Raw genomic sequence first — 115,343 nt, forward strand, 5'->3', positions numbered from 1 at the left:
GTTTTAAATAAAGGTTTTATTACAGCCAGCGCGGATACAGTTTTGAACTATGTACGCACAGGCTCGCTGTGGCCTGTTACCTTTGGTTTGGCTTGCTGCGCGGTGGAAATGATGCATGCAGGCATGGCGCGTTATGACCTTGACCGTTTTGGGATTATTTTCCGTCCATCGCCACGCCAATCTGACTTGATGATTGTGGCAGGCACATTAACCAATAAAATGGCACCGGCCCTGCGCCGCGTGTACGACCAAATGGCAGAACCGCGTTGGGTGTTGTCTATGGGTTCGTGCGCCAATGGCGGTGGTTATTATCACTATTCCTATTCGGTGGTGCGCGGTGCTGACCGTGTGGTACCTGTGGATGTGTATGTCCCAGGTTGTCCGCCGACTGCCGAAGCCTTGTTGTATGGTTTGATTCAGTTGCAGGGCAAAATCAAACGCACTTATACGATTGCGCGGCATTGAGATTTTTCAGGCTGCCTGAAAGAGATACAATGAAAAAATTATGGTTTTTACTGTTGTTTGTGCCTTTCATTGCCATTGAAAAAGCACACGATGAATTTGGTATCAGCTATCGCCCATTTATTAAAAAACCTTGGCATTTTCGTATGGTTTATGTCGATTCATGGAGTGAGCAGGATTGGTCGGAATTTTCAAGAAACCATGAAGCTGTAATGGAATTGGGAGATTATTGCGAAGTTGCATTATGGCTTGACGAGGGAGATAGAGGAAAGTGTGCTTACGTAACAAAATAATCTTTCAGGCTGCCTGAAAAGTAGGGTGCATCTTGATGCACCATTTAACACATTGATTTAAATTGATTTGGTGCAACAAGTTGCACCCTACACAAAAACTTTCAGGCAGCCTGAAAGCACAGAAATGATATTTTAGGAACGCAAAATGCACGTTATTGATTTACAGGCAGCCTGCACCGAAATTTTGGGCGAAAAAGCCAGCAAAATCAGCTTGGCATTTGATGAAGTAACCATCGAATGCCTGCCTGAAAACTATTTGGACATCATGACCACCCTGCGCGACCACGAAGACTTGCATTTTGAAAGTCTGGTGGATTTGTGTGGCGTGGATTACAGCACTTACAAAAACCAAGTGTGGGACGGCAAACGCTTTGCGGTGGTCAGCAATTTGGTTTCCGTGAAAAACAATCAGCGCATTCGCGTGCGCGTGTGGGCGCAAGACGACCATTTGCCCATTGTGGAAACTGTTACCCCCATTTACAACAGCGCGGATTGGTACGAGCGCGAAGCATTTGATATGTATGGCATTGTTTTCAATCATCACCCCGATTTGCGCCGCATTTTGACCGATTACGGTTTTGTTGGACACCCATTCCGCAAAGATTTCCCGATTTCGGGTCATGTGGAAATGCGCTACGATGAAACCGAAAAGCGCGTGGTTTATCAACCTGTTACCATTGAGCCGCGTGAAATCACACCGCGCATTGTACGCGAGGAGAACTACGGTGGCTAAATTACGCAATTACACGATTAACTTCGGGCCTCAACACCCCGCCGCGCATGGCGTATTGCGCCTGATTTTGGAATTGGAAGGCGAAACCATTGTTCGCGCCGACCCACATATTGGCTTATTGCATCGTGGCACGGAAAAGTTAGCTGAAACAAAAACTTATCTGCAAGCCCTGCCGTATATGGACAGGCTGGATTACGTTTCCATGATGGTCAACGAGCAAGCGTATTGCATGGCGATTGAAAAATTGATGGGCATTGAAGTCCCCATTCGCGCCAAGTACATACGCACCATGTTTGCCGAAGTAACGCGCATTCTCAATCACTTAATGGGCGTGGGTTCGCACGCGCTGGACATTGGCGCAATGACCGCGATTTTGTACGCCTTCCGCGACCGCGAAGAATTGATGGATTTGTACGAAGCCGTATCGGGTGCGCGCATGCACGCGGCTTATTTCCGTCCGGGTGGTGTATACCGCGATTTGCCTGATTTCATGCCGAAATACGAATCCAGCAAATACCGCAACGCCAAAGTGTTGAAGGAGCTGAACGCGTCACGCGAAGGCAGCATGTTGGACTTTATTGACGCATTCTGCGAGCGTTTCCCGAAAAACATTGACACGCTGGAAACCCTGCTGACTGACAACCGCATTTGGAAACAGCGTACTGTGGGCATTGGCGTGGTGTCGCCTGAACGCGCCTTGCAAAAAGGCTTTACAGGCGTGATGTTGCGCGGTTCGGGCGTGGAGTGGGACATTCGCAAGAAAACCCCTTACGAAGTGTACGACCAAATTGATTTTGACATTCCTGTGGGCGTGAATGGCGATTGCTACGACCGTTATTTGTGTCGCGTCAATGAGATGCGTCAATCTGTGCGGATTATCAAGCAATGTGCCGACTGGTTACGCGCCAATCCGAATTTGCCCGTGATTGTGGAAGACCAAAAAGTCGCGCCACCCAAACGCACCGACATGAAAACAGGCATGGAAGATTTGATTCACCATTTCAAATTGTTCACCGAAGGCATGCACGTTCCCGAAGGCGAAACCTACACGGCGGTGGAACACCCGAAAGGCGAGTTTGGCATTTACATGATTTCCGATGGCGCAAACAAGCCGTATCGCCTGAAAATCCGCGCCCCTGGGTTCGCGCATTTGCAGGGCATTGACGAGATGTCGCGTGGGCATATGTTGGCGGACGTGGTGGCGATTATCGGTACGCAAGATATTGTGTTTGGCGAAGTGGATAGATAATTTTTCAGGCAGCCTGAAAATAGGAAATGGAAATTATGGAAGAATTATTTAGAAAATGGTTTGAAGTTGTTTATCGTGATGACCCTGAACAAGTAGATGAAATTGTCTCTATTTGGCAAGATGTGGTTGATGACGATGATGAAGAAGCGACTTGGAACGGCGATGAAATTTTTACAGATTTCTTATTGCACAATGAATTAGGCGATGGTACACATTTTTTTGCGATTGATTGGAAAGATGCTGATTCGTTCATCGCTTATTTGGACGATGATGTGGCTGAACGATTTGAATTGCGTTTTGATTGGTCGGAACAAAATCGTGAAGAAGATGATGTGGAAACATTGTTACAGTTGGCAGCGCAGAAATTGGCGCAACACGATGTTGCATTGTATTCATTGGATACACAAAGTGATTTGTATTATTTTGTTTTCATTCCCAATGTGGATAAGTCAGATTTTGAACGTGTTTCGCAAGAGTGGGGCATTGGTTACCAGTTAATTCAGGCATAAAACGATTTTTCAGGCAGGCTGAAAACGAGAATATATATAAAATGAGTACATTTAATGGCATTGGAACGCAATTTGTTGGCGAATGCTGTCAAGAAGAAGATGGTTCGTATATTGCAACTTATTGGTTTACGATTTTACACATTCCCATTATTCCCTTTTATAGCGCACGAATTCATGGGCAATATTCAGAAGAAGTGGCAATGGGACATTCAACTTTGACAGAGTACGAAGAATTACCGTTGTATTTTCCGCAAGTGATAAGAACGTATGCTTATTTAGCCATGATTGTCGGTTTGTATCATTTTATTCAAACTAAATTCAAAGCTGGCGATAGTAACCCACTGATTTGGATAGGTTTAGCATTACCGCTTTTAGCTTTGCCTTGGATTATGCGTTATTTTGCACGGAAAAAAGCAGGTTGGCGTTAAAAATAGGCAAAACGATTTTTCAGGCAGCCTGAAAGTTATAGCTTTCTGTGAAGCCTTTGTAGGTCGGGCATTCATGCCCGACGCAACGCTGAAAATATAACGCAGTAGTTTTCAGGCTGTCTTAAAAGGAAAAATCATGTTTTTTGTTTTTAATCCAATCGCTTTAGTTTTGTGCATAAGCGTCAGCATAATTTTTGGCGTGTTTTTGCGCCGTGATTTATTGGAATTTGACCGCGATACCGAAGGCGTTGCTGCTTTTGTTATGAGAATGTTGGTATTGGGATTGACTGGTTTTTTGGCTTGGCTGCAAATGAGTGTATTGATGGACATTGCGTTTGATAAAACAAGCGAAAATATCGCTTCAATGAAAATCATGTTGGCGTTCCCTATTATGTCGTTGATATTAACATGGGCAATTTCTCGACATTTAAATTGAATCACTTTCAGGCTGCCTGAAAGTGAAATAAACCATAATTTTATTTAGTTGTAGGTCGGGCATTTATGCCCGACATAATGCGCGGTAATGAATCATGTCGGGCATAAATGCCCGAACTACAAATTGTTATGTACGGGCAGGCAGCCTGAAAACAGGAAAATCAAAATGTTTAAGAAAATTTTATTGTTAATCGCAGCTTTATCAACCGCCGCTTGTATGACGACACAAACACCGATTGCAGCACCCAAACAACCCATTATTCGTATTTTTGAATTGGTAATTAAACCTGAAAATTTAACTGAATTTAATGAATTAGGGAAACACAACATCACGCAATCGGTGAATACCGAAAAAGGTGTTTTAGCGATGTATGTGCTTGCTGATAAAGAACAAAGCAATAAATTGTACGTTGTGGAAGCCTATGCCGATGAAGCTGCTTATCAAGAACATCGCCAATCGCCACATTTTCAAAAATGGTTAAATGGCGCGAAAGACATGATTGTGTCGCGCAAAGTGGTGGAAACCAACCCTGTGATTTTTGGCTCAAAAGCAGTTGCACCATAATTTCATGCCGTCTGAAACCTGAATTTATTATTTTATTAGGATTACAAAATGTTATCCGCACAATCATTAAAAGAAATTGACATTGAATTGGCAAAATACCCCGCCGAGCAACGCCGCAGCGCAGTGATGGGCGCATTGCGTATCGCGCAAACTGAATTGGGCTGGCTGAAACCCGAAACCATTGAATTTGTGGCAAATTACATCGGCATACCCGCGATTGCCGCCTATGAAGTGGCGACTTTCTACAATATGTACGATTTAAAACCCGTGGGCAAATACAAATTGACGGTTTGCACCAATTTGCCGTGCGCCTTGCGTGGCGGCGTGGACGCGGGCGAATACCTGAAAGAAAAACTCGGCATTGGCTATGGCGAAACCACCCCAGACGGCAAATTCACGCTGGTTGAAGGCGAGTGCATGGGCGCGTGTGGCGATGCCCCCGTTATGTTGTTGAACAATCACAAAATGTGCAGCTTTATGGACGCAGCAGCGATTGATAAGAAATTGGCGGAATTGCAGTAAAGGTTTTTCAGGCTGCCTGAAATGAAGTTCGGCGTAGCTAAAACCACACTACGCCGTCATTCCCGCGTAGGCGGGAATCCAAAGTTGGGCTGCACCAACTTACAATTTAATAAACATAAATTAATAAAAAATTTTCAGGCAGCCTGAAAGGTTACAGAATGAATCAGCACCCACTCGCACGGCAACCTGTTGTTTACATTTTGGCAAGTGGGCGTAATGGGACTTTGTATATTGGCGTTACCATGAATTTGCCTGAACGCATTTGGCAACATAAACAAGGCGTTTCGCCTGATGGTTTTACAGCACAATATGGCGTAGATAAATTGGTTTGGTATGAATGCTTTGCTACGATGACCGAAGCGATTACCAAAGAAAAAGCCATGAAAAAATGGCGCAGAGAATGGAAAATTCGTTTAATTGAAGAACAAAATCCTGATTGGTTGGATTTATTTGGTGGATTGGTGGCGTGAGATTTCAGGCAGCCTGAAACCTTTACAAAATCACCAGTATCGTCATTCCCGCGTAGGCGGGAATCCAAGGTTGGGTTGTGAAATATTTGTTTTTTAGGCAAATATCGATGACGGTAGTTTTGATATTTCAGGCAGCCTGAAAAATTTTCGTATCAGCAAGAATCCAAAATTGGGTCGCATTGACCAAAAATTGAATAAGCAAATAGTTGAATTAAAAAATAGAAGTTACCTAATCTCAAAGTTGGATTCCCGCCTGCGCGGGAATGATGGCAGTGTGAGAGATTGTTGGCAATAAACAAATTGATTTTTCAGGCTGCCTGAAAATGAAATAAATAGGTAGAAAACATGGCAATTTATCAATCAGGCGTGATTTTTGAAAACGTCCCCACACAAAACCCCGATTGTTGGACGCTCGCGGCTTACCAAGCGCGTGGCGGTTACAGCGCGTTACGCAAAATTTTGACCGAAAAAATCGCGCAAAACGACATCATTGACGAAGTGAAAACGTCCGCTTTGCGCGGTCGTGGCGGTGCAGGTTTCCCGACTGGCTTGAAATGGAGCTTTATGCCACGCTCGTTCCCAGGGGCGAAATATGTGGTCTGCAACACGGACGAAGGCGAACCAGGCACATTCAAAGACCGCGACATCATCATGTACAACCCCCACGCGCTGATTGAAGGCATGATTATTGCTGGCTACGCGATGGGTGCGGAAGCAGGCTACAACTACATTCATGGCGAAATTTTTGAAGGCTATCAACGCTTTGAAGCCGCCCTTGCCGAAGCCCGTCAAGCTGGCTTTTTGGGCAAAAACATCATGGGTTTGGGCTTTGATTTTGAGCTGTTCGCGCATCATGGCTATGGCGCGTACATTTGTGGCGAAGAAACCGCCTTGCTGGAAAGTTTGGAAGGCAAAAAGGGGCAGCCGCGTTTCAAACCACCATTCCCAGCGTCTTTCGGTTTGTACGGCAAACCCACGACCATTAACAACACGGAAACTTTTGCGTCCGTGCCGTTCATCATCAAAGATGGCGGACAAAAATTCTTGGAGCAGGGCGTGGAAGGTGCAGGCGGCACCAAACTGTTTTCCATTTCGGGACACGTTGAACGCCCTGGGAATTACGAAGTGCCGCTTGGTACGCCATTTTCCGAATTGTTGGCGATGGCTGGCGGTATGCGTGGCGGCAAGAAATTGAAAGCGGTGATTCCTGGGGGGGCGTCTGCGCCTGTGCTGCCTGCGGATATTATGATGGCGTGCAATATGGACTACGATTCCATTGCCAAAGCAGGTTCTATGCTCGGTTCGGGCGCGGTGATTGTGATGGACGAAGATGTCTGTATGGTCAAAGCGTTGGAGCGTTTGGCGTATTTCTACCACGAAGAATCGTGCGGTCAATGTACGCCTTGCCGTGAAGGCACGGGCTGGCTGTATCGCGTGATACACCGCATTGCGACTGGCAAAGGTCGCCCCGATGATTTGGATTTGCTGGACAGCGTGGGCAACAATATGGCTGGACGCACCATTTGTGCGCTGGCGGACGCGGCTGTGTTCCCTGTTCGCAGTTTTACCAAGCATTTCCGCGCTGAATTTGAGCATTATATTGAGCATGGCAAGCCGATGAAAGAACATAAGTGGGGTGGGTGGTAAACCCATTTTCAGGCAGCCTGAAATGAAATTTGCGGAAAAATATCATGGCAAAATACATTGTGAATTTGGGCGATGAAATTTCTGTTCATGAAAAAATATTTTTGGCAGCGATTGTTCAGGCAATTTCTGATGATGAAATTCGTCAATATATTCAAAATTTAATTTGCCATTCTTATGTGGTTTGTCGGACGGCAACACAGGGTTATGGTATGTATATTGATTTTAAAACTGTTATACCAGAAACTTTCAGGCAGCCTGTACCCCAAAAATTGCTTAATGCAACACGTTTAATTGAAACAGCATTTGAAAATTGTCAGATTGATGAAATACCGAATAATCAAGTTTATTTGATGTTGTATCTGACTGATGATAAAACCGAATTGGATTTTTTAGAAATCACATCATTAGAATTTGATTTTCATGAAACCAAATTGGCACATTTGATTATGGATACCATGTTTTTCAGGCAGCCTGAAACAGTAAAATAACCAGCAACCTGTCCCCTCCCCCGACTGGCGGGGGAGGGTTAGGGTGGGGGTGGTTCTATCGGGTTAAGTTATTTTTGAATATCAATGCTCTAACCCACAACAGTCCTCCCCATAGAGGATGGGAGTAGGTTTCAGACGGCATAAACTGTTACCGCAAGATTGAAAAGGCAGCCTGAAAATGCGCCATAGCACCAGAAATCCAGCATTACAAGAAAATGCGAAAAATTTAAAACAAAACATGACCCTTACCGAACAACGCTTGTGGTATCACTTACGCGGTAAAAGATTGAACGGCATCAAATTCCGTCGACAACAGACAATAGGCAGTTACATCGCTGATTTTGTCAGCATGGAACACAAATTGATTATTGAGTTAGACGGTGGGCAACACACCGAACAAATCGCTTACGACAATGCGCGAACCGAGTTTTTAAACAATCAAGGCTATCGTGTTGTGCGATTTTGGAATAATGAAGTTTTATAGTGAATTCAATTTAAACCAGTACAGCGTTGCCAGCTTCCTTATGTACTAGATGTACACGGCGGTCGCTGTCGCCTTGTCCTGATTTAAATTGAATCCACTATACAAAATACCGAAGCAGTTTTAGAACAGATTTTGAAATATTGTGGCAGCGATTGCCCCCACCCTAACCCTCCCCCGTTGGAGACGGGGGAGGGGATAGGTTAGTGGAAGATTGACTATTTCAGGCTGCCTGAAAAATCTGTCCCAAAAAAATATTAATATTAAACGCTGCCCCTTTTTTCAGGCAGCCTGAAACAAATTTCTTTTAAATATAAAAAAGTAACTAGGAAACAACCATGTTACAAATCCAAATAGACGGTAAACAAACCCAAGTGAAACAAGGCACGACCGTGATTGAAGCGGCGCACCAGCTTGGCACTTACATTCCGCATTTTTGTTATCACAAAAAGCTGTCCATTGCCGCCAACTGCCGCATGTGCTTGGTGGACGTGGAAAAAGCCCCCAAACCCCTGCCCGCCTGTGCCACGCCTGTTACAGACGGCATGGTGGTGCATACCCATTCCGCCAAAGCCAAACAGGCGCAACAAGGCGTAATGGAATTTTTGCTGATAAATCACCCACTTGATTGCCCCATCTGCGACCAAGGTGGCGAATGCCAGTTGCAAGATTTGGCGGTGGGCTACGGCAAATCAGGCAGCCGCTATCAAGAAGAAAAACGCGCCGTAGTCGGCAAAGACATGGGGCCTTTGGTTTCGGCTGCCGAAATGAGCCGTTGCATTCATTGCACCCGTTGTGTGCGTTTCACGGAAGAAATCGCGGGCATGCAAGAAATCGGCATGGCTAATCGCAGCGAATTTTCCGAAATCATGCCCTTTATCGGCAAGGCGGTGGAAACCGAATTGTCGGGCAATGTGATTGATTTGTGTCCCGTTGGCGCATTGACCAGCAAGCCGTATCGTTATGATTCGCGCTCGTGGGAATTGTCGCGCCGCAAATCCATTTCCGCGCACGATGCTTTGGGTTCAAACCTGATTGTGCAAACGAAAGACCACACGGTGCGCCGCGTGTTACCGCTTGAAAATGAAGCGATTAACGAATGCTGGATTGCCGACCGCGACCGTTTCGCCTACGAAGGTTTGTACCACGAAAGCCGTTTGAAAACGCCCAAAATCAAACACGGTGGCGAATGGCAAGATGTGGATTGGACAACCGCTTTGGAATATGTGCGCCATACCCTTGATTGCATTGCTAAAGAAGACGGCAAAGAGCAAATTGCCGTGTGGGCAAACCCGATGAATACGGTGGAAGAACTGTATTTGGCGAAAAAATGGGCGGACGGTTTCGGCGTGAAAGCGATGACTTCGCGTTTGCGTGAAAACGACAGCCGTCTTTCAGGCAGCCTGCAAGGGGCGCAATGGCTGGGTCAAACGATTGAACAGCTTGCGGCTTGCGAAGCGGTGTTGATTGTGGGCGCGAATTTGCGTAAAGAACAGCCGCTTTTGACTGCCCGTCTGCGCCGTTCTGCCAAAGAAGGCATGGCGTTGAGCGTGGTCGCTGCCAACCGCGAAGAATTGCATATGCCCTTGTTGGCGCAAGACATTGTGCATCCGCATAAATGGGCGGATTACTTGGCGCATTTGCCCGAACACGTTTCAGGCAGCCTGAAAAATGCCGAACGTGCCGCGATTATTTTGGGCGCGGACGTGCAAAATCATCACGATTACGCAGGCATTTACGCAGCCGCGCAAACTTTGGCGGACGAATTGGGCGCGACTTTGGGCGTTTTGCCGCAAGCCGCCAACAGCGTGGGCGCGGACATCATCGGTTTCAACCAAACCAATATTGCCGATTTGCTTGCCGAGCCGAAAAAAGCCGTGTTGCTGTTCAACATTGAGCCAGATGTGGACGTGTTGGGTGGCGAACAAGCAACAGCCAGTCTGAAACAAGCCGCCACCGTTATGGCATTTACCGCTTACGAAAGCGAAACTTTACGCGAAGTTTGCGACATTTTGCTGCCAATCGTGCCATTTACCGAAACATCGGGCAGCTTTATCAATATGGAAGGGCGTTTGCAATCGTTCCATGGCGTTGTGAAAACTTTGGGCGAAGCGCGTCCATTGTGGAAAATTTTGCGCGTGTTGGGCAATGTGTTTGACTTGCAAGGCTTTGATTTCAATAGCAGCGAAGAAGTGTTGCGCGAAGCCATTTGTGCCGACATGCTGCCTGAAAAACTGAACAACCGCAGCACTTGGCACGGCAATGCCGTTTCAGGCAGCCTGCACAAAATCGTGCGCGTGGGTGGCGTGGGCATTTATCATGGCGACCCGATTGTGCGCCGAGCCGCGTCTTTGCAACAAACCAGCCACGCGGCAGTGCCAGTGGCGCGTGTTCATGCGAACACTTTGGCGACATTCGGTTTGGCTGATGGCGATGACGCGCTTGCCATGCAAAACGGTGCGCGTGTGCGCGTATCGGTGGTGGCGGACAATTCGCTGCCTGAAAACGTGGTTTACTTGCCCTTGCACGCGGCAAACGCGGCTTTGGGCGGATTGATGAACAGCATTGAATTGGCGAGGGCGTAATCATGCAAGAGTGGTTTCAAAGCCTGTTGGGGCAAGATTTGGGCTTGATTGTGTCCATTATCGTGAAAATCGTGTTGATTTTAGCCCCATTGATTTTGACTGTGGCGTATCTCACTTATTTTGAACGCAAAGTGATTGGTTTCATGCAGTTGCGTACAGGCCCCAATGTTGTGGGACCTTGGGGCTTGATTCAGCCTTTTGCGGACGTGTTGAAACTTTTGTTCAAAGAAGTAACGCGCCCGACTTTGTCCAATAAAGCCTTGTTTTACATTGGACCAATGTTGTCGCTCGCGCCAGCATTTGCGGCTTGGGCGGTGATTCCGTTTAATGAAGAATGGGTTTTGACCAATGTGGACGCAGGTTTGCTGTATATTTTGATGATTACATCGTTGTCGGTTTACGGCGTGATTATTGCGGGCTGGGCGAGTAATTCCAAATACGCCTTTTTGGGCGCGATGCGTTCGTCTGCACAAACCATTTCGTATGAAATTGCCATGTCAGCCGCTTTGGTGTGTGTGATTATGGTTTCAGGCAGCCTGAATTTTAAAGAGATTGTGGCAGCACAAGCGAGCGGCATTGCGGGAGGTTCTATTTTCTCGTGGAACTGGTTTACTTTGTTCCCCGCGTTTTTGGTTTACCTGATTTCGGCGGTGGCGGAAACCAACCGCGCCCCATTTGACGTGGCGGAAGGCGAGAGTGAGATTGTCGCAGGTTTCCACGTTGAGTATTCGGGTTTTGCCTTTGCCTTATTTTTCTTGGCGGAATACATTTTCATGATTTTGATTGGCGCATTGACGGCAATCATGTTTTTGGGTGGCTGGTTGTCGCCTTTCCCACAAAGCTGGGGCTGGATTGGTGCACCGAGCGCGTTTTGGATGTTCGCAAAAATGGCGTTTGTGTTGTTCGGCTATTTGTGGATACGCGCCACATTCCCACGCTACCGCTACGACCAAATCATGCGTTTGGGCTGGAAAGTGTTGATTCCAGTTGGTTTTATCTGCATTACAGTATTGGCTGGCTGGATGGCTTCGCCATTGAGTTTGTGGAAATAATTTCCCCCACCCTAACCCTCCCCCGTTTGGGACGGGGGATAGATTGCAGTAAACCAAATGGGATTGCAATCAATTAAAATGTTAGGAAAAATATTTTCAGGTAGCCTGAAACCGTAAAATGACCAGAAACCTGTTCCCTCCCCCGTCTCAAACGGGGGAGGGCTAGGGAGGGGGCAAAAATGCCAGAAACAACCCGAAACCGAATTTTAAAACCCCATGCCCAAAATCTCCGCAAAAACATGACATTGGCGGAACAGCGTTTGTGGTATTTTTTGCGGAATAGGCAGTTGAACGGCATCAAATTTCGCAGACAACAAATCATTGGGCATTACATTGCCGATTTTGTCAGCATGGAACACAAATTGATTATTGAATTGGACGGCGGACAACATGCCGAACAAATTATTTATGATAATCAAAGAACTGAATTTTTGAATGAACAAGGTTACCGCGTTATCCGTTTTTGGAATAATGAAGTTTTGCAGGATACGGAAGCTGTGCTAAACGAAATACTGAAAGCGTGTGGCGGTTTACCCCCACCCTAACCCTCCCCCGCAAGCAGGGGAGGGGACAGGTTGCCGCAGCGTAAATATTGTTGGCATATCCGCCAAAAGATTTTTCAGGCAGCCTGAAACTCATTTTATGATTGATTTTTAAATAAAAAACCACTACCAAAAGGGTAGGAACAACATTATGGCAAATTTAGTCAAAACCTTTTTATTGGGCGAACTGGTCAAAGGCATGGGCGTAACGCTCAAAAACTTTTTCGCTCGCAAAGACACGATTTACTTCCCCGAAGAAAAAACGCCCCAATCCGTGCGTTTTCGTGGACTGCACGCGCAACGCCGTTACCCCAATGGCGAAGAGCGTTGCATTGCCTGCAAATTGTGCGAAGCGGTTTGCCCCGCCATGGCAATCAACATTGAATCCGAGCAGCGCGAAGACGGCACACGCCGCACCACGCGCTACGACATTGATTTAACCAAATGTATTTTCTGCGGATTTTGCGAAGAAGCCTGCCCTGTGGACGCGATTGTGGAAACCCATATTTTTGAGTATCACGGTGAAAAACGCGGCGATTTGCACATGACCAAACCCATTTTGCTGGCAATTGGCGACAAATACGAAGCCGAAATCGCCAAACGCAAAGCGGCTGACGCGCCATATCGTTGAGCCATTTCTCCCTCCCCTGCTTGCGGGGGAGGGTTGGGGTGGGGGCAAAACCAACAATCTAACCCCCACCCTAGCCCTCCCCCTTCATAGGGGGAGGGGACAGATTGCGATAAGCCCATAAAGATTTTGCAGTGATTTTCAGGCTGCCTGAAACCCTATTTTTGATTAAAAAGAAAGCATAAACATGACTTTCCAACTTGCTTTATTTTACTTTATCGCTGCCGTGATTTTGTTCGGCGCGGTCAAAACCGTTACGGCAAAAAACCCCGTTCATGCGTCCCTGTATTTGGTGCTGACGTTTTGCATGTCCGCGATGATGTGGATGCTCATGCAAGCGGAATTTTTGGGCATCACGCTGGTGGTGGTGTATGTGGGCGCGGTGATGGTGCTGTTCCTGTTTGTCGTGATGATGTTGAACATTGACGCGGAAGAAATGCGTAAAGGTTTCTGGCGCAACGCCCCTGCCGCCATGACGGTGGGCGTGTTGATGGCTTTGGTGCTGATTGCCGTGTTAATCGCGCCCGACACCAATTTGTCGGTGTATGGCGAAATGAAAGACATTCCTGCCGATTACAGCAATGTGCGCGATTTGGGTAAGCAAATTTACACGACTTATCTGTTGCCCTTTGAATTGGCGGCGGTTTTGCTCGTGTTGGGCATGGTGGCAGCGATTGCGTTGGTACACCGCAAGTCCACCAATGAAAAATACATCAACCCTGCCGACCAAGTGAAAGTGAACGCGGCAGAAGGACGTTTACGCATGGTCAAAATGGCTGCCGAAGTGCAAACCCCAAAAAACACGCAGCCTGAAAACGCAGAGGAGGGCAAAGCATGATTACGATTACACATTATTTGGTGTTGGCGGCATTGCTGTTTGGCATCAGCGCGATGGGCATTTTTATGAACCGCAAAAATGTGCTGGTTTTGCTGATGTCTATTGAGTTGATGTTGTTGGCGGTAAACTTTAATTTTATTGCCTTTTCGCAGTATTTAGGCGACACGGCTGGACAGATTTTCGTGTTTTTCGTGCTGACGGTGGCGGCGGCAGAAAGCGCGATTGGTTTGGCGATTATGGTGCTGGTGTTCCGCAACCGACAAACCATTAACGTTACTGAATTGAATACGCTGAAAGGCTAATTGGGATTTTCAGGCAGCCTGAAAATAGTGTAGGTCGGGCATTTATGCCCGACAATCAAAACACGACAAATTCAAGTCGGGCATAAATGCCCGACCTACGGAAAATATTTTCAGACGGCATTAATGCTTTCAGGCTGCCTGAAACTGTTTATTTATCTACAATCTGTTCCCTCCCCCGCAAGCAGAGGAGGGGAAAATTGCAGCAACATAATAAATAGTAGGTCGGGCATTGATGCCCGACGCAAAAAAAACCGAAATAATGTCGGGCATAAATGCCCGACCTACGAGAAATATTTTCAGACGGCATCAATAATTTTAGGCTGCCTGAAAACAACCCAAATAAAAATATAGCCAAAAAAGTTTTTAAAAATCAAAAAGGTTCACTTCCATGAACGACATGACTTTATATTTAATCATCGCGCTCACGCCATTGGTGGGCTGTTTGCTGGCAGGCTTGTTTGGCAACCAAATCGGACGGCGTGGCGCACACACCGCCACCATTTCAGGTGTGGCGATTTCCGCGCTGTTGTCCGCCTATGTGCTGTACGGCTTTGCGACTGGCACACGCGCCAAGTTTGACGAAAACGTGTACACATGGCTCACCATGGGCGGTGTGGACTTTTCAGTCGGCTTTCTCGTGGACAGCCTGACCGCCATGATGATGGTGGTGGTAACGTCCGTGTCGCTGATGGTACACATCTATACCATTGGTTATATGCACGATGAAGAAGTCGGCTATCAACGCTTTTTCAGCTACATCTCCTTGTTTACATTCAGCATGTTGATGTTGATTATGTCCAATAACTTTATTCAACTGTTTTTCGGTTGGGAAGCGGTGGGCTTGGTGTCATATTTGCTGATTGGTTTCTATTTCAAACGCGACAGCGCGATTTTCGCCAACTTAAAAGCGTTTCTCGTGAACCGCGTGGGCGATTTCGGCTTTTTGTTGGGCATCGGTTTGGTGCTGGGCTATTTTGGTGGCAGCCTGCGTTATGCGGACGTGTTCGCCTATTTGCCCAATGTGGTGGGTAGCACTTTATTTGGCACGGATTTGATTACCGTCACTTGCTTGCTGCTGTTTGTGGGCGCAATGGGTAAATCCGCGCAATTTCCTTTGCACGTTTGGCTGCCTGATTCTATGGAAGGCCCAACGCCGATTTCCGCGCTGATTCACGCGGCGACCATGGTTACCGCAGGTCTGTTTATGGTGTCGCGCATGTCGCCCATGTACGAAATGAGTACAACCGTGTTGAGCGTGATTATGGTCATTGGCGCGATTACCGCCTTGTTTATGGGTTTCTTGGGCACGATTCAAAACGACATCAAGCGCGTGATTGCGTATTCCACTTTGTCGCAACTGGGCTATATGACGGTGGCGTTGGGCGTGTCTGCCTATTCCATTGCCATGTTCCATGTGATGACACACGCATTCTTTAAAGCATTGCTGTTCTTGGCGGCAGGCAGCGTGATTATCGGCATGCACCACGACCAAGATATGCGAAATATGGGCAATTTGCGTAAATACATGCCGATTACTTGGATAACCATGTTGTTGGGCAATTTGTCGCTGATTGGCACACCGTTTTTCTCGGGTTTCTATTCCAAAGATTCCATTATTGAAGCCGTGAAATTCAGCAATTTGACGGGTAGCGGTTTTGCCTATTTTGCCGTGTTGGCGAGCGTGTTTGTAACCGCGTTTTATGCGTTCCGTCAATACTTTATCGTGTTTCACGGCAAAGAGCGTTGGCGAGAAAATCATCACGCCCACGATGAACATCACGATGACGCACATCATCACGGTTTGTCGCCCAATGACAATCCGCACGAAAGCCCTTGGGTGGTAACTTTCCCCTTGTTGTTCTTGGCTGTGCCGTCTGTGATTATTGGCGCATTGACGATTAAACCTTTGTTGTATGGCGATTTTTTCAAAGACGTGATTTATGTGAATCACGAAGCGCACCCAGTCATGACGATTATGGCGGAACACTATCACGGCATTTTCGGCATGGTAACGCACAGTTTGGTTAGCCCTGTGTTGTACTTGGCGATTGCGGGTGTGGTGGCAGCGTGGTTCTTGTATGTGAAAGCACCGCATTTGCCCACGAAAATTCAGGCAGCCTGCAAACCGATTTATAACTTGTTGGACAACAAATACTATTTGGACATCATCTACTTCAACGTGTTCGCCAAAGGCAGCCGCAAATTGGGCGAGCTGTTCTGGAAAGTGGGCGACACCATGATTATTGACAACGGCATTGTGAACAATTCCGCCAAACTGGTCGGCAACATCGCCGCGCAAGTCCGCAAAGCGCAGACGGGTTTCATCTACACCTATGCGGCTGTGATGGTGGCTGGGGTGCTGGTGTTGATTGTGGCGTTTTTCTGGAATTTGTGGTTTAAATGATGTTTCAGGCTGCCTGAAAAGGGTGGGGCGGTTTCAGGCAGCCTGAAAAGCAAAATAGGTTGATTGGCTATGAACGATTTATTAAATGGCGTGGTTCGCTTTGAAGGTGTAAAAGGCGTAGGCACAATAGAAGTGGATTTTGTCCCCAATCAACGTGTTTACACTTTTATTGGCGCAAATGGCGTGGGCAAAACGAAATTGTTGGAGTGTTTGTTTACGGTTTTATTTGCTACTCATCTTGAACTTTCTTTTGTAGATGATGAAGAATGGCTGAAAGGTACGTTAATTGAGAAAGAATATATGCCATTCAAAGATGCATATTTTCCGGAAAAAGCTAATGAAAAATTATTGTCCTTTAAGGTATTAAAGCCACATCAAAAACCAATTGTGTATGTAGCGGCTCAAAATCGTGGAAATATTAAAAATAAAACTGATAGTATAAAAAAAATAGGTAATTATCAACAACGTATTGAGCAATATATAGATAATTTACTTTCCGTTTTCAGGCAGCCTGAAAATTTCAAAAGCCTGAATATGGACACCAATTTAGAAGAATGGATAATCCAACGCGCCCAGTCTGCCAACCCCTATCAATCCAAAGCAGACAACCGCAAAATTGAATTGGATACTTTATTGTCCATTTTAAATCAAATAGATGAAAGAATAGATAGCGAATTTTTAGAAATATCGGGCGACAATCGCGTGTTCATCAAAGTGGAAGGGCAAAAGCGCGAATTGGCTGAATTATCAAGCGGTTTCACGTCCATTTTGAAAATGGTGCAATCCATTATCGCGGGTTACAGCTACTTTACCAATGAACAGCAAATCGCCCGAGTGCGTGGTGTGGTGCTGATTGACGAAATAGAAAGCCATTTGCACAATGAATGGCAAGTTAAAATTATTCCTTTGCTGAAAAAATTGTTTCCGAACACGACTTTTTTGGTCAGCACACATTCATCGTTGGTAATTAGTCAGTTGGAGCAGGGCGAAGCGTATCGCTTGAAACGCAATTTAGATGATGGTGTGGTTTATGGCAAAGTGGTTGATTATCCTGCACAATCATCTATTGTTGATTTGCTGGATACGGCTTTTGATGTTGATTTAACCGCAGAACGCAGTAAATGGCGCGGTAATCGTGAAGAAGCCAAAGCTGCATTGTTGGCTTTATTAGAGCGCGATGATGATATTTGGGAGCAAGAAAATGAATAAATATTTTTTTGATGCCAATTATCTGATTAAATTGCTGGATAAAAAACACGTCAATCACGCTGAAATTCGTGAAAATTTTATGGAAAAATTGGCTGAACCACATGAATTTTACATGACTGAATTAGTTCGTTATGAAGTCATTCGTGGGATTAAATGGAATAATCCAGAAGAAGAAAATTTATATGAAACAGCATTAAAAAACTACTTTCATTTTGTGGAAATTAAGAAACCCATTATTGATTTAGCCATAAAATTACACCAACTACACACTTTTCAACATCAAGATAAATTGCCGTCTGAAAAATGTGCATTGTGTCAGCAAATGATTAGCACCAATAAATTAAATATAGACAAACGGCGTTTTGATATGTTCCATTTTGCCACTGCCAAAATTTACGGTTATGAAATGGTATCGGGCGACAAAGGTGTGAATGTTACATTAGAAAAATTGTATCAAGATTTAAATGTATCAAGATTTAAATGATTTTCAGGCTGCCTGAAACCGCAGCCACCACAAAAACAGTTTTAATTTAAATAAAAGAGAAAACAGGCTACTACTATGTTTTTCAATAACTTACTCAGCTTGGCAATCTGGGTGCCAATCGTGGCGGGTGTGCTGGTCTTGGCGACAGGCTCGGACAGCCGTGCGCCATTGGCACGGATACTGGCTTTGATTGGCGCGGCGGCAGGGTTTTTGGTAACGCTGCCCCTGTTCACCCACTTTGACCGCGCAAACGGCGGCTACCAGTTCAGCGAACTGCACGCTTGGATACCCGCGCTCAATCTCAACTACGCGCTGGGCGTGGACGGCATTTCCGTGCTGTTCATCATTTTGAACGCCTTTATCACGCTGATGGTGGTGCTGGCTGGCTGGGAAGTGATTCAGAACAAAACCGCGCAATACATGGCGGCATTTCTCATCATGTCGGGCTTGATTAACGGCGCGTTTGCCGCGCAGGACGCGATTTTGTTCTACGTTTTCTTTGAAGGCATGCTGATTCCGCTTTACCTGATTATCGGTATGTGGGGCGGCCCTCGCCGCGTGTATGCTGCCGTGAAACTGTTTTTGTACACGCTGTTGGGTTCGCTGTTGATGTTGGTGGGGCTGATTTATCTGTCGTATCAAGCCAATGGCAGCTTCGCGATTGCCGATTTGCAAGCGATTAAGCAAATTCCTTTGGGCGTACAACAACTGTTGTTCATCGGCTTTTTCTTGTCGTTTGCCGTGAAAGTGCCGATGTTCCCCGTACACACTTGGCTGCCTGACGCACACGTTGAAGCCCCAACTGGCGGTTCTATGGTGCTGGCAGCGATTACGTTGAAAATCGGTGCGTATGGTTTCTTGCGTTTTATTTTGCCGATTTTGCCCGATGCGTCGCGTTATTTCGCGCCTGTGATTGTGGTGTTGAGCTTGATTGCCGTGATTTACATCGGCTTGGTGGCTTTGGTGCAAACCGATATGAAAAAACTGGTGGCGTACTCATCAATCAGCCACATGGGTTTTGTAACGCTGGGTATTTTCCTGTTTAGCGGACTGTTTTCAAGCAGCCCTTTGGGCGAATTGAACGATTGGGGCTTGAAAGGCGCGATTGTGCAAATGATTTCGCACGGCTTTGTGTCGGCGGCGATGTTTATGTGTATTGGCGTGATGTACGACCGCTTGCACACGCGCAACATTGCCGATTATGGCGGTGTGGTGAATGTGATGCCGAAATTTGCCGCGTTCATGATGTTGTTTGGCATGGCGAATGTGGGTTTGCCTGCGACTTCGGGTTTTGTGGGCGAATTTATGGTGATTATGGGCGCGGTAAAAGTGAATTTCTGGATTGGCTTGCTGGCGGCGTTCACGTTGATTTATGGCGCGGCATACACTTTGTGGATGTACAAACGCACCATTTTTGGCGAGATTACCAATCCTGAAGTGAAAGAAATGAAAGACATCAACTGCCGCGAATTTGCCGTATTGGCGATTTTGGCAGTGGCGGTGTTGGGCATGGGTTTGTACCCCGAGCCGTTTGTGGCGGTGGTGCATGAAGCCGCCAACCAGTTGATTGCACAAGTGGCACAAAGCAAGATTTGAGGTGTTGTATGAATTGGAATTGGACAGATTTGAATATTGCCGCCGCCACGCCTGAAATCGTGTTGCTGACGGGTTTGTTTGCCGTGTTGTTGGCGGATTTGTGGACGAGCGATGAAAACCGCTACATCACGCATTATTTGAGCATTGGTGTGATGTTGTCGGCTGTGTTGGGTCAACTGGCTGTATGGTCATCAGAACCATCATATGTGTTTTCACATATGTATGTGGTGGACGGTATTTCACAGTTAGGTAAATTGGTCGCTTATTTGGGTACGGCTGTGTTGTTTGTGTACGCCAAACCGTATAACCAAATGCGTGGCATATTCAAGGGCGAATTTTATACGCTGGCAATGTTTGCGTTGGTTGGCGTGAGTGTGATGATAAGTTCGGCGCATTTTCTGACTGCTTATGTAGGCTTGGAATTGTTGTCCTTATCGCTTTACGCGATGATTGCGTTGCGCCGCGACAGCGCACAAGCGGCAGAGGCAGCCTTAAAATATTTTGTATTGGGCGCATTAGCATCAGGAATTTTGTTGTACGGTATTTCTATGGTTTACGGCGCAACAGGCAGCCTGAATTTTGCGGAAATTGCCAATGCTTCTGAATTGCAGAATGTCAATGGTTGGCTGCTGAAATTGGGCGTGCTGTTTATTGTAGCGGCGGTAGCGTTTAAATTTGGTGCAGTGCCGTTTCATATGTGGGTGCCCGATGTTTATCAAGGTGCGCCGACTTCAGTGGCAGCGTTCATTGGTTCTGTGCCGAAAATTGCGGCAACCGTGTTTACATTCCGCATTATGGTAGATGGCTTGGTGTACCAAAAATTCGATTGGCAATTGATGTTTGCTGCATTGGCGGTGGCATCTTTGTTGGTGGGTAATTTGGCAGCCATGATGCAAACCAATATCAAACGCATGTTTGCCTTTTCTACGATTTCGCACATGGGCTTTATTTTATTGGGCTTTTTGGCAAGTGTATTAGGCATTCAGGCTGCCTTATTCTATGCAATTACTTATATATTGATGAGTTTGGCTGGTTTTGGTGTGCTTATGTTGTTGAGCCGCGAAGGACATGAATGTGAAAACGTGGCGGATTTGGCAGGCTTGAATCAGCGCAATGCGTGGTATGCGTTGTTAATGTTGCTGGTGTTGTTCAGCATGGCAGGCATTCCGCCATTGATGGGATTTTATGCCAAATTTGCCATCTTAAAAGCCTTGATGACAGCGGAATATGCATGGGTAACTGCGCTGGCGGTGTATGCGGTGGTTATGTCTTTGATTGGCGCGTTCTACTATTTGCGCGTGGTCAAAGTGATGTATTTTGACGAAGCAACTGACCATACACCGATTGCAGAACAACCTGTGGCATGGGTATTGTCGTTGAATGCACTTTTGTTGCTGGTGTGGGGCGTGTTGCCGACCAGCGTGGTGGAGTGGGTAAAAACGGCGATTGAACGGACTTTCTAATCCATATATTTTCAGGCAGCCTGAAAGGTTTTCAGGCTGCCTGAAATGTATAGCGAATTCAATTTAAACCAGTACAGCGTTGCCAGCTCTCTTATGTACTCAGTATACACGGCGGTCGCTGTCGCCTTGTCCTGATTTAAATTGAATCCACTATACTTTAATTAACCAAAATAAGGAACACAATCATGTATGCATTTAGTTTTTGCAATCCCACTCGCATTGAATTTGGCGCACAAAAAGAACAACGCATCGGCGAATACATGAAAGAATATGGCGTGAAAAAGGCTTTATTGGTCTATGGTAGCGAACGCATCAAACAATCAGGTTTGTATGATACTGTTGTAGGCAGCCTGAAAGCCTGTGGCATTGAATGCGTCGCTTTGGGTGGCATCAAAAGCAATCCCGTGTTAAGCAAAGTCAATGAAGGTATTGATTTGGCAAAACAATCAGGCGTGGACAGTATTTTGAGTGTCGGCGGTGGTTCATGTTTGGATAGTGCCAAAGCCATTGCCGCTGGGGCAAAATACGATGGCGATGTGTGGGATTTTTTCACAGGCAAAGCAACTATTGGTGCAGCATTGCCGATTTTTGACATCATGACATTGGCAGCAACGGGCAGTGAAATGAATCGTGGCAGCGTGATTACCAACGAAGCCACCAAACAAAAATATTCCGTGCAAAGTCCATTCTGGTTTCCCAAAGTATCGGTAATTAGCCCAGAATTGCAAGCAACCGTCAGCGATGATTATTTAGTGTATTCCGCCGCCGATATTATTGCCCACTCCATTGAAGCGTATTTCACCGCAAAAATTCACCCAGAAATCATCAGCATGCAAGTGGAAAGCAACATCAAAACCGTCATCAAAACCACCGAAATTTTGCTGGCAAATCCACAAGACCACGATGCGCGTGGCGATTTCGCATGGGCAGCCACAATGGCATTGAACGGTTTGACCCATGTCGGCGTGCATGCGTTTAACTTCCCCAATCACACGATTGAACATGCCATGAGTGCAGTATGCAATGTGCCACATGGTGCAGGTTTGTCGGTTGTGATGCCCGCTTGGATGACGTGGTACAAAGACCAAAACTTGCCACAATTTGAACGTTTTGCGCGTGAAATTTTCGGATTGAGCGATGCAGAAGCAGGCATTGCCGCCTTGAAAGCATGGTTTGACAAAATTGGCACACCAACTACATTGGCGCAATTGAATATTGTTGGCGATGTGCTGGAAGAAGTGATTGATGTTGCCGCGCAAAATGCACAAGCGCGTGGCATGGAGAAAATGTATAATCAACAAACCATACGCGATATTTTTGCATTAGCGAAGTAAAGAAGTAGTGAAATGTAATGCTTTCGGGCTGCCTTATTTGATTTAAGGCAGCCTGAAAGCATTTTTTCACAGATAAACCTTTTCTTTATCAGGGCTAGTGCATTATAATCACGCTGCTTTAAAAATTACATCAAACTACATTTTAAGGAGCAAGATTATGGCACTCGTATCCATGCGTCAATTGTTAGACCATGCTGCCGAACATGGCTATGGTTTACCTGCATTCAACGTCAATAATTTGGAACAAATGCGCGCTATTATGGAGGCAGCGAATCAAGTCAATGCCCCCGTTATTGTGCAAGCCTCCGCAGGCGCACGCAAATATGCAGGTGCGCCATTTTTGCGCCATTTAATTTTAGCAGCGGTGGAAGAGTTCCCACATATTCCCGTTGTGATGCACCAAGACCACGGCGCATCGCCCGATGTGTGCCAACGTTCCATTCAATTAGGATTCAGTTCCGTGATGATGGACGGTTCTTTATTGGAAGACGGCAAAACGCCATCAACTTACGAATACAATGCCGAAGTAACGCGCCGCGTTGTACAATTTTCACACGCTTGTGGCGTATCGGTGGAAGGCGAAATTGGCGTATTGGGTAATTTGGAAACAGGCGAAGCAGGCGAAGAAGACGGCGTGGGTGCAGCAGGCAAATTAAATCATGACCAAATGCTGACCAGCGTGGAAGATGCCGTGCGTTTTGTACGCGATACCAATGTAGATGCCTTAGCAATCGCAGTCGGCACCAGTCATGGCGCATACAAATTCACTCGCCCACCCACAGGCGAAATCTTACGCATTGACCGCATCAAAGAAATCCACGCCGCCTTGCCCAATACCCATATTGTGATGCACGGTTCCAGTTCCGTGCCACAAGAATGGTTGAAAGTTATCAACGAATATGGCGGCGATATTGGCGAAACCTATGGCGTACCTGTGGAAGAATTGGTGGAAGGCATCAAACATGGCGTGCGAAAAGTGAATATTGATACCGACTTACGCCTTGCCAGCACGGGCGCAATCCGTAAATTTATGGCAGAAAACCCAGCCGAATTTGACCCACGCAAATATTTGAGCAAAACCGTTGAAGCAATGAAACAAATTTGTATTGACCGCTACTTGGCATTTGGTTGCGAAGGCATGGCGGATAAAATCAAACCGATTTCGCTGGAAAAAATGGCAACGCGATACAGTAAAGGCGAGTTAAATCAAATTATTAAATAATTTATCTGCATTCATAAAAGGCAGCCTGAAAACTTTTTCAGGCTGCCTTTTTATTCATAACCACATAAAATACTTGCTTTATATGGAACGGAGATTTAGAATTTTTTCGTTTTCCAACAAAGATATGGGGTGTTTCCTATGCCATTCTTTACTCCCAAAAAATTTGCTAAATTATCCGTAGCCTTATTGGCTGCGATGTTGGCATTGCCTGTTGCTGCTGCACCAAATACCCACACCACTACCACATCAACCAGCGTTTCAGGGCAATTCCAAAACAATTTTGCTACCGATTTAAAATTGGCGCAACAAGGTAATGCAGTAGCGCAAAATGATGTTGGTATGCGTTATTTGCATGGTTTAGAAGGTGTGCAAAAAGACTATGTCCAAGCCAAAGTATGGTTGGAAAAAGCTGCTGCTCAAGAAGATGGGGACGCGCAAAACAATTTGGGCTTTATGTATGATGAAGGTTTGGGCGTAAAACAAGATTATGCCAAAGCTAAATCATTGTATGAAAAATCTGCTGCACAAGGAAATGCAGCCGCACAAAACAATTTGGGCTTGATGTATGATGAAGGTTTGGGTGTGAAACAAGATTATGCCCAAGCCAAAGCATGGTATGAAAAAGCTGCTGCGCAAGGAAATGCAGCCGCACAAAACAATTTGGGCTATATGTATCAGCAAGGTTGGGGTGTAAAACAAGACTACGCCCAAGCCAAAGTATGGTTTGAAAAAGCTGCTGCGCAAGGATATACAGCTGCACAACACAATTTGGGCTATATGTATATGCAAGGTTGGGGTGTAAAACAAGATTATACCCAAGCCAAAGCATGGTATGAAAAAGCTGCTGCGCAAGGAGATGCAGACGCACAAAATGCTCTAAACTATCTGCGCGAAAACGGTTTAATCCGCTAATTTTCTAATCAAAAAAGCAGCCTGAAAACTTTATTTACAGTTTTCAGGCTGCCTTTTTATCTATTTCTGTTTACTGATATTCGCAAGATGCCGCACACAATCTTTCACATGTTAAAATTCATCTCATCTTTAATATTTTATTTTTCAGGCAGCCTGAAATGCATACCGCCCAACAAATTCTCCACGACACCTTTGGCTACCCCGAATTTCGCGGCAAACAAGCCGAAATCGTCCAAACCCTTTTGCGTGGCAACAACGCGCTGGTACTCATGCCCACAGGTGGCGGAAAATCCCTGTGTTATCAAATTCCTGCCATTATGCGCGATGGTGTGGCGATTGTCGTGTCGCCCCTAATTGCATTGATGGATGACCAAGTCGCCAATCTTCGCGCAGCAGGTGTACACGCAGCGGCGGTACACAGCGGCACACCGCCCGATATTGTGCGCCAAATTGCAGAGGATATTCATTCAGGCAGCCTGAAATTATTATACGTTGCACCAGAACGCCTTGTTTCTGAACGATTTTTAAAGTTTTTAGACAATACACAAGTTAGCTTGTTTGCGATTGACGAAGCTCATTGTGTGAGCCAATGGGGACACGATTTCCGCCCAGAATATCAACAACTGGGTTTACTTGCCGAGCGTTATCCACACGTCCCACGCATTGCTTTGACTGCCACCGCTGACACCGAAACCCGTGCGGACATGAAGCATTATTTAAAGCTGGAAAATGCCACCGAATTTGTGTCCAGTTTTGACCGCCCGAATATTTATTATCAAGTGATTGAAAAAAATAATGGTAAAAAACAATTACTGGATTTTATTAAACAACAAATGCACGGACAAAGTGGCATTGTTTACTGTTTGAGCCGCCGCAGTGTGGAAGAAATTGCGGCATTCTTATGCGAAAATGGGTTAAATGCTGTTCCCTATCACGCAGGTATGGCATTAGAAAAACGTCAACAAAATCAACATCGTTTTACGCATGAAGAAAACATTATTGTGGTAGCGACCGTAGCTTTTGGCATGGGCATAGACAAACCCGATGTACGTTTTGTCGCACATTTGGATATGCCGCAGAGTATTGAGCATTTTTATCAAGAAAGTGGGCGTGCTGGACGAGATGGGTTGCCTGCGGTCAGTTGGTTATGCTATGGCATGAATGTGCTGGTATTGCTGAAAGAGCGCATTTCGGATAGTCAGGTACCTGATTTTCAAAAACAAATTGAATTGCAAAAACTGAATGCGATGTTTGATGTGTGCGAAACAGCAGCTTGTCGTCGCCAATTATTGTTGCGTCATTTTGGCGAGAATAGCGAACCATGTGGCAACTGTGATAACTGTTTGCATCCACCTACACGCTTTGACGGCACAGAATTGGTGCAAAAATTATTGAGCTGCGTTTATCGTGTTGGGCAACGTTTTGCGGCTGGTTATGTGATTGAAGTTTTGCGTGGAAAATCAACAGATTGGATTAGACAAAATGGGCATGATAAATTATCCACTTTTGGTATTGGTACCAATTTAAGCGATAAAGATTGGCGCAATGTTGTGCGACAATGTATTGGATTGGGCTTATTAAACAATGATATGCACAATTATCAAGCCTTAATTTTGACCGAAGCAGCGAAACCTGTGCTGCGTGGCGAAGAAACGGTTTTATTGCGTCCACTCAAACGCGAAAAAGCCGCTACCAAAGTTGCCAAAACCGATACTTGGTTACGCACCGAACGCGAAGAGCGTTTGTGGCAAGCCTTGCGACAATGGCGTTTGGCAAAAGCCAAAGCGGACGATGTGCCTGCTTATGTGATTTGTGGCGACAAAACGTTGCGCGATGTGGTAGAAAAATTGCCACAGCAAATAGCTGATTTGGCACAGATTTATGGTATGGGCGAAGCCAAAATTGATAAATTTGGTAGTGAAATTTTAAATATTGTGGCGGAATATGTTTCAGGCAGCTTGAAAGACAATTTACCCAAAAATCATCAAATTAATCAAGCAGAAAATCCACGTGACGCCGAGTTGTTGCATCAATTAACGGCGTGGCGAGAAATGGCGGCACAGCGTGATAATGTGTCATTGCATGCGGTTTGTCCCGATGAAAGCATGACTGATTTGCTGACATTTACGCCAGAATGCGCGGCAGATTTAGCGATAATTTATGGTTTGGGCGATGTGAAATTGGGCAAATATGGTCAGGAAATTTTGCAAATTTGTGCGCCATTTTCAGGCAGCCTGAACGCTGAAATCAAGCAAAAACAATTATTTTTACGCGATTTGCAAGAATGGGTAGCGATGAAAGCGGAAGAAGCCGAGTTACCCGAATTTCAGATTTTGGGCAAACCTGCCATGCGTGCGTTGGCAAATAAATTACCCGAAACGCTGGACGATTTGCGTGATATTCATGGTTTTGATGATGAGAAAATCGCGGAATATGGGGAAGAATTGTTGGAGATGATTCAGGATTTTCAGGCTGCCTGAAAACATCATGATTAATCCAATAAAAAAGGCTGCCTGAATAATATAGGCAGCCTGAAATTTATTTTTTCATCAAAGTAATGATTTCTTTTAAAGCAGCTATTTCATTGTCTTTTTGTATTAACAATTCATCTTTTAATTCAATGGCTAATTCAGCTTTTTCCAATTCTGCCAACAACATTTCATGCCCATTTTTACCAAAAACATAATAATTTTTGCCATGATTATCTCCTGTAATTTGATTATCAGTTGAGATATAGAATGTTGCACCATTCTCACAAAAATCTAAAAATTCTAATGTTGTCATATCAAAAACTTTGGCAATTTTTTCAATTTTTGGCAAATTAGGATTGCCCACATTACGTTCAATTTGGGTGTAGCCATTGGTTGTCATCTCTAATTTGCTAGCCATTTCGTCTTGTGTCAAACCATTTAACTCACGTAATGCTTTCATTGCTTTTCCTATTTTCATTGTAACCACCATTTTAAGTGTGGGTTGAGATTATAAACTGTTGGTGTTCAAGAGTAATTTTGTAATTGTATCATTGCAATTAGAAAAATTAACCAAAGGAAGTGTAAAAATGAGTACAGAGAAAAATTCAGGTTCAGATATAGGTTGTTTTGGCTTGGTTTGCGCCATTATCGCATTTATTTGTACATGGGTTTCTGCGATTGTGGCGTTTCCATTTTTAGGGTTTGTCTTTGGTTGGATACCTGCGATTGTTATGGCATTTATTGTATATGTTTGCGCTGAAATTGCCCTTTGGTTGATGTGGTTGATTATTCTTGTTTTATTGGTAATTGCGGGAATTTTGTTTGCAGCAGGTGCTACTGCTACTATTTTGGCATAAATTTGACATTTTGGAGAATTTAAAATGATGAAAAAAACCATTTTATCATTCGCTTTGTGTTTGGCATTTCCTGCCTACTCAGCAACGTGCAGTAGCTATGAACGGGATAAGGCTACTCATTTTGCCGAAATTCAGGGCAGAGACGTGGTTAAGGCATATCAAGGGGGCAATAATATCAGTACCAGTATTACCAGTTGTGATTACAATAGCTATACTGGTAAATACAATGTTGCGATTGATGTTTCTTGGTATGGTGCAATTAGTGATAAATATTATAATTCAAGCGGTAAAATGACCATGGATTCAGAAGGGCGACGTAGAGAATACAATGAAACCTACCGCAATCAGAATTTAAAGGATTATGCATTTTGGCGTGGTATGGGGGCATTAGCATTAGCGGTTGGTGCTGCTGCAAGTTCAGAGCAGGAAAATCAAAGACGTTTAGCGGCTCAATCTACTGGAAACAGTCAAGGTTATCAAGGAAGTATTTGGGTTTCTAATCAATGCGGTCGTGCCGTAGACCTTTGGATTTATTTTAAGAATGCAAATACTGGTAACTGGGAAAGCAGAGGAAAATGGTCATTCAGTAATGGAGAGCGCAGCTTTTTAAGTTCAAATAATAATGTGCGTTTAAAAACCACTCAACCAACATTGTATTATGCCATTAGCCCTAGTTTTAGTAGTTTTGGTTTATCTCATGCAGGTACTTTTACACATAATGGCGTACGGCATCAGTATAGAAAAGTTGTTGATACGGCAGGAGATACAGAAATTCGTTTATGTGTAGATTAAAATATTTATTTTAGGCAGCCTATAAAAATTCTAAAAAGTTTTCAGGCTGCCTTAATTTATTAATTAAATCATAATATTACTCAGGTCGCATTTGCGGGAACAACACCACATCACGAATCGTCTGCGCGTCCGTTAGCAACATCACCAAACGGTCAATGCCAATGCCGCAACCGCCCGTTGGTGGCAAACCAAATTCCATTGCGCGAATGTAGTCCGCGTCAAAGTGCATGGCTTCGTCATCGCCCGCGTCTTTTTGGGCGACTTGCGCTTTGAAACGCGCGGCTTGGTCTTCGGGGTCGTTCAACTCCGAATAGCCGTTTGCCAATTCGCGTCCCACCACAAACAATTCAAAACGCTCGGTCAAACCCGCTTTGGTGTCCGAAGCGCGTGCCAAAGGCGACACTTCCACAGGATAATCAATGATGAAAGTCGGGTTCCACAATTTGCTTTCCGCGCAACCTTCAAACAAAGCCAGTTGCAGGCTGCCCAAACCGCTCGCGTGTGGCAAACTTTCGCCGTGTTTCACGATTTCTTTTTTCAGCCATTCCGCGTCATTCAGTTGCTCGTCCGTGTAGTGCGGATTGAATTTTTTAATCGCTTGCAAAATCGTCAAACGCTCAAACGGGCTTTCCAAATCCACTTCTTTGCCGTTGTATTGCAATTTCAGGCTGCCTGAAACCGCTTTCGCCGCCGCACGAATCACGTTTTCCGTCATTTCCATCATGCGTTGGTAATCGCAAAACGCCTCGTAAAATTCCATCATCGTGAATTCAGGATTGTGGCGCACCGACATGCCTTCGTTGCGGAAATTGCGGTTAATCTCAAACACGCGCTCCAAACCGCCCACCACCAAGCGTTTCAAATACAATTCGGGCGCAATCCGCAAATAAAGCGGCATATCCAGCGCATTATGATGCGTAACAAACGGTTTTGCCGTTGCACCGCCTGGAATGGGGTGCATCATCGGCGTTTCCACTTCAAGATATTGTTCTGCCACCATAAAGCTGCGAATGGCTTGCACAATTTGGCTGCGTTTGATGAAAATATCGCGGCTGTCGGCATTGGCAATCAAATCCACATAGCGTTGGCGATATTTCGTTTCTTGGTCGGTCAAACCGTGGAATTTGCTCGGCAAAGGGCGCAAAGATTTGGACAACAAACGAATTGCCGACACGCGCACCGTCAATTCGCCATGGTTGGTTTTGAACAACGTGCCTTCCGCGCCAATGATGTCGCCCATGTCCCAACGGTTGAACGCGTCCAAAGTTTCTTGGCTCACGCCTTTATTGTTTAAATACAATTGGATATTGCCCGTCATGTCTTGCACGGTCGCAAAGCTGGCTTTACCCATTTGGCGTTTCAACATCATGCGCCCCGCGATTTTCACGCGGATTTCTTGCGGGTCAAGTTCTTCTTTGGGCGTTTTACCATATTGGTTTTGCAAATCTTGCGCGAAACGGTCGCGGCGGAAATCGTTGGGGAATGCCACGCCTTGTGTGCGGATTTCATTCAGTTTTTCGCGGCGAATGGCGATGATTTGGTTTTCGTCTAATTGTTCTTCGGGAGTGGGGATTGGGGTTTGGTCGGTCATTTGGTTTTCTCAAAAATAAATAAAAATGTTTCAGGCTGCCTTACAGTACACGACAATTTTTTTGAAGTTACCACTAACTTATTCCTTCCCCCGCCAGACTGGAGAGGGAGCAAGTTTCAGGCAACCCAAAGTTTTTGTCGTGTACTGTAAGGCTGCCTGAAAGGGCAAATATCTTATTTTACGCGGATTAATTTATTTTTTGAATATGTAGAGGGTAATGATAATTCATTTTATGGCTGTTTTTTGTTTTAACCGACTATAGGGTTAATCGCAGTTCGTTTTACACTTGCTTCTGCAGGCAAAAATCGTCAACTGCTACATTAAAAATACACGCTAATCATGCCATTGGTTTACATTTTATAGTGAATTCAATTTAAACCAGTAATCGTTGCCAACTTCCTTATGTACTTGTACTAGGTGTATACAGCGTTCGTTGTTGCCCTGTTCTGATTTTAAATTGAATCCACTTATTAGTTAGGCAAGTTCGTTTCACTACTTGCCTTAAATTTATCATTTTTTGCTGACAAAATTCTGGTACAAAGCAAAATGCATTAGCCTTTAGGTTATCGCTAGGAGTTTATAGGTTAATCTTTTTTGATATATGTCAAGCAGCGTTAAGAAAAAATGAGAATGGGTTTGACTAATCATTAAAAAAACCTATAATTAAATCAATAAAAGTAATTAAATGTAGTCAATTTTATTCTAAATAAAACGATAAATTAAAATAAATTTTATTTATATCAATAAGACTTAAAATTTTCAGCCTATATTTTCTTACAAGAGGAATAATCATGTTATCTACCACACATCTCAATATAACTGCTCACCAGCCAGTTATGCCAGAACCCACTATTACGCATAGCACACATAATTTACGCAATTTTTATGGCGATGAATACACGATTTATTGCACAGAAGAAGAAACACAATTTCCTGATGGTTGCTTAATTACTTCGCGTACCGATATTCATGGCATTATTACCCATGCCAATGATGCATTTGTGCGGATGAGTGGCTGGTCGCGTGATGAGTTAATTGGTAGTCCACATAGCATTTTGCGTCATCCCGATATGCCAGCGGTGGCGTTTAAGGATTTGTGGGATACTTTGCAACGTGGTGAAAAGTGGCATGGCTATGTGAAAAATTTGCGTAAAGATGGTGGTTTTTATTGGGTGTATGCAACTGCTGTACCCAATATTCGCAATGGTGTAGTGGAAGGTTACACTTCTGTACGCCGTAAACCTGACCCTAATAAAGTGGTGGAATGCACAGAGTTATATGTTAAATTATTACAAGAAGAGCGTGCAGCTTAAACAATTATTTTTTGTGTGTCTGCGAAACCGCAGTTTGGTTGGATAGGTATGCTATCTATCCATATTGAGTTTTGCAGAAAATCTTTTATAGTCGGTTAAAATAAAAATAATACAACTATTGGTACACAGGGGTTGTTATTTTTTTTGTCTTATTTCTATTTTAAATGACTATATTGGCGGCAGCGTTGTTATGAGCGACTCTGCCGAAAATTTTTCAGGCTGCTACTTGTGTTTAATACCATTATGTTGTTATTGGACACTGTTAATAAGGCAGCCTGAAAATGGATACGATATCCACTGGTCTATCTTCTAAATTATTTTGCAATTAAGGTGTTTTATGAGTCAAACAGCTTTTGAAACAATTTTAAATCAATTACATAGTGATTCATCTGATATTCTATCATCTGCAATAGTTGCAACAGATGGTATTCCGTTATGTTCGATATTGGGACGTCATGCTAATCCAGATCGTGTGGGTGGTATGGCGGCATCAATGCTTTCTTTGGGTAATCGTGCTGTCAAAGAAATGGTCGGCGGTAACTTGAAACAAACCATTATTGAAGGTAGTGATGGCTATATTGTGCTGGTTCAAGCTGATGAGCATACTGTATTAATTGTTACTGCACGACAAGATGCTAAATTGGGCATGATTTTGGTATATGTACGCGAGGCTGCGAAAAAAATCCAATTAAACAGTCATAACTAATGATTAAGTAACACAAAGTATTTGAGGAAATAGAGAATTATGATGAATAAAATTCACAATATGCCCCAGCCAGTAGGGGTTTATCAAGAACAACAAAACACTTATTTTGATGGCAATAGTCGCACAATTTACACAACTGATATTGAAACTGAATTTCCCGATGGCTGCTTGATTACTTCTCGCACTGATACCAATGGTGTTATTACGCATGCGAATGAATCATTTGTTAAATTAAGTGGTTGGACGCGTGATGAAATTATTGGTCAGCCACATGGTATTTTGCGCCACCCTGATATGCCCAAAGCGGCATTTGCTGATATGTGGGACACCTTAAAACGCGGCGAAAAATGGCATGGTTATGTAAAAAATCTACGCAAAGATGGTGGTTTTTATTGGGTTTATGCCACCGTTATTCCCAATATTCGCAATGGACAAACAGTTGGTTATACCTCTGTTCGCCGTAAGCCATGTCGTGATAAAATTGAAGCCGCTAAAGCGCAATACGCTCAAATGCTTGCAGAAGAACATGCTTAATCTCATATAATAAATAGGATTTACCCCATTATGCTGAATTTTTTAATTGCTCCAGATTTTCCCCCAGAATATTTTGCGGGCTGGCATATGTTCAACACGCAGTTGCAACGATTAACGGACAATACCATTCATTTGCATACACCTGCTGATTACCGTGAACAAAATGAAATGATTAATGGTAGTAAAATCACATTGATTTATGCCAATCCATTTGATGCGTCTGCATTGGTACGCGACAAAGGTTATTTGCCATTGGCTCGTCCCATCAACAAATCAGATGAAATGATTATCGCCACATATGCCGATAGTCCATACAATCATTCCGATGAATTGACCGCAGGTTGTCGAATTTTGGTAACAGAAAATCACGACATCGAGTTGATTGGCTTACGATTATTAGAATCAGCAGGTTTAACCGAAGAGACCATTAACTTCTTAAAAGCAGATACTTTCCAAGAAGCCGCACGCCGATTGATTGCAGGCGAAGCCGAAGCAGCCTTTTTCTTGGCAAGTACTTTCCGCAGTTTCAGTCGTGCCACATTAGGCAGCCTGAAAATTCTGATGGAAAGCCATATCAACGATTTAAGCCATGTGGTTTTATTGCATCCCGATTATGCAGAATTTCAAGAGACCCTGCGTGATGCGTTTGTGAAAATCAATACCACTCCAGCGGGTCAAATGGTTTTGGAAGATTTATCCATTCCCGAAGGTTTTGCGCCATTATCACAAGAAGACGCAGAATTTATGATTGACTTGATTGAAACATTACGCGATTAATCGTGTTGGTTTTCAGGCTGCCTTTGAAAATAAGGCAGCCTGAAAAATGTTTTTCACTTGCATTTTGTAGACAAATTGCCTACACTTCAAACCGTTTATATTATTTCAAACAAACAATGAACGACCCCGAACTTTCGGATAGTACAAAAAATTCAATACAAAAGGCAGCCTGAAAAAATACACAACGTTTTCAGGCTGCCTTTTGCTGCTTTTTATTACTCATTATTAAGGACAATCCAACAATGGACTTATCTTGGCTAGCCGAACCACAGACATGGATAGGCTTCGCAACTTTGCTGATACTGGAAGTGGTACTTGGCATAGACAATTTGGTTTTTGTAGCGATTTTGGCAAATAAAGTCAAACCCGCGCAACGTGACCACGCCCGTATTACAGGGCTGACACTTGCTGTTGTCATTCGCATCATCATGCTCGCTTTCATGGCGAAAATCATGACGCTGACACAACCATGGTTTCATGTTGGCTCGCATCCCGTATCAGGCAAAGATTTGATTATGTTTGTTGGCGGCATTTTTTTGCTATACAAAGCCACGACCGAATTACACGAACGCTTGGAAGGTGAAAATCATTTTGCGGTAGCGGATACGCATAAAAAACATGCTGCTTTTTGGGGCGTGGTGGCGCAGATTTTGGTGTTGGATGCCGTATTTTCCATTGACAGCGTGATTACGGCGGTAGCGATGGTTGACCATATTGTTGTGGCGATGGCTGCGGTAATTGTGGCGATGGCGTGCATGATTACCGCCAGCAAACCGCTGACCGAATTTGTGGACAAACACCCAACAGTAGTCATGCTGTGTTTGGGCTTTTTGTTGATGATTGGTTTCAGTTTAATCGCCGAAGCCTTCCATTTCCACATTCCGAAAGGTTATTTGTATGCCGCGATTGGTTTTTCTATTTTGATTGAAATTTTCAACCAAGTATCACAAAAAAACATCAAGCGTAAAGATTACATCAGCAGTTCATGGCGACAACGCACCGCTGAAAATGTATTGGGCATGATGGGCATACGCGAAAGTTTATTGGCAAGCGATAGAAATCAATCTGATGATAATGAACATTTTGAAGAAAATGAAAAATCCATGATTCGCAGCGTATTAACATTAGCGGAGCGCCCGATTTTTGGTGTGATGATTCCGCGCAGTGATATTGAACGCTTGGATATTTCGCAAAGCAAAGATGAGCAACGCGCCAGAATCATTGATACACCTTATTCGCGTATGTTGGTGGTGGGCAAGGCAGGTGTAGATGAACCTTTGGGTTATATCAACAAAAAAGATTTGCTGACACAATTATTGGAAACAGGTGAATTGAATATTCAGGCTGCCTTACGCCAACCGTTGATGCTGCCTGAAAGTGCTACGGCATTGATGGCGATTGAATTATTCCGCAAACATAGCGCGGATTATGCTTTGGTGGTAGATGAATTTGGTGCGATTTTGGGCATGGTTACCATGAAAGATTTGATGGAAACCATTGCTGGCGAGTTTCCCGAAGAATTTGAACGCGAAGATGAACCTGCAATGCGAGAAAATGCTGACGATAGTTTGACTGTAGATGGCGTGCTTGAATACATGGAACTTGCGCCACAGTTAAATTTACCTCCACCAGCGGAAGATGCGCAGTTCCATACGGTTGCAGGTTTAATTATGGAAGAGTTGCAAGATTTACCCGAAGTGGGCGATGCGATTGAATTTCACGGTTGGCGATTTGAAGTGGTGGAAAAAGAAGGACATCGTATTGAACGTGTAAAAATTGAACGAGTTGTGGAAGAAGAATAATTCAAATATTAAAAAGGCAGCCTGAAAGTTTTCAGGCTGCCTTTATGATTACGTTATCAATTAACGATAAGTAATGCCTTCAAATTTAGTGCTGATACGAGTACCTGCTTTACCAGCCACGATTGCTTCAATATCAGCCAATGCGCCGATAACAGCAACTTTACCAGTTTTTTCAGCAAATTCACAAGCTGCGTCTACTTTTGGACCCATAGAACCAGCAGGGAAGTTCAAGTCGCGGAATGCTTGTGGGTGAGCTTCAAAGATAGCTTTTTGGTCTTCTTTACCCCAGTTGATGTAAGTAGCGTCTACGTCAGTAGCAATTACCAACATGTCTGCATCCAATTCACGAGCCAACAATGAAGAGCACAAGTCTTTGTCAATTACGGCTTCAATACCACTCAATTTACCTTCGCTTTCAAAGTAAGTTGGGATACCGCCACCACCAGCACAGCATACAACCGCACCTTTTTCCAAAATCCATTTGATTGGATTCAATTCAAAAATGCGTTTTGGCAATGGGCTAGGTACAACACGGCGGAATTTGTCACCGTCAGCTTTGATAGACCAACCTTTTTCTGCTGCCAAACGTTCAGCTTCTTCTTTTTCGTAAACAGGGCCTACGAATTTAGTTGGGTTTTGGAATGCAGGGTCAGCTTTGTCTACTTCAACTTGAGTCAATAAGGTTGCAAATGGAACGTCTTTTGGCAACACGTTACCCATTTCTTGTTCAATCATGTAACCAATCATACCTTGAGTTTCTGCACCCAAAACATCTAATGGATAAGTTTCCACTTTGCTGTCTTGTTGATGATAAGCAGCACCTTGCAATGCCAACAAACCTACTTGTGGACCATTACCGTGAGCAATGACCAATTCATTACCTTTGTGTACTTTGGCAATTTGTTCAGCAGCAATGCGAACATTTTCACGTTGATTTTCAGCAGTCATAGGTTGACCACGACGCAACAAAGCGTTACCACCTAATGCAATTACAACACGCATAATAATTCTCCAAATTTAGATTTTCAGGCTGCCTGCAAGGTGTCTAAAATAGTTTTCAGGCTGCCTTTTAACAAAAATTAAATGATAAGATATTTTCAGGCTGCTTTCACATACGGATAACCGAGTGCTCAAGCAGCCTGAATGCTGTTAATTACAAACCAGACAAAGAAGCTACCATTACAGCTTTAATGGTGTGCATACGGTTTTCTGCTTGGTCAAATGCTACGTTAGCAGGAGATTCAAACACGTCTTCAGTTACTTCAATACCGTTAGCCAAGTGTGGATATTGTTCAGCGATTTGTTTACCCACTTTGGTTTCGCAGTTGTGGAATGAAGGCAAGCAGTGCAGGAATTTCACTTTTGGATTGCCAGTTTTTTTCATCAATTCAGCATTAACTTGGTATGGCAACAATTTGTCAATACGTTGACCCCAAGCTTCAATAGGCTCACCCATAGAAACCCAAACGTCAGTATGAACGTAGTCTACGCCTTTAACAGCTTCATCAACATTGTCAGTTACCAACATGCGTGCGCCAGATTGTTTTGCCCATTCACGGCAACGAGCTTGCAATTCTTCAGTAGGTTGCAATTCTTTTGGAGCAGCAATACGAACGTCCATACCCAATTTGCAGCCAATCATCAACAAAGAGTTTGCTACGTTGTTACGAGCATCGCCCAAGTAAACATAGCTGATTTGGCTCAAAGGTTTTTCACTGTGTTCAATCATAGTCAAAACGTCAGCCAACATTTGAGTTGGGTGCCATTCGTCAGTCAAACCATTGAATACAGGAACGCCTGCATATTGTGCCAATTCTTCAACTACAGATTGTTTGAAACCACGGTATTCAATCGCATCGTACATACGACCCAATACACGAGCAGTATCTTTCATGCTTTCTTTGTGACCGATTTGAGAAGAAGTTGGGTCAATGTAAGTAACGTTTGCACCTTGGTCAAACGCAGCAACTTCAAATGCGCAACGAGTACGAGTAGAAGTTTTTTCAAAAATCAAGGCAATGTTTTTACCAACCAGAGTTTTTTGCTCTGTACCAGCGTATTTAGCACGTTTCAAGTCACGAGACAAATCCAACAAGAAGCGGATTTCTTTTTCTGTGTGGTTAGTCAAGCTCAACAAGTGACGGTTGTTCATATTGAATGACATAATAAGACTCCTTGAAATTAAGTAGGGATAAATTTGAGATTATTTCAGGCTGCCTTTAACAAGGATAAAATGTTTCAGGCTGCCTGAAAATATTTGGTTTACATACTAAAAGAACAAATAAACAGCGAAAATAAATTAATAGTCAATGGCATCGCGTACGATAGGACAAGTCATGCAACGGCCACCACCACGACCACGACCCAATTCAGAAGATGCCACAGAGACAATTTCTACACCTGCATCACGCAACAATTTGTTGGTCAACAAGTTGCGGTCGTAACCTACTACTACACCAGGTTCTAATGCAAATACGTTGTTTGCATCATCCCATTGTTCGCGGTCAGCAGCATAGCTGTTACCACCTGTTTTAACCACACGCAATTTGCTCAAGCCCAATGCCTCTTGAACAACATCAACAAAGTGTTTGTTTTCTTTGCGGATATCCAAACCATTTGGTTTAGTTTCATCTGGACGCAAGCTAAATGGAATAATTTGGTCAACCATTTTAGGGAAGAGATTAACCAAGTCGCGGTCACAGAATGTGAAGATAGTATCCAAGTGCATAGCTGAACGCGTTTTTGGCATTGCTGCGATGATGACACGTTCTGCGGCACCTTCTTTGAACAAGTTTTGCGCCATTTGGGTAATAGCTTGCAAAGAACTGCGTTCACTCATACCTACCAATACAACACCTTTACCAATTGGGAATACGTCACCACCTTCCAATGATGCATTACCTGCATTTTCATCTGGGTCGCCGTACCATACTTTAACTTGACCAGCAAAGCGTTTGTGGAATTTATAAACGGCAGTTGTTAACAAGGTTTCTTGACGACGTGCTGGCCAGTACATTGGGTTCAGAGTAACACCGCCATAAACCCAGCTTGAGTTATCACGCATGAATTGAGTATTTGGCAATGGTGGGAAAATGAAACCTAAATCGCCTTCAGCAGCTTTTGCCAAATCAATCACGTCTTGTGAGAAGTGTTCAGTTGTTAAGTCTAAATTGCTTACACCACCAATCAAGAAACGAGCTTGTTCTTTTGAGCTTAAACCTTCAAACCAAGCACGCAATTCACCGATAAGTGGCTGACCTACCATATTAGGTGTTAATTTGCGGTCTAAAATCCATTTCAATGCTTCTTTGTTTTCAATGGTTTCAGCTAAGATTTGGTGTAGCTCCAATACTTCAATATCGCGTTCACGCATTTTTTGAACGAAGTCGCGATGGTCTTCTTGTGCGCGTTCTACCCACAATACATCATCAAACAACAAACTATCACAGTTGTCTGGAGTTAAACGTTCATGAGCTAAACCTGGTTCGCAAACCATTACCGTACGCAATTTACCTGCTTCTGAATGAACACCTAATTGAGACATGATAACACTCCTTAAAATAATGATATGCTTTCAGGCTGCCTAAAATGCTTTACTGAAAGCAACGACTATAAAATGAATGATACAACTTCACGAGTAAAACAACCTACTAAAAAACTACAAATAAACTAGCAAAAAACTGTTTATCTGTTTAATAAGCAGCCTGAAAATGTATTTTTATGCTATTTTCAGGCTGCCTTATGCTTGGATTACAAGCTTAATTTGCCTTGTGCTAAACCAATGGCTGCGATGATTGCGCCAATAAATACAATGGCAACGATGATTTTTTCAATCGTGGTAAATGCCACTTCTTTGTTTTCTTTGCGCGCCCAAACGTAGACGAAAGTGCCAGGAGCATACAGCAATGCAGATAATAATAAGTATTCCACACCAGCCGCGTAAATCAACCAAATACCGTAAACTACACCTACCCATGCAATAACGGTGTCTTTAACCAAATCTTTGTCACCCATTTCGTAAGTTTCTTTACGCATGGTCAGCAAGGCTGCGTAACCTGCAGAGAATAAGTAAGGCAGCAAAATCATGGAAGTTGCCAGTAAAATTAATTTCAAATATGTCCCTGCGGAAAATAGGGTAATAATCAGGAATAATTGAATGCAGCCGTTGGTTATCCACAATGCGTTGGCAGGTACACCATTTTTGTTTTCTTTGTGGAAAAATGCGGGCATCGTGCCATCTTTTGATGCGGCATACAGTGTTTCGCTACAAAACAAAATCCATGATAACAATGCACCCAATAGTGAAACGATTAAACCAATGGAAATAAATGCTGCACCCCAAGAACCAACTGCGCGTTCTAACACATAAGCCATTGAGGGATTTTTTAAACCTGCCAATTCAGGCTGTGTCATAATACCTGCGGACAAAACATTAACCAATACCAATAAAGCCAATACGCCGATAAAGCCTAAAATGGTTGCTTTGCCTACATCGCTGCGTTTTTCTGCGCGTGCAGAATACAAACTTGCACCTTCAATACCGATAAACACCCAAACGGTTACCAGCATCATGCTTTTGACTTGGTCTAGAACGCTACCTAGTTCAGGATTTTTCGCACCCCAAAAATCGGTGGTGAAAATATCCATTTTGAAGCTAATCAATGCGATAGCGATAAATGTGATGAGTGGTACGACTTTGGCAATAGTAATAATGGTATTTACAAAAGTGGCTTCTTTAATACCGCGCAATACCAAAGCATGAGTTGCCCATAAGAGAATGGATGCTGCAATAATAGCGGTAGGCGTATTGCCCTCTCCAAATACAGGGAAGAAATAGCCCAAAGTACCAAATAGCAGCACCAAATAACCTACGTTACCAATCCATGCGCTAATCCAGTAGCCCCAAGCAGAAGAAAAACCTAAATAATGACCAAAACCTGCTTTGGCATAGGCATAAACACCAGCGTCCAAATCGGGTTTTCTATTTGCAAGCGTTTGAAAAACAAAGGCAAGACAGAGCATGCCGATTGCGGTAATAATCCAACCAATTAAAATAGCGCCTGCTTCCGCACCTTCTGCCATATTTTGCGGTAACGAGAAAATGCCACCGCCAATCATAGAACCAATAACTAAAGCCGTTAGCGACCCTAGTTTTAATTTATTGTCTGACATAGAAATACTCCCTTCAAAATACCTGCATACTCACGCTAATTAAATTTAAAGACACAATCCCAGAATACGGAAAATCCGCAAAGTAAATTGTGAAATAATATGGCGAAGATGCGAGTATTATTGTTAATAATGTGTGTAAATTTGCTTACAAACGGCATAATACACCTTTGTGGAAAGGTTTCATTGATTTACATCAAGTTAATCACGCTATTTTCAGGCTGCCTAAAAAAATAATCTGCTTTTATTTTAAAATACTTGAAATATAAAATTTTATTTTTAGGTAAAAAAACGACATAATATTTTTTTGATAGAGTAATTGAATAGAATGAGGTGGTGAGTAGCTATATATTTAATGTAATAAGGTAAGCCAATGTAATACTTAATGGTTATTTAAATATTTGTAAAACCTATTCAGGCTGCCTGAAAACTTGTATCTAATCATTTTTAAATTAAAACAAATGGTTAAATATGATAAGTGTCAGATTCAAGAATCTGACCTATAATTTGGAGTTCTACAAGATTTCAATCAATAAACTGTTTTTCAAATAGATAAAGATGATGTGATGATATTTGAACTAAACAGAGAAACTTTCGTTTCAGGCAGCCTGAAAGTCAGTTTGCCTGATTTTTTAAACTTTTTGATACTAAGGAACTGATATGTGCGGTATCGTTGGCGCTATTCGCAGCGCAAATCACAATGTGGTTGAATTTCTCACAGACGGCTTGAAACGTCTGGAATATCGTGGCTATGACTCATCTGGCATTGCCGTGTTGATGGACGGCAAAATCAAGCGCGTGCGCCGTGTCGGTCGCGTGGCAAACATGGAGGCTGCCGCCCACGACAAAGGCGTAAGCGGACAAATCGGCATTGGACACACACGCTGGGCAACGCACGGTGGCGTAACCGAACCCAATGCGCACCCCCATATTTCGGGCGACAAAATCGCAGTTGTCCACAACGGCATTATTGAAAATTTTGAAGCCGAACGCAGCCGTTTGCGCGAATTGGGCTACGAATTTGAATCGCAAACCGACACTGAAGTGATTTCCCACAGCGTGCGCCACGAATACGAACAAAACGGCGGCGATTTGTTTGTGGCGGTTCAGGCTGCCTGCAAGCGTTTTCACGGCGCGTATGCGATTGCGGTAATGGCGCAGGATAATTCTCAAAACATGGTGGTGGCGCGTATGGGCTGCCCGCTTTTGGTGGCGTTTGGCGAAGGCGAGACGTTTATCGCGTCTGACGTGTCTGCCGTGATTGCGTTCACGCGCCAAATCAGTTATTTGGAAGACGGCGATGTGGCATTGTTGCAGGCTGGCAGCTTTGTGAAATTGGTTAATAAAAACGGCGAAGATGTGCAACGTGAAGTGAAAACATCGGGTTTGTCGTTGGCGTCTTTGGAATTGGGCGCGTACAACCATTTCATGCAAAAAGAAATCCACGAGCAGCCACGCGCCGTAGCTGACACCGCCGAAGTGTTTTTGGATGGTGGCTTTATTCCTGAAAATTTTGGCAAAAACGCGCCACAGGTTTTCCAAGAGATTGACAGCATTAAGATTTTGGCGTGTGGCACATCGTATTATTCCGCTTTGACCAGCAAATATTGGCTGGAATCCATTGCCAAAATCCCCACCGATGTGGAAATCGCCAGCGAATACCGTTACCGCGATGTCATCGCCAATCCGAAACAGTTGATTATCACGATTTCGCAATCGGGCGAGACTTTGGACACGATGGAAGCCTTGAAATTCGCGCAATCTTTGGGACACAAACACAGCTTGTCCATTTGCAATGTGATGGAATCGGCTTTGCCGCGCAACAGTGAATTGGTGTTGTACACACGCGCAGGGGCGGAAATTGGTGTGGCATCCACCAAAGCATTTACCACACAACTGGTTGTTTTATTTGGTTTGGCGGTTACTTTGGGCAGAATGCACGGTTTGGTTTCCGATGAAAAATTGGCAGCTTACACGCAAGAATTGCGCGAACTTTCAGGCAGCATTCAACACGCTTTGAACCTTGAACCGCAAATCGCGGCATGGGCGCAGAAATTTGCGAAAAAATCCAGCGCATTGTTCTTGGGGCGAGGCATTCATTACCCGATTGCTTTGGAAGGCGCGTTGAAATTAAAAGAAATTACCTATATTCACGCGGAAGCCTATCCTGCTGGCGAATTGAAGCATGGCCCACTCGCTTTGGTTGATGAGAATATGCCCGTTGTGGTCATCGCGCCGCATGACGGTTTGCTGGATAAAGTGAAAGCGAATATGCAGGAAGTATCGGCGCGTGGCGGCGAGCTGTTTGTGTTTACCGATTTGGACAGCGATTATGAAGGTGGGGTAGACAATATCCACATTATTCGCACGCCGCGTCATGTTGGTGTTTTGTCGCCGATTGTGCATACAATTCCTGTGCAATTATTGGCGTATCACACGGCTTTGGCGCGTGGCACCGATGTAGATAAACCGCGTAATTTGGCGAAATCGGTTACGGTGGAATAATTTAGTTGTATAAAAAGGCAGCCTGAAAGCAAATTTAAGCTTTGTTTTCAGGCTGCCTTTTGCATATTTTATTTAGATTAAAATTAGATTCTTGCAAAATTTTCAGGCTGCCTTTTAATTTCCTTAGCAATCTAATAATGAAAAAATAATGTTGTTTTACATGATTTTGTTAAAATAGGCAGCCTGAAAAAATCACATATTTTTATTATGAAACCACACAATATCGCCTTACTCCCAGCCGCAGGTGTAGGCAGTCGCTTCGGTGCGAATATCCCCAAACAATACGCCCGTTTGTTGAACAAACCCGTTTTGCAACACACAATCGATTTATTTGCCGCCAATCCGCGCATCAGCCAAATTGCCGTTGTCGTCTCGCCCAACGATGACTGGTTTGACGATTGCATTACCTTGCCGCCACAAGCCGCCGTGTATCGTGTCGGCGGCAACAGTCGCGCCGAAAGCATTGCCAATGGCTTGGCTTATTTGTTGCGCCACAAAATAATTGGCGAAACCGACACCGTTTTGGTACACGATGCCGCACGCTGTTGTTTGCCGCAAACCGCACTCAATCGTTTGCTGGACGCTTTGGAACAAGACCACGAAAATCGCGGCGCAATTCTCGCCATTCCTGTGGCAGATACGTTGAAACGGCAAACGCCAAACGCGCCACATATAGCCCACACTGTATCGCGCGAATATTTGTGGCAAGCGCAAACACCGCAAGCGTTTCAGGCTGCCTTATTGCATCACGCTTTGCAACAAGCAGATTTGGCGCAAATAACCGATGATGCTTCGGCGATAGAATTATTAGGCATCCAGCCGATTTTGGTAGAAGGCGACAGTCGCAACATCAAACTCACGCGCCCCGATGATGCACGATTGGCAGCGTATTTTTTGCAAAATCCAGATAATTGACCAGATGTGCCAAGTAAAAGGCAGCCTGAAAACCGTCCGATGTGCTAACATTTACATCATAAATCAACATACCACACCACACACAATGGAATTAGACGACCGCTCTCTATTTATCCTATTGTTTACATTTGTCCTGATGGCACTCATTGTCTTTCCGACCATGCACAAATTGCGACAACGCGAAAAACAACTCGGTTATCCCAAAGAACATGAAACGCTAGATGATGTCCGCTTTTTAGTCGCTATCAACGAAGAAATATTGGCACAAAGCTGTTTTCGCCGCGTAACGGGAGGCAGCCTGAAACAAGCCAAAGCCTATATTGAACAAATCAAACAACAGACTAAATCATGAAACTTGCCCCCATTTTATGCATCAGCCTATGGCTCACGGCATGTGCAAACCCATTGCCCGAAAAATTTACCGCCCAAAATCTGCAACTGATTGTGTACCAAAATCAACAAGGCGAACGCATTTTGCCCACACCACGCGCCGCAGGCGAACAACGCACCGCCGCATGGCAAAAATGGCTGACAACGCATCGCAATCAATGGGATACATCTGCCAATCAAAGCGTTTCAGGCAGCACACAATGGTGCGCCCAATGGCAAGAAAATGGCACAGAACAACGTATTTGCAAACGCAATGGCGACACGCTGGTGTGGTTTGCGTATGGCGTATTGCGCGATAAAAACAGCATACACGATGCCGATAAAATTTGGATTGGCAGCCTGAAAACAACAGAATAAGGAAAACATCACATGAATTTACGCATAGGACAAGGTTACGATGTACATCGTTTGGTTGCCAATCGCCCACTGATTTTGGGCGGCATCACCATTCCATTTGACAAAGGTTTGGACGGACATTCCGATGCCGATGCCTTATTACACGCCATTACCGATGCCCTGCTCGGCGCAGCAGCTTTGGGCGATATTGGCAAATTATTCCCTGATACCGCCGCCGAAAACAAAGATGCCGACAGCCGCGAATTGTTGCGCGTAGCCTATGCTGCCGTACAGCAAGCAGGTTGGCGTGTGGTTAATGTGGATAGCACGATTATCGCGCAACAGCCGAAATTGCGGGGTTATATTGATGCGATGCGCGCCAATATTGCTGCTGATTTGGGTTTGGACATCGGCGCGGTTAATGTGAAAGGTAAAACCAATGAAAAATTGGGCTATTTAGGGCGCATGGAAGGGATTGAAGCGCAGGCGGTGGTGTTATTAACGGAGGTTTAAAGGTTTTCAGGCTGCCTAACATCAGAAAATGCTTAATAGGTTTATTAATAAACAATTTTCCAAATTTATTTTTAAAAGAAATATAGTCATGCACTTTGAAAATAAAGAAGCTTTTTTTGCATACTTTTTAGATGATAATTGGACTATATCTAAAAAACTACTGAACGATAAGAATTGGCAGGCAATTCCTGTGCCTAATATGCTGACATTAATTGAATCGGAATGGCTTGCTAAAAGTATTTTCTTATTCGGACATGAATATTTGGAATATTCGTTTGAACACAATGGTGATGTACAAATGAAAGTCGTCATGAATAGTCCCGATAATTTGATGTGTTCAGAATTTGATAATTCTTATAAATATATGATGATTACCAATGAAAATTTGGATTTTGTTTATTTTAAAAATCAAAATAATCTATACCATCTCTTTTGTGGAACGCCAGATTTTGTATTGAACTGCATTAATTGCTCTTTGAATATGGCAAGAAAAATTTTCTTCTCGTATGGTGTGAATGATTATATAGAAGGAACAGATGAGTTTAATTATTTGAGAAATATATGGTTTACTTATCAAGGGGAATAATGAGCAGAAGCTGGGTAATTACTACCCACGCAAAATAAATAAATTTCATTAAACTATTTTCAGGCAGCCTATATCATCATATTTGATATAAACATGATTTTAAATAATTCAATGATTAAAATTAGTTTTCAGGCAGCCTGAAAATTTTATGGAGAAAATAATGAGCCAACTAATTGTGAATATTCAAGATAAAGTCATCAGTCAAATGTTTGCTTATACGGCACAACATCAAGTTTCTTTTGACGAAATGACGGAAAAATTGTGGGTTGAATTTTTGCAAAAACAATCCCAAAAACAAGTCATTGATGAAGATTTTTTGCAACTATTAGATAAAACCAAAGGCATTTGGAAAAATGGCGATGGATTGGCGTTTCAAGAGAAATTGCGTTCGGAATGGGAATAAATCATGAAAAAAATATTTATTGGATTCTGTGATTTTGATTGACCATTTTAACAATATTCATCAAGCAACTGATTTTATTAAACAACATTATCATGAATGTTGTATTTCTGCGATTACGCGAGCCGAAGTTTTGGTAGGATTTGATGAAACGGAAAAATCATCTGTTATCCCGATTTTAAACGGATTTGAATTGTTGAATATTGATAAAAATATTGTAGATATGACCGCGCAATTTTGTCAAAAATACCGCACCAAATTGCCTGATGCATTGCAAGTGTCTGTGGCAATTTGCCATAATTTGATTTTGGTTAGCCGAAATAGCAAAGATTTTAAAGAAAATCAAAGTTATCTTGGGCGAGAGAATTTGGTTTTGTGTCCGTATGTTTTGTAAATTCAAAGTTCAGGCTGCCTGAAAAATTAATTTTGAAATATAAGGAATGAAATATAATGTACAATGACTATCAATAATCATCAATTTAATCAATATGATACACGTCATCCCTTGTTTAGTAGGTTACCTTTTTTTGAACTATGGTTAAATATTTTGGAGTGAACACATGAAACAAATTTCCACAATCAAACTTTTAAATGCTGAAAAACGCAATGGTTTTATTCACAAAGTAAATGAAACTGATGAAAGAGATTTTGTGTTTGTTGAAAAAGAATTAATCAATTTGAAATTTGAAGATTTGACTGAAGGCATGGAAGTGCAATTTGAAGCGCATAGTCATTTTGCCAACAAGGTAACATTACCCGAAGTTAGGTCAACAGAAAAATTCGTTCAATCCCAAATTAAACATTTGAATACAGAGAAACGAAATGGTGTCATTTGTAAGCTCAATGAAAATGATGAAAAGGATTTTATATTTATTGAGAAAGAATTATTAAATATTCCATTTGATGATTTGAAAATCGGTATGGTTGTTCAATTTGAACCAAAGGGTTTTTTTGCTAATAAAATTCAACTTGTTCAATCAAGTACAGAAAAGGTTATTGTTCATACAATAAATAATACATCTACTAATACATTAGCAAATAATTTTCCTAATGTGATTCATTCCATTATTCAAGTAATAAAGCAAAATGCTCAAAATATTGATGACCCTTTTGTTTTTGAGGATTATGCGCACACTATTTTGAAAATGCTTGTTCCTGAAGTGTATACCAGTCCACGAGATAAACAAGCTGGATTGTTTGATGGTTTGTTTAAATATAAAAATTTAGAAGTGATTTATGATTGTACCTTATCTAAAAATTTTAAAGAGTATAAAGAAAATCAAATTGCCAATTATATTAATCAAATACAGCAACAATCTATTACCATTAATAAAGAAAGAATTGGTTTAAGTGGCAATTCAACCAAACAAATTTGGGTTATTACCAAAGATAAAACAGAACTATTTCAAACACATCGCGGTACAACCGATATTCGCATTAAAGAAGTAAGTATTTTCAGTTTGATTGATTTGTTGAATAAGAAATTGGCGAATATTGATTATGACCCATTAGATGCAATTGATGATTTAAAAGACATTAAATAATTTCGGGAGTACAACATACCCAAAACCAAAAGAACTGACCTGAAATCCAGCTTAATCATCGGTGTAGCTTTACTCGCCATCGGGCAAGCCTACGAATTTAACTATTCTGGTGCATAAGCCTGCAGCCATGCACAAAACGTGTAACTTATACAAAATTACAAAATAATATTCAATAGTAGGAAATGCATTTATTATAAACACGGTTTTCAGGCTGTCTTTAAACCCCAAAATGCAGCCTGAAACCCCATTTTTCTAACAAAGGAAACATTATGACTCAAGATGAATTAAAAAAAATCGCTGCTGAAAAAGCGGTGGAATTTGTCCCTGAAAACGAATACATCGGCATCGGCACAGGCAGCACCGTCAATTTTTTTATTGAAGCATTGGGCAAAAGTGGTAAAAAAATCAAAGGTGCAGTAACCACATCCAAAAAAAGCAGCGAATTGATGGCGCAATACGGTATTCCCGAAATCCACCCCAATGAAGTGCAACGTTTGGCAATTTATGTGGACGGCGCAGACGAAATCAATCATATGATGGAAATGATTAAAGGCGGTGGTGCGGCGCATTTGCCTGAAAAAATCGTGGCGAAATTGTCCGACCAATTTATTTGCATTGCGGATGAAAGCAAGTATGTGCGCCGTTTGGGCAAATTTCCTTTGCCGATTGAAGTGGTGCCGATGGCGCGTTCTATGGTGGCGCGGCAGTTGGTGAAATTGGGTGGGCAGCCTGAATTGCGTATTGGCTGCAAAACTTTGCATGGCAATGAAATTTTAGATGTTACGGGTTTGGATTTGAGCGAGCCTATCAAAATGGAACGCGCGCTCAATGAAATCACGGGTTTGGTGGAAAATGGTTTGTTTGCTGAACGCCCTGCGGATTTGCTGATTTTGGCGAAAAAAGATGGGGTGGAATTGATTCGTGCAAATGTGAAATAAATTTGTTTTTCAGGCTGCCTATTGTGATAAATAGGCAGCCTGAAAAATATTTTATAGTCGTTTGAAATTAACACATACAGCGTTGCCAGCTCCCTTATGTACTAGCTGTACACGGCGGTCGCTGTCGCCTTGTCTGTGTGAATTTGAAACGACTATAAGATACGTTTATCTGGTCGGATAAACACAAATAAAATCAAGGAAGTGATTGCGCCCAATGTATCCGCCAGAATATCTTTTTGCGCGTCCCAAATATCGCCTTGCGAGCCGAGAAATTCAATACCTGCATCGCCGCCTTCTATCACGGCATATTGCCATTCAATGATTTCATATGCGGCGGCTACACTCATAATGAAAAATAAGGCGAACCATAATGCTGTGCCAAAGGTGCATTTGCGTTTGCGTAATAACCATTCTGCCATTGGATAGGCATAGAAACCAATAATATAGTGGGCGAAACGGTCAAAATGGTTGCGCCCTTCGCCCAATAATGGCGATAAAATGCGGTTGCCCCAGTCAAAGGGGACATCAGCGAAGGTATATTTTGCGCCAATCATGTGCAAAAACAGCCACATACTCATCAAAACATAGGCAGTATTGCTGAATCGGAAGGTGCGATAGGTCAAAACCAGCGCGGCGAAGACGATAAACAAAGGTATGGTTTCTGCCCACCAAACGGCGCGGTCTGCGGGTGCGATGCCTGCCCATATAGCGAGTGCGAGAAAAATCATCGCCAAAATGAGTGGAAGGGTATGCGTTTTATTCATGATGGATTTTCTGTGCTGTGATGGCGTGATTTTATCTTGATAATCGGATGAAAAAAATCGAAATGTGTTTTAGTCGGTTAAAATAAAAATAAGACAAGGCGACTGCGACTACTGTGTACATCTAGTACATAAGAGAGCTAGCAACGCTGTATTATTTTTATTTTAACCGACTAGTAAGATAACAAATTTCGGCTTGTGTTTGAAACAAAGGGAAGCCTGAAAATTATTCTGTGGCTTTTGCCACCGTAACCATCGCAGGGCGCAATACGCGGTCGTGCATGGTATAGCCTTTTTTCAATACGCCGACAATGGTACCTGCTTCTTGTTCGGCTTCCACTTCGTGCATAGCTTGATGACGATGTGGGTCAAGTTTGCTGCCTTTTTCACTGGCGATTTCTTGGATTTGCGTGGCATCAAAGGCTTTTTGCAATTCATTCAATGTCATGCTAACGCCCATTTTCATCGCGTCAAAATTGCCGCTTTGGTCAAGCAAAGCCATTTCCAAATAATCTTTCACGGTCAGCATTTCTGCGGCGAAACGTTGGGCAGCAAATTTGTGGGCAGCCTGAATTTCTTCTTGATGACGGCGGCGCAAATTTTGTTCATTTGCTAAACCACGCAGTTGTTCGTCTTTCAACATGCCTTCCAATTCGGCGATGCGTTCTTGCAGACTTTCAATTGTTACTTCTTCCACCACTTCGGTTTCGGGTGTGGTTTCTGGGTTTTCGGTTTCTGGAATTTGAGTTTGTTCGGTCATTTTTTTGCCTTTTGTAAATGGGAATTTCATTATATTTCCAATATGGGGGTGTAATGTGTGATTTCAATGTTTATTGTTTCAGGCTGCTATTGGATGCAGCCTGAAAATATAGTCGGTTAAAATAAAAATAAGACAAGTCGACAACGACCGCCGTGTACAACTAAAGTACATAAGGGGGACTGGCAACGCTGTATTATTTTTATTTTAACCGACTATAAACCCTCGTCCATCATTATGATAGCGAGGATTTGGTATGTCATTTTTATGTGTGAATGCTATTGGAATGGATATGCCTTCTGTTCAATGTAAATTCACTTACAGTTCAATTTTGAGTGCAATGTCGTGCAATTTGCGACGTGCTAAAGCCAATGTACCGTGTTCTTTGCTCATAACAAAATAGATAAATGCACCGCCAATTTGTGAAATAGGCATCAAAATGTGGTATTGCGTTTCCAAGGTAATCAAGAAATCTTCAATGTTTTCGTTGATGTTTAATGCTTGCATGATTTTTTGTTTGGCGTGATACAGTTCGGTATTTCCTGCTGATGCGTATTCCAAATCAATCGAACCATTGGCTTTGGCTTTTGCGCCTAACATAAAGCCGTTGGTAGAATCTACGATAGAAGTAGCGATTGCACCTTCAATTTCCATGATTTCATCTAATGTTTCGTTTATGCTTGCCATCAAGACTCTCCTAAATTATTTGCTTCATTTAATCTAATCAATGAAAAGCTAAATTATAACGTTTTCTTATCATGATGAAAGTAAAATTTTGTTGGTTTTTCAGGCTGCCTTAATATTATAAATAAGGCAGCCTGAAACTATTTATAGTGAATGATATATTCGTTTAAATTATAGTCGTTTCAAATACAAATAGTACAGCGTTGCCAACGCCCTTATGTTACTCGTTGTACACGGCAGTCGCTGTTGCCTTGTCCTGATTTAGTGAATCCACTATATAATAAACAAATGTGTTGTTTTTTATTCCCTATCTGGTAACACCGCATTCAATACCATTGCCACCAAAGCACACAAACCCACACCTGCAAATGCCACATCGCCCACTTTAACCGCCATACCGCCCAAACCAATGGTTAAAGTAGAGCTGACAATAACCAAATTTTTCGGGCGCATCAAATCCACTCGCGCATCAATCAAGGTTTTTAAACCCAATGATGCAATGGTACCAAACAGCAATAACATCACACCGCCCATTACTGGTAAGGGAATAGACGCTAAAAATGCGTTGAATTTGCCGAAAAACGCCATGCAAATCGCAAAAATCGCCGCCCATGTCATGATGACAGGATTGCTGTTTTTGGTAATCATCACTGCGCCCGTTACTTCGCCATAGGTGGTTACAGGAGGCCCACCAAGTAAACCTGCCGCGCATACGCCCAAACCATCGCCAATCAAGGTTTTGTCCAACCCTGGGTCTTTGGTGTAATCTTTGCCCGTAACCGCGCCAATCGCCATAATGCCGCCAATATGCTCAATCGCAGGCGCAATCGCCACAGGCAACATAAACAAAGCTGCCGACCAGTTTACTTCGGGTTTGGTAAATTCGGGAACAGCAAACCAAGGCGCATTCAGCACCGCTTGAAAATCCACAATGCCCACGCATAATGCCGCAATATAACCCGATGCCACACCAATCAAAATTGGGATAAGTTTCATCATTTTGCTGCCAAACACGGTTACCAAAACCGTTACGCCAAAAGTAAACGCGCTCAACATCACCGCCGTGCCATATTCCACCGCTTGCACATCGCCCGATTTGCCCACCGCCATGCTGCTCGCGCTGCCCGCAACCGACAAACCAATCACCATAATCACCGGTCCAATCACAATCGGCGGCAACAATTTATGCACCGCTTCCAAACCGCGCCAACGAATCAGTGCAGCAAAAATAAAATACATAAACCCAGCCGCAAACAAACCAAACAAAGTCGCGCCCGTACCCCATTGCGCTTTTGCCGCGATAATTGGCGCAATGAAAGCAAATGATGAACCTAAAAAAATCGGTACTTTGCGTTTCGTTATCAACTGAAACAATAAAGTACCGATACCCGCGCCCAATAATGCCAGCGCAGGATTTAATCCTGTTAATAATGGGACAAGCACCATTGCGCCAAAAGCAACAAATAAAATTTGTGCGCCTGCAATGGCTGTTTTTGTTTGTTGTAACATTGTGTTAAGTTCCGTTTATTTTTTGCAAACGGCGCGGATTATAGCCGATTACGCCATAAAAGGCAGCCTGAAAATGAATATTGCGTGAAAAATGTTTTTCAGGCTGCCTAATCTGTACAAAATACACGTTATAATTTTTTATTTTAACTCATTGAATAACAAACCATGCCCGCACTGTATTTAATCCCCACCCCATTAGGCGCAGCCGATACCCCTTGTTTATTGCCACACGAACAAGCACAAATTATCCACATTACCGATTTTGTCGTGGAAGCCGAAAAAACCGCTCGCGCCCACTTAAAACACATGGGCGTTACCACCCCGATTCGCGAACTCAATCTGCAAACGTTAAACGAACACACACCAGCCGCCGCCGTTACCGCTTTATTGCAACCTTTGCGTGAAGGACGCGATTTAGGTTTGGTCAGCGAAGCAGGTTGTCCCGCCATTGCCGACCCAGGGGCAGATTTGGTCGCTTTGGCGCATGCAGAAGGATTTGAAATCAAACCCTTAATTGGCGCGAGCAGTATTGTGTTGGCATTGATGGCATCGGGCGCGAATGGACAATGTTTTGCATTTAAAGGTTATCTTCCAGCCGACCACGATGGACGTTCAGGCAGCCTGAAAACTTTGGAAACGCGTTCACGCCAAGCCAATGAAACCCAATTATTCATTGAAACACCGTATCGCAACGATGCTTTATTAGCCGATGCCATCGCCATGCTGCATCCCGATACACGATTGTGCGTTGCTTGCGATTTGACTTTGCCGACACAACAAATTATCAGCAAACGCATCAGCGAATGGCGTACAATGCCCGAATTACCCCTATTAAAAAAACGTCCTGCTTTATTTGTTTTGCATGTCGCATAAACAAAAAGGCAGCCTGAAAACTATTTTTAACAACACACACATATATGGCACATTACGCAATCGGCGACCTACAAGGCTGTTACGCCGAATTTACCGCTTTACTCAACACCATTCAATTCAACCATAGTCGTGACACATTGTGGTTGGTTGGCGACATCGTCAATCGTGGCGCACAATCGCTGGAATGTTTGCAATTTTGTATGCGACACGAAGACAGCGTGCAAATCGTACTGGGTAATCATGATTTACACTTATTGGCTCTATTGTATGGACAAGGCAGCCTGAAAAAAAACGACACACTCACACCCATTTTGCAGCATGCCAATGCACGCAGAATGCGTGATTGGTTGCGCAATCAACCGTTGATGTTGCACACCGATACGCATGTGTTGGTTCACGCGGGCTTATTGCCACAATGGACGGTTACACAAGCGCAAAATCTGGCAAACGAAATTTCACACGAATTATCCAGCAGCCACGCCCATCGTTTTTTTGAAAAAATGTATGGCAATAAACCATCAGCATGGCAGCCTGAATTATCAGGCATAGACCGTTTACGCTTAATAACCAATGTTTTGACACGAATGCGCGTTTTACACACCGATGGCAGTTTGGAATACCGCTACAAAGAAACCTACGCCAACATTCCCTCCAATTTACACGCATGGTTTGACGTGCCCAATCGACAACATTTATCACACACCATTGTTTTTGGACATTGGTCGGCATTGGGTTTTATGAACGACAAAAATGTGTTGGCATTGGATACAGGCGCATTGTGGGGTGGCGAACTAACCGCCGTTAATTTGCATACAGGCGAACGATTTATACAACCCAGTTTCCAAGCGAAAGTATTTGAATAAACGGTTTTCAGGCTGCCTTTTACAAATGTCAAAACACATCAAATCCTGCAAAAAACAGCCATAATGTTTGACAAGGCAGCCTGAAAACTTGTTTAATCCAACCCCACAGCAGCTTCTGATTAATTGGGATTTTAGGAGAATATGATGAAATTAATGCAAACCATAACCGCTATCGCTTTGGCAACCGCCACTTTTGCCGCACACGCTGCGCCAACAGCCAGCAATAATGAAATTGATCGCACCAAAGAAGTGGCGTACACCTGCCAAATTTCAGTCAATGGCAAAGTACAAAATCAAAATATTACCGCCATGTATGGCATCAAAGGCGACCAAGTAGTCGTGGCACAGTTGAAAATTGGTGAGGCTATTACCCCTGGAATGTGGCGCGATAGTTTCCCTGTGATGAATCGTTTTGTCAGCCAAGATGAGAGCGTGAAAACAACCATGTGGACGGCTTCCCCTGCCGATGCAAACAATGTGGATAAAGTAGATGGCGGCAAATTCTCGGTTGCCAATACCGCAGGTGCAGCACACAGTATTGTGTTGGAAAACTGCAAATTGGATAAAACGGCAACGGCAAAATTAGCACGTTGATAGAAATGGTTTCAATAATAAGGCAGCCTGAAAAATGTTTTTCAGGCTGCCTTTATATCAATCAAATTTATCTTTCAAACGTTCCCAAAAACTTTTTTGGCGTGGCGTTTGGCTGCGGTCTAAACCCGTTGCAATTTGCTCAAATTCTTCCAGCAATTCTTTTTGACGCTCGGTTAAATTAATCGGCGTTTCTACAATCACATGACAATACAAATCGCCCACTAAACTGCTGCGCACCGATTTCACACCTTTACCTTTCACGCGCATACGTTTGCCATTTTGCGTGCCAGCAGGAATCGTTAATTTCACTTTGCCGTCCAAAGTTGGTACTTCCACTTCGCCACCCAAAGCAGCGGTGGCGAAACTAATGGGCAATTCGCAATGCAAGTCGGTTGGATTATCGGGGTCGCGCTGGAAGATTTTGTGTTCTTGCACGGAAACATGAATATACAAATCGCCCGCAGGTGCGCCATGCGTTCCTGGTTCGCCCTCGCCAGTCAGACGAATGCGTTGTCCATCGTCAATACCCGCAGGAATATTCACTTCCACCGTTTTGCTGGTTTTCACGCGTCCTTCGCCATGACAACGGTTGCACGGGTCTTTGATTTCTTTACCTGAACCGCTACATGTTGGACAGGTTTGCTGAATTTGGAAAATCGCTTGGCGAACGTGAACCGTACCCGAACCGCCACATGTACGACAAGTGCTTGCTTTGGTACCTTCTTTCGCGCCCGAACCATGACATACATCACATTCTTCATACGTTGGAATCGTGATTTGTTTTTTGATGCCAGATGCCGCTTCTTCCAAAGTGATTTCTACGCCGTAGCTGACATCCGCACCTTGATAATTGGGCTGACGACCCGCTCCGCCAAACATTTGGCTGAAAATATCGCCAAAATCAAAGCTACCTGCGCCACCAAAACCGCCGCTGAATCCGCCAAAACCACCAGCACCGCCTGCGCCACCAAAACCACCTTGTTCAAACGCCGCGTGTCCATATTGGTCGTAAGCGGCTTTTTTCTGTGGGTCGGATAAAGTATCGTATGCTTTTTGAACTTCCTTGAATTTTTCTTCCGCTTCTTTGTTGTCTGGATTGCGGTCGGGGTGATATTTCATCGCCATTTTGCGATAGGCTTTTTTGATGTCGTCATCGCTGGCAGATTTGCTGATGCCAAGTGTTTCGTAATAATCTTGATTACTCATGATGTTTTTTTCAATAATAAAATCTGAATGCTGGCAATATGGAGGCAACCTGAAAAAAATCAAGTTTCAGGCTGCCTATTTATCGTAAATTTTGTTGATATAGTCGGTTACTATAAAAAATAGTACAGTGATTCCAATTTTTAATGTGATTTGTACACGGTGGTTGCGACTATATTTTCCGAAATGGTTTGGGTAAATTAAAATGCAGTGGCAATCAAATATACTGTGTACGCTATATATGCCGCCAACAATGCGCCACCTTTCACGCGCCCGATTTTGCCTGTTCCCCCTTTGCCCAAACAGAACACAAACAACAATACCGTCAGCACCGCCATAATCAACACATCACGACTTAAAACAATGGGCGATATGTCCATAGGTTGAATGCTGGCAGCCAAACCCACCACCGCTAAAGTGTTGAATAGGTTTGACCCAACGATATTACCCACCGCAATATCGTGTTCACCTTTACGCGCCGCTGCAATGGAAGATGCCAATTCGGGCAACGATGTGCCAACCGCCACCACCGTTAAACCAATAATCAAATCGCTTACGCCCAAAGTTTGTGCAATGGTAACCGCGCCCCACACCAACAAACGCGAACTCAAAACCAAAGCAATCAACCCCACCACCAACCACAATATGCCCTTTTTCAATGGCATTTGTGCATTGTCCAATTCGTCAGCAATGTTCTCAACAATATTGTCTGCGCCTTTCATATTGCTGACAACCGTCCATATCATGTATGCCCCCAAAACCACCAACAAAATCAAGCCATCCAACAAAGTGAGTTTGCCGTCCCATAATTGAAACACCGCAAATGCCGTGATACCCATCAAAACAGGCAATTCCACTTTCACAATGTTTTTTTGTACCACAATCGGGCTAATCAAAGCGGTTACGCCCAAAATCAAGGCAATATTGGTAATATTTGAACCATAGGCATTGCCCAACGCAATCCCTGCATTGCCATTGATTGCCGACATCACCGACACCACCATTTCTGGCGCGCTCGTGCCAAAGCCCACAATCACCATGCCAATCAACAAAGGCGACATGCCAAAATGTTTGGCAGTGGCAACCGCACCATCAATAAAACGGTCTGCGCTCCACACCAAAATCACCAAGCCAATGATGACGGCTAAAATTGCATAAATCATGTTTTGTTCTCTGAATTTTCAGTTAGTTAAAAGTGCGAGATTGTAGCAGATATTTTCAGGCTGCCTGAAAAGATTATCCTAAATACAATATTTGATTTGCCTATTCAAAAATATTTGAAAATGGCTTTCAGGCAGCCTGAAAACAAAAATTTGGTATAAAATCGCGGTTATTGTGTTTTCAGGCTGCCTTACAGCATTGTTGTCGGGCATGAATGCCCGACCTACAACAAATCGTGTACTGTTAGGCAGCCTGAAACATTTAATCTATATTTTTACATCTCGCATCAATAATAAGGAACACAAAAATGCCCGATTACCGCTCCAAAACTTCCACACACGGCAGAAACATGGCAGGCGCACGCGCCTTATGGCGCGCCACAGGCGTAGCCGACAGCGATTTTGGCAAACCGATTATCGCCATCGCCAATTCATTTACCCAATTCGTCCCAGGGCACGTTCATTTGCACAATATGGGGCAACTGGTGGCGCGCGAAATTGAAAAAGCGGGCGCAATCGCCAAAGAATTTAACACCATCGCCGTTGATGACGGCATTGCGATGGGACACAGCGGCATGTTGTACAGCTTGCCCAGCCGCGATTTGATTGCCGATTCCATTGAATACATGGTAAACGCGCATTGCGCCGATGCGCTGGTGTGCATTTCCAACTGCGACAAAATCACCCCTGGAATGCTGATGGCGGCGATGCGTTTGAACATTCCCACTGTATTTGTATCGGGTGGCCCAATGGAAGCGGGCAAAGTCATCGGCAGCATCAATATTGCCCCAGAAAGCCGTTTGGATTTGATTGATGCGATGATTCAGGCTGCCGATGACAATGTTTCCGACAGCCAAATCAACGAAGTAGAACAAAATGCTTGCCCCACTTGCGGTTCATGTTCGGGCATGTTTACCGCCAACTCCATGAACTGTTTAACCGAAGCTTTGGGCTTGTCTTTACCAGGCAACGGCTCGTATTTGGCGACCCACGCAGGACGCAAAGATTTGTTTTTGGAAGCCGCGCGCCTGATTGTGGACATCACGCGCCGTTATTATGAACAAAATGACGAAAGCGTGTTGCCGCGCAGCATCGCCAGCAAAAAAGCCTTTGAAAACGCGATGACCATGGACATCGCCATGGGCGGTTCCACCAACACCATTTTGCATTTGCTTGCCGTTGCCAACGAAGCCGAAGTAGATTTCAAAATGGCAGACATTGACCGTTTGAGTCGCATTGTGCCGTGCATTTGCAAAACCGCGCCGAATAATCACGATTACTATATGGAAGACGTGCATCGCGCAGGTGGCATTTTTGGCATTTTGAAAGAATTGGACAAAGCAGGCAAATTGCATACCGATGTACCCACCATTCATTCAGGCAGCCTGAAAGAAGCCATTGAAAAATGGGATGTTACCAATCCCGAAAACACCGTTGCCATTGAACGCTTTAAAGCTGCCCCTGGTGGCGTGCGTACCACACAAGCATTCTCGCAAAACCGCATGTGGAAAACTTTGGATTTAGACCGCGAAAAAGGCTGTATCCGCAGCGTGGAACACGCTTATTCGCAAGACGGCGGTTTGGCGGTGTTGTTTGGCAACATTGCCGAACGCGGTTGCGTGGTGAAAACCGCAGGCGTGGACGACAGCATTTTGAAATTCACAGGACGCGCGCGTGTGTTTGAAAGCCAAGACGCAGCGGTGGAAAGCATTTTGGCAAATCAAATTGTGGCGGGCGATATTGTGATTATTCGCTACGAAGGCCCAAAAGGCGGGCCTGGTATGCAAGAAATGCTGTATCCCACTTCGTATTTAAAATCAAAAGGTTTGGGCAAAGCCTGCGCCTTGCTGACAGACGGACGTTTTTCAGGCGGCACATCGGGTTTATCCATCGGACACGTTTCGCCTGAAGCGGCAGAAGGTGGTGCAATCGGATTGGTGCACGAAGGTGATACCATTGAAATTGACATTCCCAATCGCAGCATCAATCTGAAAATTGCTGATGAAGAACTGGCACAACGCCGCACTGAAATGCAAGCGCGTGGCAGCCAAGCATGGAAACCTGTGAATCGCGACCGCTATGTTTCGCCAGCCTTACGCGCGTATGGTTTGATGGCAACTTCGGCGGATAAAGGTGCGGTGCGTGATGTGTCGCAAATTGAAAAATAATTCAATAAAATGATTTCAGGCAGCCTGAAAGGGATTTTTCTCCTTTCAGGCTGCCTTTGGGTAAGCAAGTTTTACAACATAGTTTGAAACTTTTGCAAAATCCAAAATTGTAGGTCAGATTCTTGTATCTGACATTCCATAATAAACACGTTTTTGTGGCGCAGAAGGTTTGGACAATGTGAACGGTTTCCGCATTCCGTAACCGTGATTTCGCGCAACAAGTGGGCGTGACGATGGTTTCGGGTGCATTGGCGGGTTTGACGGCGCGCGCGGTAATTGTGTTGGACGAAAACAATCGCGTTTTGCACAGCGAACTGGTTCCTGAAATCAAGCAAGAGCCGAATTATGAAGCGGCTTTGGTGATTTTGTAATCAATTGAATTGAAATAAAAAAACACAGAGCAAATCTTTTGGGTTTGTTCTGTGTTTTTTGGGTTTCAGGCAGCCTGAAAATTTATCGTTCACTTATGTAGCTCAATCATTTATTACCCTTTGCCCGATTGTGGTTCATACAAAGCATTTCACAATTTTCAATACCAGTTAGCCCACCTTTGCTCCAAGCGGTAACGTGGTCGGCTTCCATTTCTTTTAATGTCCAAATTTTGGTTTTATTGGCATTATCGCCAATCGCACAAAGTGGACAATTTGAATGATTGTTTTCTTTGGCTTTTTGCGTTTGCTTGTTATACACTTCTTTTTTGGTTTTTTCGTCAAACATGCGAATATCCAAAAGCCGTTTATCACTTTCACCGCCTAACAAATATTCCCAAATACCTTTTTTGTTTTTAATGCTTGGGTCATCGTATAATTCATTTAATCTTTTGGCTAATTCAGTTGGATTATAGGGATTTTTGCCATGAGTTTCGTACAATCTACCCCATTCCAAACCGCACATTTCCTTTTTCACATCAACAAATGTTGTGTTAATCCAATCAATGATGGTAGTAAAATAGGTTTTTAGCTCATGGATATTATCATCACCCCGATGACGGCTCATGTAATCACTGATGTTCCCCCGACTGACCCAATCCAATGCACACGCCAAAAAATCTTGGCGGAGTGGCGTACCTTTGACAAAAGCCGACCATTTGTGGATATTGGCATTTTGTGAATTGCTAAATTCTGCTTTGGCAAGTGTTACAAATGAACCTGAATAAACTGCATTCAATAATTCTTGTTCATTGAGTGGCACACCAGCAATATTAATGGTTTTAAACCATTCTTTAATTTCGCTTTCCGTACCTTTGCATTCGTAAACCAAAATCGTGGTATTTGAAATCAAATCTTGCTTGTCTTTTGGCAAACTAGAAAATGTATAAGGAGTGCCTTTTTCATCAATAATGGACAATTTATTGGTAACAAAACGCCCAATGCTGGTAATGCGTTGCTGACCGTCCAAAACTTCAAAAGTATCATCGCCCGTTTGATTAAAATAAATCAAACCAAGTGGATAGCCTTTTAAAATGGATTGAATGACCGCCACATCTTTTTTGCCGTCTGCATAAATATAATTGCGTTGGTATTCGGGCTGAATGGTCAGGCTGCCTGAAAGTCCAAACAAGCCTTTGCCTTCCAATTCATTGTATTGAAAGCCTTCGCATAATTGGGCGATGGTAATTTGGGTGTTCAATTTGGTTTTCATTTTTTTACTCCTTTATGGCGAATAAAAATACGTTGATAAGTCGATTGCACGATATGACCTTCTTTATTTATAAAATAATTCTTTTTTCCATCATTAGTTGCTAAATTTGCATTTTCATTTGTTTTACCGCCAGATGAACCTGTTCTCTCACCACTTTGCTTCATTTCCCAATAATCATCATATTTTTTAATATCAGGAACGGCATCATGGCAACCACGCTGAGTAGCCCCCAAAATCTCAAATTGCTCGGGATTATATTTATCCAAAAATGAAATCGGCACACCCATTACGCCATCAAAATCAGACGGAATGGCATTAACCAATGGAATTTCAATGGCATGATAATTATCATATTCTTGATAAGCATTGCGATATTGTTCTTTTTTCAAGGATTTATTAAATTTTAAATTATCCTCCATTGTCATTAACTGCAATGGTTGATGACGGCGACCATGTTCTAAATTGGTAAACCACATTCCAGTAGAGCGAGCCATTATTTTATTGTCAATTTTGCGATAGGCACTCCCTTCTTGTTTGGCTTCAATAAAATCATTTTCCATATATTCTGGGATATGAAATAAAATATCTGCGCCCATTGGCATTGAGCCTGACCATATTTTATTGTCTTTAATCAATGGAAAAACTTCTTTATAAGTAATGGCATTTTTATTACCAATAATGGCAAATTTTTTATTCGCATCCATAATCCACGCCATAAATTCACGAAATAGAGAAAATGGGGGATTGGTAATAATAATGTCGGCTTCATCACGCAAATTTTTGATTTCATCACTGCGAAAATCGCCATCGCCCGTTAAATATTGCCATTGCAAATCTTTTAAATCCACAATGCCATCTTGATTGATGTCTTCGGTGAGCGTGAAAATTTTGCCTTTTTGCTTGGATTTTTCGTTATTAAAAATGGGGCTCTCGCTTTCAAACAAGCTAGGCTGATAAGGGGTATTCAAATTTTTGCTTTGGTGGGCAAAACTGGTGCTAATCAGCTTTTTTAAACCAAGTCGTGCAAAATTTTGGGCGAAATACAGGGTGAAATTAGACCATTCAGGGTCATCGCAAGGCAGAAGAATGGTTTTGCCACGAAACACATTTTCATCAAAATCAAGATAGGCATTCATCTCTTTTTCAATGTCATGATATTGCGTGTAAAACTCGTCATTTTTGGCTTTTTTGGCGTTTGAGAGATTGCTGTTTTTGATACTTTTTGACATCTCAATCTCCCAAAAAAGCATTGAAAGATTGAGAAAGAGAATTTACGCTAGTGTTGCGTGTTGCGTGTTGCGTGTTGCGTGTTGCGTGTTGCGTGTTGCGTGTTGCGTGTTGCGTGTTGCGTGTTGCGTGTTGCGTGTTGCGTGTTCATTTTTAATCCTTATTTAAATTTGTCAAGTGTTTTTACATAAAGAAACAAAATCATGTATTAAAACACAATGTTTGTCATCTTAAATTTGTGTTTTCAGGCAGCATTACAATACACAACAATTTTTGCGTGGTTTCAGTAGGTCGGGCATGAATGCCCGACCTACAACAAATCGTGTACTGTAAGGCAGCCTGAATTTTTGATTTTCAGATTACTTCAATTTATCCAACGCCACCTGAATTTTCGCCATTTTCTCTTGCAAATCAGCCAATTCTGCTTTGTCTTTTTCCACCAAATGCGCGGGGGCTTTGTCCATATAGCCTGCTTTGGACAATTTTGCGTTCAGTTTATCCAAGGCTTTTTGCAATTTTTCGGCTTCTTTGTTCAGACGCGCGGTTTCGGCGGCTTTGTCCACTTCCACTTTCAGCATCAAACGCGCACCATTGCACACGGCAACGGGCGAATCTTCGCTTTCAGGCAGCGTGGCAACTTGCGTGGCTTCGGTTAAACGCGCCATCATCGGCAGATATTTTAAATAATCCGCCAAATCGTCCGCGCTTTCCACAAATAATGGGGCTTTCACGCTCGGTGCAATGCCCATTTCGCCGCGCAAATTACGCACCGCACCAATCAAGTCTTGCAATGCAGTCATTTTGTCAAACGCGCTTTGTTCCACAAAACTCAAATCGGCAATCGGGAACGGCGCATTCATAATGCTGTCCGCCACTTTGCGGTCGCACATCGGCGCGATGACTTGCCACAATTCTTCCGTGATAAACGGCATAATCGGGTGCAGCAAACGCAAACTCACTTCCAATACGCGCAATAAAGTATGGCGTGTGGCGCGTTGGCGACTTTCGCAACCCGTTTGCAATTGCACTTTCGCCAATTCCAAATACCAGTCGCAATAGTCATTCCAAATGAAACTGTATAATAATTCCGCCGCCAAATCAAAACGATAGCTTTCATACGCTTTGGCGACTTGTTCTTCCACTTGGTTCACGCGCCCGATAATCCATTGGTCGGGGAATGAGTAGGCGCGTGGCTCGGTGGCGTGTGCGCCGTAGCCACAGTCTTTGTCTTCCGTATTCATCAAAACAAAATTGGTGGCGTTCCAAATTTTGTTGCAGAAATTGCGGTAACCTTCGGCGCGTTTGAAATCAAAATTCACGCTGCGACCCAAGCTCGCGTAACTCGCCATCGTGAAACGCAATGCGTCCGCGCCCATGGCGGGAATGCCTTCGGGGAAGAGTTTTTTGGTGGCTTCTTTGATTTGTGGCGCGGTTTCGGGTTTACGCAAACCTGTTGTACGTTTAATCAATAAGTTATCCAAATCAATGCCGTCAATCAAATCCACAGGGTCAATCACATTCCCTTCGGATTTGGACATTTTTTTGCCTTCATGGTCGCGCACAATGCCATGAATGTACACGTCATGGAACGGCACTTTGCCCACAATATGCGTGGTCATCATAATCATACGTGCCACCCAGAAGAAGATGATTTCGTAGCCCGTAACCAGCACATTGGACGGCAAAAATGCTTTTAATTCAGCCGTATCGGGTTCGCCGTCTTTCCAGCCCAAAGTGGAAAACGGCACCAGCGCAGACGAGAACCATGTGTCCAATACGTCTTCATCACGAGTGAGTTTCAGGCTGCCTGCTTGTTTTTGCGCTTCTTCTTCAGTGGCGGCAACGTAAATTTTGCCGCTTTCATCGTACCACGCAGGAATTTGGTGTCCCCACCACAATTGGCGCGAAATGCACCAATCTTGCAGATTGTTCATCCATTGGTTATAGGTGTTAATCCAGTTTTCGGGAATAAATTTAACTGCGCCGCTGTCGGTGGCGTGTTTGGCTTTTTGCGCCAGACTCATGCCTTTAAATTCGGAATCAGGTTCGCCGCCATTGGGGGCTGCGTGCATATTCACAAACCATTGATTGGTCAGCATGGGTTCAATGACCGAACCTGTACGGTCGCCTTTGGGGGTCATTAATTTGTGCGGTTTCGTGTCAGCCAACAAATTTTGTTCTGCCAAATCCGCCACGATTTGTTTACGCGCAGCAAATCTATCCAAACCTGCGTATTTTTCAGGCAGCCTGAAAGATTCCAGTACATTGCTGCGGTAATCATACACTTCCGCTTGTGCCAAAATTTTTGCGTCCAAACTCAATACGTTAATCAAAGCCGTGTCGTGGCGTTTGCCGACTTCGTAGTCATTGAAATCGTGCGCGGGCGTGATTTTGACACAGCCTGTACCAAATTCGCTGTCCACATATTCATCGGCAATCACGGGAATGGTGCGACCTGTAAGCGGCAAAATCAAAGATTTGCCAATCAGGTGCTGATAGCGTTCATCGGTCGGATTAACGGCTACAGCAACGTCGCCCAACAGCGTTTCGGGGCGCGTGGTGGCGACAATCACGCTTTCAGACGGCATATCCGCCAATGGGTAACGAATGTGCCACATGGAGCCATCGCTTTCCACATTTTCCACTTCCAAATCCGACACAGCCGTACCGAGAACAGGGTCCCAGTTGACCAAGCGTTTACCGCGATAAATCAAACCTTGATTGTATAATTTCACAAAGACTTGGGTAACGATTTCGGCGCGTGGCGCGTCCATCGTGAAATATTCGCGCGACCAGTCGGCGGAGCAACCCACGCGGCGCATTTGTTGGGTAATCGTGCCGCCTGATTGTTCTTTCCATTGCCATACTTTTTCCAAAAACGCTTCACGACCTAAATCGTGGCGCGATAAGTTTTGTTCGGCGAGCTGGCGTTCTACCACGATTTGGGTGGCAATGCCCGCGTGGTCGGTTCCCGGAATCCAGCACGTTTGTTTGCCTGCCATGCGGTAGTAGCGCGTTAAGCCGTCCATAATGGTTTGGTTAAACGCGTGTCCCATGTGCAGCGTGCCTGTTACATTTGGCGGCGGCAGTTGAATGGAAAAGCTGTTTTGTGCGCTGGCTTGGCTCATATCGGGCTGGAAATAGCCGAGTTTTTCCCAGTTTTGATAATGTTTGGTTTCAATTTCGGAGGGAGTGTATCTGTTCAACATTTTGATGGCTGCCTGTAAAAATTTGTGATGAAAAATACGGTATTATAGCAAAACAACGGAATAGGCAGCCTGAAAATAGCAAACTTGTTTTTAGGTTCAAACTTTTGTATAGTCATTTATAGTAGATTCAATTTAAATCAGGACAAGGCGACAGCGACCGCCGTGTACACATAGTACATAAGGGAGCTGGCAACGCTGTACTGGTTTAAATTGAATTCACTATAAAATAGAAATTAAGATAAGGCGATAGTAACTTCCGTGTACACACAAAGTACATAGAGGAGTTGGCAACGCTGTATCATTTTCATTTCAGACAACCCTATTTCAAGGAGTGAATCATGATTGGTGTATATGCAACTGCACAAGTTAAACCTGAATGCAAAGCTGAATTTTTGGCATTGGTTCAAGCATTTGTCGAAGAAAGCCGCACGCATGCTGGTTGCATCAGCTACGATTGTGGCGCAGTCAATGGCGAAACCGACCAATATTGTTTTATTGAACGCTGGCAAAGCCAAGCCGATTTAGATGCCCATTTGCAAACCGAATTTTTTACCGCCAACGCCCCCAAATTGGTGGCAATGACGGTAAATGGTTTGGCGATTCACACATTATCATTGTTGTGAATTTTTCAGGCAGCCTGAAAAAATTTCGCGTCCAGTAAAATAAAAAATCGCCCAAAAAACCATTTTTCGGGCGATTTTTCACATCAAATTACGTTTTAGGCAGCCTGAAAAATACGAATGCTCGCTAATATCATAAACATGTGGATACAATCCCCTACACAATAATCCATTTATCATCTTCATGATTCTTCCAAAGCAATATCACTTGGTAAAAATAAAACTGAAATACTGGCTACTAATCCAGCCATATACAGCAGTATAATCAGCAATGTACCAGAAGAAGCGCGAGCAATATTTGTGTTATGCCAACTCAATGTTTTGGAACGATACACGCTGCCATCAACCAAACTGACACCAGCTAAATCCATTAGCCACAAAACCGAACCACCCACGATACCTAATATTATCACGCTGATTGTGCTTCTTTTCAGACGAAATAACACGGTAAATAAGCTGCACACAACTCCTGAAACCGCACCCATTTGAATAAATGGTAAAAATACCGCTAACAATAAAAGCGAACACAATTTCACAAAATTCCATAATTCTAATGACAGCAAAGTCTCGGAACGCACCACAATCCCAAAGCAAAAAAACAGAAATATGGGTAAACAAATAATTGCAAATAAAACGGTTGGGATTAAGCCAGACAAAACAGCAATGGTGGTGGGATAAGCCAATATCAAACGTACATACGGATAATTCATTTTTCAACTCACTTATCAAAAATAAGGGCAGATACGAAATCTGCCCCCAATAACATCAAACTAATTTTCAGGCAGCCTGCAAATCAAACCCAGAATGCCGTAACAGCGCGTCCATACTCGGCTCACGCCCACGGAACGCCTTGAAACTTTCCGCTGCGCTGCGACTGCCGCCCACCGCCAAAATCTCGTTCCAGAAACGCGCCCCTGTGCCGCGCACGTCGTCCGATTCTTCAAACGCTGCGTACGCGTCTGCGCTCAACACTTCCGCCCAAGCGTAGCTGTAATAGCCAGCCGAGTAGCCGCCTGCAAAAATGTGGCTGAAACTGTTGGTAAAACGATTGTATTCAGGCGGTTGCACCACCGCCACTTCACGGCGCACGTCTGCCAAAGTCTGCGCCCAATCTTTCAGGCTGCCTGAATTTTCCGCGCTGAACACGCGCATATCAAACAGCGCAAATTCCATTTGACGCACCAAAAACAGACCGCGTTGGAAATTTTTTGCCGCCAGCATTTTGTTGAACAAAGTTTCAGGCAGCGTTTCGCCCGTTTCTTCGTGTGCTGACATTTCTGCCAACACATTGTATTCCCAAACAAAATTTTCCATAAATTGGCTGGGCAATTCCACCGCGTCCCATTCCACGCCATTGATGCCGCTCACGCCCAACTCGTCCACGCGCGTCAGCAAATGGTGCAAACCGTGTCCCATTTCGTGGAACAGCGTGATGATTTCATCGTGGCTCAAACGCGCTTCTTTGCCGTTTACAGGTGGCGTGAAATTGCAGACCAAATACGCGGTAGGTGTTTGAATTATCCCTGCTTTTTCGCCTGTGATGAAACGGCGGCGACCGCGATAATCGTTCATCCACGCGCCACCGCGTTTGCCTTCACGCGCGTACAAATCCATGTACACGCCGCCGATGATGCCGCCACCTTTTTCCAATTCAAAATAGCGCACGTCATCGTGCCAAGTGGGGACTTTTTTCTCGGTCAAATTCACGCCATACAAACGCTTGATTTGCGCGAACAAGCCCGATAATACTTTGTTGGCAGGGAAATATTTTTTCACTTCGGTTTCGGAAAACGCGTATTTCGCTTGGCGCAATTTTTCGCTGGCGTAAGTCAAATCCCACGATTGGATTTCAGACAGCCCCAATTCTTTGGCGGCAAATTCGCGCACTTCCGCCAAATCTTTTTCGGCAAACGGTTTGGCGCGTTTGGCTAAATCACGCAAAAATTCAACCACTTGTTCGGGCGTATCCGCCATTTTGGTGACCAAAGACAATTCGGCATAATTTTTGTAGCCGAGCAAGTTGGCTTCTTCCAAAGCGATTTCCAAAGTGCGCGTGATGTGGGGCGTGTTGTCCCATTCCGCTTTGCCCAATTCGCTGGCACGGGTAACGTAGGCGCGGTAGATTTTTTCGCGCAAATCGCGTTTGTCGGCATATTGCATCACGGCAATGTAGTGTGGCATTTGCAAGCCGACTTTGTAGCCCGATTTGCCTTCCGCTTGCGCGGCAGCCTGAAACATGGCGAGCGCGTCTTCGGGAATGCCGCTCAATTCGGCAACGTCTTCAAAATAAAGCGCAAAATCATCGGTTGCGTCCAACACATTTTGCGAGAATTGCGCGGAAAGTTGTGCGCTTTCCGTTTGCAATGCTGCCAAACGCTGTTGTTGTTCGGGCGGCAATTCGGCACCGCTCAACACGAAACCGCGTAAATCGTTGTTTAATTTGACTTGTTGCGCGTCATCTAAACGCTTGAATTTGTCGGAATTTTTAATTTCTTTGAAACGCGCGTAAAGTTCAATATCTTGCCCGATTTCCGTAAAAAATACGGTAACTTCGGGCATCAATTCATTGTAAACTGCACGCAATTCAGGTGTGTCCACCACAGAATTGAGGTGCGCCACCACGCCCCAAATTCTGCCCACACGCTCGGTGATGTCGGTCAGGCGTTCTACGGTGTTTTGCCAAGTGGTTTCGCTTTGCGCTTTGATTTCAGCGATTTGGGTGCGGGCTTCGGCAATGGCGGTTTGCATAGCGGGTTTGATTTGCGCGGTGTCAATGGCGCGGAAATCGGGTTCGTGGTCTAAATTCAATAAAATATCACTCATCATAATGTCTTTCGTATGAAATAAAAGTTGCTATTATTTGGGGTTAATTCGAAAAAATACAAGATAAAGGCAGCCTGAAAATCATTAATCATTTTCAGGCTGCCTTTTGTTATTCTTTATTACGTCCTTGCCAAAAATATCGCCAGACAAATGCTGGAAAAGCAAATACAAGATACAAACACACGCAAGTAACATAGAATTCCCAACTCTGCGCATGTACCGAACCTGCACGACTTTCCAGCACATAAGCAATCACACCAATGATTAAAAATCCAATTATTGATTCAACTATATGATGCACAATGCGTTTTTGTCTCAATGGCAAAAAACCAAAGCCGCGTTGGGTCAGAAAAGGGAAGTTGGCTAATATCAATGTGAGCAATAATAAAGTGTACATGGGGGCAGTCATTGCTTATCCTTTTTAAATTCAAAGGTTTCAAATTGTTTTCAGGCTGCCTTTTGTATTATGAAAAGGCAGCCTGAAACAGATTATGATTTATACCAAGCGACCATGACATTGCTTGTATTTCAAACCGCTACCACAAGGGCAGGGGTCGTTGCGATGCACGGCAACACCAGCGCGCTCCAACGCATCGGGGAAATATTGCTTGTCTTCTTCGGTAACATTATTTGGGTCAAACGCAGCACGTGTCAGTCCGTTGTGTGCTTCATCAGCCAATGTTTCCATGTTTGGCGCATCTGCATGAACTTCTTGCATCGCAACTTGCTCGGGTTCACTTTCGGCAACCACATCTTCATTTGGCTGAATTTGCACTGATACCAATAATTGCGTGGTGGTATTTTGAATGTTGTGCCACAAAGATTGGAACATTTCAAAGGCTTCACGTTTGTATTCTTGCTTTGGATTTTTCTGTGCATAACCACGCAAATGAATGCCTTGACGCAAATAATCCATTGCTGCCAAATGCTCGCGCCATTGTGTATCAATCACTTGCAACACAATATTGCGCTCAAAATTGCCAAATGCATCCGCGCCTACCAAATCAATTTTTTCTTGGTATTCTTTTTCCACTTGCGCCAACAAACGTTCTTTCACATCTTCGTTTTCCAAAGAATTGTCGGCTTTGAGCCAGCCTGAAATATCAGCATGTACACGGAATTCATGCAATGTTGCTTCCAATGCTGGGATATTCCATTGCTCTTCCATACTGTTTGGCGGCATATGCGTATCCACCAAACCACCGATGATGTATTCGCGCATATCACGGATAATGCCGCTGATGTCTTTGCTGGTCAAAATCTCATTGCGGCGATAATACAATACCTTACGTTGGTCATTCGCTACGTCATCGTATTCCAACACTTGCTTACGCATGTCAAAGTTGCGACCTTCCACTTTGCGTTGCGCGTTTTCAATTTGGCGTGTCAAAATACCCGCTTCAATTGCCACCCCTGGTTCGGGTGCAAGTTTATCCAAAATGGCTGCCGCACGGTCAAGTGCAAACAAGCGCAACAATGGGTCTTCAAACGATAAATAGAAACGGCTGGAACCTGGGTCGCCTTGACGACCTGAACGACCGCGCAACTGATTGTCAATGCGGCGGCTTTCGTGGCGTTCTGTACCAATAATATGCAAACCGCCTGCTTCCACCACCGCTTTGTGGTCAGCTTCCCAATTGTCTTCCAAAGCTTGAATTTGTGCGCGTTTTTCTTTTTCAGGCAGCGTTTCGTCCGCCATAATCGCTTCGGCTTGATGTTTAACATTGCCACCCAAGACAATATCTGTACCGCGACCTGCCATATTAGTGGCAACAGTAATCATGCTGGGTTTACCTGCTTGCGCCACAATCAAGGCTTCGCGCTGATGCTCTTTGGCGTTCAATACATTGTGTGGTAAGCCTTCGCGTTTCAATAAAGTAGAAACCAATTCCGAATTTTCAATCGTAGTCGTACCCACCAATACAGGCTGCCCACGCTCAAAACAGTCTTTAATGTCTTTGATAACGGCTTCGTATTTTTCTTCGGCAGTACGGAAAATTTGGTCGTTGTAGTCTTTACGTTGAATCGGTTTATTGGTTGGAATAATCACCGTTTCCAAACCGTAAATACTTTGAAATTCATAGGCTTCTGTATCCGCCGTACCCGTCATGCCTGACAATTTGCTGTACAAACGGAAATAGTTTTGGAACGTGATACTCGCCAAAGTTTGGTTTTCTTTTTTGATTTCCACGCCTTCTTTGGCTTCCACCGCCTGATGCAAACCATCTGACCAACGGCGACCGTCCATCAAACGACCCGTGTGTTCGTCCACAATCACGATTTCAGGCTGCCCTTGTTCATCGGGTTTTACCACATAATGCTGGTCGCGATGGAACAAAGTATGCGCGCGCAAAGCTGCCATCAAGTGATGCATCAACATGATGTTGCCAGCAGAATACAGTGATTCGCCTTCTTTCAACAAATTCAGTTGTGTCAGCACTTCTTCAGCGCGTTCATGACCGTGTTCAGACAAAGTAACTTGATGGTTTTTCTCGTCCACCCAGTAATCGCCTTCTGTGCTGTCTTCTTTTTCTTGGCGTTGCAGATACGCTGGAACTTGGTTCATGATTTTGTACAGCTCAATATTATCATCGGCTTGACCCGAAATAATCAAAGGTGTACGCGCTTCATCAATCAAAATACTGTCTACTTCGTCCACAACGGCGAAGTTCAATTCACGTTGCACTTTATCATATTGGTCGCTGACCATATTGTCGCGCAAATAGTCAAAACCAAATTCATTGTTGGTGCCATAAGTAATGTCGCTGGCATACGCATTTTGGCGGTCAAATGGCGATTGATTGCTCAAAATCACGCCCACGCTTAAACCCAAAAAATTGTACAGCGGACGCATAATATTGGCATCGCGTTCTGCCAAATAATCGTTCACGGTAACAACGTGCGCGCCTTTGCCTGCCAATGCATTCAAATACACGGGCAATGTACCAACCAATGTTTTACCTTCGCCTGTACGCATTTCGGCAATTTTGCCATTGTGCAGTACCATACCGCCAATCAATTGCACATCAAAATGGCGCATACCCAACACACGGCGCGATGCTTCGCGACAGACGGCAAATGCTTCGGGCAAAATATCGTCCAAAGTAGAGCCATCTTTCAGACGCAATTTAAGTTTACCTGTTTGTGCTTTGAGTTGTTCATCAGACAGGGCTCTCATTCTGTCTTCTAAAGCATTAATTTTATCAACCGTTTTTTGATATTGTTTGAGCAGTCGGTCGTTGCGGCTGCCAAAAATTTTTTTTGCGATACTAGTTAGCATAATATTGAGCATTCCTTAACACCACCATCGGTGGCAAAATGGCATAATTTTAACATACGCCTTACTAAATAGGGGCATACCAGTCTTTACACAAGCATATTGGCTGCCTGAATGTTATGTTTAACCTGATTTTACGGTTTTCAGGCTGCCTATTATAGTGAATTCAATTTAAACCAGTACAGCGTTGCCAGTTTCCTTATGTACTAGGTGTACACGGCGGTCGCTGTCGCCTTGTCCTGATTTAAATTGAATCCACTATATTAAAAAGGCAGCCTGAAAATCTTTATTCCCAAGCATCTAAAAATACGCCCCAATGTTCTTTTTCTTCCGATGCAGCCAGCAAATATTCATGGCATTTTTCTATTTCGTATTCGTATTCTTCGTGTGTGAGTGCGCCACTCATCAAACGATAACGTTGGAATACAAGATAGGTATTGGCGACATCGGTTTCACAATAATCGCGGATTTCTTGGATTTTGCCGTCTTGATACGCTTGCCACACTTGTCCACCGTCCATCCCCAATTTACCAGGGAAACCACACAATTTAGCTAAATCGTCCAGCGGTGCGTTGGCGCGACCTGTGTACATCGCCAATAAATCCATTAAATCACAATGGCGATTGTGATAGCGATTGATATAATTATTGTATTTGAAATCACGGCTGTCGCGGAAATCACCTTCGCCCATATCCCAATAACGGGCAGCCTGAATACCGTGAATCAAAGCGCGATAATGCAACACAGGCAAATCAAATCCACCACCATTCCAACTGACTAATTGCGGCGTATATTTGTCTATCAATTTGAAAAATTCAGCAATCATTTCCGCTTCACTGCTATTGGTTTTGCTGAGCGTGTTGATGTGAATTTTGTCGTTCCAGCGCAAACAGCAGGAAATCGCCACCACGCGATGCAAATGATGCGGCATAAAATCGCTGCCTGTTTTGGCGCGGCGTTGTTGCGCGGCAAATTCCACCACTTCGGCATCGCTCAATGTATCGGGCAGTTGATGCAAAACACGAATGGCGTGTGCATCGGGAATGGTTTCAATATCAAAAACAAGAATCGGAGTCATGATGCAGCCTGAAAAAAAATAGAAAAAATGCCATATTATACATTGTTGTGCGCGTGTAAAGATTAGCTCCTACAAAAAATGGTTTTCTTGCTGCATAAAGTTTCATAAAATATGAAACTTAAAGAATAGGCAGCCTGAAATAAGGTTTTAGCAAAAATTTAATCCAAAGGAACAGCATTATGACCGACAATATTTGGCAAACCGCGCCACTTTCCACAACCATAGACCATGTATTACAGCGTTTTCACGAAACTCATCATCATCAAGCTGAATCTATTTTGCCATTGGCAGAAAAAGTTAGCCGTGTGCATGCAGACAAAATTTCTGCAGATTTATTGCCCTTGTTGCAACAAATGTTTGCCGAATTGGAATCGCATATGCAAAAAGAAGAGCGCGTATTGTTTCCGATGATTAAAAACGGCATGGGCAGCAATGCGGCGATGCCTGTACGCATGATGATGTTGGAACACGATGACCATGCTGCCGCCATTGCACAATTATTGGCAATCACGGATAATTTGACGCCACCAGCAGATGCGTGTCGTAGCTGGAATAGTTTGTACGCGCAACTGAATGAATTTGTGGAAGATTTGCAAAATCATATTAAGTTGGAAAATGAGATTTTGTTTCCGCGTGCATTGAATGAATAATTCAAAAAAGGCAGCCTGAAAACTTTTTAGGCTGCCTTTATATGAAAGAAACATTATGAAAAACAAAATATTACTTATTATTATCTTTTTCTTCGCCACCGTTCGCGCGTTTGCTGCCAATGGTGCGCCCGAAGCCGATACTTTTTTGTGGCGCATTAGCAAAGCCAATCAACCCACCAGTTATTTAGTTGGCACCATGCACATCGCGCCGAAAAATACGCCATTACCGCCCAATGTTCAGGCTGCCTTATCGCGCAGTCAGCAACTGGTTATGGAATCACACGAAGACAAAAACAATGTGATAGGAATGGTATCCATGATGCGTTTCATGGTATCTCACAAAACTTTGGGCGAAAATCTCGGCATGGAACGCGTGAAAAAATTACACGCATTGGTTGCTCAAAGTGCTGTTCGTGAAACCTTGCCTTTGTTTGATGCGAAAGCATACACTGCGCCATGGGCAGCATGGTATTTTTCCGAATTTGCCCTTATGCCAAGCCATTTTAGCTTGGAATCAGGCATAGATTCGCAATTAGAAAATGCTGCCATTGCACAAAAAATGCCGATTTTTGGTTTGGAAACCACCGAACCTTTAATCATGCTGCGTACCATACCCAACGATGTGATTGTCCGCAGCATTGATATGCGCTTGAAAAATGTGGATAACGCCAAACGCGAAGCCGAAAAATCATGGCAATGGTACAAAAATAATCAAGCGCGAAAAATTTGGGCGCACGATACTTCAAACGCTGCATTTCGTTATTCCGCCGCACCGCAAGATGTCGCCTATTTAAAACATTTTTTGGCAGACCAACTGCTGCGTCAACGCAATGAAAACTGGTTGCCCAAACTCACACAAATGCTGCCTGAAAAACCGACATTGGTGGCAGTAGGTGCATTGCATTTATTTGGCGAACACGGTTTGATTGTGTTACTACGCAAACAAGGCTACACAGTTACGCCAATTTTGCCTACGCAGAAATTGCCAATGAACTGATTGGATTACATACCATTTTCAGGCAGCCTGAAAATTGACCGATTTTATAAAAAAGACGATAATTCGCAAGCCTTTAAAACACATTCAGGCAGCCTGAAAAAAATCATTTTCAGGCTGCCTGAAACCTATTTTAAGAAAGATGAACACATGAAATCCCCCGAATTACTCCTCCCCGCAGGTGGTTTAGAACGTATGCGTGCTGCATTTGATTTTGGTGCAGACGCGGTTTATGCAGGTTCGCCACGTTATTCTTTGCGTGCGCGCAACAATGAATTTGCCAAATTAGATGTTTTGCAACAAGGCATTAGCGAAGCTCACGCGCGTGGCAAAAAATTCTTTTTAACTGTTAATACCTTGCCACATAACAGCAAATTAAAAACCTTTCACAGCGATATGGAACCACTTATCGCCATGAAACCTGACGCACTCATCATGGCAGACCCAGGGTTGATTATGCAAGTGCGTGAAAAATATCCCAACATGCCAATCCACCTTTCCGTGCAAGCGAACACCACCAATTATTGGGGCGTGAAATTTTGGCAAAACATTGGCGTGGAACGCATTATTTTGTCGCGCGAATTGAGTTTGGAAGAAATCGCCGAAATCCGCCAACAATGCCCCGATATTGAATTGGAAGTATTTGTGCATGGCGCATTGTGTATTGCGTATTCAGGTCGTTGTTTATTATCGGGATATTTCAATCATCGCGACCCAAATCAAGGCACTTGCACCAATTCTTGTCGTTGGGATTACAAAGTCCATAATGCAGAAGAAGACGAAATGGGCGATGCTAAATTATTGAGTGGGTTCAATTTTAATGCAGCACAAGAAGAAGCCAATAGCGCATTTGAAGGCATTAACGGACAAAAACGCCACCCTGCTGCCAACAAAGTTTTCCTGATTGAAGAGAGCAATCGTCCCAACGAATTGATGCCAATTATGGAAGACGAACACGGCACTTATATCATGAATTCCAAAGACTTACGCGCGATTGAGCAAGTGGCAAAATTAGCAGAAATTGGCGTGGATAGCCTGAAAGTGGAAGGGCGTACCAAGTCGGTTTACTATGTGGCGCGTGTGGCGCAAGCGTACCGCAAGGCGATTGATGATGCGGTGGCTGGAAAACCATTTGATTACAGCTTATTAGCCGAATTGGAAGGCTTGGCAAATCGCGGTTACACATCGGGCTTTTTGGAACGCCACCAAACGCAAGATTACCAAAATTATTTGTACGGTCATTCCATTGCGAAACAAAGTCAGTTTGTTGGGCAAATTTCCCACATTGATTCAGAAGGTTGGGCGACCATTGATGTGAAAAACAAATTTTCGGTGGGCGATTTGTTGGAAATTATCCACCCAAGCGGTAATCAGTTGATTACATTAGCACAAATGAAACGCAAAGGGGAATTTGTGGACGTGGCGGCTGGTAACGGCATTCAGGTGCAAATCCCGAATATGCACGGACGCGAAAAGGCGTTGGTGGCGCGTGTGATTCAGAATGGGTAAATGAATTTTCAGGCTGCCTTTCAACACAACAATTTTTTGTTGTGCCAGAAACTTGTCTCCTCCCCCGTCCCAAACGGGGGAGGGCTAGGGTGGGGGCAATTGTGTGCAGCAAATAAATATTCTTGTAAATCAACGAACCACCCCCACCCTAACCCTCCCCCGCCAGCGGGAGAGGGAACAGATTTCAGGCAATCCAACTATTTTTGTCGTGTATTGAAAGGCTAAAACCTTTGCAAAAACTTTTCAGGCTGCCTGAAAAACTCAATACATCTTTGACATCATCTTCATTATCCAGTTTCCGTAGGTCGGGCATTCATGCCCGACACAATAGACCGTTATGATGTCGATGTCGGGCATAAATGCCTGACCTACAAATTGTCGCGTACTGTAAGGCTGCCTGAAAAATATCAATGTATCTTCACATCATCTTCACTATCCAGCGCATCTGATTGGCTTAACAAATGATTTAACACATCAAAATTGGCGACCTTGCTCAATTCCACATACGCCGCGCCTTTTTGCAGCATACCGCCCGAATTGTTGTGCGTGTAAAAACGCAAAACGCCCCTGTCCACTTCAATCTCGCTTAATTGTTCAAACGGGAATTTTTTGTCTTTTACGCTAATCATGCGGTTGTTCAATTTGATTGCACCAAAATTCAAGGTTTTGCCATCGTTAAACGCTTGGGTCATGGTGGGCAACATGGTATTGGCTTGATAATCCAACAAAATTTCAATCACTTCTTCCATATCTACAAACGAAGACGGAATTTTGACGGTGTCATCTTTTTGCACCAAACGCACGCCAACGTGTCGCGCCGTGTTCACGCCATACATTTTTTCTTGAATGCGCGTGATGTACATCTGCATATTCGGTTTAAACGCAACGGTTTTTGTGCCGAGAAGCGATTGATAAATCAAGCCATTTTCGTAAATGTGCAAACGGGAACGCAAGCAACTCGCCAACATATACAAAGCGGGCGCGTACAGCAAAAACATGAAAATCCACATATGTGGATTTTTGTTTTCCAGCCAAGAATCAAACAACACCCACACAGGCAAGGCAAAAATGGCAAACCAGAGTATCATCAAGCGTTTGGATTTGTGTGTGGTCAATCTGTGCTGACCGAATTGTCGGGGAGCGTTCATAAAAAAAATCCTGTAAAAAAAAGTAAAATTGTGAAAAGGACGCTATTCTACCCTCCCTGTAACAAAGTAAACAAGTTTATTTTTCAGGCAGCCTTACAGTACACGACCATTTTTCCAATCACGAAAATGTAGGGTGCGCCGTGCGCATTAAGTGGCTGAATAATTTAAATATTGTGGTAAATTTGGTGCGCACAGCGCACCCTACTGTTATTTTTATCATATACTGCAAGGCAGCCTGAAAATTTCAAAAGGATAAAATCATGAAAAAAATTCTGGGTATATTCATTGTTTTTATCGCAGGCGTGATGATTTTAACGGCTTGCGCTCAAAAAGCCTTTTATTATCCCGACCATGAAGATTATGGCTCGCACACGCAGTTCAATCGCATACATTCAAGTGGATGTTTTAATGTGAAATATTTTATTTCAGGCGGCCTGAAATAAAAAAGTTGGGTAAAAACTCAACTTTGTTTTTTTAATCATTTACGGTCAATGAATTTTACCATTACAACGCGTGGGCAACGAGTTTCCGTAGGTCGGGCATTCATGCCCGACCTGCAAATTGTCGTGTTTGAAAGGCAGCCTGAAAAATATTCAATACATCTTCAACATCATCTTCACTATCCAGCGCATCTGAATGACTTAACAAATGATTTAACACATCAAAATTGGCGACCTTGCTCAATTCCTTCACTATAATAAACCCATTTTCATTCAAAATTTTGGAACCACATTATGAAATTCTGTGTCATTCTCCCTGTTTATAATGCCGAAACATACTTATTAGATTGTCTACAATCTTTAAGTAATCAAACATTTATGGATTTCTGCATCGTTGCTGTTAATGACGGTTCAACGGATACAAGTGGCGAAATTTTGGAACGCTATGCACGGCATGAAAAACGTTTGCGCGTGTATCATCGAGCCGAAAATGGTGGAGAAGCTGCTGCAGTTAATACTGCTATGGATATTACTCGGTTGATGCATGTAGATTATGTCGCCCGCATGGATGCAGATGATATTTGTCTAGAAACACGTTTTGAGGAACAAATTGAGTATTTAGATAAGCATCCAGATATTACCGTATTGGGAACAGCGATGTATCTTTATAAAAATTTCGGGGAAGGGAGCGAAATTGCCACACCACCTGCTGATGATGCAGATATCAAAGTTCGCTTATTTCATGCGGCGGGTAATTTATATAACCCTACAACCATGTGGCGACACGATTGGTTTGTCCAACACCAGATTCATTATACAGAAAGCATGCGTGTAGCAGGCGATTTTGATATGTGGATACAATGTGCATTGCAAGGCGCAAAGTTTGCTAATTTACAAAAACCATTACTACATTACCGCATTCACGCATCACAACTGACTGCACAAAACACCGATGCCCTGAATACCGCAGTGCAAATTTCATTGCAAAAACTGGTTGCCCGATTATTTCCCAATCTGACAGAAAAAGAGGTTGGTGATTTGACCGCAATTTGCCATGGTTTTGGAAATTACACTTTATCTTTGGAACAAGCCAAGCATGGCATTGCAATAGCACAGCGTGTTCAATCAGAAACCCAAACTATATTGGGCGAAAATCGTGCCAGTCTATTGGCGTATTTATTACACAGGGCAACAATATGGCAAAACTTGTTACCTAAAAATTCATTTTCAGGCTGAAATCTTTGCAAAACTCAAATCACAGACCAGATTCTTGAATCCAATATTTTTCATATTTAACAAATATTTATTTTGATTTATAGTCGGTTTAAATAAAAATTTAAGACAAGGCGACAGCGACCGCTGTGTACAAGTATAGTCGTTTCAAATACAAATAGTACAGCGTTGCCAACGCTCTTATGTACTAGATGTACACAGCGGTCGTTGTCGCCTTGTCCTATTTTAATTTGAAACGACTATGAGTACATAAGGAAGCTGGCAATGCGGTATTATTTTTTTAACCGACTATAACACGTTGGATACGAACATCCAACCCAACTGATTTTCAGGTAGTCTGATATAGGTTTTGCAAAGGTTTCAGCCTGAAAATACTACAGCTCATATTTTCAGGTTGCCTTTTTGCATACCCTAGCTTTCAGGCTGCTATTAAAACTGCTAGAATAGGACGATTTTATTTTTGCGCACAAAGTTTGTTATGAAACATTCAACATTTTCCCATTTGCGTTTGCCTATTTGCGTTTTATTGGCAACCAGTGTGCTTTCAGGCTGCCCTACTTTACCGAGTTCAGGTCCCAGTTTGAAAACAGTTAGTGCAATGCCTACGCAACCTGCGGTAGAACCGCAACCTGAAGCCGAGTTACCCAAAGTGGAAATTATTGATTTGAATGATGCGGTTTCCATGCGTTTGGCACAAGCGAATGCGCCACAATCTTTGACGGATTTGGCAGGTGGTCGCGCGAATAATCCTGATGCGATTGGCATGGGTGATGTGTTGGAAATTACCTTGTGGGAATCGCCGCCAGCGGTGTTATTTGGTGGCGCAATCAATTCTATGGGCGCAGGTTCGGCGCAAACCGTTAAATTACCTGAACAAATGGTTGGTGCAAATGGTACGGTGTCTGTTCCATTTTTAGGCAGCCTGAATGTGCGCGGTAAAACACCAGAACAGGTGCAACAACAAATTATTGCGGGTCTGCGCCGCAAAGCCAATCAGCCACAGGCTTTGGTGCGTGTGGTGCAAAATAATTCTGCCAATGCAACTGTGATTCGTGCAGGGAAAAGTGTGCGTATGCCACTGACTTCGCATCGTGAACGTGTGTTGGATGCGGTGGCAGCGGTGGGGGGCGTGGAAAGCGGTGTGCAAGATATTTCTTTGCAACTGACGCGCGGTAATCAAGTGCGAACCGTTGCGCTGGAACGCATCACAGCCGAACCTGAACAAAATATTGTGTTGCGTTCGGGCGATGTGCTGACCATGCAATCCAATCCATTGAGTTTTACTGCGTTGGGCGCAGTCAGCAAAAATCAAACGGTTAATTTCGCCGCAAAAGGTATGAATTTGAGTGAGGCTTTGGGTACGGTAGGTGGCTTGCTTGACCGCCGTTCTGATGCGCGTGGGGTGTTTGTGTTTCGCTATCAACCGTTGAATAGTTTGTCTGCCGATGAGCAAATCACTTGGCGCAATCAAGGTTATGTTGACCACATGAGCATTCCTGTAGTGTATCGTATCAATTTAATGGAGCCACATTCGCTGTTTTGGTTGCAACGTTTTGCGATGCAAGATAAAGATGTGATTTATGTTGCTAACGCGCCAGCATCTGAATTGCAGAAATTCCTGCAATTATTGTTCTCGCCTGTGGTTAGCGGTGTCAATAGTATTGAAAGTTTAACTAATTAATTATAAAAGGCAGCCTGAAAGATAAAAACAGGTTTTCAGGCTGCCTTATTTTAAATTAAGTATGATTTAAGGCAGCCTGAAACTTGTTTATGGGCTGGTAATTAAAGGAAACCCAGCAAATGTCTGAGCCACAAGAAAATCAACAACCTCAAGCACAGCCTGAAAATGCGGTGGAATTGCCTAAAATTCTGCCTGCTCCTGTGCCTGAACCTGCATCGTCAGTCAGAATGAAAAAACGAAAACCATTTAATTGGTTATTGTGGATTTGTGTGATTTTGCCGACCATCACTTCGGGCGTATATTTTGGCATGATTGCATCTGACCAGTATGTGTCAGAATCCAGTTTCATTATCCGTTCAGCAAGCAAGCATAACAGCGCGGTGGGTTTGGAGGCGTTGTTCCAAAATGTTGGTATGTCGCGTTCGCAAGATGATACTTATGCGGTGCAAGAATATATGCGTTCGCGTACAGCATTAGATGAATTGAATAAAACCATTCCAGTGCGTTCTTGGTACGAACAAAAAGGCGATGTATTCAGTCGTTTTAATGGTTTCGGTTGGGAAGATTCGGAAGAAGCGTTTTATCAATATTATCGCAAAAAATTGAGCGCAAATTTGGATACCGTTTCAGGCATTACCACTTTGCGTGTACAATCCTTTTCTGCAGATGAATCGCATAAAATCAATGCGTTATTGTTGGAAAAAGGCGAAGATTTGATTAACCAAATCAATGACCGTGCGCGTAAAGATACGGTGGCTTTTTCGGAGCAAGCTGTTGAAATTGCGCAAGAAAAGGTACGCAATGCTGCTGATGCATTGATGCAATTTCGTGTTGCCAATGGCGTGTTGGATTTGAAAGAACAATCAGGCATGCAAATGGCATTGATTTCTAAATTGCAAGATGAGCTGATTTCTATTCAAACGCAATTAGACCAAGTGCGTTCGGTTACGCCTGATAACCCACAAATTTCAGGATTGGAAACACGCGAAAAAAGTTTGTTGAGAGAAATTGCGCGGCAATCTCAAATGATGACGGGGGCGACTGGTAAGTCCATTGCTAATAAAGCAGCGGAATATCAAAGACTTGCCTTGGATAATGAATTGGCAGAAAAACAATTAACGGTTGCGATTAGTTCATTGGAAAGTGCGAAAGCGGAAGCAGACCGTCAACAGTTGTATTTGGAAGTGGTGTCGCAACCCAGTAAACCTGATATGGCGCAACTGCCTAATCGTTTGTATAACATTGTTGCCACATTTATCATTGGTTTTATGATTTATGGTATTTTGAGCTTGATGGCAGCAAGCGTCCGCGAACATAAAAATTAATATGAAAAATTCGCCATCTCCTTTATTTGGCGATGCGTTGTTGAATAAAAAAGACCAAATTTGCATGAAAATTACATTGTTTTTTTTGTGGTTATGTCGGTTTTTATTCAAAAGGCAGCCTGAAAAAACGGTGCAAAAGCCCAAGCATGCGGTAAAGGCGGTTGTTCTGCCCAAGCCAATGCCGACGCAGTCACCTAGTGAAACGCGACAATTTAAATATGCAACAGGTTCTACGAGCAAAATCACGCATCTAGATAACTGGGGCATGAGAATGGCTTTATGGCTGATTTGGTTGAAAACTTTATTCAAAAGGCAGCCTGAAAACCATTATATATCGAATCAACACATGGAAAATCCAATCAAAAATTTGCACAAAACCACTTTTTGGCAGTCACTGATGATACAAAAACGAGTCATCGGTGCATTGCTTATGCGTGAAATTATTACGCGTTATGGTCGTGCAAATATTGGATTTTTATGGCTGTTTGTTGAGCCATTAATCATGACTATGCTGATTGTATTGATGTGGAAATTTGTGCGTGCGCATCATTTTTCATCATTGAATATTGTGGCATTTATTTTGACAGGGTATCCGATGGTGATGATGTGGCGCAATGCTTCTAATCGAGCGATTGGTGCTATTACGGGCAATCAAAGTTTGTTGTATCATCGCAATGTGCGTGTACTGGATACTTTGATTTCGCGTATGTTATTAGAAGTCGCAGGAGCAACCATTGCGCAAATTGGTATTATGACGGTACTGGTTCTAATTGGTTGGATGCCTGCGCCCGATGACTTATTTTATATGTTGTTGGCATGGTTGATGATGGCCGTTTTTGCCTTTGGTTTGGGTATGGTGATTTGTGCCATTGCTTATCGTTTTGAAGTGTTTGGTAAAATTTGGGGAACATTAAGTTTTGTCATGATGCCATTATCAGGTGTATTCTTCTTTGTTCATTCTTTGCCACAGCAAGCACAAGAAATTATGTTGAAATTACCAATGGTGCATGGTACAGAAATGTTCCGTCATGGTTATTTTGGTGTCGCAGCAATCACTTATGAAAATCCAACATATTTAATATTGTGTAATTTATTCCTACTTTGGTTAGGCTTGGTAATGATAAAACAGGTCAGCAAAGGAGTGGAGGCATCATGATTCAAGTTGACCATGTAAGCAAACGCTATCAAACTCGACAAGGCTGGAAATGGGTGTTAGATGATATTAATTTCACACTCCATAAAGGCGAAAAAATCGGTATTTTGGGACGAAATGGTGCAGGGAAATCTACTCTAATTCGCCTGATTAGTGGTGTAGAAGAACCTACCGAAGGAGAAATTCGCCGCAGCATGAGCATTTCTTGGCCATTGGCATTTTCTGGCGCATTTCAAGGCAGTTTAACAGGCATGGATAATTTGCGTTTCATTTGCCGTATTTACGATGTGGATATGGATTATATGCGCGATTTTACTGAAGAATTTTCCGAATTAGGGCATTATCTCAATGAGCCTGTGAAACGCTATTCATCAGGTATGAAGGCAAGATTAGCTTTTGCTCTATCTTTGGCAGTTGAGTTTGACTGTTACCTGATTGACGAAGTCATTGCAGTAGGCGATTCACGTTTCTCAGCCAAATGCCGCTATGAATTATTTGAACGGCGCAAAGACCGTTCCATTATTTTGGTTTCGCACAGCCATCATGCCATGAAAGAATATTGCGACAACGCCATGGTTTTGGATGCAGGTAAAATGTACCAATTTGAAAATATGGACGATGCTTACGCGTTTTATCATGCAAAACTTTAATTAAAGGCAGCCTGAAAACTATTTTAATTTCAAAATGTTTTTCAGGCTGCCTATTTATTTTTTGGATAAATATGCAATTAGAAAAAATAGCTGAACACGATGGTCAACTCAAAAACTTAATTGCTTGCGCACGCTATTGGAAAAAATTGGATAGTGCGGTAAAGCAGTTAATACCACATAATCTACATCCCCATTTTCAGGTTGTTTGTATAGAAAATAATGACCTTGTTCTACATGTTAGCGCACCTATGGCAGCGACACGCTTGAAAATGTTACTACCAGCATTATTACCACGTTTGCAGGCAATCGATACAAGTATCCAAGCAATTCGGATAAAAGTTCGCCCCAAAAATCAAGAAAGTAAACGTACAAAAAACTTCCATATCAGTCAGCAAGCATTAGATTATTTTGAGCAAACTGCCAAGCAATTAGCACATCATCCTCAATTAGCTGATGCTATGCAAAAACTGGTAGAACACAATCGTTAAATCATAGTTAGTTGAAATAAACACAGACAAGGCGACAGTGACTACTGTCCACCCAGAACAATAGGGAGTTAGTAACGCTGTATTATTTTTATTTTAACTAACTATAATTGATATATATCAATGTTAAACTAGTAAATGTGCGCATAATTACGAATTTGCTTAAAGACAAATGGAGTGGTATATACTTTAAGTGAAAGATAATTTTAATTATTGGATAATTATTAAGGAAACAAAATGAAAACTTATTTGGGATTGATAGCAGCAGCTGCATTAACTTTATCAGCTTGCAGTGGTGAGAATAAACCAGCGGAAAATACAGCGGCACCGTCATCAACAGTGGCTGCCTCTGAATCAGTAACTGTTGTAGAAGCATCTGCACCTGTGGTTGCAGATGAATGCTCAACTTTAATTAATAGTAATGATGCAATGCAATTTGATGTTAAAGAAATTTCAATTAAATCAAGTTGTAAGCAATATACTATTACTTTAAAACACACGGGAACAATCGCAAAACAAGCAATGGGGCATAATGTGGTCATCAGTAAAGTAAGCGATAAAGACGCTGTTGTGAAAGATGGTATTGATGCCAATATCGAAGCTGATTACGTTAAGCCTAATGATGAGCGTGTTGTTGCACAAACTAAATTGATTGGTGGTGGAGAAGAAACCAGCGTAACATTTGATGTTGCTAAATTGGCAAAGAGCGAAGCATATGAATATTTCTGTACATTCCCTGGTCACGCAGCGCTAATGAGTGGCAAAATTACCATTGTTGAATGAATTTATTTTTTTCAAAATGCAGTCTGAAAAACAATTTTCAGGCTGCATTTTGTATGTTTTGTAAATGGAGGTGCTAATTATTTAGTTCAAAGTTATAGTTGTGTTAAAAATAATGAATAGAAAATTCATTAATGTTTCATAATGTTAATAGATTTCTCTCATAAATTTGAGGTTGATTAGTTGACAGTTTTGGGTAGTAGGCGTATAGTTCTGACTTTCGCTGCTACGGCGGTGAGGTTAAAAGAGAGAAATATTTGATTGTAAGGCATATGGTTAGATATTTCAAGATTTTGATTGAGAAGAGTTCTTTAAAAGCAAGATTACCGATAAGTGTGAGTGCCTGATGGTCTCACACTGTTTTGAGAGATACAAGATTTGATTTGGAATTTTCCTATTAAGTTTTTGTTAATTTCTTTGAAGCAGACCAGAAGTTAAATAAGTTAGAGATTGAACATAAGAGTTTGATCCTGGCTCAGATTGAACGCTGGCGGCATGCTTTACACATGCAAGTCGGACGGCAGCACGAGTACTTGTACTTGGTGGCGAGTGGCGAACGGGTGAGTAATGCATTGGAACGTACCGAGTAGTGGGGGATAACTAGTCGAAAGATTAGCTAATACCGCATACGTCTTGAGAGAGAAAGCAGGGGATCTTCGGACCTTGCGCTATTTGAGCGGCCAATGTCTGATTAGCTAGTTGGTGGGGTAAAGGCCTACCAAGGCGACGATCAGTAGCGGGTCTGAGAGGATGATCCGCCACACTGGGACTGAGACACGGCCCAGACTCCTACGGGAGGCAGCAGTGGGGAATTTTGGACAATGGGGGCAACCCTGATCCAGCCATGCCGCGTGTCTGAAGAAGGCCTTCGGGTTGTAAAGGACTTTTGTCAGGGAAGAAAAGGCGATTGCTAATATCAGTTGCTGATGACGGTACCTGAAGAATAAGCACCGGCTAACTACGTGCCAGCAGCCGCGGTAATACGTAGGGTGCGAGCGTTAATCGGAATTACTGGGCGTAAAGCGAGCGCAGACGGTTTGTTAAGTCAGATGTGAAATCCCCGAGCTCAACTTGGGAACGGCGTTTGAAACTGGCAAGCTAGAGTATGTCAGAGGGGGGTAGAATTCCACGTGTAGCAGTGAAATGCGTAGAGATGTGGAGGAATACCGATGGCGAAGGCAGCCTCCTGGGATAATACTGACGTTCATGCTCGAAAGCGTGGGTAGCAAACAGGATTAGATACCCTGGTAGTCCACGCCCTAAACGATGTCAATTAGCTGTTGGTGCACTTGATGCATTAGTAGCGTAGCTAACGCGTGAAATTGACCGCCTGGGGAGTACGGTCGCAAGATTAAAACTCAAAGGAATTGACGGGGACCCGCACAAGCGGTGGATGATGTGGATTAATTCGATGCAACGCGAAGAACCTTACCTGGTCTTGACATGTACGGAAGAGCGTAGAGATATGCTTGTGCCTTCGGGAGCCGTAACACAGGTGCTGCATGGCTGTCGTCAGCTCGTGTCGTGAGATGTTGGGTTAAGTCCCGCAACGAGCGCAACCCTTGTCATTAGTTGCCATCATTTAGTTGGGCACTCTAATGAGACTGCCGGTGACAAACCGGAGGAAGGTGGGGATGACGTCAAGTCCTCATGGCCCTTATGACCAGGGCTTCACACGTCATACAATGGTCGGTACAGAGGGTAGCCAAGCCGCGAGGTGGAGCCAATCCCAGAAAACCGATCGTAGTCCGGATTGCACTCTGCAACTCGAGTGCATGAAGTCGGAATCGCTAGTAATCGCAGGTCAGCATACTGCGGTGAATACGTTCCCGGGTCTTGTACACACCGCCCGTCACACCATGGGAGCGGGGGATACCAGAATTGGGTAGGGTAACCGCAAGGAGCCCGCTTAACACGGTATGCTTCGTGACTGGGGTGAAGTCGTAACAAGGTAGCCGTAGGGGAACCTGCGGCTGGATCACCTCCTTTCTAGAGAAAAGAAGAGATTATTAGGTACTCACACTTATCGGTAATCAGAAGATGCAAGGATGATTAAACAGAAGTTTAAGAGTCAAAAGTACATGGGTTTGTAGCTCAGGTGGTTAGAGCACACGCTTGATAAGCGTGGGGTCGTAGGTTCAAGTCCTACCAGACCCACCAGTTGCAGCACAGGAATACTGGGGGCATAGCTCAGTTGGTAGAGCACCTGCTTTGCAAGCAGGGGGTCATCGGTTCGATCCCGTTTGCCTCCACCAAGATTAAATAAAATGAAATTGCAAATTAAAGCGAGTTTGTGTAGAATGAATAGTTTGCTTGTTTTAATTTGCAATTTCCTGACAAAGTCGGGAAATGATTGCATCGATCTTTAACAAATTGGAAAGCCGAAATCAACAAACAAAGACAAAGCAATCTTTAAATATAGAAATGAAAGATTGTGCGAATTTGGGTGATGATTGTATCAAGTAGTTTGTGAAACACAAAAGGCACAAACTACTCACAACAAAGCAGTAAGCTTTATTGTTTGAGAATTTAAGTAAAGATTGGTAGTCAACGCCAGTTTTTGCAAAGTCAGAGGTTCTTCAAATGATAGAGTCAAGTGAATAAGTGCATCAGGTGGATGCCTTGGCGATGATAGGCGATGAAGGACGTGTAAGCCTGCGAAAAGCGCGGAGAAGCTGGCAAAAAAGCAATGATACCGCGATGTCCGAATGGGGAAACCCACTGTACTTGTACAGTATCCCAGTCTGAATACATAGGACTGGTGAAGCGAACCGGGAGAACTGAACCATCTAAGTACCCCGAGGAAAAGAAATCAACCGAGATTCCGTAAGTAGTGGCGAGCGAACACGGAGCAGCCTGTGCGTGATAATTGATGCGTTAGGAGAAGGACTTGGAAAAGTCCGCCATAGTGGGTGATAGCCCCGTATCCGAAAACACATTAATGGTACTAAGCGCACGACAAGTAGGGCGGGACACGTGAAATCCTGTCTGAATATGGGGGGACCATCCTCCAAGGCTAAATACTCATCATCGACCGATAGTGAACCAGTACCGTGAGGGAAAGGCGAAAAGAACCCCGGGAGGGGAGTGAAATAGAACCTGAAACCTGATGCATACAAACAGTGGGAGCACCTTTATGGTGTGACTGCGTACCTTTTGTATAATGGGTCAACGACTTACATTCAGTAGCGAGCTTAACCGAGTAGGGGAGGCGTAGGGAAACCGAGTCTTAATAGGGCGCATAGTTGCTGGGTGTAGACCCGAAACCGAGTGATCTATCCATGGCCAGGATGAAGGTGCGGTAAAACGCATTGGAGGTCCGAACCCACGCATGTTGCAAAATGCGGGGATGAGCTGTGGATAGGGGTGAAAGGCTAAACAAACTCGGAGATAGCTGGTTCTCCCCGAAAACTATTTAGGTAGTGCCTCATGTATCACTTCTGGGGGTAAAGCACTGTTATGGCTAGGGGGTCATTGCGACTTACCAACCCATTGCAAACTCAGAATACCAGAAAGTGCAATCATGGGAGACAGACATCGGGTGCTAACGTCCGGTGTCAAGAGGGAAACAACCCAGACCGCCAGCTAAGGTCCCAAATGACAGATTAAGTGGTAAACGAAGTGGGAAGGCACAGACAGCCAGGATGTTGGCTTAGAAGCAGCCATCATTTAAAGAAAGCGTAATAGCTCACTGGTCGAGTCTTCCTGCGCGGAAGATGTAACGGGGCTCAAATCTGTAACCGAAGCTGCGGATGCTTTTAAAGCATGGTAGGGGAGCGTTCTGTAAGCCTGTGAAGGCGGCTTGTAAAGGCTGCTGGAGGTATCAGAAGTGCGAATGTTGACATGAGTAGCGATAAAGCGGGTGAAAAGCCCGCTCGCCGAAAGCCCAAGGTTTCCTACGCAACGTTCATCGGCGTAGGGTGAGTCGGCCCCTAAGGCGAGGCAGAAATGCGTAGTCGATGGGAAACGGGTTAATATTCCCGTACTTTGATTCAATGCGATGTGGGGACGGAGAAGGTTATGCTAGCAAACTGTTGGAATAGTTTGTTTAAGCCAGTAGGTGGAAAGAGTAGGCAAATCCGCTCTTTCTTAACACCGAGACGTGATGACGAGTAACTACGGTTACGAAGTAGCAAATACCACGCTTCCAGGAAAAGCCACTAAGCTTCAGTTGAATCAGAACCGTACCGCAAACCGACACAGGTGGGCAGGATGAGAATTCTAAGGCGCTTGAGAGAACTCGGGAGAAGGAACTCGGCAAATTGATACCGTAACTTCGGGAGAAGGTATGCCCTGTAAGGTTAAGGACTTGCTCCGTAAGCCAATCAGGGTCGCAGAGAATCGGTGGCTGCGACTGTTTATTAAAAACACAGCACTCTGCTAACACGAAAGTGGACGTATAGGGTGTGACGCCTGCCCGGTGCTGGAAGGTTAATTGAAGATGTGCAAGCATCGGATCGAAGCCCCAGTAAACGGCGGCCGTAACTATAACGGTCCTAAGGTAGCGAAATTCCTTGTCGGGTAAGTTCCGACCCGCACGAATGGCGTAACGATGGCCACACTGTCTCCTCCCGAGACTCAGCGAAGTTGAAATGGTTGTGAAGATGCAATCTCCCCGCTGCTAGACGGAAAGACCCCGTGAACCTTTACTGTAGCTTTGCATTGGACTTTGAAGTCACTTGTGTAGGATAGGTGGGAGGCTTAGAAGCAGAGACGCCAGTTTCTGTGGAGCCGTCCTTGAAATACCACCCTGGTGGCTTTGAGGTTCTAACCCAGACCCGTAATCCGGGTCGGGGACCGTGCATGGTAGGCAGTTTGACTGGGGCGGTCTCCTCCCAAAGAGTAACGGAGGAGTTCGAAGGTTACCTAGGTCCGGTCGGAAATCGGACTGATAGTGCAATGGCAAAAGGTAGCTTAACTGCGAGACCGACAAGTCGAGCAGGTGCGAAAGCAGGACATAGTGATCCGGTGGTTCTGAATGGAAGGGCCATCGCTCAACGGATAAAAGGTACTCCGGGGATAACAGGCTGATTCCGCCCAAGAGTCCATATCGACGGCGGAGTTTGGCACCTCGATGTCGGCTCATCACATCCTGGGGCTGTAGTCGGTCCCAAGGGTATGGCTGTTCGCCATTTAAAGTGGTACGTGAGCTGGGTTTAAAACGTCGTGAGACAGTTTGGTCCCTATCTGCAGTGGGCGTTGGAAGTTTGACGGGGGCTGCTCCTAGTACGAGAGGACCGGAGTGGACGAACCTCTGGTGTACCGGTTGTTTCGCCAGAAGCATAGCCGGGTAGCTAAGTTCGGAAGAGATAAGCGCTGAAAGCATCTAAGCGCGAAACTCGCCCAAAGATGAGACTTCCCCTGCGATTTAACCGCATTGAAGGGTCGTTGTAGACCACAACGTTGATAGGTCGGGTGTGGAAGCGCAGTAATGCGTGCAGCTAACCGATACTAATTGCCCGTAAGGCTTGACTCTATCATTTGAAGGACTTTGAAAATAGAAAAACTGAAATCAAAGTAAACAAAAATGAAAATAAAGCTTACTGATGACTCAGTCATCACCAAAAACAAATACCAAAGATAAAGGCTTTCCAGTTTGACAGTTTATGTTTGGCGACCATAGCGGTTTGGCACCACTCCTTCCCATCTCGAACAGGACAGTGAAACGAACTAGCGCCGATGATAGTATAGTCCCTATGCGAAAGTAGGTCATCGCCAAACTCTTAATCCTAACCCCCTAGCTCACATAGTGCTAGGGGGTTTATCTTTTTATCAGTATGAAGTAATTTGTCAGAGTGGAAATCAATTATTTTGTTCTGTATGTTTTTTCTCTTTTTCTGCTTTGCGTTTTGCGCGATTGCGTTCACGAATTTTTTTAATCAGCCACCATTTAGTACGTATTTTAATATCGTAGCCAATAGAACCTAATCCAAAAATAAATAACATAGCAGCAACGGGTAGAGTAAAGTAATAACTAATGTATTGATATCCGTATGCACCAATTATGCCACCTAATATAAAATTTAAAATCATGCCAATTAATAACCACATTTTGGGACGATTGACTTTAACATCTGGTAGCTTGGGGTTACTGCTATGGCTGTAATATAGTGCCCGTGATAATTCAATACCTAAATCGGTTGCGGAGCCTGTCATATGTGTAGAACGAATAGCACTACCTGAAAGTACGGTCATGACAGTATTGTGCATACCCATAATGAAACATAATAGTAGTAAGGTGGGAGGAATCATAACTTCACCGATTTTTGCTAGTACCATACCAAATAAGGCAAATAAAATGAGAAAAATGGCCTCAGTCCACATCGCTAATCCATAACAACTACGGAAGTGATGACGTTTTCCCCATAAAATAGTCAGGTTAGCAAGAACTGCACCAAAAACAAAGCACAGTACACCTACTATAGCTGTGATAGCAGTATGCCAGTCATGGGTAATAATGCTGTCAGCAGCGCGTGAGAGTGCACCTGTAACATGTGAGGTGTAGTTGCTGACGGCAAAAAAGCCACCTGCATTAATTGCACCAGCAGAAAATGCCATCATGTAGCCAAGTTTTCGGAAACGTGCATCTGTAATGGTGTTATCATGTAGATAAGGTTTATCTACTTGCCAAAAGGGATGGCGTATGATTTTGCGAGAAGGATGATGGTGATGCAGCATAGGAAGCGAATGAAATTAAAATAAAAATAGTATAACAAAAATATAATGTTAATTTTTTGTGATGTATCAAAATGCGCTAGGCAGCCTGAAAAATGGATTTTTCAGGCTGCCTATTTGAATAAGTATGGATTAACGTACAACGTAACGTTGTAATACTTCGCGGAAGGCAGCACCTGTTTCTGGATGTTTCAAGCCATAAGCCAATGTTGCTTCTAGATAACCAATTTTGCTACCACAATCGTAACGAGTACCTTCAAATGCATGCGCTAAAACAGGTTCGTATTCTACCAATTTAGCAATTGCATCAGTTAATTGGATTTCGTTTCCTGTGCCACGTTCTACAGTTTGCAGTAAATTAAAAATGCGTGGTGTTAAAATATAGCGCCCAACCACAGCTAAATTAGATTTAGCATCTTCTGGTTTTGGCTTTTCTACAATACTGCGAATACGGTTGAAGTTTAGCCATTGTAATGTTTCTACGATGCCATATGAGCCAGTTTGAGCAGGGTCAATGGTTTGAACGCCAATCACGCTGCTCCCAGTTTGATTGTACACATCAATCATTTGAGATAGTGCGCCTTTGGGTGCATCAATTAAATCATCTGCTAAAACAACGGCAAATGGTTCATTGCCAACTGCTGATTGGGAGCATAGTACGGCATGCCCTAATCCCAGCGCTTCTGCTTGACGGATATATAAGCATGTTACGTTTTTGGGTAGAATATTTTGCACTTGTTCCAACATTTGTTCTTTGTGGCGCAGTTGTAATTCTGTTTCCAATTCATATGCTTTGTCAAAATGGTCTTCAATACTACGTTTACTGCGTCCAGTAACAAAGATAATTTCAGTACAGCCAGCAGCAACCGCTTCTTCCACCGCATATTGAATTAAGGGTTTATCAACAATAGGCAACATTTCTTTGGGACTGGCTTTGGTGGCTGGTAAGAAACGTGTGCCCATACCTGCAACAGGGAAAACAACTTTACGAATTTTTTTAGGTTGATACATCATAACTTGGTTTCACTTTCTTCAATCAAAAATTATTTTTCAGGCTGCTTACTGTGAGGACGATTCTGGTTAGGAACAAAACGTCTTTCTCCAAACGCATATTTACCACCGAGTGATTGGAAACCTGCCATTTGTTTTGTTTCTGGTTCAGTAGATAGCACTGTATCACTAGATAGTGTTTCTTCGGCAGGTGCGCTATTTATTTCTTCAGGAACTTCCACTACATAATTACTATTGATTTCATCTTTCAACTCAGGAATTTCAATAGCAGTTTGGTTATTAGGAGCTTCCATGCAATAGTGTCAGGCGTATTATTTTTTGGTAATGCAGTTTCGGTATTGTTATTTGCAGTAGTTGAAGATACGGCAGCCTGAATACTTTCTTCGACCAATTTGTGTGTTGCATCATCTTGCACAACCGCTACATCTGCAATATGGCTGTCTAATTGTTTAGGTAGATGAGTTGGAGCAATTTTTGTTTCTTCCGCTTCTACTTCATCAGTATCTGTATCATCATCTGTAAATTCAGCATTTTCCATAAACGAATTGAGCATATTAATCAGATGTGCCACTCCTTCGGTAGAAACGAGTAGTTCTTCGCCATCGGTTACCCATTCATCATCTCGTCATCATCATTTTCCTCCACCATATCAGGTGTTGCAATAGCTGCCAACGCTGCTGCACCAAGTGGTACAGTAGCTTCTACATCATCTTGCTTATCGGAAACTTCTTTTTCTGGCGTTACAGCGGCAGCCTGAAATGTTGCAGATTTAGTTTCAAGACCAATTTGACCAGATGCATAACGGCTCACTAATTCTTGGAATGCAACACCTGTTTCAGGATGTTTCAAGCCAAAAGCTACCATTGCTTCTAAATAACCTAATTTGCTACCACAATCGAATCGCGTACCTTCAAATGGATGAGCAATCACAGGCTCATATTCCAATAATTTGGCAATCGCATCGGTTAATTGAATTTCGCCACCCATACCACGTTCAATGCGTTCCAATAAATCAAAAATGCGTGGTGTCAAAATATAACGTCCAACCACCGCCAAATTAGATGCCGTTTCTTCGGGTTTCGGTTTTTCCACCATATGATGAATACGTTGCATATTTTGCCATTGCAGCGTTTCCACCATGCCATAAGATTGCGTTTGTGAATGGTCAATGGTTTGCACGCCAACCACGCTGCTGCCTAGCGCATGATACGTTTCCAATAATTGCGATAACACCCCTTTGGGTGCATCAATCAAATCATCAGCCAAAATCACCGCAAATGGCTCATCGCCAATCGCAGGTTGTGCGCACAAAATCGCATGACCCAAACCCAAAGCCTCCGCTTGACGGATATAAGTACAATTCACATGATTGGGTAAGACATTTTGCACCTGTGCCAACAAATTATCTTTGTGGCGTAAATGCAATTCGGTTTCCAATTCATAAGCTTTATCAAAATGGTCTTCAATGCTACGCTTGCTGCGACCTGTGATAAAAATTAATTCTGTACAACCTGCGGCAACCGCTTCTTCCACCGCATATTGAATCAAAGGTTTATCTACAATTGGCAGCATTTCTTTCGGGCTTGCCTTGGTTGCAGGTAAGAAACGTGTTCCCAAGCCTGCAACAGGGAACACCGCTTTTCTGATTTTGTGTTGGAACATCATGAATTCAGTCGCTCTATTGAATAAATTGTTTAGAAAAATAGGCTTATTATAAACGACACACCATTAAGTCGGTAGGGTAAAATACAGCTTTTGATTTTCAGGCAGCCTGAAACGCTGATTTTGTCTTTTTCATGACACATACTAAACACATTGCCATTCGTCCCATTGACCCAATTGCCCAAGCTGCATTGCAAAACGCAGGTGCCTCCCCCTTGTTGGCACAACTGTATGCTGCACGCAACGTGTCGCAACCAGCCGAGTTAGAAGATAGTTTTACGCAATTAATTCCCTACACGCAGTTAACTAACTGCACAGCCGCCGCCAATCGTTTAGCCGATGCCATACAAAATCAGGAAAAAATCCTGATTATTGCCGATTACGATGCCGATGGTGCAACCGCGTGTTCTGTGGGCATGAAAGGATTGGGCAGCATGGGTGCCATCGTGGATTTTTTTGTTCCCAACCGTTTTGAACACGGCTACGGCTTAACGCCCGAATTGGCAGACATTGCCCACGAAAAAGGCGCAAATCTCATTTTGACGGTGGACAATGGTATTTCCAGCGCAGACGGCGTAGCACGCGCCAAAGCATGGGGCATAGACACTGTGGTAACCGACCATCACGTTGCAGGCAGCCATGTTCCCGATTGTATCATCGTCAATCCCAACCAACGCGGTTGCGATTTTCCCAGCAAAAGTTTAGCGGGCGTGGGCGTGATATTTTATGTGTTGATTGCCTTACGCGCAGAATTGCGTCAGCGTGGTTATTTTGCTCATGCAAGCAATTTACATACAAATCAATATAGGCAGCCTGAAAATCACGCACCGATTGCCGAGCCAAAATTGGATGAATTATTGGACTTGGTCGCACTCGGCACAGTCGCCGATGTGGTGCCGCTTGACCACAATAATCGCATTTTGGTGTCGCAAGGTTTGAAGCGCATTCGCAAAGGCAAAATGTCGCACGGCATACGCGCCCTGTTTGAAGTGGCACGGCGCGACCCATGCAAAGCGCAGCCATTTGACATGGGTTTTGGTTTAGGCCCACGCATCAACGCAGCAGGACGTTTGGACGACATGAGTTTGGGGATTGCCTGTTTGCTTTCGGGCTGCCTTGAACAAGCGCAAAGTATCGCAGCACAATTAAACGATTTAAATCACACACGCCAAGAAATTGAACAAGGCATGTTAAAAGATGTACTGAAATTGTGTCCCGAAACGCTGCCTGAAACGCAAACCACGCTGTCGGTATTTCGCGAAGATTTTCATCAAGGCGTGATTGGTATTGTCGCCAGCCGCTTGAAAGACCGATTTTATCGCCCCGTATTTGTGTTTGCGCCATCGGGCGACAATGAAATACGCGGTTCAGGGCGTTCCATAGCGGGCGTGCATTTGCGTGATGTGTTGGACACGGTGGCGAAACGTTGTCCAAATATGATTGTGAAATTTGGTGGGCACGCAATGGCGGCAGGTTTGACCATGCACGCCGACCGATTTGATGAATTTTGCACCGTATTTGAAGCGGTAGTGCGCGATTTGGTTGATGAAGATATTTTGTCGCAAACCTTTTTAACTGATGGCAGCCTGAAAACCGAAGACATTTGTTTGGAACAAGCGCAACTTATCAATAGCCAAGTGTGGGGACAAGGTTTTCCGCCGCCCAGTTTTACCGATGAATTTCGAGTCATCAAACAACAACCAATGGGTGCGGAAAAAAAACACGTTAAAGCGTGGGTGCAAAAAGATGGGCGCGAGTTTGAAGCAATGTTTTGGCGTTGTGAAGATGAATTGCCACCACAGATTCGTTTGGTGTATCGCCCGACTGTGAATGAATGGCGTGGTAATCAGGAATTGCAGCTTTATGTGGATTATTGGGAAGCGGTATAATTGGTAAAATAATCGTTTCAGGCTGCCTATTTTGAGATAAAGGCAGCCTGAAATAATGATTTATTTATTAAATTATTCAATCAGAGTAGCTAATCTATTGCAAAAGTAATAGAATTAAACATTTTTTCAAGATAAGTTAAGGCAGCCTGAAGATTGGGGGTGCTTAAGATGATGTGTGGCTTTTACAGAAAATGGTATGGCTGCAAGGGTAATCATCGCACATGTGGATTAAGGAAAATATTTTATGATACGCGGTTTGAGAAAACAAAAAGAGGATGCGCCAAAGCTTGAAATTTACTTGGTTCGTCATGGGCAAACAGAGTTTAATCGTGATGGTCGTTTGCAAGGCTGGTGCGATTCACCATTAACCGAAGCGGGTAAAGCAGGTTCGGCAACATTGGGAAAACGCATGGCAGCGCAAAATGTAAAATTTGATGCAGCATTTTCTAGTACATCGGGACGCGCTGTAGATACCGCAAAGATTATTTTACAAAACTCAGGGCAACCTGAACTGCCTATTATTGAGTTGGAAGAATTACGCGAATATCATTTTGGTGCATTTGAAGGGCAATCAAGTGATGAGTTGAATCAATACATTGCCGAAGAGCGCGGTTATCCCGATACTGCAGCGTGGTTGGAAGCCTATCGCAATGGTTCATACAATATGTTAATGTCTGCTGTATCGCAACTTGACCCTGCACGCACCGCAGAAGATGAAACCGACTTTTTGTCGCGTTTGCGCATTGGTTTATTCCATGTGATTGGTGAATGTCCGAACGACCGTGATGCGCGTGTGTTAATTGTTACGCACGGTATGAGTATTACTACCATTTTGAAAAGCATTGACCCAATGTCTATCCAATATCGCAGCGTACCCAATGCCAGTGTAACGCGCTTACGTTATGATATGTATAAAGGCTTGGAAATTATTGGCATTGCCGATGGTGGTTTGAATTGGGGTAAAGACCGCCCACCTGTTGCGCCAATTTCCAAAGTGGCACGTGGCTTGGGTTACCGTAACCGTTAAGAGTGAACGTTATGAGCGTAAAGCAAAATATTTTGGACAATGCACACAGCAAAGGAATTCAAATTACACCTTTGCGTGAACAAGTGTTGGATATTGTGTTACAACTAGATGGTGTGATTAAAGCGTATACTGTGTTGGCGCAGATGCAGCGCGTGAGTGATAATGTGGTTGCGCCACCAACGGCATATCGTGCGTTAGACTTTTGGGCTGAACACGGCGTGTTGCATAAGATTCCAGCAGTCAATGGTTATATTTTATGTAGCCATGCGCGACACGATTGTGGTGGACATTGCGAACATGCAAGCGACCATCACAATAGTAGTTTTATTTTGGTTTGCACGGAATGCGGTACGGTAGATGAGCAAAGTCTGAATCAAGAATGGGCAGCTTTGCATGATGCGGTAAAACGTTCAGGTTTTGCGCTCAATGAAGAACATGTTGTTTTGGCAGGGATTTGTGCTAAATGCCAATAAATTTTTCAGGCTGCATCACAGTACATGACAATTTTTTGAAATAACCACGAATCTGTTCCCTCCCCCGTCTTAACGGGGGAGGGCTAGGGTGGGGGAAAATCTGTGGAAGCACATCAATATTGTTGAAAATCAACGAACCACCCCCACCCTAACCCTCCCCCGCCAGCGCGGGAGGGAACAAATTTCAGGTAATATTAAAGATTTGTGTTGTGTACATTAAGGCTGCATCAATCAACACAAGCAGCCTGAAAACTTGCACTCATGCCATAAAATCACGATAATCCAAGTTTTTATTCTAAACCAAATGTTGGGAGAAATAACGATGTATGCAACTTTAACTGCAACCAAACATTGGGCAGCAAAAAATCAAACTGCTGCTTTTATTTTAAAAACTGTCATCGGTGCAAACGTGATTGCGGCATTGGCACAATTAGCTGTACCTACGCCATTTGTGGCTATTTCCTGTCAATCTTTGGGGGTATTGCTGATGAGTTTTGCTTTGGGACGCAAAGCTGCAGTCGCCGCATTGACCTTGTATTTGCTGGAAGGAGCGCTGGGTTTACCCGTTTTTGCTAATGGCAAATTTGGTGTTGGCGTGTTGATGGGTTCATCGGGTGGCTATTTGTTCGGCTTTGTGGCGATGGCTGCGATTTTGGGTTGGGCAAGCGACAAGGGCTGCCTGAAATCTGTATGGAAAAGTTTGGCAGCGGCGATTGTGGCAACGGCGGTGATGTATGCTATGGGCTTGGCGCAATTATCTTTGTTTGTGCCAGCGGATAAAGTGCTGACATTCGGTTTGTATCCGTTTATTGTTGGCGATGTGGTTAAAGCATTGGTGGCTTGCGTATTGGTAATGCCCGCGTATCGCCTGTTCCAAAAAATTTAATTGATTTGTTGAGACAAAGGCAGCCTGAAAACATCGTTTCAGGCTGCCTCAATTATGATGATGACACACGATTTTTATCTTTTTTGCCAACGCATCAATGGTTTGCATTTTCAGGCGCACAGTCAAACAGGTTCGCAAATGAATTGGAATACACACGGGACAGGCATCGTGCAAATTCAAATGCAGCCTGAAAACACGCTGGATTTCAACGAACGCATTACTTTGGCAAATGGGCACGCCAGCACCGACCGCAAACGTTGGCAATTTTTGCCCGAACACATGATTTTTTCTCGCCACCGCAACGGCGATTACGAAGCCTTGTTTACACTTGTGCCGCATCAAGATGGCGTGTGGCGCAGCGAAAGCGCGTATCAATGTGCGCCCGATGCGTATTCAGGCGAATTGTGGCGCGATGGCGATGCGCTGGTGTTTCGTTTGCACATTGTGGGCGCGCGCAAAAATGAACAGATTGAATATCGGTATTTTCAGGCTGCATCTGTATCAGGCAGCCTGGAAAAATATAAGGGATTGTTATGAAAACAAAAATTCACTTGTTTACAGGTTTTCTTGGCACGGGCAAAACCACCGCCATTTGCAGCCTGATAGAACAAAAACCTGCACAGGAAAAATGGCTGGTTATCGTCAATGAGTTTGGCGAAATTGGCATAGACGGCGCGGTGTTGTCCGACAACGGCATACCTGTGAGCGAGATTTCAGGCGGTTGTTTGTGTTGCAGCGTGGGCGATGAATTGAGCGACACGGTGCGCCAAATGCTTGCCGAGCATCAACCGCAGCGCATCATTATTGAAGCGAGTGGTTTGGCGCATGCGGCTGGTGTGATTGATGAGTTGCAAACGCCTGATTTGGCAGAAAAATTAGATATTGCTGCCACATTTGCGTTGGTTGACCCGCGTCAATTTGTGGACGATGATTACGCGCTCAATCCGCTGTACCGCGACCAAGTGAGCGCGTGTGATGTGTTGCTGGCGAGCAAAACTGATTTGTGTGCGCCCGATGTTTTGGCGCAATTTCATGAGCGTGCGGCAAAATTATTTCCACCCAAAGCGCGAGTTGCCGAAGTGCCGAATGCGCATGTGCCTGTGGCTTGGTTGGATACGCCGATTGTGGAAAAATCGCGTTATCGCATCAAAAGGCAGCCTGAAAATACGTTGGGTTATCAAAGGCAGCCTGAAAATACGTTGGGTTATCAATCGCAGGGTTATACTTTTGCGGCGGATAAACAATTTGATGTGGAAAAAATGTCGCTGTTTTTCAATGAATTACCGAAATTGGCAGATGGTTTGGTGCGTGCGAAAGGGGTGTTTCAAGTAGAAGGTTCGTGGGTGTGGCTGAATTGGACGGACGGCACTTGGGGGGCAACGCCAGTTGCATGGCGGCGCGATAATCGCTTTGAGTTGATTGCCAAGTCGTTTGATGCGGATGCGATTGAGCAGAAGTTGAAAGATGCGATGTTATGAGTATTGATATAGTGGATTCGATTTAAATCAGGATAAGGCGACAGCGACCGCCGTGTACGCATAGTACATAAGGGAGCTGGCAACGCTGTACTGGTTGAAATTGAATTCAATATAAAAAAGGTCGTGGAATCACGACCTTTTTTGTTTCAGACAGCCTTGTGATGGTCTGATGAAGTATTTTCTGGTTGCAAAAATTGATTAACGCCATTTTCACAATATGCCAATTTGTTGGTTAATGTGTTTTGCAATAATGCATCATTTTGTGGCAAAGCAGCACGTTCAGCTTCGTTGTGCCACAAATGATAGGCGATACCTGCAAATTTTAAATTGCGGCGTACGCAGCCTGAATGATACAAACGTGCGACAAATTCGCTATCCTCGCGTCCCCAGCCAACAAAATCATTATTGAAACCGTTAATATTCAAGGCATCTGCACGGAAAAAACCCATATTGCAACTTTTGATAGAGCGATGATTTTGATTGGCTTTTTTCCATATTTGATGACTTAAATAGGCGCATCGTATAGCAGAAAGGCGTTTTTTTATACCTTTATCCCATAGGTGTAACAATTCTACTTTTTCAGGCTGCTTTAACCATTCGGTTGTTTTTTCGGGTGTCAGTAAGACTCGTGAGCCTTGTATTAAGCAATTTTTTTGAGCAGCCTGAATGTGGTCGGCAATAAAATGTTTTTCTAGCACCATGTCGCCATCAATTAAAACAATGTAGTCATATTGTGCTGCGGCGATAGCGCGATTGCGACTTTGAGCGGCACGAAAACCGTCATCTTCTTGCCAAATGTGGTGGACAGGAATAGGAGATTGTTGGGCGAAAGTGGTTACGACTTCTGCGGTGTCGGTACGCGAACCGTCATCGGCAACCAATATTTCATGTGGTAAAGTGGTTTGCGCCAATACTGAGTGCAGCACTTTTTGTAGTGCATCTGGGCGGTTGTAGGTGGTGATAATCAGTGAAACAGTAAGCGTTTTAGAGTTTTCCATTGTTTTTTTGTAGATAATAAAGTTTGACGTATTTGGTCATGGTGTAAAAATAGTGGTTAATGGCAAAAATCCAACCCAGTTTGCCGTCTAAAAAGCCTTTGTTGAAGAAATAGACTTTAATAAAAGCCCAAATGGGACGCAGTATGATGTCTTGAAAAAATCGGACAGGCTTACCTGATTGTTGGTACTTTTCGGCAGCTAGTGTGGTGTATTGATTGAATTTTCGGTAATACTGTTCCCAATTATCGTAAGTATAGTGGTACATGGGTGCGCATAATTTGGCATCGTGATAGGGATGGATGATGGCTGGGTGGACAAAACCTTCTACGCGCGTGTTTTCGGTTGGCAATAAGCGACAAACATAATCAGGGCGCAATGTGCCGTGCGTGGCTTGATTGTATTTGAAACGATTGTGGCGTTGTATCCAATAAGCTGTGTTGGCAGGTTTTTGAATAGTGGCTCGGATTTCCTGCGCCAATTCAGGGGAAATGCGTTCGTCTGCGTCTAAAAATAAAATCCATGGTGTTTGTGCTTGTTGTACAGCAAAGGTTTGTTGCTGTCCCCAATCGCCATTCATCGCATGTTGAATCACGATTGCGCCCAAATCGGTGGCAAGTTGTACGGTGTTGTCATCGCTAAAATCGTCTATCACAATCACTTGGTCGGCAAAGGCAACGCTTTTAATGCAATCTTCAATATTGTGTGCTTCGTTTCGCGCGAGAATCAAAACGGTTACTTGGGACATGGTATCAGTCTTTCAACAATAGGGTTAATAGGGTGATGAGTGTGCCAGTAAGCAGCAATAATTTGGAAAATAGGACAAACAATTGATGCAAAGCACGTTTTTGTTGGCGGTTGAGCAAAACGCGCACCATGAGTGCCAGTAATAGCAAAATACCGATGACGGTAAAATAACGAGTCAGCATAATGGTGTCAGTTTAGCATATTCAGGATATAGCCGTTCAAAATTAAAGTAATAGGGCGTTAAGTGTACGCCATGGTCGTTGTTGCCTTTCTTAATTTGAATTTTGAAGATTTAAAGGCAGCCTGAAAAATGAATATGATATAGTGAATTCAATTTAAACCAGTACAGCGTTGCCAGCTTCCTTATGTATTAAGGTGTACACGGCGGTTGCTGCCGCCTTGTCCTGATTTAAATTGAATCCACTATGGTTTTCAGGCTGCCTGAATAGAAAAAAGCGCTAGCCATTGGACTAACGCTTTTTAAATTTGGTGGCGAATCAGGGATTCGAACCCCGGACACAAGGATTATGATTCCTCTGCTCTAACCGACTGAGCTAATTCGCCGTGTTTGGGAGATGTGAACTATACCGAAAACAAGTTATCTCGTCAAGTTTAGGTAGCCTGAAAAATGATATTAAATTGATTAGAATATTAATTTTCAGGCTACCTCCTTCATTAATCAAATCGTTTAATGTATTTGATTTCGCCGCCCGATGATTCTGTTCCTGCACGCATAATGGCTTGGAACGAACGGCTTAATTGATACACCAATTTGACGGATTGACTAGCGGTTTCTAAACCTGCTTCATAACCCAAGTAAATATCGCGGTTGATTTGTTTGCCGAAGGTCAGCACTTGTTGTGCAGGATTCATTTCGCCCGTTGTGGCGTTACGCGTTTGTTGGCTGGATAAGCCAAAATCATCCACCAAACCGACTTTGTCGTTCAGGCGACCTGCCAAGAATGCGCCTGCTGCGGTGGCAAGGGCGGCTTCATCGGTGCTGGTACCTGAGCTGGCGCGATTCAAAATTAGCCAAGATAATTTGTCTTTTTCGCTCATGGGGTCGTTGGCAACCAAATTGACGCGCGGTGCTTCCAAATTACCCAAAACTTCTACGCCTGCACCAACTGGGGAATTACGGCGCTCTGCGCGAATATTGAGATTGGGGCGAGTAATTGGACCAACAAAGGAAATAATCCCTTTTTTGATAATCAAATCTTGCCCATAGGCTTTATAACGACCGCGTATGACATTGACACTACCTGTGGCATTTACATCGCTGGTGTTGCTGGAAGTAAGTTTCAGGCTGCCTCCCAAATTAACATTTAAACCTTCGCCGCTGAAATGGAATTTATCTGCCAAATCAAAGGATAAATTGAGTTTAAATGGCATGGGTGCGGCTGGGGCTGGTTTGTTTTCGCCAACAATGACCACATCATCGTCCAAGCTGGGCGCGGAACTTTCTTGAAAACCAAAACGTCCTTCATCAGTTTTCAGGCTGCCATTTAGGGTAACGCCTTGTGCGGTGTACAACACATCGCTATCGCCTGATAAGGTTAAACGGCGGCTGGGTTGGTCAAGAATCGGATAACGCTCAAAACGTAATTTAGCGTTCACATCGGGTGCTTCGTTGAGATACGCCGCGCTGCCTGTCAAAGTAACCGTGCCGCCTTTGCGTTTGAATTGCAAGGCATCAATTAACCATTTTTGTCCTTCCACACGCGATTTCAGGCTGCCATTGTCCAAAATCACGCCGACTTGACGATTGCGATAATACAAATTTTCGCCGTTAATCGTGCCATTGAATTTGGGTTCGCCGACCGTGCCGCCAATGGCAACATCAGCATTCAGGCTGCCTTTGATGATTTGCCCAACTGGCATAACGGATTTGAGTGATGTTGCCAAATCGTCTACTGTGATTTTCAGGCTGCCTGAAACGGGTGCAGCAGTTAGCGCACCATTACCAAATGCTTGCAAAATGCTGTAATTACCTGATATTTGGCTCAAAGCGGTATTGGCGTTGATTTTGCTGTGTATGCCGCGTCCATCCAAAGTGGAATTGACAACAAAATTTTGTAGATTTAATGGCTGCTTGCGGTTGGGTAAAATGACATCGCCCGATTGTTGTTTCACATTCAAAAAACCGCGTGGGGCATTGCTGTACGCCATGTCCCAATCCGCCGCAATGACTAAATTGTGTTGCACAGGCGGTGCGTAGAAATTGTGCAGTTGTTCCAGTTGCAAACCGTTGGCATTGCCTTTGGTGGTTAAACCTGCTTGTTTATCCCACACAAAACTATCCAAATTCAGGCTGCCATTGAGTGCCGACCAACGTGCTGCACTCATCACCACACGTTCTGCACCCGCTTCCAATTTCATCGCATTTTGCAAACGTAATTGCAATGCACCTGAAACATCTAGCGTGTTTACCGTGCCATGCCATTGATTTTTATCATTTAAACCTCCATTTGCACCCAAATTTAAGGTTAAAGGTTTATCATCAATTTTCAGGCTGCCTACTGCTTTGAATGTGTGTTGGCGCAAAGAACCATTGAGCGCGGCATCCACATTATCAATTGCCGTGCCACCTGCCACAATACCATTGCCTTTCAACATCACATCCAAAGGACGATTGGGGTCGGGCGAACCATGCAGCCTGAAATCAGCGTGCTGGATTTTCAGCTCATTGCCCACCGAAAAACCACGCGCTTGTCCATCCAATTTCGCGTCCAGTTGCGTGAAATTATCCGCCGTGCTAGTCAGCGTTCCTTTGGCGGTCAGCAAACCTTGTAAACCAAAACCAAATAAATCCAGTTGTGGCGCGTTGATGTCCACCGCCAAAGTATCGCCTTTTTTGCCAAACGCACCTTGTGTGTTGATGAGATTGTTGCCTAATTTAATCGCAGTATCGGCGCGACTCAAATGGCTGTTTTCATAAGAAACTTTGCCGCTGCCTGACAAAGGCGCACCCGATAAAGTGGACGGCGCAAACGCCATTTCGGTGTGAAACGCCAATTTTGCCAATTCGCCCGTTGCTTTGATGCTGCCATTTACATTGCCTTCGGGCAAATCGGGATACAGTTTGGCAGGATTAAATGCCGCACTTTTGATTTCCGCTTGCAATTTTTGGTTTTGGAACAATTCAAGGCTGCCTGAAAGCTGTAATTCGCCACCATCTTTCGGTTTGACGATACCTTTTTCAATGTGCAAAGTTTGTTGTTTATTTTTGCTGTCTGAAACGATTTTCAGGCTGCCTGAACTGTCCGCGCGCTCGGTATGCAGTTGCCAATTCGCTTGCGGCGTGTCAAACGTGCCATGTGCGCGAATGGTGCCATTCAATACGCCTTGAATTGGCGTACTGATGACATCGGCAGCAGTGATATTGTTGAGTTCCGCTGTTAAATTAAGCGTTTGTTTTTCCGCATAAATTCCACCCGATAATAACACCGTACCATTTTTCATCAAATCTGCCGATGCGTGGGCAATATCCACCGCACCTGAATCATTGATGTGAAATTTGCCGACCAAATGACGAATAGGAATGCCGTTTTGGTCGCTGGTTTCGGGGTTTTCATTACGCAAATCTAGGCTGCCATCTAGCGCGATGTGTTCGCCCAAATGCGGTTTCACGTCCAACAAGAAAAACAAATTGCCGCGTGGCAGATTCGGTAAAAAGGCTTGCGGATTCACGCCTTGACCTTCCAAGCGAATGCGTCCAATCATTTTGCTTAAATTGGTGGCAAACGGACGCACTTGCGTATCGGCATGCAAACCCACGCCGTTCCCCGTCAAATCGGTGGTCAGAATAATATCGTTCAGGCTGCCTTTTACGTCCAAAATATTTTCTACTTCAATATCATCCAACATACCATTAGATAATAATGTGCCTTGCAAAGCAAATGGCGATTGTGTACTGGCTTTCAGGCTGCCTTCGGTATTTGCCCAATAGGTTTTGAGCGATTTAACTTGCAAATCATGTTGTTGATGATTGTAGGTATAGCTCGCCAATGCGCCGCCCAATATTTCCAGCTTGTCTTCGCCTTGCGTGATTTTGCCGATTTCCAATACATCCAGCGCAACTGTGAATGGCAAACCGATGCTATCGGGCTGTTGTGGCGGTGGGCTATCGGGTTCGGGCGGTGTCGGTTTGGGTGTAATGTGAATATCGCCAATAGACAAGCGATTGATATGCAAATGTTTTTGCCACAATTCTTGCGCCTGCCATTGAAAATTCAGGCTGCTGATGTCTAAATCAGATTTTTTGGTTTGTACGCGGATTTTGTCGGCAGAAAAACCGTCCAAAATCGTGCCAGACAAAGTATCAGACGTGATTTGCACATGGGCGTATTTCGGTAATTGATACACGGCAAAACGCAAGCCGCTTTCCGTATTCAGCAACCAAGTCGCTCCCACCGCCACGCCGCCCAACAAAACCACACAACCGCCGATTAGGTATTTGAGTAATCGGCGTTTTTTGGGTGGTTTGGGGGTTTCAGGCTGCGTAGCGGTTTCTGGCGGTACAAGTTCAGAAGTATCTTGCTGCAACATTTTCGGCTCGTAGCGCGGTTTTTCAATTTCGTCTGTCATAGTGGCGTAGGCGTGTGAAAATAGGGCGTATTTTGACATATTTTTCAGGCTGCCTGAATAGTTGGGCAGCCTGAAAAACGGTAATTTTAGGTATATTGGTTTTACTTTTGTGATTTATCTATTATATGATGTTTTCAGGCAGCCTTTTATTGTGAGATTTTGTTGCATAGAGAAAAAGGCAGCCTGAAAACCGTTACAGGAAAATAGATTGATGAAAAAATTATGGATTTTGTTGGCGATGTGTCTGTCCATCGCTCACGCCACAGCGAAAAATATCCCCATACCACACAGTTACACCGCCACCGTTACCCATATTCACGATGGCGATACCATTCGCGTACTGGATGAACAGGGGCAAAAACAGCGTATTCGTTTGGCGTACATTGATGCGCCAGAAGTGTCGCCCGCTCAAGCGCATGGCATCGCCAGTCGTGATGCCTTACGCCAATTATTGACACGCCAAACTGTACGCATAGATGTTTGGGATATTGACCGATATGGCCGTCAAGTGGCAAGGGTTATGCTGGATAATCAAGATATTAACCTAACGCAAATCCAAACAGGCAATGCATGGCACTACCGCAGTATTGCGCGGAAAAATCAGCATCAACAGGATTATGAGTACTATCAAGCAGCAGAGAATCAGGCAAAATCTGCACGATTGGGATTGTGGCGCAAGCAAAAACCAGTTGCTCCTTGGCATTTTCGGCAACAAAATAGGCAAGCTAAATAAGGAGATATTTAAATAAATTAATATCTTATAAATATTTTTCAGGCTGCCTTAATCTAAAATATTTTGATACAGGAAAAGATAAAATTATAGTGGATTCAATTTAAATCAGGACAAGACGACAGCGACCGCCGTGTACACCTAGTACATAAGGGAGCTGGCAACGCTGTACTGGTTTAAATTGAATTCACTATATCAAAAGGCAGCCTGAAACCCAGTTTGAAATCACAAAAACCCAAAAAATCAAATAATACTTGCCTAAATCCATATAAACAAACTAAAATACGCGGTTTTCTATATTTAGCAATTTTTCCACAAGGAATTAACAATGGTAGTTATCCGTTTAGCCCGTGGTGGCTCTAAAAAACGTCCTTTTTACAATATCATCGTAGCTGACAGCCGCAGCCGCCGCGATGGTCGTTTCATTGAACGCGTGGGCTTTTACAACCCAGTTGCTAATGAAAAACAAGAGCGTGTTCGCATTCATGCTGACCGTTTGAACCACTGGATTGGTCAAGGCGCGCAATTAAGTGATGCTGTTGCTAAATTGGTTGCTGAACAAAAAGCTGCTGCTTAATCCATGAGTGAAATACAAAACTGGGTAGCCATGGGCTATATCAAAGGCGCGTTTGGTGTGAGAGGTTGGTTGAAAGTTCAACCTAGCACCGAATACACCGATAGCCTGTTGGACTACCCTGAATGGCGTTTAATTAAAGGCAAAGACGTACAAATTGCCAAAATTGAAGCAGGTAAAGCTGTTGGTGGCGAATTGCAAGTCAAATTTGCTCATATCAATGACCGCGATGCAGCTGCTTTGATGCGAGGTTACACCATTGAAATACCACGCGAAAGTTTTGCAGAAACCGAAGAAGATGAGTTTTATTGGACAGATTTGGTGGGTATGCAAGTCGTAAACCGTGATAGTGTTGCTTTGGGCAAAGTGGTGAAATTGATGGAAACGGGCGCGCATGATGTTTTGGTTATTCATGGCGAATACGGCGAGAAGCTTATTCCATTTGTATCCCATTTCATTGATGATGTGAACCAAGAAACGCGTACCATTACCGCTGATTGGGGTTTGGATTATTAATGAAAATTCAAGCTATTACACTATTCCCTGAAATGTTTGATAGCATCACGCAATATGGCGTAACGGGTCGTGCGCACAAGCAAGGTATTTGGCAATTTCGTGCCATTAATCCACGCCAGTTTGCTGATAATAAGCTGGGTTACATTGATGACCGTCCTTTTGGTGGTGGAGTGGGCATGGTGATGATGGCAGAGCCTTTATTTCAAGCCATTGAATCAGCAAAACAAAATCTTTCAGGCAGCCTGAAAGTGATTTATTTAAGTCCACAAGGTGTGCCATTGACACACAAAAAAGTGCTTGAATTATCACAATTAGATAATTTAGTCTTATTGTGTGGGCGATACGAAGGTGTGGACGAGCGTGTATTGCAAACTTGCGTGGACGAAGAAATCAGCATAGGTGATTTTGTTGTATCGGGTGGCGAGCTGCCTGCGATGATGTTGATGGATGCGGTGTTGCGCTTTGTGCCTGATGTTTTAGGCGACATGGTGTCGGCGGAGCAAGATTCGTTTGCTGATGGTTTGCTGGATTATCCGCATTACACACGACCGACTGAATTTCAGGGTATGGCTGTTCCCGATGTATTGAAATCGGGCAATCATGCGCTGATTGCGGAATGGCGATTGGAACAATCGTTGCGCCGCACTTTACTGCGCCGTCCAGATTTGCTGGATGAGCGTGATTTACTCCCACAGGAAATCCGACTTTTAGACAAAATTCGTCAAGAAAGCAACGGATAAATCCATATTATATTAGGAACTTAACATGAATTTGATTGATGTTTTAGAGCAAGAAGAAATCGCTCGTTTGAATAAAGAAATCCCTGAATTTGCACCTGGTGATACTGTTGTGGTATCTGTGCGCGTGGTAGAGGGTAACCGTAGCCGTTTGCAAGCGTATGAAGGCGTAGTAATTGCACGTCGCAATCGTGGTTTGAACAGCAGCATGATTGTTCGCAAAATTTCTAGCGGCGAAGGTGTTGAGCGTACTTTCCAATTGTATTCTCCAACATTGGAAAAAATTGAAGTGAAACGTCGTGGTGATGTACGTCGTGCGAAATTGTACTACTTGCGTGGCTTGACTGGTAAAGCAGCGCGTATTAAAGAAAAATTGCCTGCTCGCAAACAAGAGGCTTAATTTTAGATATAAAAACCGCTTCATCATGATGATGGAGCGGTTTTTTTATGTTTCACAAAAATTTGTTTTTAGGCAATCAAAGATTAAATAATCTCTACACCACAATCATTCAGGCTGCTTACTAACCAAAAAATCGGTAAACCAATCAAAGCGTGTGGGTCGGTACTGTCAATTCGGTGCAATAAAGCTGCGCCCAAGCCTTCACTTTTCGCTGCACCTGCGCAATAAATCGCGTCAGGCTCGCGTGCCAAATAACGCGCAATTTGCTCATCGGATAATTCACGCATTTGCACGATAGTAGTGTCTACATGGCTGTTCAGGCTGCCTGAAAGTGTGTTTAATACGCAACAAGCGCTATAAAATTCAATGCATTGCCCTGATAATTCGTGCAACATTATTGCTGCTTTTTCCTGTGACATGGGCTTGCCAAGTTGTTTGTCTCCACACCATGCCACTTGGTCTGCGCCAATAATCAAATGTTGTGGATAAATCTGCGCCAGCGACTGCGCCTTGCCAATAGCTAAACGCAAAGCGGTATCAGGTGCAGTTTCGTGGGGTAGAGGCGTTTCGTCAAACATGGGCTTGGCAGCAATAAAATCTACGCCCAAATTGCGTAATTGCTGCTGCCTGAAAACTGATGTGGACGCGAGAATAAGTGGTAAAGTCATGATGAAATCCTGTTTAAAATATTTAAAGTTGGGAATTTTTCAGGCAGTCTGAAAAAAGTTTATTTCTTGAATTTCCCGAAAAATATTGACTGAAAAGCCATAAAATTATATCATGCTCTGTTTATGTTAAACCGAATCTTGATTGACCCACAAGCGTTTGCTATTAAACAAGAAACACGCGACGGCAGCGTGTTGCTCAATCAGTTAGACAAGCGCACTTGGTCGCCAGACATTGCCGATACCGCCACTTATATTCACTACACTGTAACAGGTGGTGTGGATAGGTGGCAACGTCCATTTTTAGATTTATCCGTTTCAGGCAGCCTGAAATTGCATTGCCAACGTTGTATGAGCCTTGTGGATTTTCCTATGAACGAACAGGCACATATTGTGTTGTTTGACAATGAAGGCAAATTGGATGAAGCCATGTTTGCCGATGACGATTTGGAAGGCATGATTCTGACCGATGAGTTGGATATTTTAACTTTGGTGGAAGACCAATTATTAATGGCTTTGCCCATTTCGCCTAAACACGATGATTGTGGCAATGTTAGTTTAAATAAAGTGAATCAAGATAAACCCAATCCGTTTGGCGTATTGGCTGGTTTGAAAAAAGGTTAAACTTTTTAATTTTTATTATTTTTCAGGAGCTTGAAATGGCTGTTCAACAAAACAAAAAATCCCCTTCTCGTCGTGGTATGCACCGTTCACACGATGCTTTAACTGCGCCTGCGTTGTCTGTAGACAGCGCAACTGGTGAAGTTCATCGCCCACACCACATTTCTCCTAACGGTATGTACCGTGGTCGTAAAGTGATGAAAGCCAAAGGCGAGTAATTCTAACGATGGTAGGATTAGGAAGAAGCCAGTATGGATTATGCATTTGCACTAATCTACTGGCTTTTTTCGCATAGATGATTTTTTCAGGCTGCTATTTTGTACAATAGCACAAATAAAATTCAGGCTGCCTGAAAGTATAAAATTTAGCAACAAAGGATTAGGGACATGGTTCAAAAAGTTTGGTATACCTATGATGATATTCATAAAACCGTAAAAAATATTGCGGCAAAAGTGCAAAATTCTGGCGTGCAATACGATGCAATGATTGCTATTGGTGGTGGCGGTTTTATTCCAGCCCGTATGTTGCGTTGTTTCTTGGATATTCCGATTTATGCCGTAACGACTGCGTATTATTTAAACGAAACCGAAGGCAAAACAGCAGATAAAGTACAAAAAATCCAATGGCTTGACCCTATCCCAGAGACATTGATTGGTAAAAATATTTTGGTGGTGGACGAAGTGGACGACAGCCGTACCACGATGGAATTTGTGCTGAATGAATTGATTAAAGATGGATTTAACCAAATAGGGGTGGCAGTTATCCACAATAAATTAAAAGATAAAGTTGGCAAAATTCCCGAAGGCATCGCGTATTTTAGTGGCTTGGATATTCAAGATTGGTGGATTAACTATCCTTGGGATGCGGTAGATATTGATGCACATAATCGCCGTGCCGCATCTGGCGTACAAGAAGCATAACTCTTTTTTCAGGCTGCCTATAAACGACTATAACGTTTAAGGCGGCTTTATTATGTAATGATTTCAGGCTGCCTATTATAGTCATTTCAAATACAAATAGTACAGCGTTGCCAACGCCCTTATGTACTAGATGTACACGGTGGGCGTTGTCGCCTTGCCCTATTTTAATTTGAAACGACTATAGATTATCCCTAAATCACAAGGCAGCCTGAAATAAACTGTGTCATAATTTCACATTGAAATTATCATAAATAATAGGATAAGCGACATGATTACACTTTCAGTAGATGCTATGGGCGGCGACATCGGTTTAGACGTAACCGCACCAGCCGCCGCCGCATTCCTGAATAAACAAAGTAACGCACGTTTAATTATGGTGGGCGACAGCACCAAAATTCAGGCTGCCTTAACACAAGTCAACGCCCCATTAGACCGCATAGAAATTGTTCATGCCAGCGAAATTGTCGGCATGGACGAAGCACCGCAACACGCACTCAAAAACAAAAAAGATTCCTCCATGCGTATCGCCATTCAACAAGTCAAAGATGGCAAAGCGCAAGCTGCCGTATCCGCAGGGAATACAGGCGCACTCATGGCAACCGCGCGTTTCGTACTCAAAACCTTATCAGGCATAGAACGCCCCGCCATTGCCAAATTTATGCCAGCAGCCCAAGGGCATTGCACACTTATGCTGGATTTAGGCGCAAACGTAGATTGCACGCCCGAGCAAATCAACCAATTTGCCATTATGGGTAACGAGTTATATCGCGCACTCAAACCAGAATGCACCCAACCACGCATTGGCTTACTTAACATTGGTACAGAAGACATCAAAGGCACAGAAACGGTTAAACAAACTTTCCAACTGATGCAAACCATGCCATTCAATTTTATCGGCAACGTAGAAGCCAACCACATTTTCAGTAACGAAGTAGATGTTATTGTGGCAGACGGTTTTATTGGCAACATCGTCCTGAAAACCATAGAAGGCACCGTTAAATTTTCCAGCGGCATTATCCGCCACGAATTTAAACGCAACTGGTTAACCCGATTAAGCGCAATAGCCGCACTCCCAGTTATCAATGGCTTTAAGAAAGATTTAGACCCACGCCGTTACAACGGTGCTATTTTTCTAGGATTACGCGGCATAGTCATCAAATCACATGGCGGCACAGATGCCACAGGTTTTGCCTATGCGTTGGAAGAAGCTTATCACGAAGCACAAGCCGATAGTCTCACTAAAATAGAACAAGGCATCGCTACGCAAATTGCCACAGTTACCGCTGTTGCAAACGAAGAACAGGCAGCCTGAAACTTTTGTGAAACCCAAAACGGTAGGTTAGATTTTTGAATCCGACCTACTGTTTTGGGTTTCGCAAAGGTTGATATTAGGAATTTGAAAACTTGGCAGATTCGAGATTCAGAGTGGAGATATAGTCGCTTAAAATAAAAATAGGACAAGGCGACAACGCCCGCCGTGTACATCTAGTACATAAGGGCGTGGGCAACGCAGTAGTATTTTTAATTTTAAGCAACTATAGTTCCGTAGGTCGGGCATTTATGCCCGAATACAGTACACGACAAAAACTTTAGGTTTCCTGAAACTGGTTCCCTCTCCTGTCTGGCGAGGGAGGGAGTAGGTTAGTGGTATAGTGAAGCAAAATAAGAAAGATGCAAGGCGACCACATCCACCGTGTACAAAGCTATGGTAGAGCGAATGCTTGATATCCATTCAGTTACGAAATTGGTTGCAATAAACCCATTTTCAGGCTGCATTTTGCATAAAACAAGTTCAAAAGTGCAGCAAAAAAGCAACACATTAAAATTTGTTGTAAATGTGCAGCAAAGATGAAAATGAAAAAAAATAATAATAAACAAAATCTTAAATTGGAAAATAAAGTTGAAGTGCCTTTGTAAGGCAAAAATTTACACCTTTACAACATCAATGTGTTTGTCTTTTTTTCATAAAGTAGCTATATTAACGACTGCAAAAACTGCAGGGCTTAATATTTTTTAAGTTCGTCAGAAGTTCAGGCGATAATCAAGCTGTATTTTGATGTTTATACAGTATCGTCTCAATTTTTATTAATCTTGAAAGTAAACATAAGGAATACAGAAATGAAAAAAACTCTGATTGCTTTGGCTTTGACTGCTTTGCCAGTGGCTTCTATGGCAGACGTGGTTTTGTACGGTACAATCAAAGGTGGTGTGGAAACTACTTTTGCTAAAAAATCAGATGGCGTGAAAGATAAAGAAGACAAAACTGATACCCAAATCGTTGACTACAGCTCAAGAATTGGTTTCAAAGGTCATGAGCATTTGAACAATAACTTGACTGCTATTTGGCAGTTGGAACAAAAAGTGAATATTGGCGGTGGTGAAGCTGGTTTCAGCACTCGCGATTCATTTGTTGGTTTGAAAGGTTCTTTCGGTACTGTTAAAGCTGGTTACCAATCAACTCCATTGAAAGAGCTGAATGGCACTTTGGATATTTGGGAATACGATAGTGAAGTAGCTGGTTTGGCACATTTTACTCGCAGCAATGATGTAGTTAAACGTGCAACTGCAATCACTTATGAAACACCTGATTTCGGTGGTTTCACTGCAAAAGCATTTGTTTCTCCATCTGATAACAACCATCGTGCAGGTGCAAATGGTGACCGTGATAACGCCGTTTATGGTTTGGGTTTAAGCTACCGCAATGCTGGTTTCTTCGCAGATGTGGCTGGTGGTACAGCTAAAAATGGTGCAAACAATGGTGCACCGCAAAAATCTGACCCATATCAAGCTTTGGCACAAGCTGGTTTTGAAAATGAAAAATTCTTGGTTGGTGCAGCTTATCAACGTGCTGTTGCTGTAGATAAAGCTTATGACGTTGTTAACGAAGCTATCGTAACTGGTGCATACAATGTAGACAGCGCATTGCGTTTGAAAGCATCTGTTGCGTACGGTTGGGATATCAACGAGAAAGGTGGTCAAGCTAAAGCATGGGGTAATGGTAAATACTACCAAGGTATCGTAGGTGCTGACTACGCATTGTCTAAACGTACTGTTGTGAACGGTCAAGTTGGTTATTTTGAAGCTGGTAAAGGCGGCGATAAAGAAGCTGCTGGTGTAGCTGGTGTTGGCTTGTCTCACAAATTCTAATTTAAACCTTGTTTAGTTAGAATAACATAACGTTAAAACCCTTGTCATAGTAATATGGCAAGGGTTTTATTTTTTCAGGCTGCCTTTTGTATAAAAAGGCAGCCTGAAAACAGTAT

Annotated in this window: 110 protein-coding genes, 3 tRNA genes, 3 rRNA genes and 2 pseudogenes (1 of these 118 running past the window's edge); 83 read left to right on the forward strand and 35 right to left on the reverse strand. The window is 43.7% G+C overall.

Annotated elements, in window-relative coordinates; translation table 11 throughout:
- From MIS45_RS01450 to recQ, 28 genes are all read left to right on the forward strand, one after another.
- Window positions 1–465: the 3' portion of a NuoB/complex I 20 kDa subunit family protein gene (locus tag MIS45_RS01450; RefSeq protein WP_249450774.1), read on the forward strand. Its footprint begins 15 nt before the window's first position; 465 of the gene's 480 nt are visible here — the last part of the coding sequence; its start codon lies beyond the left edge, outside the window; its stop codon occupies window positions 463–465.
- Window positions 466–494: 29 nt separating this feature from the next.
- Window positions 495–755: a hypothetical protein gene (locus MIS45_RS01455; protein WP_249450775.1), complete on the forward strand. Its 261-nt coding sequence runs from the start codon at window positions 495–497 to the stop codon at window positions 753–755.
- A gap of 145 nt (window positions 756–900) precedes the next feature.
- Window positions 901–1,488: an NADH-quinone oxidoreductase subunit C gene (locus MIS45_RS01460; RefSeq protein WP_249450776.1), complete on the forward strand. Its 588-nt coding sequence runs from the start codon at window positions 901–903 to the stop codon at window positions 1,486–1,488.
- Window positions 1,481–2,737: an NADH dehydrogenase (quinone) subunit D gene (gene nuoD, locus MIS45_RS01465; protein ID WP_249443752.1), complete on the forward strand. Its 1,257-nt coding sequence runs from the start codon at window positions 1,481–1,483 to the stop codon at window positions 2,735–2,737. The genes MIS45_RS01460 and nuoD overlap by 8 nt, the downstream gene beginning before the upstream one ends.
- A gap of 35 nt (window positions 2,738–2,772) precedes the next feature.
- Entirely contained in the window at window positions 2,773–3,246 is a 474-nt protein-coding gene (locus MIS45_RS01470) for a DUF6630 family protein (protein ID WP_249450777.1), read from the forward strand.
- Between the two features lie 41 nt (window positions 3,247–3,287).
- On the forward strand, window positions 3,288–3,674 hold the full coding sequence (locus MIS45_RS01475) for a hypothetical protein (protein WP_002642676.1): 387 nt from the start codon (window positions 3,288–3,290) through the stop codon (window positions 3,672–3,674).
- A gap of 136 nt (window positions 3,675–3,810) precedes the next feature.
- Complete coding sequence (locus MIS45_RS01480) at window positions 3,811–4,110, forward strand: hypothetical protein (protein ID WP_249444337.1); 300 nt, start codon at window positions 3,811–3,813, stop codon at window positions 4,108–4,110.
- A gap of 165 nt (window positions 4,111–4,275) precedes the next feature.
- Window positions 4,276–4,674 carry a putative quinol monooxygenase gene (locus MIS45_RS01485; protein ID WP_249450778.1) on the forward strand — a complete coding sequence of 133 codons (399 nt, stop codon included), beginning with the start codon at window positions 4,276–4,278 and terminating at the stop codon, window positions 4,672–4,674.
- A 48-nt stretch (window positions 4,675–4,722) separates the two neighbouring features.
- On the forward strand, window positions 4,723–5,196 hold the full coding sequence (gene nuoE / locus MIS45_RS01490; protein WP_249442891.1) for an NADH-quinone oxidoreductase subunit NuoE: 474 nt from the start codon (window positions 4,723–4,725) through the stop codon (window positions 5,194–5,196).
- Between the two features lie 158 nt (window positions 5,197–5,354).
- Window positions 5,355–5,666: a GIY-YIG nuclease family protein gene (locus MIS45_RS01495; protein ID WP_249450779.1), complete on the forward strand. Its 312-nt coding sequence runs from the start codon at window positions 5,355–5,357 to the stop codon at window positions 5,664–5,666.
- Between the two features lie 345 nt (window positions 5,667–6,011).
- The gene (gene nuoF / locus MIS45_RS01500; RefSeq protein ID WP_249450780.1) at window positions 6,012–7,313 is read left to right on the forward strand and encodes an NADH-quinone oxidoreductase subunit NuoF; all 1,302 of its coding nucleotides are present in this window, start codon (window positions 6,012–6,014) and stop codon (window positions 7,311–7,313) included.
- Between the two features lie 44 nt (window positions 7,314–7,357).
- Complete coding sequence (locus MIS45_RS01505; RefSeq protein WP_249450781.1) at window positions 7,358–7,801, forward strand: hypothetical protein; 444 nt, start codon at window positions 7,358–7,360, stop codon at window positions 7,799–7,801.
- A gap of 178 nt (window positions 7,802–7,979) precedes the next feature.
- Window positions 7,980–8,285: an endonuclease domain-containing protein gene (locus tag MIS45_RS01510; RefSeq protein ID WP_249450782.1), complete on the forward strand. Its 306-nt coding sequence runs from the start codon at window positions 7,980–7,982 to the stop codon at window positions 8,283–8,285.
- A gap of 335 nt (window positions 8,286–8,620) precedes the next feature.
- Window positions 8,621–10,867, forward strand: coding sequence for an NADH-quinone oxidoreductase subunit NuoG (nuoG, locus tag MIS45_RS01515; protein ID WP_249450783.1), 2,247 nt, complete (start codon window positions 8,621–8,623; stop codon window positions 10,865–10,867).
- 2 nt (window positions 10,868–10,869) lie between these two features.
- Window positions 10,870–11,919, forward strand: a complete 1,050-nt coding sequence (gene nuoH, locus MIS45_RS01520) for an NADH-quinone oxidoreductase subunit NuoH (RefSeq protein WP_249450784.1) — start codon at window positions 10,870–10,872, stop codon at window positions 11,917–11,919.
- Window positions 11,920–12,098: 179 nt separating this feature from the next.
- Window positions 12,099–12,464, forward strand: a complete 366-nt coding sequence (locus MIS45_RS01525; RefSeq protein ID WP_249450785.1) for an endonuclease domain-containing protein — start codon at window positions 12,099–12,101, stop codon at window positions 12,462–12,464.
- A gap of 148 nt (window positions 12,465–12,612) precedes the next feature.
- On the forward strand, window positions 12,613–13,092 hold the full coding sequence (nuoI, locus tag MIS45_RS01530; protein ID WP_034293441.1) for an NADH-quinone oxidoreductase subunit NuoI: 480 nt from the start codon (window positions 12,613–12,615) through the stop codon (window positions 13,090–13,092).
- A gap of 184 nt (window positions 13,093–13,276) precedes the next feature.
- A complete protein-coding gene (locus MIS45_RS01535) occupies window positions 13,277–13,927 on the forward strand; it encodes an NADH-quinone oxidoreductase subunit J (RefSeq protein WP_249442898.1) in 651 nt (216 codons plus the stop codon).
- Complete coding sequence (nuoK, locus tag MIS45_RS01540; protein WP_249442899.1) at window positions 13,924–14,229, forward strand: NADH-quinone oxidoreductase subunit NuoK; 306 nt, start codon at window positions 13,924–13,926, stop codon at window positions 14,227–14,229. The genes MIS45_RS01535 and nuoK overlap by 4 nt, the downstream gene beginning before the upstream one ends.
- Before the next feature lie 388 nt (window positions 14,230–14,617).
- A complete protein-coding gene (gene nuoL, locus MIS45_RS01545) occupies window positions 14,618–16,633 on the forward strand; it encodes an NADH-quinone oxidoreductase subunit L (protein WP_249450786.1) in 2,016 nt (671 codons plus the stop codon).
- Between the two features lie 69 nt (window positions 16,634–16,702).
- The gene (locus tag MIS45_RS01550; protein ID WP_249450787.1) at window positions 16,703–17,842 is read left to right on the forward strand and encodes an AAA family ATPase; all 1,140 of its coding nucleotides are present in this window, start codon (window positions 16,703–16,705) and stop codon (window positions 17,840–17,842) included.
- The gene (locus MIS45_RS01555) at window positions 17,835–18,326 is read left to right on the forward strand and encodes a PIN domain-containing protein (protein ID WP_249450788.1); all 492 of its coding nucleotides are present in this window, start codon (window positions 17,835–17,837) and stop codon (window positions 18,324–18,326) included. Before MIS45_RS01550 ends, MIS45_RS01555 begins: the two co-directional genes overlap by 8 nt.
- A gap of 75 nt (window positions 18,327–18,401) precedes the next feature.
- Window positions 18,402–19,922 carry an NADH-quinone oxidoreductase subunit M gene (locus MIS45_RS01560; protein ID WP_249450789.1) on the forward strand — a complete coding sequence of 507 codons (1,521 nt, stop codon included), beginning with the start codon at window positions 18,402–18,404 and terminating at the stop codon, window positions 19,920–19,922.
- A gap of 8 nt (window positions 19,923–19,930) precedes the next feature.
- Window positions 19,931–21,385 carry an NADH-quinone oxidoreductase subunit NuoN gene (gene nuoN, locus MIS45_RS01565; RefSeq protein ID WP_249450790.1) on the forward strand — a complete coding sequence of 485 codons (1,455 nt, stop codon included), beginning with the start codon at window positions 19,931–19,933 and terminating at the stop codon, window positions 21,383–21,385.
- Between the two features lie 185 nt (window positions 21,386–21,570).
- Window positions 21,571–22,719 (forward strand): iron-containing alcohol dehydrogenase, encoded by a 1,149-nt coding sequence (locus MIS45_RS01570; protein WP_249442906.1) that lies wholly within the window; start codon window positions 21,571–21,573, stop codon window positions 22,717–22,719.
- A 157-nt stretch (window positions 22,720–22,876) separates the two neighbouring features.
- A complete protein-coding gene (gene fba / locus MIS45_RS01575; RefSeq protein WP_249444355.1) occupies window positions 22,877–23,941 on the forward strand; it encodes a class II fructose-bisphosphate aldolase in 1,065 nt (354 codons plus the stop codon).
- 138 nt (window positions 23,942–24,079) lie between these two features.
- Window positions 24,080–24,853, forward strand: a complete 774-nt coding sequence (locus MIS45_RS01580) for a tetratricopeptide repeat protein (protein WP_249450791.1) — start codon at window positions 24,080–24,082, stop codon at window positions 24,851–24,853.
- Between the two features lie 158 nt (window positions 24,854–25,011).
- The gene (gene recQ / locus MIS45_RS01585; RefSeq protein WP_249450792.1) at window positions 25,012–27,333 is read left to right on the forward strand and encodes a DNA helicase RecQ; all 2,322 of its coding nucleotides are present in this window, start codon (window positions 25,012–25,014) and stop codon (window positions 27,331–27,333) included.
- Between the two features lie 58 nt (window positions 27,334–27,391).
- Here recQ and MIS45_RS01590 read toward each other — a convergent pair whose 3' ends face one another.
- Window positions 27,392–27,784, reverse strand: coding sequence for a helix-turn-helix domain-containing protein (locus tag MIS45_RS01590; protein ID WP_249450793.1), 393 nt, complete (start codon window positions 27,782–27,784; stop codon window positions 27,392–27,394).
- Window positions 27,785–27,911: 127 nt separating this feature from the next.
- Between MIS45_RS01590 and MIS45_RS01595 the strand changes: the two genes are divergently transcribed.
- Together MIS45_RS01595 and MIS45_RS01600 are read left to right on the forward strand one after the other, a co-directional pair.
- Window positions 27,912–28,181 carry a hypothetical protein gene (locus MIS45_RS01595; RefSeq protein ID WP_249450794.1) on the forward strand — a complete coding sequence of 90 codons (270 nt, stop codon included), beginning with the start codon at window positions 27,912–27,914 and terminating at the stop codon, window positions 28,179–28,181.
- Window positions 28,182–28,205: 24 nt separating this feature from the next.
- A complete protein-coding gene (locus MIS45_RS01600) occupies window positions 28,206–28,973 on the forward strand; it encodes a hypothetical protein (RefSeq protein WP_249450795.1) in 768 nt (255 codons plus the stop codon).
- Between the two features lie 76 nt (window positions 28,974–29,049).
- Here the strand turns inward: MIS45_RS01600 and lysS are convergent, their stop codons facing one another.
- Window positions 29,050–30,564 carry a lysine--tRNA ligase gene (lysS, locus tag MIS45_RS01605; protein WP_249450796.1) on the reverse strand — a complete coding sequence of 505 codons (1,515 nt, stop codon included), beginning with the start codon at window positions 30,562–30,564 and terminating at the stop codon, window positions 29,050–29,052.
- A gap of 791 nt (window positions 30,565–31,355) precedes the next feature.
- Here lysS and MIS45_RS01610 point away from each other — a divergent pair.
- From MIS45_RS01610 to MIS45_RS01630, 5 genes are all read left to right on the forward strand, one after another.
- On the forward strand, window positions 31,356–31,877 hold the full coding sequence (locus MIS45_RS01610; RefSeq protein WP_249450797.1) for a PAS domain-containing protein: 522 nt from the start codon (window positions 31,356–31,358) through the stop codon (window positions 31,875–31,877).
- A gap of 337 nt (window positions 31,878–32,214) precedes the next feature.
- Window positions 32,215–32,583: a roadblock/LC7 domain-containing protein gene (locus tag MIS45_RS01615; protein ID WP_249450798.1), complete on the forward strand. Its 369-nt coding sequence runs from the start codon at window positions 32,215–32,217 to the stop codon at window positions 32,581–32,583.
- A 39-nt stretch (window positions 32,584–32,622) separates the two neighbouring features.
- Window positions 32,623–33,117: a PAS domain-containing protein gene (locus MIS45_RS01620; RefSeq protein WP_249444360.1), complete on the forward strand. Its 495-nt coding sequence runs from the start codon at window positions 32,623–32,625 to the stop codon at window positions 33,115–33,117.
- A 30-nt stretch (window positions 33,118–33,147) separates the two neighbouring features.
- A complete protein-coding gene (locus MIS45_RS01625) occupies window positions 33,148–33,894 on the forward strand; it encodes a PhnD/SsuA/transferrin family substrate-binding protein (protein ID WP_249450799.1) in 747 nt (248 codons plus the stop codon).
- Window positions 33,895–34,136: 242 nt separating this feature from the next.
- Window positions 34,137–35,696 (forward strand): TerC family protein, encoded by a 1,560-nt coding sequence (locus MIS45_RS01630; protein ID WP_249450800.1) that lies wholly within the window; start codon window positions 34,137–34,139, stop codon window positions 35,694–35,696.
- A 60-nt stretch (window positions 35,697–35,756) separates the two neighbouring features.
- Here the strand turns inward: MIS45_RS01630 and arcC are convergent, their stop codons facing one another.
- From arcC to arcD, 4 genes are all read right to left on the reverse strand, one after another.
- Window positions 35,757–36,698 (reverse strand): carbamate kinase, encoded by a 942-nt coding sequence (gene arcC / locus MIS45_RS01635; protein ID WP_249442916.1) that lies wholly within the window; start codon window positions 36,696–36,698, stop codon window positions 35,757–35,759.
- 151 nt (window positions 36,699–36,849) lie between these two features.
- Window positions 36,850–37,860 carry an ornithine carbamoyltransferase gene (locus tag MIS45_RS01640; protein WP_249442917.1) on the reverse strand — a complete coding sequence of 337 codons (1,011 nt, stop codon included), beginning with the start codon at window positions 37,858–37,860 and terminating at the stop codon, window positions 36,850–36,852.
- A gap of 135 nt (window positions 37,861–37,995) precedes the next feature.
- Complete coding sequence (gene arcA / locus MIS45_RS01645; RefSeq protein ID WP_249447092.1) at window positions 37,996–39,240, reverse strand: arginine deiminase; 1,245 nt, start codon at window positions 39,238–39,240, stop codon at window positions 37,996–37,998.
- A gap of 206 nt (window positions 39,241–39,446) precedes the next feature.
- Window positions 39,447–40,868 (reverse strand): arginine-ornithine antiporter, encoded by a 1,422-nt coding sequence (gene arcD, locus MIS45_RS01650; RefSeq protein WP_249450801.1) that lies wholly within the window; start codon window positions 40,866–40,868, stop codon window positions 39,447–39,449.
- Between the two features lie 657 nt (window positions 40,869–41,525).
- Between arcD and glmS the strand changes: the two genes are divergently transcribed.
- The 10 genes from glmS to rpiA all read left to right on the forward strand — a co-directional run bounded on the left by glmS (window position 41,526) and on the right by rpiA (window position 48,992).
- Window positions 41,526–43,370, forward strand: a complete 1,845-nt coding sequence (glmS, locus tag MIS45_RS01655) for a glutamine--fructose-6-phosphate transaminase (isomerizing) (RefSeq protein WP_249450802.1) — start codon at window positions 41,526–41,528, stop codon at window positions 43,368–43,370.
- A 207-nt stretch (window positions 43,371–43,577) separates the two neighbouring features.
- On the forward strand, window positions 43,578–44,285 hold the full coding sequence (gene ispD, locus MIS45_RS01660; protein WP_249450803.1) for a 2-C-methyl-D-erythritol 4-phosphate cytidylyltransferase: 708 nt from the start codon (window positions 43,578–43,580) through the stop codon (window positions 44,283–44,285).
- Window positions 44,286–44,289: 4 nt separating this feature from the next.
- Window positions 44,290–44,637: a hypothetical protein gene (locus MIS45_RS01665; RefSeq protein WP_249450804.1), complete on the forward strand. Its 348-nt coding sequence runs from the start codon at window positions 44,290–44,292 to the stop codon at window positions 44,635–44,637.
- A complete protein-coding gene (locus MIS45_RS01670; RefSeq protein WP_249450805.1) occupies window positions 44,634–45,032 on the forward strand; it encodes a hypothetical protein in 399 nt (132 codons plus the stop codon). Before MIS45_RS01665 ends, MIS45_RS01670 begins: the two co-directional genes overlap by 4 nt.
- Window positions 45,033–45,044: 12 nt before the next feature.
- Window positions 45,045–45,524: a 2-C-methyl-D-erythritol 2,4-cyclodiphosphate synthase gene (ispF, locus tag MIS45_RS01675; RefSeq protein ID WP_249450806.1), complete on the forward strand. Its 480-nt coding sequence runs from the start codon at window positions 45,045–45,047 to the stop codon at window positions 45,522–45,524.
- Between the two features lie 88 nt (window positions 45,525–45,612).
- Window positions 45,613–46,110, forward strand: a complete 498-nt coding sequence (locus MIS45_RS01680; protein WP_249450807.1) for a hypothetical protein — start codon at window positions 45,613–45,615, stop codon at window positions 46,108–46,110.
- Between the two features lie 160 nt (window positions 46,111–46,270).
- A complete protein-coding gene (locus MIS45_RS01685) occupies window positions 46,271–46,513 on the forward strand; it encodes a hypothetical protein (RefSeq protein ID WP_249450808.1) in 243 nt (80 codons plus the stop codon).
- A 28-nt stretch (window positions 46,514–46,541) separates the two neighbouring features.
- A complete protein-coding gene (locus MIS45_RS01690; RefSeq protein ID WP_249451316.1) occupies window positions 46,542–46,904 on the forward strand; it encodes a PIN domain-containing protein in 363 nt (120 codons plus the stop codon).
- A 166-nt stretch (window positions 46,905–47,070) separates the two neighbouring features.
- Window positions 47,071–48,054 carry a hypothetical protein gene (locus MIS45_RS01695; RefSeq protein WP_249442928.1) on the forward strand — a complete coding sequence of 328 codons (984 nt, stop codon included), beginning with the start codon at window positions 47,071–47,073 and terminating at the stop codon, window positions 48,052–48,054.
- Window positions 48,055–48,320: 266 nt separating this feature from the next.
- Entirely contained in the window at window positions 48,321–48,992 is a 672-nt protein-coding gene (rpiA, locus tag MIS45_RS01700; protein WP_249443753.1) for a ribose-5-phosphate isomerase RpiA, read from the forward strand.
- Window positions 48,993–49,144: 152 nt separating this feature from the next.
- Here rpiA and MIS45_RS01705 read toward each other — a convergent pair whose 3' ends face one another.
- The 5 genes from MIS45_RS01705 to MIS45_RS11300 all read right to left on the reverse strand — a co-directional run bounded on the left by MIS45_RS01705 (window position 49,145) and on the right by MIS45_RS11300 (window position 52,830).
- Entirely contained in the window at window positions 49,145–49,756 is a 612-nt protein-coding gene (locus MIS45_RS01705; protein ID WP_249450809.1) for a DUF2238 domain-containing protein, read from the reverse strand.
- Window positions 49,757–49,979: 223 nt separating this feature from the next.
- Window positions 49,980–50,513 (reverse strand): nucleotide exchange factor GrpE, encoded by a 534-nt coding sequence (gene grpE / locus MIS45_RS01710; RefSeq protein WP_430472153.1) that lies wholly within the window; start codon window positions 50,511–50,513, stop codon window positions 49,980–49,982.
- A 315-nt stretch (window positions 50,514–50,828) separates the two neighbouring features.
- A complete protein-coding gene (locus MIS45_RS01715; protein WP_249442930.1) occupies window positions 50,829–51,197 on the reverse strand; it encodes a hypothetical protein in 369 nt (122 codons plus the stop codon).
- A 297-nt stretch (window positions 51,198–51,494) separates the two neighbouring features.
- Window positions 51,495–52,703 (reverse strand): uracil-xanthine permease family protein, encoded by a 1,209-nt coding sequence (locus tag MIS45_RS01720; protein ID WP_249450811.1) that lies wholly within the window; start codon window positions 52,701–52,703, stop codon window positions 51,495–51,497.
- 4 nt (window positions 52,704–52,707) lie between these two features.
- Window positions 52,708–52,830: a hypothetical protein gene (locus MIS45_RS11300; RefSeq protein WP_283397428.1), complete on the reverse strand. Its 123-nt coding sequence runs from the start codon at window positions 52,828–52,830 to the stop codon at window positions 52,708–52,710.
- A gap of 38 nt (window positions 52,831–52,868) precedes the next feature.
- On the opposite strand from MIS45_RS11300, the gene MIS45_RS01725 reads away from it, so the two are divergent.
- The 3 genes from MIS45_RS01725 (at window position 52,869) to MIS45_RS01735 (ending at window position 55,033) form a co-directional block, all read left to right on the forward strand.
- Window positions 52,869–53,576 (forward strand): SAM-dependent methyltransferase, encoded by a 708-nt coding sequence (locus tag MIS45_RS01725; RefSeq protein WP_249450812.1) that lies wholly within the window; start codon window positions 52,869–52,871, stop codon window positions 53,574–53,576.
- A gap of 44 nt (window positions 53,577–53,620) precedes the next feature.
- Entirely contained in the window at window positions 53,621–54,439 is an 819-nt protein-coding gene (locus MIS45_RS01730; RefSeq protein ID WP_249450813.1) for a symmetrical bis(5'-nucleosyl)-tetraphosphatase, read from the forward strand.
- 141 nt (window positions 54,440–54,580) lie between these two features.
- Window positions 54,581–55,033 carry a hypothetical protein gene (locus tag MIS45_RS01735; RefSeq protein WP_249450814.1) on the forward strand — a complete coding sequence of 151 codons (453 nt, stop codon included), beginning with the start codon at window positions 54,581–54,583 and terminating at the stop codon, window positions 55,031–55,033.
- Window positions 55,034–55,090: 57 nt separating this feature from the next.
- Here the strand turns inward: MIS45_RS01735 and dnaJ are convergent, their stop codons facing one another.
- On the reverse strand, window positions 55,091–56,239 hold the full coding sequence (gene dnaJ / locus MIS45_RS01740) for a molecular chaperone DnaJ (RefSeq protein WP_249442935.1): 1,149 nt from the start codon (window positions 56,237–56,239) through the stop codon (window positions 55,091–55,093).
- A 197-nt stretch (window positions 56,240–56,436) separates the two neighbouring features.
- Window positions 56,437–57,399 (reverse strand): calcium/sodium antiporter, encoded by a 963-nt coding sequence (locus MIS45_RS01745; protein WP_249450815.1) that lies wholly within the window; start codon window positions 57,397–57,399, stop codon window positions 56,437–56,439.
- Between the two features lie 305 nt (window positions 57,400–57,704).
- Between MIS45_RS01745 and ilvD the strand changes: the two genes are divergently transcribed.
- Together ilvD and MIS45_RS11435 are read left to right on the forward strand one after the other, a co-directional pair.
- Window positions 57,705–59,564: a dihydroxy-acid dehydratase gene (gene ilvD, locus MIS45_RS01750; RefSeq protein ID WP_249450816.1), complete on the forward strand. Its 1,860-nt coding sequence runs from the start codon at window positions 57,705–57,707 to the stop codon at window positions 59,562–59,564.
- 148 nt (window positions 59,565–59,712) lie between these two features.
- Window positions 59,713–59,935 (forward strand): annotated as a pseudogene (locus MIS45_RS11435) (redoxin family protein); the annotation flags it as partial.
- A gap of 106 nt (window positions 59,936–60,041) precedes the next feature.
- On the opposite strand, the gene MIS45_RS01760 reads toward MIS45_RS11435, so the two are convergent.
- From MIS45_RS01760 to MIS45_RS01770, 3 genes are all read right to left on the reverse strand, one after another.
- Complete coding sequence (locus MIS45_RS01760; RefSeq protein ID WP_249450817.1) at window positions 60,042–61,205, reverse strand: HNH endonuclease family protein; 1,164 nt, start codon at window positions 61,203–61,205, stop codon at window positions 60,042–60,044.
- The gene (locus tag MIS45_RS01765) at window positions 61,202–62,434 is read right to left on the reverse strand and encodes an adenine-specific methyltransferase EcoRI family protein (protein ID WP_249450818.1); all 1,233 of its coding nucleotides are present in this window, start codon (window positions 62,432–62,434) and stop codon (window positions 61,202–61,204) included. The genes MIS45_RS01760 and MIS45_RS01765 overlap by 4 nt, the downstream gene beginning before the upstream one ends.
- A gap of 357 nt (window positions 62,435–62,791) precedes the next feature.
- Window positions 62,792–65,641 (reverse strand): valine--tRNA ligase, encoded by a 2,850-nt coding sequence (locus tag MIS45_RS01770; RefSeq protein WP_249450819.1) that lies wholly within the window; start codon window positions 65,639–65,641, stop codon window positions 62,792–62,794.
- Window positions 65,642–65,979: 338 nt separating this feature from the next.
- Between MIS45_RS01770 and MIS45_RS01775 the strand changes: the two genes are divergently transcribed.
- Window positions 65,980–66,264, forward strand: a complete 285-nt coding sequence (locus tag MIS45_RS01775) for a putative quinol monooxygenase (RefSeq protein ID WP_249450820.1) — start codon at window positions 65,980–65,982, stop codon at window positions 66,262–66,264.
- A gap of 179 nt (window positions 66,265–66,443) precedes the next feature.
- Here MIS45_RS01775 and MIS45_RS01780 read toward each other — a convergent pair whose 3' ends face one another.
- The 5 genes from MIS45_RS01780 to MIS45_RS01800 all read right to left on the reverse strand — a co-directional run bounded on the left by MIS45_RS01780 (window position 66,444) and on the right by MIS45_RS01800 (window position 73,439).
- Window positions 66,444–66,971 (reverse strand): hypothetical protein, encoded by a 528-nt coding sequence (locus MIS45_RS01780; RefSeq protein ID WP_249450821.1) that lies wholly within the window; start codon window positions 66,969–66,971, stop codon window positions 66,444–66,446.
- A gap of 67 nt (window positions 66,972–67,038) precedes the next feature.
- The gene (locus MIS45_RS01785) at window positions 67,039–69,087 is read right to left on the reverse strand and encodes a M3 family metallopeptidase (RefSeq protein WP_249450822.1); all 2,049 of its coding nucleotides are present in this window, start codon (window positions 69,085–69,087) and stop codon (window positions 67,039–67,041) included.
- A gap of 106 nt (window positions 69,088–69,193) precedes the next feature.
- A complete protein-coding gene (locus MIS45_RS01790; RefSeq protein WP_249444384.1) occupies window positions 69,194–69,493 on the reverse strand; it encodes a DUF2818 family protein in 300 nt (99 codons plus the stop codon).
- A gap of 87 nt (window positions 69,494–69,580) precedes the next feature.
- The gene (secA, locus tag MIS45_RS01795; protein WP_249450823.1) at window positions 69,581–72,364 is read right to left on the reverse strand and encodes a preprotein translocase subunit SecA; all 2,784 of its coding nucleotides are present in this window, start codon (window positions 72,362–72,364) and stop codon (window positions 69,581–69,583) included.
- A 283-nt stretch (window positions 72,365–72,647) separates the two neighbouring features.
- A complete protein-coding gene (locus MIS45_RS01800; RefSeq protein WP_249444386.1) occupies window positions 72,648–73,439 on the reverse strand; it encodes a 3'-5' exonuclease in 792 nt (263 codons plus the stop codon).
- Window positions 73,440–73,618: 179 nt separating this feature from the next.
- Here MIS45_RS01800 and MIS45_RS01805 point away from each other — a divergent pair, with 179 nt between their 5' ends.
- The 3 genes from MIS45_RS01805 to trhP all read left to right on the forward strand — a co-directional run bounded on the left by MIS45_RS01805 (window position 73,619) and on the right by trhP (window position 76,592).
- Window positions 73,619–74,089 carry a hemerythrin domain-containing protein gene (locus MIS45_RS01805; protein ID WP_249444387.1) on the forward strand — a complete coding sequence of 157 codons (471 nt, stop codon included), beginning with the start codon at window positions 73,619–73,621 and terminating at the stop codon, window positions 74,087–74,089.
- A gap of 55 nt (window positions 74,090–74,144) precedes the next feature.
- Window positions 74,145–75,086: a TraB/GumN family protein gene (locus MIS45_RS01810; RefSeq protein ID WP_249450824.1), complete on the forward strand. Its 942-nt coding sequence runs from the start codon at window positions 74,145–74,147 to the stop codon at window positions 75,084–75,086.
- A 147-nt stretch (window positions 75,087–75,233) separates the two neighbouring features.
- Window positions 75,234–76,592, forward strand: a complete 1,359-nt coding sequence (gene trhP / locus MIS45_RS01815) for a prephenate-dependent tRNA uridine(34) hydroxylase TrhP (RefSeq protein ID WP_249451317.1) — start codon at window positions 75,234–75,236, stop codon at window positions 76,590–76,592.
- Between the two features lie 184 nt (window positions 76,593–76,776).
- Here trhP and MIS45_RS11305 read toward each other — a convergent pair whose 3' ends face one another.
- Window positions 76,777–76,905 carry a hypothetical protein gene (locus MIS45_RS11305; RefSeq protein ID WP_283397430.1) on the reverse strand — a complete coding sequence of 43 codons (129 nt, stop codon included), beginning with the start codon at window positions 76,903–76,905 and terminating at the stop codon, window positions 76,777–76,779.
- A 94-nt stretch (window positions 76,906–76,999) separates the two neighbouring features.
- Window positions 77,000–77,740 carry a DUF6585 family protein gene (locus MIS45_RS01820; protein ID WP_249450825.1) on the reverse strand — a complete coding sequence of 247 codons (741 nt, stop codon included), beginning with the start codon at window positions 77,738–77,740 and terminating at the stop codon, window positions 77,000–77,002.
- 260 nt (window positions 77,741–78,000) lie between these two features.
- Here MIS45_RS01820 and MIS45_RS01825 point away from each other — a divergent pair, with 260 nt between their 5' ends.
- On the forward strand, window positions 78,001–78,183 hold the full coding sequence (locus tag MIS45_RS01825) for a hypothetical protein (RefSeq protein WP_249444390.1): 183 nt from the start codon (window positions 78,001–78,003) through the stop codon (window positions 78,181–78,183).
- A 100-nt stretch (window positions 78,184–78,283) separates the two neighbouring features.
- Here MIS45_RS01825 and MIS45_RS01830 read toward each other — a convergent pair whose 3' ends face one another.
- The gene (locus MIS45_RS01830) at window positions 78,284–78,424 is read right to left on the reverse strand and encodes a hypothetical protein (protein WP_249447804.1); all 141 of its coding nucleotides are present in this window, start codon (window positions 78,422–78,424) and stop codon (window positions 78,284–78,286) included.
- 50 nt (window positions 78,425–78,474) lie between these two features.
- Here MIS45_RS01830 and MIS45_RS01835 point away from each other — a divergent pair, with 50 nt between their 5' ends.
- From MIS45_RS01835 to rrf, 12 genes are all read left to right on the forward strand, one after another.
- On the forward strand, window positions 78,475–79,416 hold the full coding sequence (locus tag MIS45_RS01835) for a glycosyltransferase family 2 protein (RefSeq protein WP_249447114.1): 942 nt from the start codon (window positions 78,475–78,477) through the stop codon (window positions 79,414–79,416).
- 475 nt (window positions 79,417–79,891) lie between these two features.
- On the forward strand, window positions 79,892–81,094 hold the full coding sequence (locus tag MIS45_RS01840; protein WP_249450826.1) for a polysaccharide biosynthesis/export family protein: 1,203 nt from the start codon (window positions 79,892–79,894) through the stop codon (window positions 81,092–81,094).
- A 176-nt stretch (window positions 81,095–81,270) separates the two neighbouring features.
- Window positions 81,271–82,419 (forward strand): capsule biosynthesis protein, encoded by a 1,149-nt coding sequence (locus tag MIS45_RS01845; protein WP_430472162.1) that lies wholly within the window; start codon window positions 81,271–81,273, stop codon window positions 82,417–82,419.
- A 358-nt stretch (window positions 82,420–82,777) separates the two neighbouring features.
- The gene (locus MIS45_RS01850) at window positions 82,778–83,575 is read left to right on the forward strand and encodes an ABC transporter permease (protein WP_249451319.1); all 798 of its coding nucleotides are present in this window, start codon (window positions 82,778–82,780) and stop codon (window positions 83,573–83,575) included.
- Window positions 83,572–84,222 (forward strand): ABC transporter ATP-binding protein, encoded by a 651-nt coding sequence (locus MIS45_RS01855; RefSeq protein ID WP_249450827.1) that lies wholly within the window; start codon window positions 83,572–83,574, stop codon window positions 84,220–84,222. The genes MIS45_RS01850 and MIS45_RS01855 overlap by 4 nt, the downstream gene beginning before the upstream one ends.
- A gap of 71 nt (window positions 84,223–84,293) precedes the next feature.
- Window positions 84,294–84,710 (forward strand): DciA family protein, encoded by a 417-nt coding sequence (locus MIS45_RS01860; RefSeq protein WP_249442955.1) that lies wholly within the window; start codon window positions 84,294–84,296, stop codon window positions 84,708–84,710.
- Between the two features lie 234 nt (window positions 84,711–84,944).
- Window positions 84,945–85,490 (forward strand): azurin, encoded by a 546-nt coding sequence (azu, locus tag MIS45_RS01865; protein ID WP_249442956.1) that lies wholly within the window; start codon window positions 84,945–84,947, stop codon window positions 85,488–85,490.
- Between the two features lie 449 nt (window positions 85,491–85,939).
- A 16S ribosomal RNA gene (locus MIS45_RS01870) occupies window positions 85,940–87,476 on the forward strand.
- Between the two features lie 94 nt (window positions 87,477–87,570).
- Window positions 87,571–87,647 (forward strand) — tRNA-Ile (locus MIS45_RS01875).
- A gap of 19 nt (window positions 87,648–87,666) precedes the next feature.
- Window positions 87,667–87,742: transfer RNA gene (locus tag MIS45_RS01880), tRNA-Ala, on the forward strand.
- A 335-nt stretch (window positions 87,743–88,077) separates the two neighbouring features.
- Window positions 88,078–90,963, forward strand: a 23S ribosomal RNA gene (locus MIS45_RS01885).
- Window positions 90,964–91,096: 133 nt separating this feature from the next.
- Window positions 91,097–91,208 (forward strand): 5S ribosomal RNA (gene rrf / locus MIS45_RS01890).
- The 16S, 23S and 5S rRNA genes sit together here with 2 tRNA genes alongside, the layout of an rRNA operon.
- Before the next feature lie 81 nt (window positions 91,209–91,289).
- On the opposite strand, the gene MIS45_RS01895 is transcribed toward rrf, so the two are convergent.
- From MIS45_RS01895 to galU (MIS45_RS01915), 5 genes and pseudogenes are all read right to left on the reverse strand, one after another.
- Window positions 91,290–92,165 carry a YoaK family protein gene (locus MIS45_RS01895; RefSeq protein ID WP_249450828.1) on the reverse strand — a complete coding sequence of 292 codons (876 nt, stop codon included), beginning with the start codon at window positions 92,163–92,165 and terminating at the stop codon, window positions 91,290–91,292.
- Between the two features lie 129 nt (window positions 92,166–92,294).
- Window positions 92,295–93,173 carry a UTP--glucose-1-phosphate uridylyltransferase GalU gene (gene galU, locus MIS45_RS01900; RefSeq protein ID WP_249451320.1) on the reverse strand — a complete coding sequence of 293 codons (879 nt, stop codon included), beginning with the start codon at window positions 93,171–93,173 and terminating at the stop codon, window positions 92,295–92,297.
- A gap of 32 nt (window positions 93,174–93,205) precedes the next feature.
- The gene (locus MIS45_RS01905; protein WP_249450829.1) at window positions 93,206–93,466 is read right to left on the reverse strand and encodes a hypothetical protein; all 261 of its coding nucleotides are present in this window, start codon (window positions 93,464–93,466) and stop codon (window positions 93,206–93,208) included.
- Window positions 93,421–93,744, reverse strand: a complete 324-nt coding sequence (locus MIS45_RS01910; RefSeq protein ID WP_249450830.1) for a hypothetical protein — start codon at window positions 93,742–93,744, stop codon at window positions 93,421–93,423. Before MIS45_RS01910 ends, MIS45_RS01905 begins: the two co-directional genes overlap by 46 nt.
- Before the next feature lie 227 nt (window positions 93,745–93,971).
- Window positions 93,972–94,835: pseudogene (galU, locus tag MIS45_RS01915) on the reverse strand (UTP--glucose-1-phosphate uridylyltransferase GalU); the annotation flags it as partial.
- Between the two features lie 134 nt (window positions 94,836–94,969).
- Between galU (MIS45_RS01915) and recJ the strand changes: the two are divergent.
- From recJ to MIS45_RS01945, 6 genes are all read left to right on the forward strand, one after another.
- Window positions 94,970–96,724 (forward strand): single-stranded-DNA-specific exonuclease RecJ, encoded by a 1,755-nt coding sequence (gene recJ, locus MIS45_RS01920; protein ID WP_249450831.1) that lies wholly within the window; start codon window positions 94,970–94,972, stop codon window positions 96,722–96,724.
- A gap of 244 nt (window positions 96,725–96,968) precedes the next feature.
- Window positions 96,969–97,751 carry a histidine phosphatase family protein gene (locus MIS45_RS01925; protein ID WP_249442961.1) on the forward strand — a complete coding sequence of 261 codons (783 nt, stop codon included), beginning with the start codon at window positions 96,969–96,971 and terminating at the stop codon, window positions 97,749–97,751.
- Window positions 97,752–97,762: 11 nt separating this feature from the next.
- Window positions 97,763–98,224, forward strand: coding sequence for a Fur family transcriptional regulator (locus MIS45_RS01930; RefSeq protein WP_249442962.1), 462 nt, complete (start codon window positions 97,763–97,765; stop codon window positions 98,222–98,224).
- A gap of 322 nt (window positions 98,225–98,546) precedes the next feature.
- The gene (locus MIS45_RS01935) at window positions 98,547–99,110 is read left to right on the forward strand and encodes a biotin transporter BioY (RefSeq protein WP_249450832.1); all 564 of its coding nucleotides are present in this window, start codon (window positions 98,547–98,549) and stop codon (window positions 99,108–99,110) included.
- Between the two features lie 54 nt (window positions 99,111–99,164).
- Complete coding sequence (locus MIS45_RS01940) at window positions 99,165–99,647, forward strand: DUF6314 family protein (RefSeq protein ID WP_249450833.1); 483 nt, start codon at window positions 99,165–99,167, stop codon at window positions 99,645–99,647.
- Window positions 99,644–100,588: a CobW family GTP-binding protein gene (locus tag MIS45_RS01945; RefSeq protein WP_249450834.1), complete on the forward strand. Its 945-nt coding sequence runs from the start codon at window positions 99,644–99,646 to the stop codon at window positions 100,586–100,588. Before MIS45_RS01940 ends, MIS45_RS01945 begins: the two co-directional genes overlap by 4 nt.
- Window positions 100,589–100,734: 146 nt before the next feature.
- Here MIS45_RS01945 and MIS45_RS01950 read toward each other — a convergent pair whose 3' ends face one another.
- From MIS45_RS01950 to MIS45_RS01970, 5 genes are all read right to left on the reverse strand, one after another.
- On the reverse strand, window positions 100,735–101,586 hold the full coding sequence (locus MIS45_RS01950) for a glycosyltransferase family 2 protein (protein WP_249450835.1): 852 nt from the start codon (window positions 101,584–101,586) through the stop codon (window positions 100,735–100,737).
- The gene (locus tag MIS45_RS01955; protein ID WP_249450836.1) at window positions 101,573–102,331 is read right to left on the reverse strand and encodes a glycosyltransferase family 2 protein; all 759 of its coding nucleotides are present in this window, start codon (window positions 102,329–102,331) and stop codon (window positions 101,573–101,575) included. Before MIS45_RS01955 ends, MIS45_RS01950 begins: the two co-directional genes overlap by 14 nt.
- Before the next feature lie 4 nt (window positions 102,332–102,335).
- Complete coding sequence (locus MIS45_RS01960; protein ID WP_249450837.1) at window positions 102,336–102,512, reverse strand: protein MIGRI; 177 nt, start codon at window positions 102,510–102,512, stop codon at window positions 102,336–102,338.
- A 305-nt stretch (window positions 102,513–102,817) separates the two neighbouring features.
- Window positions 102,818–102,894, reverse strand: a tRNA-Met gene (locus MIS45_RS01965).
- A gap of 111 nt (window positions 102,895–103,005) precedes the next feature.
- On the reverse strand, window positions 103,006–106,878 hold the full coding sequence (locus MIS45_RS01970) for a translocation/assembly module TamB domain-containing protein (protein WP_430472163.1): 3,873 nt from the start codon (window positions 106,876–106,878) through the stop codon (window positions 103,006–103,008).
- 250 nt (window positions 106,879–107,128) lie between these two features.
- Between MIS45_RS01970 and MIS45_RS01975 the strand changes: the two genes are divergently transcribed.
- The 5 genes from MIS45_RS01975 to rplS all read left to right on the forward strand — a co-directional run bounded on the left by MIS45_RS01975 (window position 107,129) and on the right by rplS (window position 109,874).
- A complete protein-coding gene (locus tag MIS45_RS01975; protein WP_249450839.1) occupies window positions 107,129–107,650 on the forward strand; it encodes a thermonuclease family protein in 522 nt (173 codons plus the stop codon).
- A gap of 325 nt (window positions 107,651–107,975) precedes the next feature.
- The gene (gene rpsP / locus MIS45_RS01980; RefSeq protein ID WP_249442970.1) at window positions 107,976–108,224 is read left to right on the forward strand and encodes a 30S ribosomal protein S16; all 249 of its coding nucleotides are present in this window, start codon (window positions 107,976–107,978) and stop codon (window positions 108,222–108,224) included.
- A gap of 3 nt (window positions 108,225–108,227) precedes the next feature.
- The gene (gene rimM, locus MIS45_RS01985) at window positions 108,228–108,737 is read left to right on the forward strand and encodes a ribosome maturation factor RimM (protein WP_249448983.1); all 510 of its coding nucleotides are present in this window, start codon (window positions 108,228–108,230) and stop codon (window positions 108,735–108,737) included.
- Entirely contained in the window at window positions 108,737–109,477 is a 741-nt protein-coding gene (trmD, locus tag MIS45_RS01990) for a tRNA (guanosine(37)-N1)-methyltransferase TrmD (protein WP_249444409.1), read from the forward strand. Before rimM ends, trmD begins: the two co-directional genes overlap by 1 nt.
- A gap of 25 nt (window positions 109,478–109,502) precedes the next feature.
- Complete coding sequence (gene rplS, locus MIS45_RS01995) at window positions 109,503–109,874, forward strand: 50S ribosomal protein L19 (protein ID WP_249442973.1); 372 nt, start codon at window positions 109,503–109,505, stop codon at window positions 109,872–109,874.
- 83 nt (window positions 109,875–109,957) lie between these two features.
- Here rplS and MIS45_RS02000 read toward each other — a convergent pair whose 3' ends face one another.
- On the reverse strand, window positions 109,958–110,542 hold the full coding sequence (locus tag MIS45_RS02000; protein ID WP_249450840.1) for a Maf family protein: 585 nt from the start codon (window positions 110,540–110,542) through the stop codon (window positions 109,958–109,960).
- 123 nt (window positions 110,543–110,665) lie between these two features.
- Between MIS45_RS02000 and MIS45_RS02005 the strand changes: the two genes are divergently transcribed.
- The 5 genes from MIS45_RS02005 (at window position 110,666) to MIS45_RS02025 (ending at window position 115,227) form a co-directional block, all read left to right on the forward strand.
- The gene (locus tag MIS45_RS02005) at window positions 110,666–111,163 is read left to right on the forward strand and encodes a YceD family protein (protein WP_249450841.1); all 498 of its coding nucleotides are present in this window, start codon (window positions 110,666–110,668) and stop codon (window positions 111,161–111,163) included.
- A 35-nt stretch (window positions 111,164–111,198) separates the two neighbouring features.
- Window positions 111,199–111,378: a 50S ribosomal protein L32 gene (rpmF, locus tag MIS45_RS02010; protein ID WP_003783071.1), complete on the forward strand. Its 180-nt coding sequence runs from the start codon at window positions 111,199–111,201 to the stop codon at window positions 111,376–111,378.
- Between the two features lie 168 nt (window positions 111,379–111,546).
- The gene (locus MIS45_RS02015) at window positions 111,547–112,080 is read left to right on the forward strand and encodes a phosphoribosyltransferase (protein ID WP_249442976.1); all 534 of its coding nucleotides are present in this window, start codon (window positions 111,547–111,549) and stop codon (window positions 112,078–112,080) included.
- A gap of 268 nt (window positions 112,081–112,348) precedes the next feature.
- Window positions 112,349–113,392, forward strand: coding sequence for a phosphate acyltransferase PlsX (gene plsX / locus MIS45_RS02020; RefSeq protein WP_249450842.1), 1,044 nt, complete (start codon window positions 112,349–112,351; stop codon window positions 113,390–113,392).
- Between the two features lie 806 nt (window positions 113,393–114,198).
- Window positions 114,199–115,227: a porin gene (locus tag MIS45_RS02025; protein ID WP_249450843.1), complete on the forward strand. Its 1,029-nt coding sequence runs from the start codon at window positions 114,199–114,201 to the stop codon at window positions 115,225–115,227.
- Window positions 115,228–115,343 lie beyond the last annotated feature (116 nt).

Source organism: Wielerella bovis, from assembly GCF_022354465.1.
GTDB classification, from domain to species: Bacteria; Pseudomonadota; Gammaproteobacteria; order Burkholderiales; family Neisseriaceae; genus Wielerella; species Wielerella bovis.

Excerpts from the sequence above, each read along its gene's own strand:
- MIS45_RS01935 (WP_249450832.1), top strand. The coding sequence starts at position 98,547 with ATGTATGCAACTTTAACTGCAACCAAACATTGGGCAGCAAAAAATCAA.
- MIS45_RS01940 (WP_249450833.1), top strand. The coding sequence starts at position 99,165 with ATGATGATGACACACGATTTTTATCTTTTTTGCCAACGCATCAATGGT.
- nuoK (WP_249442899.1), top strand. The coding sequence starts at position 13,924 with ATGATTACGATTACACATTATTTGGTGTTGGCGGCATTGCTGTTTGGC.
- arcA (WP_249447092.1), bottom strand. The coding sequence starts at position 39,240 with ATGTCTCAATTAGGTGTTCATTCAGAAGCAGGTAAATTGCGTACGGTA.
- MIS45_RS01955 (WP_249450836.1), bottom strand. The coding sequence starts at position 102,331 with ATGTCCCAAGTAACCGTTTTGATTCTCGCGCGAAACGAAGCACACAAT.
- MIS45_RS01610 (WP_249450797.1), top strand. The coding sequence starts at position 31,356 with ATGTTATCTACCACACATCTCAATATAACTGCTCACCAGCCAGTTATG.
- MIS45_RS01555 (WP_249450788.1), top strand. The coding sequence starts at position 17,835 with ATGAATAAATATTTTTTTGATGCCAATTATCTGATTAAATTGCTGGAT.
- MIS45_RS01695 (WP_249442928.1), top strand. The coding sequence starts at position 47,071 with ATGAAACAAATTTCCACAATCAAACTTTTAAATGCTGAAAAACGCAAT.
- recJ (WP_249450831.1), top strand. The coding sequence starts at position 94,970 with ATGACACATACTAAACACATTGCCATTCGTCCCATTGACCCAATTGCC.
- MIS45_RS01665 (WP_249450804.1), top strand. The coding sequence starts at position 44,290 with ATGTGCCAAGTAAAAGGCAGCCTGAAAACCGTCCGATGTGCTAACATT.
- MIS45_RS01970 (WP_430472163.1), bottom strand. The coding sequence starts at position 106,878 with ATGTTGCAGCAAGATACTTCTGAACTTGTACCGCCAGAAACCGCTACG.
- MIS45_RS01725 (WP_249450812.1), top strand. The coding sequence starts at position 52,869 with ATGCCCGCACTGTATTTAATCCCCACCCCATTAGGCGCAGCCGATACC.
- MIS45_RS01835 (WP_249447114.1), top strand. The coding sequence starts at position 78,475 with ATGAAATTCTGTGTCATTCTCCCTGTTTATAATGCCGAAACATACTTA.
- MIS45_RS01825 (WP_249444390.1), top strand. The coding sequence starts at position 78,001 with ATGAAAAAAATTCTGGGTATATTCATTGTTTTTATCGCAGGCGTGATG.
- nuoH (WP_249450784.1), top strand. The coding sequence starts at position 10,870 with ATGCAAGAGTGGTTTCAAAGCCTGTTGGGGCAAGATTTGGGCTTGATT.
- MIS45_RS01510 (WP_249450782.1), top strand. The coding sequence starts at position 7,980 with ATGCGCCATAGCACCAGAAATCCAGCATTACAAGAAAATGCGAAAAAT.
- MIS45_RS01800 (WP_249444386.1), bottom strand. The coding sequence starts at position 73,439 with ATGACTCCGATTCTTGTTTTTGATATTGAAACCATTCCCGATGCACAC.
- MIS45_RS01735 (WP_249450814.1), top strand. The coding sequence starts at position 54,581 with ATGATGAAATTAATGCAAACCATAACCGCTATCGCTTTGGCAACCGCC.
- MIS45_RS01595 (WP_249450794.1), top strand. The coding sequence starts at position 27,912 with ATGAGTACAGAGAAAAATTCAGGTTCAGATATAGGTTGTTTTGGCTTG.
- nuoF (WP_249450780.1), top strand. The coding sequence starts at position 6,012 with ATGGCAATTTATCAATCAGGCGTGATTTTTGAAAACGTCCCCACACAA.
- rpmF (WP_003783071.1), top strand. The coding sequence starts at position 111,199 with ATGGCTGTTCAACAAAACAAAAAATCCCCTTCTCGTCGTGGTATGCAC.
- lysS (WP_249450796.1), bottom strand. The coding sequence starts at position 30,564 with ATGACCGACCAAACCCCAATCCCCACTCCCGAAGAACAATTAGACGAA.
- MIS45_RS01455 (WP_249450775.1), top strand. The coding sequence starts at position 495 with ATGAAAAAATTATGGTTTTTACTGTTGTTTGTGCCTTTCATTGCCATT.
- grpE (WP_430472153.1), bottom strand. The coding sequence starts at position 50,513 with ATGACCGAACAAACTCAAATTCCAGAAACCGAAAACCCAGAAACCACA.
- fba (WP_249444355.1), top strand. The coding sequence starts at position 22,877 with ATGGCACTCGTATCCATGCGTCAATTGTTAGACCATGCTGCCGAACAT.
- MIS45_RS01805 (WP_249444387.1), top strand. The coding sequence starts at position 73,619 with ATGACCGACAATATTTGGCAAACCGCGCCACTTTCCACAACCATAGAC.
- MIS45_RS01960 (WP_249450837.1), bottom strand. The coding sequence starts at position 102,512 with ATGCTGACTCGTTATTTTACCGTCATCGGTATTTTGCTATTACTGGCA.
- rimM (WP_249448983.1), top strand. The coding sequence starts at position 108,228 with ATGAGTGAAATACAAAACTGGGTAGCCATGGGCTATATCAAAGGCGCG.
- MIS45_RS01820 (WP_249450825.1), bottom strand. The coding sequence starts at position 77,740 with ATGAACGCTCCCCGACAATTCGGTCAGCACAGATTGACCACACACAAA.
- MIS45_RS01630 (WP_249450800.1), top strand. The coding sequence starts at position 34,137 with ATGGACTTATCTTGGCTAGCCGAACCACAGACATGGATAGGCTTCGCA.
- MIS45_RS01930 (WP_249442962.1), top strand. The coding sequence starts at position 97,763 with ATGAGCGTAAAGCAAAATATTTTGGACAATGCACACAGCAAAGGAATT.
- MIS45_RS01855 (WP_249450827.1), top strand. The coding sequence starts at position 83,572 with ATGATTCAAGTTGACCATGTAAGCAAACGCTATCAAACTCGACAAGGC.
- MIS45_RS01480 (WP_249444337.1), top strand. The coding sequence starts at position 3,811 with ATGTTTTTTGTTTTTAATCCAATCGCTTTAGTTTTGTGCATAAGCGTC.
- MIS45_RS01860 (WP_249442955.1), top strand. The coding sequence starts at position 84,294 with ATGCAATTAGAAAAAATAGCTGAACACGATGGTCAACTCAAAAACTTA.
- MIS45_RS01685 (WP_249450808.1), top strand. The coding sequence starts at position 46,271 with ATGAGCCAACTAATTGTGAATATTCAAGATAAAGTCATCAGTCAAATG.
- MIS45_RS01560 (WP_249450789.1), top strand. The coding sequence starts at position 18,402 with ATGTTTTTCAATAACTTACTCAGCTTGGCAATCTGGGTGCCAATCGTG.
- MIS45_RS02015 (WP_249442976.1), top strand. The coding sequence starts at position 111,547 with ATGGTTCAAAAAGTTTGGTATACCTATGATGATATTCATAAAACCGTA.
- MIS45_RS01975 (WP_249450839.1), top strand. The coding sequence starts at position 107,129 with ATGAAAAAATTATGGATTTTGTTGGCGATGTGTCTGTCCATCGCTCAC.
- dnaJ (WP_249442935.1), bottom strand. The coding sequence starts at position 56,239 with ATGAGTAATCAAGATTATTACGAAACACTTGGCATCAGCAAATCTGCC.
- nuoN (WP_249450790.1), top strand. The coding sequence starts at position 19,931 with ATGAATTGGAATTGGACAGATTTGAATATTGCCGCCGCCACGCCTGAA.
- azu (WP_249442956.1), top strand. The coding sequence starts at position 84,945 with ATGAAAACTTATTTGGGATTGATAGCAGCAGCTGCATTAACTTTATCA.
- MIS45_RS02005 (WP_249450841.1), top strand. The coding sequence starts at position 110,666 with ATGTTAAACCGAATCTTGATTGACCCACAAGCGTTTGCTATTAAACAA.
- nuoG (WP_249450783.1), top strand. The coding sequence starts at position 8,621 with ATGTTACAAATCCAAATAGACGGTAAACAAACCCAAGTGAAACAAGGC.
- MIS45_RS01720 (WP_249450811.1), bottom strand. The coding sequence starts at position 52,703 with ATGTTACAACAAACAAAAACAGCCATTGCAGGCGCACAAATTTTATTT.
- MIS45_RS01535 (WP_249442898.1), top strand. The coding sequence starts at position 13,277 with ATGACTTTCCAACTTGCTTTATTTTACTTTATCGCTGCCGTGATTTTG.
- MIS45_RS01790 (WP_249444384.1), bottom strand. The coding sequence starts at position 69,493 with ATGACTGCCCCCATGTACACTTTATTATTGCTCACATTGATATTAGCC.
- MIS45_RS01775 (WP_249450820.1), top strand. The coding sequence starts at position 65,980 with ATGATTGGTGTATATGCAACTGCACAAGTTAAACCTGAATGCAAAGCT.
- MIS45_RS01810 (WP_249450824.1), top strand. The coding sequence starts at position 74,145 with ATGAAAAACAAAATATTACTTATTATTATCTTTTTCTTCGCCACCGTT.
- MIS45_RS01770 (WP_249450819.1), bottom strand. The coding sequence starts at position 65,641 with ATGTTGAACAGATACACTCCCTCCGAAATTGAAACCAAACATTATCAA.
- MIS45_RS01760 (WP_249450817.1), bottom strand. The coding sequence starts at position 61,205 with ATGAAAACCAAATTGAACACCCAAATTACCATCGCCCAATTATGCGAA.
- MIS45_RS01950 (WP_249450835.1), bottom strand. The coding sequence starts at position 101,586 with ATGGAAAACTCTAAAACGCTTACTGTTTCACTGATTATCACCACCTAC.
- nuoE (WP_249442891.1), top strand. The coding sequence starts at position 4,723 with ATGTTATCCGCACAATCATTAAAAGAAATTGACATTGAATTGGCAAAA.
- ispF (WP_249450806.1), top strand. The coding sequence starts at position 45,045 with ATGAATTTACGCATAGGACAAGGTTACGATGTACATCGTTTGGTTGCC.
- MIS45_RS01670 (WP_249450805.1), top strand. The coding sequence starts at position 44,634 with ATGAAACTTGCCCCCATTTTATGCATCAGCCTATGGCTCACGGCATGT.
- galU (WP_249451320.1), bottom strand. The coding sequence starts at position 93,173 with ATGTATCAACCTAAAAAAATTCGTAAAGTTGTTTTCCCTGTTGCAGGT.
- MIS45_RS01765 (WP_249450818.1), bottom strand. The coding sequence starts at position 62,434 with ATGTCAAAAAGTATCAAAAACAGCAATCTCTCAAACGCCAAAAAAGCC.
- MIS45_RS01570 (WP_249442906.1), top strand. The coding sequence starts at position 21,571 with ATGTATGCATTTAGTTTTTGCAATCCCACTCGCATTGAATTTGGCGCA.
- nuoI (WP_034293441.1), top strand. The coding sequence starts at position 12,613 with ATGGCAAATTTAGTCAAAACCTTTTTATTGGGCGAACTGGTCAAAGGC.
- MIS45_RS11305 (WP_283397430.1), bottom strand. The coding sequence starts at position 76,905 with ATGCCCGACCTACGGAAACTGGATAATGAAGATGATGTCAAAGATGTA.
- MIS45_RS01715 (WP_249442930.1), bottom strand. The coding sequence starts at position 51,197 with ATGGCAAGCATAAACGAAACATTAGATGAAATCATGGAAATTGAAGGT.
- MIS45_RS01615 (WP_249450798.1), top strand. The coding sequence starts at position 32,215 with ATGAGTCAAACAGCTTTTGAAACAATTTTAAATCAATTACATAGTGAT.
- arcD (WP_249450801.1), bottom strand. The coding sequence starts at position 40,868 with ATGTCAGACAATAAATTAAAACTAGGGTCGCTAACGGCTTTAGTTATT.
- MIS45_RS01550 (WP_249450787.1), top strand. The coding sequence starts at position 16,703 with ATGAACGATTTATTAAATGGCGTGGTTCGCTTTGAAGGTGTAAAAGGC.
- MIS45_RS01470 (WP_249450777.1), top strand. The coding sequence starts at position 2,773 with ATGGAAGAATTATTTAGAAAATGGTTTGAAGTTGTTTATCGTGATGAC.
- MIS45_RS02025 (WP_249450843.1), top strand. The coding sequence starts at position 114,199 with ATGAAAAAAACTCTGATTGCTTTGGCTTTGACTGCTTTGCCAGTGGCT.
- rpsP (WP_249442970.1), top strand. The coding sequence starts at position 107,976 with ATGGTAGTTATCCGTTTAGCCCGTGGTGGCTCTAAAAAACGTCCTTTT.
- MIS45_RS01485 (WP_249450778.1), top strand. The coding sequence starts at position 4,276 with ATGTTTAAGAAAATTTTATTGTTAATCGCAGCTTTATCAACCGCCGCT.
- MIS45_RS01945 (WP_249450834.1), top strand. The coding sequence starts at position 99,644 with ATGAAAACAAAAATTCACTTGTTTACAGGTTTTCTTGGCACGGGCAAA.
- MIS45_RS01620 (WP_249444360.1), top strand. The coding sequence starts at position 32,623 with ATGATGAATAAAATTCACAATATGCCCCAGCCAGTAGGGGTTTATCAA.
- MIS45_RS01785 (WP_249450822.1), bottom strand. The coding sequence starts at position 69,087 with ATGATGAGTGATATTTTATTGAATTTAGACCACGAACCCGATTTCCGC.
- MIS45_RS01475 (WP_002642676.1), top strand. The coding sequence starts at position 3,288 with ATGAGTACATTTAATGGCATTGGAACGCAATTTGTTGGCGAATGCTGT.
- nuoL (WP_249450786.1), top strand. The coding sequence starts at position 14,618 with ATGAACGACATGACTTTATATTTAATCATCGCGCTCACGCCATTGGTG.
- glmS (WP_249450802.1), top strand. The coding sequence starts at position 41,526 with ATGTGCGGTATCGTTGGCGCTATTCGCAGCGCAAATCACAATGTGGTT.
- MIS45_RS01580 (WP_249450791.1), top strand. The coding sequence starts at position 24,080 with ATGCCATTCTTTACTCCCAAAAAATTTGCTAAATTATCCGTAGCCTTA.
- trmD (WP_249444409.1), top strand. The coding sequence starts at position 108,737 with ATGAAAATTCAAGCTATTACACTATTCCCTGAAATGTTTGATAGCATC.
- MIS45_RS02000 (WP_249450840.1), bottom strand. The coding sequence starts at position 110,542 with ATGACTTTACCACTTATTCTCGCGTCCACATCAGTTTTCAGGCAGCAG.
- MIS45_RS01525 (WP_249450785.1), top strand. The coding sequence starts at position 12,099 with ATGCCAGAAACAACCCGAAACCGAATTTTAAAACCCCATGCCCAAAAT.
- MIS45_RS01625 (WP_249450799.1), top strand. The coding sequence starts at position 33,148 with ATGCTGAATTTTTTAATTGCTCCAGATTTTCCCCCAGAATATTTTGCG.
- MIS45_RS01590 (WP_249450793.1), bottom strand. The coding sequence starts at position 27,784 with ATGAAAGCATTACGTGAGTTAAATGGTTTGACACAAGACGAAATGGCT.
- rplS (WP_249442973.1), top strand. The coding sequence starts at position 109,503 with ATGAATTTGATTGATGTTTTAGAGCAAGAAGAAATCGCTCGTTTGAAT.
- MIS45_RS01640 (WP_249442917.1), bottom strand. The coding sequence starts at position 37,860 with ATGTCATTCAATATGAACAACCGTCACTTGTTGAGCTTGACTAACCAC.
- MIS45_RS01505 (WP_249450781.1), top strand. The coding sequence starts at position 7,358 with ATGGCAAAATACATTGTGAATTTGGGCGATGAAATTTCTGTTCATGAA.
- MIS45_RS01905 (WP_249450829.1), bottom strand. The coding sequence starts at position 93,466 with ATGGAAGCTCCTAATAACCAAACTGCTATTGAAATTCCTGAGTTGAAA.
- MIS45_RS01705 (WP_249450809.1), bottom strand. The coding sequence starts at position 49,756 with ATGAATAAAACGCATACCCTTCCACTCATTTTGGCGATGATTTTTCTC.
- MIS45_RS01895 (WP_249450828.1), bottom strand. The coding sequence starts at position 92,165 with ATGCTGCATCACCATCATCCTTCTCGCAAAATCATACGCCATCCCTTT.
- MIS45_RS01680 (WP_249450807.1), top strand. The coding sequence starts at position 45,613 with ATGCACTTTGAAAATAAAGAAGCTTTTTTTGCATACTTTTTAGATGAT.
- recQ (WP_249450792.1), top strand. The coding sequence starts at position 25,012 with ATGCATACCGCCCAACAAATTCTCCACGACACCTTTGGCTACCCCGAA.
- plsX (WP_249450842.1), top strand. The coding sequence starts at position 112,349 with ATGATTACACTTTCAGTAGATGCTATGGGCGGCGACATCGGTTTAGAC.
- MIS45_RS01780 (WP_249450821.1), bottom strand. The coding sequence starts at position 66,971 with ATGAATTATCCGTATGTACGTTTGATATTGGCTTATCCCACCACCATT.
- arcC (WP_249442916.1), bottom strand. The coding sequence starts at position 36,698 with ATGCGTGTTGTAATTGCATTAGGTGGTAACGCTTTGTTGCGTCGTGGT.
- secA (WP_249450823.1), bottom strand. The coding sequence starts at position 72,364 with ATGCTAACTAGTATCGCAAAAAAAATTTTTGGCAGCCGCAACGACCGA.
- MIS45_RS01840 (WP_249450826.1), top strand. The coding sequence starts at position 79,892 with ATGAAACATTCAACATTTTCCCATTTGCGTTTGCCTATTTGCGTTTTA.
- MIS45_RS01460 (WP_249450776.1), top strand. The coding sequence starts at position 901 with ATGCACGTTATTGATTTACAGGCAGCCTGCACCGAAATTTTGGGCGAA.
- ilvD (WP_249450816.1), top strand. The coding sequence starts at position 57,705 with ATGCCCGATTACCGCTCCAAAACTTCCACACACGGCAGAAACATGGCA.
- ispD (WP_249450803.1), top strand. The coding sequence starts at position 43,578 with ATGAAACCACACAATATCGCCTTACTCCCAGCCGCAGGTGTAGGCAGT.
- MIS45_RS01925 (WP_249442961.1), top strand. The coding sequence starts at position 96,969 with ATGATACGCGGTTTGAGAAAACAAAAAGAGGATGCGCCAAAGCTTGAA.
- MIS45_RS01745 (WP_249450815.1), bottom strand. The coding sequence starts at position 57,399 with ATGATTTATGCAATTTTAGCCGTCATCATTGGCTTGGTGATTTTGGTG.
- MIS45_RS01495 (WP_249450779.1), top strand. The coding sequence starts at position 5,355 with ATGAATCAGCACCCACTCGCACGGCAACCTGTTGTTTACATTTTGGCA.
- MIS45_RS01730 (WP_249450813.1), top strand. The coding sequence starts at position 53,621 with ATGGCACATTACGCAATCGGCGACCTACAAGGCTGTTACGCCGAATTT.
- MIS45_RS01600 (WP_249450795.1), top strand. The coding sequence starts at position 28,206 with ATGATGAAAAAAACCATTTTATCATTCGCTTTGTGTTTGGCATTTCCT.
- trhP (WP_249451317.1), top strand. The coding sequence starts at position 75,234 with ATGAAATCCCCCGAATTACTCCTCCCCGCAGGTGGTTTAGAACGTATG.